The 115,343-nt window shown below is 66.9% G+C and carries 99 protein-coding genes (1 of these 99 running past the window's edge); 49 read left to right on the top strand and 50 right to left on the bottom strand.

What is annotated here, in order from left to right:
• The 4 genes from NU1_RS26330 to NU1_RS26315 all read left to right on the top strand — a co-directional run.
• Nucleotides 1-266, top strand: partial view of a hypothetical protein gene (locus NU1_RS26330; protein WP_067525343.1) — the 3' portion only. The gene continues 142 nt to the left of window position 1, outside the view; the window shows 266 of its 408 coding nt (coding positions 143-408); its start codon lies beyond the left edge, outside the window; its stop codon occupies nucleotides 264-266.
• A gap of 110 nt (nucleotides 267-376) precedes the next feature.
• Nucleotides 377-1,381: an Acg family FMN-binding oxidoreductase gene (locus NU1_RS26325; RefSeq protein WP_067525341.1), complete on the top strand. Its 1,005-nt coding sequence runs from the start codon at nucleotides 377-379 to the stop codon at nucleotides 1,379-1,381.
• A 76-nt stretch (nucleotides 1,382-1,457) separates the two neighbouring features.
• Nucleotides 1,458-2,162 carry an SRPBCC family protein gene (locus tag NU1_RS26320; RefSeq protein WP_174565943.1) on the top strand — a complete coding sequence of 235 codons (705 nt, stop codon included), beginning with the start codon at nucleotides 1,458-1,460 and terminating at the stop codon, nucleotides 2,160-2,162.
• Nucleotides 2,159-3,157, top strand: coding sequence for an Acg family FMN-binding oxidoreductase (locus tag NU1_RS26315; RefSeq protein ID WP_067525337.1), 999 nt, complete (start codon nucleotides 2,159-2,161; stop codon nucleotides 3,155-3,157). The genes NU1_RS26320 and NU1_RS26315 overlap by 4 nt, the downstream gene beginning before the upstream one ends.
• A gap of 231 nt (nucleotides 3,158-3,388) precedes the next feature.
• Here NU1_RS26315 and NU1_RS26310 read toward each other — a convergent pair whose 3' ends face one another.
• The 3 genes from NU1_RS26310 to NU1_RS26300 form a co-directional block, all read right to left on the bottom strand.
• The gene (locus NU1_RS26310) at nucleotides 3,389-5,770 is read right to left on the bottom strand and encodes a phosphoketolase family protein (protein WP_067525335.1); all 2,382 of its coding nucleotides are present in this window, start codon (nucleotides 5,768-5,770) and stop codon (nucleotides 3,389-3,391) included.
• A gap of 12 nt (nucleotides 5,771-5,782) precedes the next feature.
• Nucleotides 5,783-6,709, bottom strand: a complete 927-nt coding sequence (locus NU1_RS26305) for a universal stress protein (protein ID WP_067525333.1) — start codon at nucleotides 6,707-6,709, stop codon at nucleotides 5,783-5,785.
• 139 nt (nucleotides 6,710-6,848) lie between these two features.
• Complete coding sequence (locus NU1_RS26300) at nucleotides 6,849-7,808, bottom strand: acyl-ACP desaturase (RefSeq protein WP_067525463.1); 960 nt, start codon at nucleotides 7,806-7,808, stop codon at nucleotides 6,849-6,851.
• A 224-nt stretch (nucleotides 7,809-8,032) separates the two neighbouring features.
• Between NU1_RS26300 and NU1_RS26295 the strand changes: the two genes are divergently transcribed.
• Nucleotides 8,033-8,680 carry a response regulator gene (locus tag NU1_RS26295; protein WP_067525331.1) on the top strand — a complete coding sequence of 216 codons (648 nt, stop codon included), beginning with the start codon at nucleotides 8,033-8,035 and terminating at the stop codon, nucleotides 8,678-8,680.
• 13 nt (nucleotides 8,681-8,693) lie between these two features.
• On the opposite strand, the gene NU1_RS26290 is transcribed toward NU1_RS26295, so the two are convergent.
• From NU1_RS26290 to NU1_RS26280, 3 genes are all read right to left on the bottom strand, one after another.
• Nucleotides 8,694-9,140 (bottom strand): pyridoxamine 5'-phosphate oxidase family protein, encoded by a 447-nt coding sequence (locus NU1_RS26290; RefSeq protein WP_067525461.1) that lies wholly within the window; start codon nucleotides 9,138-9,140, stop codon nucleotides 8,694-8,696.
• Between the two features lie 126 nt (nucleotides 9,141-9,266).
• Nucleotides 9,267-10,166, bottom strand: coding sequence for a universal stress protein (locus NU1_RS26285; RefSeq protein ID WP_067525328.1), 900 nt, complete (start codon nucleotides 10,164-10,166; stop codon nucleotides 9,267-9,269).
• 202 nt (nucleotides 10,167-10,368) lie between these two features.
• Nucleotides 10,369-11,406 (bottom strand): Lrp/AsnC family transcriptional regulator, encoded by a 1,038-nt coding sequence (locus tag NU1_RS26280; RefSeq protein WP_067525326.1) that lies wholly within the window; start codon nucleotides 11,404-11,406, stop codon nucleotides 10,369-10,371.
• A 125-nt stretch (nucleotides 11,407-11,531) separates the two neighbouring features.
• Between NU1_RS26280 and NU1_RS26275 the strand changes: the two genes are divergently transcribed.
• Complete coding sequence (locus NU1_RS26275; protein ID WP_067525324.1) at nucleotides 11,532-12,860, top strand: MFS transporter; 1,329 nt, start codon at nucleotides 11,532-11,534, stop codon at nucleotides 12,858-12,860.
• The gene (locus NU1_RS26270) at nucleotides 12,847-14,034 is read left to right on the top strand and encodes a M20 metallopeptidase family protein (protein WP_067525322.1); all 1,188 of its coding nucleotides are present in this window, start codon (nucleotides 12,847-12,849) and stop codon (nucleotides 14,032-14,034) included. Before NU1_RS26275 ends, NU1_RS26270 begins: the two co-directional genes overlap by 14 nt.
• 150 nt (nucleotides 14,035-14,184) lie before the next feature.
• Here the strand turns inward: NU1_RS26270 and NU1_RS26265 are convergent, their stop codons facing one another.
• From NU1_RS26265 to NU1_RS26230, 8 genes are all read right to left on the bottom strand, one after another.
• Nucleotides 14,185-15,195, bottom strand: coding sequence for a prenyltransferase/squalene oxidase repeat-containing protein (locus NU1_RS26265; RefSeq protein ID WP_157553050.1), 1,011 nt, complete (start codon nucleotides 15,193-15,195; stop codon nucleotides 14,185-14,187).
• A gap of 285 nt (nucleotides 15,196-15,480) precedes the next feature.
• Entirely contained in the window at nucleotides 15,481-16,311 is an 831-nt protein-coding gene (locus NU1_RS26260) for an ATP-binding cassette domain-containing protein (protein WP_067525318.1), read from the bottom strand.
• Nucleotides 16,308-18,095 (bottom strand): dipeptide/oligopeptide/nickel ABC transporter permease/ATP-binding protein, encoded by a 1,788-nt coding sequence (locus NU1_RS26255; protein WP_067525316.1) that lies wholly within the window; start codon nucleotides 18,093-18,095, stop codon nucleotides 16,308-16,310. Before NU1_RS26255 ends, NU1_RS26260 begins: the two co-directional genes overlap by 4 nt.
• Nucleotides 18,092-19,033 carry an ABC transporter permease gene (locus NU1_RS26250; RefSeq protein ID WP_067525314.1) on the bottom strand — a complete coding sequence of 314 codons (942 nt, stop codon included), beginning with the start codon at nucleotides 19,031-19,033 and terminating at the stop codon, nucleotides 18,092-18,094. The genes NU1_RS26255 and NU1_RS26250 overlap by 4 nt, the downstream gene beginning before the upstream one ends.
• A 4-nt stretch (nucleotides 19,034-19,037) precedes the next feature.
• Complete coding sequence (locus NU1_RS26245) at nucleotides 19,038-20,558, bottom strand: ABC transporter substrate-binding protein (RefSeq protein WP_067525312.1); 1,521 nt, start codon at nucleotides 20,556-20,558, stop codon at nucleotides 19,038-19,040.
• Nucleotides 20,559-21,138: 580 nt separating this feature from the next.
• Complete coding sequence (locus NU1_RS26240) at nucleotides 21,139-21,987, bottom strand: SDR family oxidoreductase (RefSeq protein WP_067525310.1); 849 nt, start codon at nucleotides 21,985-21,987, stop codon at nucleotides 21,139-21,141.
• A gap of 178 nt (nucleotides 21,988-22,165) precedes the next feature.
• A complete protein-coding gene (locus NU1_RS26235) occupies nucleotides 22,166-23,464 on the bottom strand; it encodes a family 1 glycosylhydrolase (protein ID WP_067525308.1) in 1,299 nt (432 codons plus the stop codon).
• Nucleotides 23,465-23,964: 500 nt separating this feature from the next.
• A complete protein-coding gene (locus NU1_RS26230) occupies nucleotides 23,965-24,678 on the bottom strand; it encodes a DUF8020 domain-containing protein (protein ID WP_067525306.1) in 714 nt (237 codons plus the stop codon).
• A 542-nt stretch (nucleotides 24,679-25,220) separates the two neighbouring features.
• Here NU1_RS26230 and NU1_RS26225 point away from each other — a divergent pair.
• The 3 genes from NU1_RS26225 to NU1_RS26215 are packed head-to-tail and all read left to right on the top strand — an operon-like array spanning nucleotide 25,221 to nucleotide 26,637.
• Nucleotides 25,221-25,598 (top strand): YidH family protein, encoded by a 378-nt coding sequence (locus tag NU1_RS26225; protein ID WP_084521816.1) that lies wholly within the window; start codon nucleotides 25,221-25,223, stop codon nucleotides 25,596-25,598.
• The gene (locus tag NU1_RS26220) at nucleotides 25,595-26,071 is read left to right on the top strand and encodes a DUF202 domain-containing protein (protein ID WP_067525304.1); all 477 of its coding nucleotides are present in this window, start codon (nucleotides 25,595-25,597) and stop codon (nucleotides 26,069-26,071) included. Before NU1_RS26225 ends, NU1_RS26220 begins: the two co-directional genes overlap by 4 nt.
• The gene (locus tag NU1_RS26215) at nucleotides 26,020-26,637 is read left to right on the top strand and encodes a TetR family transcriptional regulator (RefSeq protein ID WP_067525302.1); all 618 of its coding nucleotides are present in this window, start codon (nucleotides 26,020-26,022) and stop codon (nucleotides 26,635-26,637) included. The genes NU1_RS26220 and NU1_RS26215 overlap by 52 nt, the downstream gene beginning before the upstream one ends.
• A 4-nt stretch (nucleotides 26,638-26,641) precedes the next feature.
• On the opposite strand, the gene NU1_RS26210 is transcribed toward NU1_RS26215, so the two are convergent.
• The 4 genes from NU1_RS26210 to NU1_RS26195 form a co-directional block, all read right to left on the bottom strand.
• The gene (locus tag NU1_RS26210) at nucleotides 26,642-27,997 is read right to left on the bottom strand and encodes a lipase family protein (RefSeq protein ID WP_067525299.1); all 1,356 of its coding nucleotides are present in this window, start codon (nucleotides 27,995-27,997) and stop codon (nucleotides 26,642-26,644) included.
• A 33-nt stretch (nucleotides 27,998-28,030) separates the two neighbouring features.
• Complete coding sequence (locus NU1_RS26205) at nucleotides 28,031-28,789, bottom strand: DUF8020 domain-containing protein (protein WP_157553047.1); 759 nt, start codon at nucleotides 28,787-28,789, stop codon at nucleotides 28,031-28,033.
• Nucleotides 28,790-28,813: 24 nt separating this feature from the next.
• The gene (locus NU1_RS26200) at nucleotides 28,814-29,533 is read right to left on the bottom strand and encodes a DUF8020 domain-containing protein (protein WP_067525294.1); all 720 of its coding nucleotides are present in this window, start codon (nucleotides 29,531-29,533) and stop codon (nucleotides 28,814-28,816) included.
• Between the two features lie 213 nt (nucleotides 29,534-29,746).
• A complete protein-coding gene (locus NU1_RS26195) occupies nucleotides 29,747-30,577 on the bottom strand; it encodes an esterase/lipase family protein (protein WP_067525292.1) in 831 nt (276 codons plus the stop codon).
• 147 nt (nucleotides 30,578-30,724) lie between these two features.
• On the opposite strand from NU1_RS26195, the gene NU1_RS26190 reads away from it, so the two are divergent.
• From NU1_RS26190 to NU1_RS26175, 4 genes are all read left to right on the top strand, one after another.
• Entirely contained in the window at nucleotides 30,725-32,578 is a 1,854-nt protein-coding gene (locus tag NU1_RS26190) for a sulfatase (RefSeq protein ID WP_084521814.1), read from the top strand.
• Nucleotides 32,579-32,661: 83 nt separating this feature from the next.
• Nucleotides 32,662-33,600, top strand: a complete 939-nt coding sequence (locus NU1_RS26185) for a formylglycine-generating enzyme family protein (RefSeq protein ID WP_067525290.1) — start codon at nucleotides 32,662-32,664, stop codon at nucleotides 33,598-33,600.
• Between the two features lie 64 nt (nucleotides 33,601-33,664).
• Nucleotides 33,665-34,231 (top strand): PadR family transcriptional regulator, encoded by a 567-nt coding sequence (locus NU1_RS26180; protein WP_067525288.1) that lies wholly within the window; start codon nucleotides 33,665-33,667, stop codon nucleotides 34,229-34,231.
• A gap of 123 nt (nucleotides 34,232-34,354) precedes the next feature.
• A complete protein-coding gene (locus NU1_RS26175; RefSeq protein WP_067525286.1) occupies nucleotides 34,355-35,917 on the top strand; it encodes a sulfatase family protein in 1,563 nt (520 codons plus the stop codon).
• A 346-nt stretch (nucleotides 35,918-36,263) separates the two neighbouring features.
• On the opposite strand, the gene NU1_RS43850 is transcribed toward NU1_RS26175, so the two are convergent.
• Nucleotides 36,264-36,386, bottom strand: coding sequence for a hypothetical protein (locus NU1_RS43850; protein ID WP_281221269.1), 123 nt, complete (start codon nucleotides 36,384-36,386; stop codon nucleotides 36,264-36,266).
• A gap of 122 nt (nucleotides 36,387-36,508) precedes the next feature.
• Here NU1_RS43850 and NU1_RS26170 point away from each other — a divergent pair, with 122 nt between their 5' ends.
• The 5 genes from NU1_RS26170 (at nucleotide 36,509) to NU1_RS26150 (ending at nucleotide 43,457) form a co-directional block, all read left to right on the top strand.
• The gene (locus NU1_RS26170) at nucleotides 36,509-37,003 is read left to right on the top strand and encodes an MFS transporter (protein ID WP_067525283.1); all 495 of its coding nucleotides are present in this window, start codon (nucleotides 36,509-36,511) and stop codon (nucleotides 37,001-37,003) included.
• Nucleotides 37,000-38,442, top strand: a complete 1,443-nt coding sequence (locus NU1_RS26165; protein WP_067525281.1) for a sulfatase family protein — start codon at nucleotides 37,000-37,002, stop codon at nucleotides 38,440-38,442. Before NU1_RS26170 ends, NU1_RS26165 begins: the two co-directional genes overlap by 4 nt.
• Nucleotides 38,443-38,486: 44 nt before the next feature.
• Nucleotides 38,487-40,751, top strand: coding sequence for a glycoside hydrolase family 3 N-terminal domain-containing protein (locus tag NU1_RS26160; RefSeq protein ID WP_084521827.1), 2,265 nt, complete (start codon nucleotides 38,487-38,489; stop codon nucleotides 40,749-40,751).
• 323 nt (nucleotides 40,752-41,074) lie between these two features.
• On the top strand, nucleotides 41,075-42,229 hold the full coding sequence (locus NU1_RS26155) for an esterase/lipase family protein (RefSeq protein ID WP_245720317.1): 1,155 nt from the start codon (nucleotides 41,075-41,077) through the stop codon (nucleotides 42,227-42,229).
• Between the two features lie 73 nt (nucleotides 42,230-42,302).
• Nucleotides 42,303-43,457, top strand: a complete 1,155-nt coding sequence (locus NU1_RS26150) for a DUF6777 domain-containing protein (protein ID WP_067525276.1) — start codon at nucleotides 42,303-42,305, stop codon at nucleotides 43,455-43,457.
• A gap of 129 nt (nucleotides 43,458-43,586) precedes the next feature.
• Here the strand turns inward: NU1_RS26150 and NU1_RS26145 are convergent, their stop codons facing one another.
• Both NU1_RS26145 and NU1_RS41765 read right to left on the bottom strand, forming a co-directional pair.
• The gene (locus NU1_RS26145; RefSeq protein WP_067525274.1) at nucleotides 43,587-44,531 is read right to left on the bottom strand and encodes an alpha/beta hydrolase; all 945 of its coding nucleotides are present in this window, start codon (nucleotides 44,529-44,531) and stop codon (nucleotides 43,587-43,589) included.
• 189 nt (nucleotides 44,532-44,720) lie between these two features.
• Nucleotides 44,721-45,302 carry a hypothetical protein gene (locus NU1_RS41765; RefSeq protein ID WP_157553041.1) on the bottom strand — a complete coding sequence of 194 codons (582 nt, stop codon included), beginning with the start codon at nucleotides 45,300-45,302 and terminating at the stop codon, nucleotides 44,721-44,723.
• A 314-nt stretch (nucleotides 45,303-45,616) separates the two neighbouring features.
• Here NU1_RS41765 and NU1_RS26140 point away from each other — a divergent pair, with 314 nt between their 5' ends.
• Both NU1_RS26140 and NU1_RS26135 read left to right on the top strand, forming a co-directional pair.
• Entirely contained in the window at nucleotides 45,617-46,201 is a 585-nt protein-coding gene (locus tag NU1_RS26140; protein ID WP_067525271.1) for a DUF8020 domain-containing protein, read from the top strand.
• Nucleotides 46,198-46,938 carry a cobalt-precorrin-6A reductase gene (locus NU1_RS26135; protein ID WP_084521826.1) on the top strand — a complete coding sequence of 247 codons (741 nt, stop codon included), beginning with the start codon at nucleotides 46,198-46,200 and terminating at the stop codon, nucleotides 46,936-46,938. Before NU1_RS26140 ends, NU1_RS26135 begins: the two co-directional genes overlap by 4 nt.
• Before the next feature lie 164 nt (nucleotides 46,939-47,102).
• Here NU1_RS26135 and NU1_RS26130 read toward each other — a convergent pair whose 3' ends face one another.
• The 7 genes from NU1_RS26130 to NU1_RS26100 form a co-directional block, all read right to left on the bottom strand.
• Nucleotides 47,103-47,645: a PadR family transcriptional regulator gene (locus NU1_RS26130; RefSeq protein ID WP_067525455.1), complete on the bottom strand. Its 543-nt coding sequence runs from the start codon at nucleotides 47,643-47,645 to the stop codon at nucleotides 47,103-47,105.
• A gap of 104 nt (nucleotides 47,646-47,749) precedes the next feature.
• Complete coding sequence (gene cobJ / locus NU1_RS26125; protein ID WP_067525266.1) at nucleotides 47,750-49,492, bottom strand: precorrin-3B C(17)-methyltransferase; 1,743 nt, start codon at nucleotides 49,490-49,492, stop codon at nucleotides 47,750-47,752.
• Nucleotides 49,489-50,124, bottom strand: coding sequence for a precorrin-8X methylmutase (locus NU1_RS26120; protein WP_067525453.1), 636 nt, complete (start codon nucleotides 50,122-50,124; stop codon nucleotides 49,489-49,491). Before NU1_RS26120 ends, cobJ begins: the two co-directional genes overlap by 4 nt.
• A gap of 395 nt (nucleotides 50,125-50,519) precedes the next feature.
• Nucleotides 50,520-50,723, bottom strand: coding sequence for a hypothetical protein (locus NU1_RS26115; protein ID WP_067525264.1), 204 nt, complete (start codon nucleotides 50,721-50,723; stop codon nucleotides 50,520-50,522).
• A gap of 50 nt (nucleotides 50,724-50,773) precedes the next feature.
• Nucleotides 50,774-52,162: a sensor histidine kinase gene (locus tag NU1_RS26110; protein WP_245720316.1), complete on the bottom strand. Its 1,389-nt coding sequence runs from the start codon at nucleotides 52,160-52,162 to the stop codon at nucleotides 50,774-50,776.
• 90 nt (nucleotides 52,163-52,252) lie between these two features.
• Nucleotides 52,253-52,912 carry a response regulator transcription factor gene (locus NU1_RS26105; protein ID WP_067525260.1) on the bottom strand — a complete coding sequence of 220 codons (660 nt, stop codon included), beginning with the start codon at nucleotides 52,910-52,912 and terminating at the stop codon, nucleotides 52,253-52,255.
• Between the two features lie 381 nt (nucleotides 52,913-53,293).
• The gene (locus NU1_RS26100; RefSeq protein ID WP_084521813.1) at nucleotides 53,294-54,235 is read right to left on the bottom strand and encodes a TAXI family TRAP transporter solute-binding subunit; all 942 of its coding nucleotides are present in this window, start codon (nucleotides 54,233-54,235) and stop codon (nucleotides 53,294-53,296) included.
• A gap of 604 nt (nucleotides 54,236-54,839) precedes the next feature.
• Between NU1_RS26100 and NU1_RS26095 the strand changes: the two genes are divergently transcribed.
• From NU1_RS26095 to NU1_RS26080, 4 genes are read left to right on the top strand one after another with little or no spacing between them, the layout of a single operon-like run.
• Nucleotides 54,840-55,073, top strand: coding sequence for a hypothetical protein (locus tag NU1_RS26095; RefSeq protein WP_067525257.1), 234 nt, complete (start codon nucleotides 54,840-54,842; stop codon nucleotides 55,071-55,073).
• A gap of 2 nt (nucleotides 55,074-55,075) precedes the next feature.
• The gene (locus NU1_RS26090) at nucleotides 55,076-55,579 is read left to right on the top strand and encodes a Clp protease N-terminal domain-containing protein (protein ID WP_067525255.1); all 504 of its coding nucleotides are present in this window, start codon (nucleotides 55,076-55,078) and stop codon (nucleotides 55,577-55,579) included.
• Nucleotides 55,569-56,465: an ABC transporter ATP-binding protein gene (locus tag NU1_RS26085; RefSeq protein WP_067525253.1), complete on the top strand. Its 897-nt coding sequence runs from the start codon at nucleotides 55,569-55,571 to the stop codon at nucleotides 56,463-56,465. The genes NU1_RS26090 and NU1_RS26085 overlap by 11 nt, the downstream gene beginning before the upstream one ends.
• Nucleotides 56,462-57,295 (top strand): ABC transporter permease, encoded by an 834-nt coding sequence (locus NU1_RS26080; RefSeq protein ID WP_067525251.1) that lies wholly within the window; start codon nucleotides 56,462-56,464, stop codon nucleotides 57,293-57,295. Before NU1_RS26085 ends, NU1_RS26080 begins: the two co-directional genes overlap by 4 nt.
• Before the next feature lie 197 nt (nucleotides 57,296-57,492).
• Here the strand turns inward: NU1_RS26080 and NU1_RS26075 are convergent, their stop codons facing one another.
• The 3 genes from NU1_RS26075 to NU1_RS26065 form a co-directional block, all read right to left on the bottom strand.
• Nucleotides 57,493-58,671, bottom strand: a complete 1,179-nt coding sequence (locus NU1_RS26075) for a DUF7373 family lipoprotein (protein WP_443093784.1) — start codon at nucleotides 58,669-58,671, stop codon at nucleotides 57,493-57,495.
• A 152-nt stretch (nucleotides 58,672-58,823) separates the two neighbouring features.
• Nucleotides 58,824-60,023 carry a precorrin-3B synthase gene (gene cobG, locus NU1_RS26070; RefSeq protein WP_067525246.1) on the bottom strand — a complete coding sequence of 400 codons (1,200 nt, stop codon included), beginning with the start codon at nucleotides 60,021-60,023 and terminating at the stop codon, nucleotides 58,824-58,826.
• A gap of 73 nt (nucleotides 60,024-60,096) precedes the next feature.
• Nucleotides 60,097-60,327 (bottom strand): hypothetical protein, encoded by a 231-nt coding sequence (locus tag NU1_RS26065; protein WP_067525244.1) that lies wholly within the window; start codon nucleotides 60,325-60,327, stop codon nucleotides 60,097-60,099.
• Nucleotides 60,328-60,623: 296 nt separating this feature from the next.
• Between NU1_RS26065 and cobN the strand changes: the two genes are divergently transcribed.
• From cobN to NU1_RS26050, 3 genes are all read left to right on the top strand, one after another.
• Complete coding sequence (gene cobN / locus NU1_RS26060) at nucleotides 60,624-64,256, top strand: cobaltochelatase subunit CobN (protein ID WP_067525242.1); 3,633 nt, start codon at nucleotides 60,624-60,626, stop codon at nucleotides 64,254-64,256.
• 268 nt (nucleotides 64,257-64,524) lie between these two features.
• Nucleotides 64,525-65,061, top strand: coding sequence for a DUF8020 domain-containing protein (locus tag NU1_RS26055; RefSeq protein WP_067525240.1), 537 nt, complete (start codon nucleotides 64,525-64,527; stop codon nucleotides 65,059-65,061).
• Between the two features lie 166 nt (nucleotides 65,062-65,227).
• Nucleotides 65,228-65,611 carry a PPOX class F420-dependent oxidoreductase gene (locus NU1_RS26050; protein WP_067525238.1) on the top strand — a complete coding sequence of 128 codons (384 nt, stop codon included), beginning with the start codon at nucleotides 65,228-65,230 and terminating at the stop codon, nucleotides 65,609-65,611.
• A 280-nt stretch (nucleotides 65,612-65,891) separates the two neighbouring features.
• Here NU1_RS26050 and NU1_RS26045 read toward each other — a convergent pair whose 3' ends face one another.
• Complete coding sequence (locus NU1_RS26045) at nucleotides 65,892-66,275, bottom strand: PPOX class F420-dependent oxidoreductase (RefSeq protein ID WP_067525236.1); 384 nt, start codon at nucleotides 66,273-66,275, stop codon at nucleotides 65,892-65,894.
• A 9-nt stretch (nucleotides 66,276-66,284) separates the two neighbouring features.
• Nucleotides 66,285-66,869: a PadR family transcriptional regulator gene (locus NU1_RS26040; RefSeq protein WP_067525234.1), complete on the bottom strand. Its 585-nt coding sequence runs from the start codon at nucleotides 66,867-66,869 to the stop codon at nucleotides 66,285-66,287.
• A 132-nt stretch (nucleotides 66,870-67,001) separates the two neighbouring features.
• Between NU1_RS26040 and NU1_RS26035 the strand changes: the two genes are divergently transcribed.
• Nucleotides 67,002-67,721, top strand: coding sequence for a DUF8817 family protein (locus tag NU1_RS26035; RefSeq protein ID WP_067525233.1), 720 nt, complete (start codon nucleotides 67,002-67,004; stop codon nucleotides 67,719-67,721).
• Nucleotides 67,722-67,731: 10 nt separating this feature from the next.
• On the opposite strand, the gene map is transcribed toward NU1_RS26035, so the two are convergent.
• Nucleotides 67,732-68,499, bottom strand: a complete 768-nt coding sequence (gene map, locus NU1_RS26030; RefSeq protein ID WP_067525231.1) for a type I methionyl aminopeptidase — start codon at nucleotides 68,497-68,499, stop codon at nucleotides 67,732-67,734.
• Between the two features lie 77 nt (nucleotides 68,500-68,576).
• On the opposite strand from map, the gene NU1_RS26025 reads away from it, so the two are divergent.
• Nucleotides 68,577-68,849, top strand: a complete 273-nt coding sequence (locus NU1_RS26025) for a helix-turn-helix domain-containing protein (protein ID WP_067525449.1) — start codon at nucleotides 68,577-68,579, stop codon at nucleotides 68,847-68,849.
• Complete coding sequence (locus NU1_RS26020; protein WP_067525230.1) at nucleotides 68,850-69,923, top strand: protein kinase family protein; 1,074 nt, start codon at nucleotides 68,850-68,852, stop codon at nucleotides 69,921-69,923.
• A 155-nt stretch (nucleotides 69,924-70,078) separates the two neighbouring features.
• Here the strand turns inward: NU1_RS26020 and NU1_RS26015 are convergent, their stop codons facing one another.
• From NU1_RS26015 to NU1_RS26005, 3 genes are all read right to left on the bottom strand, one after another.
• On the bottom strand, nucleotides 70,079-71,158 hold the full coding sequence (locus NU1_RS26015) for a serine hydrolase domain-containing protein (RefSeq protein WP_067525228.1): 1,080 nt from the start codon (nucleotides 71,156-71,158) through the stop codon (nucleotides 70,079-70,081).
• Entirely contained in the window at nucleotides 71,155-71,685 is a 531-nt protein-coding gene (locus NU1_RS26010; RefSeq protein WP_067525227.1) for a PadR family transcriptional regulator, read from the bottom strand. Before NU1_RS26010 ends, NU1_RS26015 begins: the two co-directional genes overlap by 4 nt.
• 101 nt (nucleotides 71,686-71,786) lie before the next feature.
• On the bottom strand, nucleotides 71,787-72,671 hold the full coding sequence (locus NU1_RS26005; protein ID WP_067525225.1) for an NAD(P)-dependent oxidoreductase: 885 nt from the start codon (nucleotides 72,669-72,671) through the stop codon (nucleotides 71,787-71,789).
• 49 nt (nucleotides 72,672-72,720) lie between these two features.
• Here NU1_RS26005 and NU1_RS26000 point away from each other — a divergent pair, with 49 nt between their 5' ends.
• Complete coding sequence (locus tag NU1_RS26000) at nucleotides 72,721-73,128, top strand: MerR family transcriptional regulator (protein WP_067525223.1); 408 nt, start codon at nucleotides 72,721-72,723, stop codon at nucleotides 73,126-73,128.
• Nucleotides 73,129-73,195: 67 nt separating this feature from the next.
• Nucleotides 73,196-74,899: a flavin-containing monooxygenase gene (locus NU1_RS25995; RefSeq protein ID WP_307644848.1), complete on the top strand. Its 1,704-nt coding sequence runs from the start codon at nucleotides 73,196-73,198 to the stop codon at nucleotides 74,897-74,899.
• 162 nt (nucleotides 74,900-75,061) lie between these two features.
• Here NU1_RS25995 and NU1_RS25990 read toward each other — a convergent pair whose 3' ends face one another.
• Both NU1_RS25990 and NU1_RS25985 read right to left on the bottom strand, forming a co-directional pair.
• The gene (locus NU1_RS25990) at nucleotides 75,062-76,459 is read right to left on the bottom strand and encodes a TldD/PmbA family protein (protein WP_067525445.1); all 1,398 of its coding nucleotides are present in this window, start codon (nucleotides 76,457-76,459) and stop codon (nucleotides 75,062-75,064) included.
• 136 nt (nucleotides 76,460-76,595) lie between these two features.
• Nucleotides 76,596-78,122 (bottom strand): TldD/PmbA family protein, encoded by a 1,527-nt coding sequence (locus NU1_RS25985; RefSeq protein WP_371859840.1) that lies wholly within the window; start codon nucleotides 78,120-78,122, stop codon nucleotides 76,596-76,598.
• A 188-nt stretch (nucleotides 78,123-78,310) separates the two neighbouring features.
• On the opposite strand from NU1_RS25985, the gene NU1_RS40655 reads away from it, so the two are divergent.
• Nucleotides 78,311-79,135, top strand: coding sequence for a TetR/AcrR family transcriptional regulator (locus NU1_RS40655; protein WP_245720315.1), 825 nt, complete (start codon nucleotides 78,311-78,313; stop codon nucleotides 79,133-79,135).
• A 23-nt stretch (nucleotides 79,136-79,158) separates the two neighbouring features.
• Here NU1_RS40655 and NU1_RS25975 read toward each other — a convergent pair whose 3' ends face one another.
• Nucleotides 79,159-79,926 (bottom strand): TSUP family transporter, encoded by a 768-nt coding sequence (locus NU1_RS25975; protein ID WP_067525443.1) that lies wholly within the window; start codon nucleotides 79,924-79,926, stop codon nucleotides 79,159-79,161.
• A 265-nt stretch (nucleotides 79,927-80,191) separates the two neighbouring features.
• Nucleotides 80,192-80,545, bottom strand: coding sequence for a VOC family protein (locus NU1_RS25970; RefSeq protein WP_067525441.1), 354 nt, complete (start codon nucleotides 80,543-80,545; stop codon nucleotides 80,192-80,194).
• A 167-nt stretch (nucleotides 80,546-80,712) separates the two neighbouring features.
• Between NU1_RS25970 and NU1_RS25965 the strand changes: the two genes are divergently transcribed.
• From NU1_RS25965 to NU1_RS25955, 3 genes are all read left to right on the top strand, one after another.
• A complete protein-coding gene (locus tag NU1_RS25965) occupies nucleotides 80,713-81,960 on the top strand; it encodes a sensor histidine kinase (protein ID WP_067525219.1) in 1,248 nt (415 codons plus the stop codon).
• A gap of 50 nt (nucleotides 81,961-82,010) precedes the next feature.
• Complete coding sequence (locus NU1_RS25960) at nucleotides 82,011-82,673, top strand: response regulator (protein WP_067525217.1); 663 nt, start codon at nucleotides 82,011-82,013, stop codon at nucleotides 82,671-82,673.
• Nucleotides 82,674-82,778: 105 nt separating this feature from the next.
• Complete coding sequence (locus NU1_RS25955; RefSeq protein ID WP_067525216.1) at nucleotides 82,779-83,273, top strand: FxsA family protein; 495 nt, start codon at nucleotides 82,779-82,781, stop codon at nucleotides 83,271-83,273.
• Nucleotides 83,274-83,348: 75 nt separating this feature from the next.
• On the opposite strand, the gene NU1_RS25950 is transcribed toward NU1_RS25955, so the two are convergent.
• Entirely contained in the window at nucleotides 83,349-83,576 is a 228-nt protein-coding gene (locus NU1_RS25950; RefSeq protein WP_067525214.1) for a DUF5302 domain-containing protein, read from the bottom strand.
• Between the two features lie 121 nt (nucleotides 83,577-83,697).
• Between NU1_RS25950 and NU1_RS25945 the strand changes: the two genes are divergently transcribed.
• From NU1_RS25945 to NU1_RS25925, 5 genes are all read left to right on the top strand, one after another.
• Entirely contained in the window at nucleotides 83,698-85,293 is a 1,596-nt protein-coding gene (locus NU1_RS25945) for an amidohydrolase (protein WP_067525211.1), read from the top strand.
• Between the two features lie 649 nt (nucleotides 85,294-85,942).
• Entirely contained in the window at nucleotides 85,943-87,529 is a 1,587-nt protein-coding gene (gene lnt, locus NU1_RS25940; RefSeq protein ID WP_371859839.1) for an apolipoprotein N-acyltransferase, read from the top strand.
• A gap of 448 nt (nucleotides 87,530-87,977) precedes the next feature.
• Nucleotides 87,978-101,624, top strand: a complete 13,647-nt coding sequence (locus NU1_RS25935; RefSeq protein ID WP_084521810.1) for a non-ribosomal peptide synthetase — start codon at nucleotides 87,978-87,980, stop codon at nucleotides 101,622-101,624.
• The gene (locus NU1_RS25930; protein ID WP_067525209.1) at nucleotides 101,621-102,610 is read left to right on the top strand and encodes an ATP-binding cassette domain-containing protein; all 990 of its coding nucleotides are present in this window, start codon (nucleotides 101,621-101,623) and stop codon (nucleotides 102,608-102,610) included. The genes NU1_RS25935 and NU1_RS25930 overlap by 4 nt, the downstream gene beginning before the upstream one ends.
• Nucleotides 102,611-102,761: 151 nt before the next feature.
• Nucleotides 102,762-103,553 (top strand): ABC transporter permease, encoded by a 792-nt coding sequence (locus tag NU1_RS25925; protein WP_067525435.1) that lies wholly within the window; start codon nucleotides 102,762-102,764, stop codon nucleotides 103,551-103,553.
• Between the two features lie 265 nt (nucleotides 103,554-103,818).
• Here the strand turns inward: NU1_RS25925 and NU1_RS25920 are convergent, their stop codons facing one another.
• On the bottom strand, nucleotides 103,819-104,154 hold the full coding sequence (locus NU1_RS25920; RefSeq protein WP_067525206.1) for an RNA polymerase-binding protein RbpA: 336 nt from the start codon (nucleotides 104,152-104,154) through the stop codon (nucleotides 103,819-103,821).
• A 188-nt stretch (nucleotides 104,155-104,342) separates the two neighbouring features.
• Here NU1_RS25920 and NU1_RS25915 point away from each other — a divergent pair, with 188 nt between their 5' ends.
• A complete protein-coding gene (locus tag NU1_RS25915) occupies nucleotides 104,343-104,663 on the top strand; it encodes a hypothetical protein (protein WP_067525204.1) in 321 nt (106 codons plus the stop codon).
• Here the strand turns inward: NU1_RS25915 and NU1_RS25910 are convergent.
• Together NU1_RS25910 and NU1_RS25905 are read right to left on the bottom strand one after the other, a co-directional pair.
• Nucleotides 104,614-105,672: a hypothetical protein gene (locus NU1_RS25910; RefSeq protein ID WP_067525202.1), complete on the bottom strand. Its 1,059-nt coding sequence runs from the start codon at nucleotides 105,670-105,672 to the stop codon at nucleotides 104,614-104,616. The genes NU1_RS25915 and NU1_RS25910 overlap by 50 nt on opposite strands.
• Nucleotides 105,673-105,881: 209 nt before the next feature.
• Nucleotides 105,882-106,502 carry a M23 family metallopeptidase gene (locus NU1_RS25905; RefSeq protein ID WP_245720314.1) on the bottom strand — a complete coding sequence of 207 codons (621 nt, stop codon included), beginning with the start codon at nucleotides 106,500-106,502 and terminating at the stop codon, nucleotides 105,882-105,884.
• Nucleotides 106,503-106,754: 252 nt separating this feature from the next.
• Here NU1_RS25905 and NU1_RS25900 point away from each other — a divergent pair, with 252 nt between their 5' ends.
• Nucleotides 106,755-107,081, top strand: coding sequence for an ArsR/SmtB family transcription factor (locus NU1_RS25900; RefSeq protein WP_067525197.1), 327 nt, complete (start codon nucleotides 106,755-106,757; stop codon nucleotides 107,079-107,081).
• Nucleotides 107,082-107,117: 36 nt separating this feature from the next.
• Here NU1_RS25900 and NU1_RS25895 read toward each other — a convergent pair whose 3' ends face one another.
• Complete coding sequence (locus NU1_RS25895) at nucleotides 107,118-108,104, bottom strand: glycosyltransferase family 9 protein (RefSeq protein WP_067525195.1); 987 nt, start codon at nucleotides 108,102-108,104, stop codon at nucleotides 107,118-107,120.
• A 189-nt stretch (nucleotides 108,105-108,293) separates the two neighbouring features.
• Between NU1_RS25895 and NU1_RS25890 the strand changes: the two genes are divergently transcribed.
• On the top strand, nucleotides 108,294-108,644 hold the full coding sequence (locus NU1_RS25890) for a hypothetical protein (protein ID WP_067525433.1): 351 nt from the start codon (nucleotides 108,294-108,296) through the stop codon (nucleotides 108,642-108,644).
• A 24-nt stretch (nucleotides 108,645-108,668) separates the two neighbouring features.
• Here the strand turns inward: NU1_RS25890 and NU1_RS25885 are convergent, their stop codons facing one another.
• On the bottom strand, nucleotides 108,669-109,562 hold the full coding sequence (locus NU1_RS25885; RefSeq protein ID WP_157553035.1) for an oxygenase MpaB family protein: 894 nt from the start codon (nucleotides 109,560-109,562) through the stop codon (nucleotides 108,669-108,671).
• 103 nt (nucleotides 109,563-109,665) lie between these two features.
• Between NU1_RS25885 and NU1_RS25880 the strand changes: the two genes are divergently transcribed.
• Entirely contained in the window at nucleotides 109,666-110,262 is a 597-nt protein-coding gene (locus tag NU1_RS25880) for a DUF4126 domain-containing protein (protein WP_067525191.1), read from the top strand.
• A 253-nt stretch (nucleotides 110,263-110,515) separates the two neighbouring features.
• Here the strand turns inward: NU1_RS25880 and NU1_RS25875 are convergent, their stop codons facing one another.
• Nucleotides 110,516-111,238: an SGNH/GDSL hydrolase family protein gene (locus NU1_RS25875; RefSeq protein WP_067525189.1), complete on the bottom strand. Its 723-nt coding sequence runs from the start codon at nucleotides 111,236-111,238 to the stop codon at nucleotides 110,516-110,518.
• Nucleotides 111,239-111,420: 182 nt separating this feature from the next.
• Here NU1_RS25875 and NU1_RS25870 point away from each other — a divergent pair, with 182 nt between their 5' ends.
• From NU1_RS25870 to NU1_RS25860, 3 genes are all read left to right on the top strand, one after another.
• Entirely contained in the window at nucleotides 111,421-112,059 is a 639-nt protein-coding gene (locus tag NU1_RS25870; protein WP_067525187.1) for a TetR/AcrR family transcriptional regulator, read from the top strand.
• 55 nt (nucleotides 112,060-112,114) lie between these two features.
• Nucleotides 112,115-112,480: a hypothetical protein gene (locus NU1_RS42835; RefSeq protein ID WP_245720313.1), complete on the top strand. Its 366-nt coding sequence runs from the start codon at nucleotides 112,115-112,117 to the stop codon at nucleotides 112,478-112,480.
• Between the two features lie 244 nt (nucleotides 112,481-112,724).
• Complete coding sequence (locus NU1_RS25860; protein WP_169815142.1) at nucleotides 112,725-113,633, top strand: alpha/beta fold hydrolase; 909 nt, start codon at nucleotides 112,725-112,727, stop codon at nucleotides 113,631-113,633.
• A gap of 76 nt (nucleotides 113,634-113,709) precedes the next feature.
• On the opposite strand, the gene NU1_RS25855 is transcribed toward NU1_RS25860, so the two are convergent.
• Together NU1_RS25855 and NU1_RS25850 are read right to left on the bottom strand one after the other, a co-directional pair.
• Nucleotides 113,710-114,045, bottom strand: a complete 336-nt coding sequence (locus tag NU1_RS25855) for a YnfA family protein (protein ID WP_067525429.1) — start codon at nucleotides 114,043-114,045, stop codon at nucleotides 113,710-113,712.
• A 115-nt stretch (nucleotides 114,046-114,160) separates the two neighbouring features.
• Entirely contained in the window at nucleotides 114,161-115,333 is a 1,173-nt protein-coding gene (locus NU1_RS25850; RefSeq protein ID WP_067525427.1) for a Dyp-type peroxidase, read from the bottom strand.
• Nucleotides 115,334-115,343 lie beyond the last annotated feature (10 nt).

Genomic DNA, 115,343 nt, shown 5'->3' with positions numbered 1-115,343 from the left:
AGCGACTTCCGTATGACAGCCCGGTGCTCGCGGGACTGGCGCTGGCGCTGGTGGTAGCCGTTCCCATGGCCCTCACCTCCGTCCTCGCCGCGCGCGGTGATCGCCGCGCCCCAGCACTGGCGATCGGTTCCGGTGGTCTGCTGATCGTCTGGATCGTCGTGCAGGTCTCCACCATCCGCACCGTCAGCTGGCTGCAACCGCTGTGCGTGGTGCTCGGTCTCGCGGTGCTGGTGCTCGGCGTGATCTGGCGCCCGCGACCGGAATAGTCCGGGTGAATCGACGGGCGTCGGGGCCGATGCGAAAGTGACCTTCGACCCATCGATACGGGCGAAAAGCCGGTACCCGCGCGGGAGCGTCCCGGACCAGACTCTATGCCATGACCCGCAGCGATACTCGGTCCTCGGTTCGCGTGCCGGACCACCCAACCATGCTGGCGGCCATGCGACTCACGGTTCGCGCGCCGTCGGTGCACAACACCCAGCCGTGGCGCTGGGTGTTCGACGGCGTTCGGTTGCACCTCTACGGCGACCCCGAGCGACAACTACCCGCCACCGACCCGCGCGGTCGGCAGGGGACCATCAGCTGCGGTGCGGCCCTGAACCACGCCCGCACCGCCTTCAGCGTCCACGGTTGGCAGACCGACGTCGTACGGCTGCCGGATCCGGAGGTCGCCGAACTGCTGGCCACCATCCGCTTCCATCCTTGGCCGGATTTGTCTCCCACCGTTACCGAACGCGCGCGTGCCATAGACCGCCGCCGTAGTGACCGCCTGCCGCTGCGCGACCCACGGGGCTGGGCCGAACTGTTGCCGAAACTGCACGATCTGGTGACCCCGCACGATCTCGTCCTGGACGTTCTCGGCCCGAACGATCGCGGCCGGCTGGCGGCGCTCTCCGATCGATCCGAGGCCGTGCGCCATTACGACAGGATGTATCAAGCCGAATTGGACTGGTGGGCAGGACATGCGGAGCAGCCGGATGGGATCCCGCCGGTCGCGCTGGTCTCGCGAGCCGAAGCGGCGCGGGTCGGCGTCGACCGCGTCTTTCCCGCACCCCGGAACGGCCTCCGCCGTCCCGGCCTGGTCGATCAGGCCCGCCTGGTGGTGCTCAGCTCCCACGACGACACCTCCCTGTGCTGGCTGCAAACCGGCGAGGCGCTGTCCGCATTGCTCCTCGAATGCACCGCCCACGGGCTCGCGACCTGCGCGCTCACCCACGTGACCGAACTCCCCGTCGACCGACGAGCCATCGCGGCCCTGATTCCGGGACGGGGGATTCCTCAGGTCGTGGTTCGCATCGGCACCGCGCCCGACGACGATGAACCGCCCCCACCGACGCCCCGCCGCCCGTTGGTGGACGTCTTCACCGAACTGCCCGCATGAACGACTCACGCCCGGCGTCGGCCGCAACCGGGACTGGAAAGCGCGATCGGCACGTAATCGAGAGGACATGGGAGACATGAGAACAGCAGCAGTGGTCATCGGTGCCGCGGCGGCGGTCGGCGGATTGGCGGCGGGTTCGCGAATTCCATTCGTGCGCAATCGGTTCCTGTACTGGGGTGCGACGGCGGCGGAGGCGGCGCAGGAGATGCCGGGCGACGACCTGTCACCGCATCCCGATGTGGTGGCGACCCGGGCGATCGCGATCGCGGCGCGGCCGGAGGCCGTGTGGCCGTGGCTGGTCCAGCTGGGACCGGGGCGGGGCGGGGCCTACACCTACGATTGGGTCGAGAATCTACTCGGGCTGGATATCCACAGTGCGGACACGATTCTGCCGGAATTTCAGGAGATTTCGGTGGGGGATGTGTTCGCGCTCAGTACCTCGGGCCCCCGTATGCGAGTGGCGGTGCTCGAGCCGCAACGGGCGCTGGTCTTCGCATCGGAGGACCGGTCCTGGGTGTGGGCGTTCGGGCTGTATCCGACGGCGAACGGGACCAGGCTGGTGAGTCGGAATCGGATCAGCCTGCCCGGAGCCTCGGCGGCGGGGCGGTTCGGCTACCGCCTGCTCATGGAGCCCGGCAGTCTGGTGATGGAGCGGAAGATGCTGTTGGGCATCAAGGAGCGGGCCGAGCGCACCGACTCGCCAGATGTGACCAAGGGCCCTCCGGGCCGTGCGCAAAGCCCGTATTCGGGTGCGGTGCGCGGGAGAACACTCGATGTATGACCGCTTTTGACGCTCCTCCCGTATCGGTACCCGACCATCGGACCATGCTGGCGGCGATGCGGCTGGCTTCCCGCGCGCCGTCGGTCCACAACACCCAGCCGTGGCGGTGGGTATTCGATGGAAAGCAGCTACATCTCTACAGCGATACCGACCGCATCTTGACCTCGGCCGATCCGCAGGGGCGGCAGCTGGTGATCAGTTGTGGCGCCATGCTGCACCATGTGCGGACCATCTTCGGGGCGCGGGGTTGGCATACCGATACGGTGCGCCGCCCGGATCCCGAGCGTCCGGACTACCTCGCAAAGATCAGTTTTCGGCCGTGGCCCGACCCGCCGATGGGGCTGAAGGCCCGGGCGCGGGCTATCGATTCGCGACGCACCGACCGGCTGCCGATGGCGGAACCGCGCGGCTGGGATGTGGTATTGCCGCGGCTGCGAATGCTGGTGTCGCCGCACTACCTGGAACTCGACGAACTCGAGGAGAACGTACGTCCGCGGCTGATGGCCGCCTCCCAGCAGGCGGCGGCCCTGCGGCGCTACGATATGGCGTACGGATCCGAATTGAACTGGTGGGCTGGTCATTCCGAGTCGCCGGAGGGGATTCCACCGTCAGCGCTCGTCTCCCAGGCGGAAGCCGAGCGAGTGAGTGTGGGGCGGGAGTTCCCCTCGGCGCCGCATTCGTTGCGGCGCGCCGATACCGAGGATCGGGCGCGGCTGGTGGTGGTCAGTTCCGAAAGCGATGCGCTGGTCGACTGGCTACGTACGGGAGAGGCGCTGTCGGCGGTGCTCTTGGAGTGCACGGCGGCCGGGTTGGGCACCTGCGCGTTGACGCACATTACCGAATTGCCCGCTGGACGTGCGCTGCTCGCGAGCCTGGTGCCGAGACCGGTTCGGCCCCAGCTCGTCATTCGCATCGGCACCGCCCCCGACGAAGGGCCGCAGGCTCCCACACCCAGGCGGCCGGTGGTCGATTTCTTCACGACCACAACGCACTGATCTCTTCGCTACCACGACTGCCTTCGACACCACGACGCAGATGAGCGTCCTGCCCCGCGTGCGGCCCAGCCGATAGGTTGGGCCGCACGCGTTTTCAAGCCGCAAGCGTTTTCAATGGGACAGATCACCGTGCCTCGAGCTGACAACCCTGATATCGCCGACAACCCCGGTAGCGAGGGCCGTGTGGTCCTCTCGTCACCGGGGTTGTAGCCGCTGTGGTGGTCGCAATCCCTACTCGTGCCGCGGTGCGGTGCTATTCGGCCAAGACCACTCGCTGATCTCAGGTGGATCGTCGCCGACCCGCAGGGCGTAGGACCGTGCCGCGTCGAGTCGGGCGAGGAGTTCCGAGCGGAGCTCGTCGAGCCGATCGACCAGTCGCGGGACCTGCTCCACGGCGGCCACCGCCAGCTGGAACCGGTCGATGCCATTGAGCGCACACATATCGAATGGGGTTGTGGTGGTGCCATTGTCGACGAACCCGTGCACATGCAGCCGGTCGTGGTGGGGGCGACGATAGGCGATGCGATGGATCAGCCACGGATAGCCATGGAAGGCGAAAATAACCGGAGCATCGGTGAATACGCGACTGTAGGCGGCGTCGGAGATACCGTGCGGATGCCGGTCCGGTGGGAACAGGCGCGCCAGGTCCACCACGTTCACCACGCGAACCGCCAGGTTCGGCACCAGTTCCCGGAGTAGCGCGGCCGCCGCCAGAGTTTCCTGGGTGGGGACGTCACCCGCGCACGCGAGCACCACCTCGGTGCCGCCGCGCAGGTCGGTACTCGCCCAATTCCACACGCCCAGACCGTGTTCGCAGTGTGCCCGTGCCGCCTGGTCGTCGAGATACTGCAGCGCCGGCTGTTTCCCCGCCACCACCACATTGACCATTCCGCGACTACGCAGGCAGTGCTCGAAGACATGGACCAGACAGTTCGCGTCGGGCGGCAGATAGACCCGACTCACCTCCGGCCGCTTACTCAACACATGGTCGATGAATCCGGGGTCCTGATGGGAAGCCCCGTTGTGGTCCTGCCGCCACACATGCGACGAGATGAGATAGTTGAGGCTGGGAATCGGTGACCGCCAAGGGAATTGGGTCGCCATGTACAGCCATTTCGCGTGCTGCACGACCATGGAGTCCACCACATGGGCGAAGGCCTCGTAGGTGGTGAAGACACCGTGGCGGCCGGTCAGCAGATAGCCCTCCAACCAGCCCTGGCACAGGTGCTCCGACAGCACTTCGAACACCCGGCCGTCCGGGGAGAGCCGGTCGTCGCTGTCGTATCGCTCGGCGCGCCAGCGGCGGCCGGTCACCTCCAGAATGGCGTCGAGACGGTTGGAGGTGTGCTCGTCGGGGGAGAAGAACAGAAGATTGTGAGGGTTGGCGACCAGCGCATCGCGCAGGAAGCCGCCGAGTACCCGCGTGGACTCCGCCCGCACCGTGCCCGGTTCGGCGAACCCCACGGTGTAGTCGGAGGGTCGTGGCAACCGCAGGCCTACCGTGGTGTGGCCGTGCGCGGCCGGATCGGCACTCATACACGGCCCGTCGGGATTCTGGTCGCTGATCCGATCGACCGGGCGACCCCGATCGTCGAAGAGTTCCTCGGGTCGGTACGAGCGCAACCATTGTTCCAGCAGCGCACGATGTTCGGCGTTCTCACGCACTGCGGCGAGCGGGACCTGATGGGCTCGGAAGGTGCCCTCGATCGGGACGCCGTCGACGGCGGCGGGCCCGGTCCAACCCTTCGGGGTCCGCAGCACGATCAGCGGCAGATAGGGCTTGCTCGGTCCGATGCCGAGGCGGGCGAAGTCACGGATCTCCTGGATCCGTTCCATCGCTTCGTCCAAGACGGTGGCGTAGCGGGCATGGACCTCGTCCGGGTCGCTGCCCTCGACATACATCGGCTCCCAGCCGTGGCCGGTCAACAGTGCGTCCAGATCTGTGCGTGGAATCCGGGACAGCAGTGTCGGATTGGCGATTTTGTAGCCATTGAGATGCAGAATCGGCAGCACGGTGCCGTCGGTGCCGGGATTGAGGAACGACGGCGCGTGCCAGCTGGCTGCCAGCGCGCCGGTCTCGGCCTCACCGTCACCGATCACGCAGGCCACCACCAGATCCGGGTTGTCCAGCGCGGCTCCGGTGGCGTGCGCGAGCGAATAGCCGAGCTCACCACCCTCGTGGATCGAACCCGGCAGATGCGGTGACGCGTGGCTGGGTACGCCACCGGGAAAGGAGAACTGCCGGAACAGTTCTCGCATACCGGCGAGATCGCGGGTCACCTCGGGGTGGACCTCCGAGTACGTGCCCTCCAGCCATGCGGCGGCATTCAGCGCCGCCGCACCGTGACCGGGTCCGAGGACGAACAGCATTCGCTGCCCGGTCCGTCGGATCACCCGGTTGAGGTGCGCGTAGGTCAGGGTTACGCCGGGGACGGTGCCCCAGTGGCCGATGAGTCGTGGCTTGATGTGCTCGGGCCGCAGTGGCTCGGTCAGCAGCGGATTGTCCATCAGGTAGATCTGTCCGACCGACAGGTAGTTCGCGGCACGCCACCAGGCGTCCACATCCCGCAGTTCGGCGGTTCCGTCGCGTTCGTCGGCCACCAGGGTTGTCATCACATGTTCTCGCTATTTCTCGGGGTGGACGACCAGGACGGGGCAGGCGGCGTGCTGTACCAGCGAATGCGAGGTGGAGCCGAGCAGCATGCCGGTGAAACCCCCGCGGCCGCGGCTGCCGACCACGACCAGCTGCGCCACGCGTGACCATTCCCGCAGCTGTGCGGCGGGTTCGGTGGCGTAGACCTTGCGGATCACGTCGACCTCGGGGTACTTCTCGTGCCAGCCGGCCAAACGTTCGGCGAGGATGGCGTGCTCGGCATTGTCGACACCGGAGATATCGAGCCACCCGAGATCCTGACCGGCGAAGGTACCGATATTCCAATCGCCCCACACATGCACGGCGATCAGGCGCTCCCCGCGTTGGGCCGCCTCCGCGAAGGCGGCGCCGATGGCGGCATCGTCGACCGCGCTGCCGTCGATGCCCACCACCACCGGTCCGGAGGTATGGACGCTGTTATCCGATTCCGGATCGGTGCGCACGACGAACACCGAGCCCTGGGCGTGTGCGGTGACCGCGAGCAGGGTGGAGCCCAAATGTCCCAGCGTTCCGCTGGTTCCGGTGGCACCGAGGACCACCGCGTACGCGTCGGCGCTGTGCTCGATGAGCAGTGCCGCGGCGCTGTCCGGGCTTGTCACCACCGTGATCGGCAGACCGGGAGCGACTGTCTCCGCCAGATGCTGTGCGCGCTCGACGACCGTTTTGGCATGTGCGCGAACCGAATCGACCACCGCGGGGACCGAGACATGATAGATACCCAGCACTCGGCTCATTCCGGCCAGGTCCATACCGTGCAGAATGTGCAACGGGCGCTTGCGGTCCGCCGCCAATTCGGCCGCCCACCGCAGGGCGGCATCCGATCCCGCGGACCCGTCCACCCCGACGACGACCGCCGCCGAAACCAAGTGGTGTGGATCGTTGAACCTCTGCGTCGTCATCGCGACCTCCGAATGATGTGAATTGGCTGGTGCCCGGCGCGGCATCCAACTCAACGGTATGAACTGGAAGGGGTGGTGAATGCGGTCCATCGTCACCAGGTCGCGGGTCCAAAGACCACGCCGTACCCGTACACGGGCCTCAGGCCCTGGCGGCGGCGCGCGCGAGCGCGCGGTCACGCTGTTCCTCGAAGCGCGGAATCCGCACCTGCTCGAGGTCCGCCAGAAAGCGCGCCAGCCGTTCGCGCGCCTGTTCACCGCTCGCGGTGAAATCATTGCGGCCGAAGATATTCCACTGCCGGATTACCGGCATGAGGACCTCCTCGAGGTGCTGGCGCAGATCGTAGATGCCGTATTTGGCCATGAGCACGCCATGGCGGCGGAAGTTGGGCATACCGGTGCCGGGCATGCGGAAGTTCTCCACGATCAGGTCGATCGCGGCCATGGCCTGGTCGGGCACCAGATCCAGGGCCGCGCCGCACAGGGTGCGATAGAAGATCATGTGCAGGTTCTCGTCGGCGGCGACACGGCCGAGCATGCGTTCGGCGATCGGATCCGCGCAGGCGGCGGCGGTATTGCGATGGCTGATTCGGGTGGCGAGCTCCTGGAAGCTCACGTAGGCAACCGAATACAGGAATCCGGCGTGTTCCGCGGCGGTCGCGGCGTCGACCGGGGCCGCGAATCCGTGAGTCATATGCGCCATGCGGTCGTTCTCCAGCGCGACCGGATCCACGCCGCGGGTCACCACCAGATAGTCGCGGAGCACCACACTGTGCCGGTTCTCCTCGGCGGTCCAGCGCCCCACCCAGGTGCCCCATGCGCCGTCGCGCGAGAAGTTGTCGGCGATCTCGCGGTGGTAGGAGGGCAGATTGTCCTCGGTGAGCAGGTTGGTGATGAGGGCCGCCTTGGCGACCTCGCTGAGGCGGGACTGCTCGGGTTCCCAGTCCACGCCGCCGAGCATGGCGAAATTCCGGCCCTCGTCCCATGGCACGTAGTCGTGTGGATGCCAGTCCTTGGCCATGGACAGGTGCCGGTTCAGCGCCGTCTCGGCCACCGGCTCCAATTCGGTGAGGATCTGGTGCTGCGTCAGTTCGCGTGTCAACGTCGTCATCCGCCTTTCTCGATGGGAGCGACCCCGGAGATATGTACAAGATCGAGACGTTGCCCATGTCATCACCGCCATTGGCGGGCCGACAGGGCCGAAAGTCCGTCCCGGTACAGGCCGATAGCCCTCGGCCAGCTATCGGATAAGGGACTTTGGACCATGCCGGGCCACCTGATCAGCGCGCTATGTTTGTCCCACCACACAACAGATCGGACTCCGCCATGATCAAGGTGTTTCTCGTCGACGATCACGAGATCGTTCGCCGCGGACTGGTCGACCTGCTCGAGGGTGATCCGGAGCTGACCGTGGTCGGTCAGGCCGGTGATGTCGCGCAGGCCCTGGCCCGGATTCCGGCGCTACGACCGGATGTGGCCGTACTCGATGTACGGCTACCCGACGGCAATGGGATCGAACTGTGCCGGGAACTGCTCTCTCGCATGGACGATCTGCGCTGCCTGATCCTCACCTCGTTCACCGACGAACAGGCCATGATGGACGCCATCCTGGCCGGGGCCAGTGGTTACGTGGTCAAGGACATCAAGGGCATGGAACTGGCCAAAGCCATCAAGGAGGTGGGTGCGGGCCGCTCGCTGCTCGACAATCGGGCCGCCGCCGCGCTGATGGATCGGCTGCGCCGCAGCACCGAGCCGGACGGCCCCATGGCCGGGCTCACCGAACAGGAGCGCATACTGCTCGATCTGCTCGGCGAGGGCCTGACCAACCGGCAGATCGCCGAACGCATGTTCCTGGCCGAGAAGACCGTGAAGAATTATGTATCCCGGTTGCTGGCGAAGCTCGGCATGGAACGCCGCACCCAGGCGGCGGTGCTGGCCTCGCAATTGCGTTCCGGTGCGGCACAGCGGAACTGAGCGTGCTCGCCCGCTATGCGGCGATCAGGCGCAGGCCGGTGACAATGGTGGGTTCGATGGCGATGATGTCGACCACGGCGTCCTCCGCCCAGGGACACAGCGCCTGCCGGTAGTGGGCGAGACGCTCCGGATCGGTAACGGTGTTGGCGAAACCGGTGGCAACCACCGACCAGCCCACCTGCCGCACCGGATCGATCTCGTCCGCTTCGAACGCGACGACCACATTCCTTTTTTCTTTGACGACCGCCCGGCCCGAATCAGAGGGCAGCGTGAGGCGGGCGACAATGATCTCGTCGCGTTCCACCACATGGATGACCGTACGGATGGCGGGCAGCGCGTCGCGGGTGAACACCATTCGCCCGTACGGGACCGAGGCCAATAGCGTCATCGCCTCGATGCGGTCCAGTTCCACCATGTGGCGACCCGGACGGCGGGTACGGCCGACGAGGCGTTCAACCATCGCGGCCACCTCCTTCTCATTCGATCGATGCGTACGACCTCGATCCTGCGCCGGGCACCCGTGCCGCGACAGAATCGAAAGTCACCGTCGCGGCTGACCTTCGGTCCCGTTAGCGTGGACCGTGATTCAGCTCTCGCGGACCACGAGTACCGGGCATTCGGCCAGGTGGAGCAGTGCGGTGCTGGTGGAACCCAGCGTCATACCCGCGAACCCGCCCCGGCCGTGACTGCCGACCACGATCAGCTGTGCGCCTTCGGCATGCTCGAGCAGTGCGCGCACCGGCGTATCGCAGGCCACCACGCGTTCGACGGAAACCTCGGGGAACTGCTCGGCGAAACCGGCCAGACTTTCCGCCAGTAGCGCCTCCTGTGTTTCGTGGAGAGCCTCCCAGCCGATTACCGGCAGATCCCATCCGGTGGTATCGCTCCAGGCGTGCACCGCTATCAATCCCACCTTGCGGCGCGACGCTTGCTCGAAAGCCATTGCGACAGCGGGCATACTGTTGGCCGAGCCATCGACGCCGACCACGATCGGCCGATGCTCGGCGGTCGGATCGGTCTCCGGCATGTCGTGCACGACCACAACGGGGCAGTGCGCGTGGCGAGTGAGCGAGGTGCTCACCGAACCCAGTACGGCGCGGCGGATAGCGCCCCGGCCGCGATTGCCGACCACGACCAGACGTGCGTGCCTGGACCGACCGATGAGCGTGGCGACGATGGGGTCGAAGATCAACTCGGTGGTGACGACGGTGTCGCCGGACGCGGAATGCCGGGCTATCGCACTCGCCTCGGTGAGTACGCGCCGACCATCCGCCCGCACCCACGCCAGCTCCGCCGTACCCAGCGAGGTCACCGGGACACGAGCGGTCGGGATCGCGTACGAGGTAATGATGTGCAGCGGGCAGCGCCGCAGGTCGGCCTCGACCGCCGCCCAGCCGACAGCCTGATACGAGTTGGCCGAGCCGTCGACGGCGACAATGATCGGCGGGTTGTTCGGATCGTGGGTTACAGCAGCCTCGTCGGTCATGATTCCTCCCGGATTCGGTGATACCTAGAGCATTCCGCGCGGGGAGGGGTTCACCGAGGGACGAATGTCATTGGTATGCGGGCCAAGCGGCCCCGATACGCCTGTCGCTCGTCCGGGTCGCGCGACGGGCGCTCGAGGGGTCGGGAGTGCTGCTTCGAGGCGACGGCGGCGTTCGGCTACCGATCGCCTCTTATCCAATGGGTCAGCGCTCTGCTGCCACATTCTCGCGGGCGATGAGCGGTATCAGTCCGGTCGCGCGGCCGTTCTCGTCGAGGAGTCGTCCCATGCGTTTGACGTGCAGCAGGGACAGTGCCACATCGATTATCTGGAGGTCGTGGACCTGAGCGGCGAGGGAGGCCTCCAGGCGGTGGATATCGGCGGCCGAGCGCAGCCAGACCGACAGGAGTAGGTTCGCGCGGCCGCCGGTGACCGTTGAGCACGAACGGGTCTCGGGAAGTCGTGCCAGTTGGGTGGCGACGAGATCGAGGTCGGCGGGGGCGATGCGACACCACAGGGATGCGCTGATGGGCCAGCCGGAAACCGGCTGCGCCACCTCACAGCGGGTCACGATGCGCCGGGCCGCGAGCATGGCGTTGAGTCGTCGGCGTGCGGTGGAAGTACTGACGGCGGCTCGTTCACCGAGTTCTGTGAAACCGGCGCGTCCGTCGAGTTCCAGTGCGGCGTACAGCCTTCGGTCCACGGGATTGAGCGGATCGTTCGAACTCGGCTGGGGGGCCGGGAGGGAGGCGAGGATGCGGTCGCGCTGGGTCGCGTTCAGGGCGCGCAGCCGCCACCTGCTGCCCTCCGTGTACACCGCGGTCAGCACATGGGTTCGGCAGTCACGCACCCCGCGGATGGCACCCAGGCCGGTGAGCACGAATGACGACAGTTCCACCAGGCTCGCGGTGAATACCGTGAGCGACAGATCGCCGTCGCCGGTGATGTGCTCGATGGTCGCGACCCGGTTGTCGGTGCGCAGCGTATCGGCCACCGCGCTCGCCTTACCGGCCGCGCATCGGACATAGACATTGGCGCCCACGACCTCCCAATCCCACGGGGTACCCGGATAGACCGAGATCCAGGCCAGACCGAGGGCGCTGAGCCGTTCCCATCGTCGTGCGGCGGTCACCGGATCGATATCGAGCACGCTGCCGATCAGGTTCCACGGCGCGCGGGCGTTGAGTTGCAGCGCATTGACCAATTGCAGCTCCAGCTCATCGAGCTTGAATAAATCCTGCATTAGTACTCCTGCGAAGACAGATTATTTCAAATTTTCGAGACCATACGAAAGTGCAGGATAGCCTCCCCCCACCGCTGAGGCGGCCAGCTATGTGGCCGGCAGCGGTGGGGAAGGAACCGAGGCATATGACCGAACTACTCATCACCGGCCCACCCGCGGTGGACGCCCACTCCGGGTTGCCCCGTCGTCAACTGGCCGCGGCGACCATCGGCGGCATTGTCGAGTCTTTCGACTGGAGCGTGTACGTGGTTTTCGCGGCCTTTTTCACCGCGGACCTGTTCGGCTCGGATTCGCTCGGCGCGACCATCGTCGCCTACGGCGGTTTCGCGGTCGGCTTCCTCGCCCGTCCGATCGGCAGTCTGCTCTTCGGCCGCGTGAGCGATTCCCGCGGCAGGCGCTTCAACCTGCTGCTGTGCATGTCGATTATCTCGGCGGCGAGTATCGCCATCGCCCTGTTGCCTTCGGCGGCGACGATCGGGGTGTGGTCGGCGGTAGCGCTGGTGGCGCTGCGGATCGTGCAGGGTCTGGCCTACGGCGGTGAGGGTCCGACCATCGCCGCCTATGTCGCGGAAACCGCACCGCCTCGGCACAGGTTCCTGTTCAGTGCGATCTCGTACGGCGGCATCATGTTCGGATCGATGCTGGTGTTCCTCACCGTCGCGGTGCTCAACGCGACGATCGGCGCCGAAGCGCTGCGCGAGGGTGGCTGGCGGTGGGGTTTCGTCGCCGGTGGCCTGCTCGGGGTGCTGGCCCTGTGGATCCGGGCCTATGCGCCGGAGAGTGCCGAGTTCGAGGGTGCGCGGTCGGAAGGCCGGACGGGTCGGCCGTCGTTGGCCGTGGTGTTCCGCGAGCATCGCCAAGCGGCGCTGACGATCTTCCTGCTCACCCTCGGCGGCACCGTCACCTATTACTTCGCACTGGTCTATCTACCGAAGTACGCGGCCTTGGCGGGTGTGGCCGAGACCGCTTCGGCCACCTCGTTCATGACGGTCGTACTCATTGTCGTACTCGTCGCCATGCTGGTGGTGGGAGTGCTCGCCGACCGGTTCGGTGTGCTGACCATTATGCGAATAACGTTCGCGTTCAACGCGATCGGTGTGCTACCTGTCACCTTCGCGATGGTGCACGGTGTGATTGCGTTCGAGATCGCGGCACTCGTGCTCGGGCTGGGGGCGGCCGGATTCGCCGCGCTCGGCAGTGTGCTGTGCGCACTGCTCATGCCCACCGGCGTGCGGGCGGTCGGCGCTGGTCTGGTGTCCACGGTGACGGTGACCGTATTCGGTGGCACCTTCCCGATGGTCGCCGAAGTCCTTCAGGCTGTTGACCTCAGCTGGGTCGTCCCCGTCTATGTCTTCATCGCGATGCTCGCGCTGCTGGCCGGTTCGTTCACCGTGACCAAGGTCGCGCTGTTCACCCAGACCTTCGAAAAGGAGCCCGTCCATGTCCATTCGTGAGGACGCCACCGCCCTCCAGGGCGATCTCGTGCAGCTGCGCCGCGCCCTGCACCGCGAGCCCGAACTCGGGCTGGAACTGCCACGCACCCAGGAAAAGGTCGTCGCCGCGCTCGACGGATGGGGCCTGGAGATCGGAACCGGGCAGTCGCTGTCGTCGGTGACCGCCGTGCTGCGCGGCGCGCGCCCCGGTCCAACGGTACTGCTGCGCGGCGATATGGACGCACTGCCCGTCATCGAAAGGACCGCACTGGATTTCGCGGCCCCCACCGACCGGATGCATGCCTGCGGACACGACCTGCACACCGCCATGCTGGCCGGTGCCGCACAGCTGTTGAGTTCGCGCGCCGATCAGCTCGCCGGGAACGTGGTGTTCATGTTCCAGCCCGGAGAGGAGGGCTACGACGGTGCCGGAAAGATGATTTCCGAAGGGGTACTCGACGTGACCGGAACCCGACCGGTCGCCGCCTACGCATTGCATGTACTCAGTGGACAGTTGCCCGCCGGAGTGTTCGCCGCCCGGCGCGGGCCGTTCTTGGCCGCGTCCGACACCGTCCGGGTGACGATTCGCGGCGTCGGCGGTCACGGTTCGATGCCGCACCTGGCACAGGACCCCCTTCCCGCGGCGTGCGAAATGGTGCTCGCGTTGCAGTCGATGGTGACCCGTCGCATCGATATCCACGATCCGGTGGTCATTACCGTCGGCTCGCTGCACGCGGGCACCCAGCACAATGTCATTCCCGAGGAGGCGTACTTCGAGGCGACGGTCCGCTCCTATTCTCCCGAATCACATGCCCGGGTGAAGGACGGTTTCCTACGCACTGTGCGCGGTGTGGCCGCGGCTCACGGACTGACCGCCGATATCGACTATGCCGAGCTGTATCCGGTGACCGTGAACGACGACCGGGAAACCGAGTTCGCCGCCGACACCGTGGCCGAGGTCTGCGGCGAGCAGCGCTGGGCGTGGCAGGACCGCCCCGGTGCGGGTTCGGAGGATTTCTCCCGCGTTATCGCCGAGATCCCCGGAGCAATGATCGCGCTCGGCGCGACCCCGGTCGGTATCGACGCCGACAAGGCGGCGATGAATCACTCTCCGCTGGCCGTTTTCGACGAATCGGTGCTCGCCGACGGTGCCGCGTTGTACGCCGAACTCGCTGTCCGCCGCCTGATTGCGTGATCGATTGGCGATCGATACGTCCATATCGACGGACCTCGAGGAGGTCGCGACGAGACGCCTGGGAATCCCGGCGGACCCGATCCGCCGCACGAACCAACACTTTTCCTCACCGGTGCCGTCCTGCCAGACGCCCGATGTCACAGTAGCGGCCTACGGCGCTACGAAAGGGCGGCCAAGCGCTGGCGTCTGCGCCAGCACCGCCAACGCAGCGCAGGTGACCCACGGATTGGACCGGCTTCGGCTGGTCGGTCCCCAGCCGACCAGCGATCTGCCCGTCCCGGTCGGCGCCTTCCGGACTTGATAGAAGCGTGCTTCCGCGGGGAACCCGCCATCGGGCAACCGTTTGGCTTCGAGCAGGTCGAGCGCCTCGGTGCAGCGCGGATCGTCGGCCAAGCCGGCCTCGGTGAGGACCGTGAGCGCGAACAGGATGTCGTAATGGTAGTAGCACGGAAAGTGCAGTTGCAGAAACGATTCTGCCATGACGGTGCCGTCACTGATGCGCCGGAACAGGTGACGGCTCTTGAACAGCTCGGCGGCCCGGACCACCGCAGCGCGACTGTCCTCACGTCCGGCGACCCGTGCGTGCAATGCCAGCGCGCGCAATGGAACGAGGCTTTCGTAGAACGAGGAGACACGACCGTTGGCGTGCCGGTCGCAGTTCCAGCCGCCATCGGGCCATTGGGCGGCGAGCAGGCGGGTAAGCAGCTGGTCGGTGCGTTCGTCGGCGAGCCCGAGGCTCAATAGCGCCCACAGCAGATTCGCGTCGATCGACGCGTGCAGGGTCGTCAGCCCCCGGACGCGGCCCACATAGTGCGTGGAATACTCCCGGGACAGCAGCCAGCCCAACGCCTGCTCCCGCAACGGAATCAGCGACTCATCGCCGGCGGGATAGCCGAGTTCAGCGAGCGCGACCAGAACCCAGTGCGCGCCATACCACGTCGCATTATAGGGATGAAACGGCAGCGTCCCATCGGTCCGCCGCTCCGACAGCAGACTGCGCACGCGTGGGCTCGTCACGATCGACTCGCGGATTGTTCGCACCGCCGGGGTGCCCGGAGCCGTCCCGAGCACGCGGGTGTGCATGAGCCACCGGATCGACGGTTCCGGGGAGTCCAGCAGTCGTGTCACGATGTGGTCGGGGTCCGAGCTGACGGCGGTCATGCTGTCGATCATGGTCACTCGACCGCGCCGCCGCTGCGGCCTTCCGCAACTGTTTCCAGGGCCGATGGTCCCACTGCTCCTTCGACCCCGCGCCGTCTGTGCCGCGCCGGTGCCCACCGAGCTCGAAGCCTGATCGATTCGCGAAGAGGCGGGGCACGTCATGGGCGACGTGCCCCGCCTCTCGTGTCCATACGCGCGATGAGCGTTGTTACGCAGGCACTTTCGTGTGGTGTCGAGGCCGGGTGAGGCAGCGCGAGCGCGGGTAGGGGTGGAGGATTCGGCGCGTCACTCGCTCGACGCGCGCTGTAGTGCCTGTCGTCGGGCTCGCCGCTGCCGCTGACGCTCGGGGTCCGCGACGAGCGAGGACAGTAGTAGCTCGTGGGTGAAATGGTGGGTCGGTTCCGATGTCACGCGAGCGCAGGAGCCGAACTCCAGCACCGTGCCCTGCTTCATCACTGCGACGCGGTGGCTGATGTGGCGGACCACCGCGATATCGTGGGAGACGAACAGATAAGCGACACCGGTGCGTTCTTGAATATCGATGAGCAGCGACAGAATTCGATCCCGTGTCGATAGATCCAGCGCCGACACCGCCTCATCGCAGATCACCAGCTCCGGGTCGAGCGCCAGCGCCCGGGCGATGGCGACGCGCTGGCGCTGACCACCGGAGAACTCCCGGGCGTAGCGGTCCGCCGCGTCGCCGGGCAGTCCGACCTGGTCGAGCAGTGTGGTGATGCGACCGCGGGCCTGAGCGCGCGCCATCCCCGCGGCCCGCAGTGGTTCGCTGAGTATGTCGGCCACACTCATGGTCGGGTTGAGCGAGCTGTACGGATCCTGGAACACCACCTGGATGCGGGCCGCGAACGGTCGCCGTTGCGCCCGACCCAGCTGCTGGATCTCGGTCCCGTCGAATCGAATCGCCCCGCCCGCTATCGGTGTCAGGCCCAGTATCGCCCGGCCCACCGTGGTCTTGCCGGAGCCGGATTCGCCGACGAGCCCTACGGTCTCGCCGCGGCGGATGTCCAGGCTCACCCGGTCGACCGCGGTGAAAGCCTTTCCGCGCCAGCCACGTCCCGGGAATCGGACCACCAAATCGTCGAGTTCCAGCAGACTCATCCGTTCACACCGGCCTTCTCGCTCGCGGCGTCGACGTAGTCGGCGCGGACATGGTCCTCATCCGGCACGGCTGCCAGCAGTTCGCGTGAGTAATCGTGGGCTGGATCGCCGAAGAACTCACGCACCGAACGGGTTTCGACGATCTCGCCGGATCGCATCACGGCGACGTCGTCACAGAGGTCGGCGACGACACCGAGATCGTGGGTCACCAGCAGGATCGACATGGACAGTTCGGTGCGTAATTCGCGCAGCAGATCCAGGATCTCGCTCTGCACCGTGACATCGAGCGCCGTCGTGGGTTCGTCGGCGATCAGGATTCGCGGCTCGGTCGAGATGGCCCCCGCGATCAATACCCGCTGCGCCATACCTCCGGATATCTGATGCGGATAGCACCGCATCACCCGATCCGGGTCACCGATTCCGGTCCGAGCCAGTAGCCCGACCGCCCGTTCGCGCGCCGCGCCGCGGCTCAGTCCACGCGCGCGCAGCGGTTCGGTCAATTGATAGCCGATGGTGAACGCGGGGTCCAGATTCGACATAGGTTCCTGTGGTACATAGGCGATGGATTCGCGCACCAGGCGCTCACGTTGGGCGGGGGTCAGCGTTCGAAGATCCACACCGTCCAACCAGATCTGCGCGGACAGCAGTCGCGCCTGTCGCGGCAGCAGGTCGAGCACGGCGAACGCGGTTTGCGTTTTGCCGGAACCCGATTCGCCGACCAAACCCATGATGCGGCCCTTCCGCAACTCGAGCGTTACACCGCGAACCACCTCGACCGGCTCGGAATCGCCTGCGGGATAACCGATTCGCAGGTCGCGGACGCACAGGATCGCATCGGCCGCGGGCGGCTCCGATGCTGCTGCCCGGTCGGTGGGGTGGCCGCGTCGAACAATGCGTCGCGCCGGAGCGGCTCGGGTGTCGCCGGGTTGCAGCGCGTCACGAAGCCCGTTGCCCAGCAGGAACAACGCCATGATCGTCAGCGATAGCGCCAGCCCGGGCCACAGGAACAGCAGCTGATTCTGGAACAGGGCATTGAAGCCCTCGCTCAACATTCCGCCCCAGGTGATGATGTTCGGGTTGCCGAGTCCGATGAAATCCAGTCCGGTCTGGACCGTGATCGCGACCGCGGACAGCACGGTCAGCATCAGCAGCAGCGGTCCGCGCACCATCCCGAACACATGCCGGGCGATAATGCGGGCATCGTGCAGTCCGGCGACCTTGGCGGCGTCGATGTAGAGCTCGGACCGGATGGCGTGCACCTGGGCGCGGATCACCCGGAACACGCCCGGGGTCATCAGGACCCCCAGCGCGCTCATGGTGATCCACATCGAATTGCCCAGGCCCGCAATAATGGCCATCAACACCAACAGTCCGGGCAGCGACAGGAGCAATGTCGACAGCCAGTCCAGTGCGAGGTCGATCCGACCGCCGTAGTACCCCGCGACCAACCCCGACGGGATGCCGAGCAGTACCGCGACGCCGAGCGCCACCGTCGCGCTGAGCAGGGTCGATTTTGTCGCGACCACCAGTCGGACGAATACGTCGCGTCCGCCGTTGTCGGTGCCGAGTAGATGTCCGGGGCTGCCCGGTGGTGCGTTGAGGTTGCGCAGATTCGCTTCCAGGGGACTGTGCGGGTCGACCCAGCCGATAGCGAGGGCGGCGATGAACGCGATCAGCACGACGCCGAGCATGATCAGGCCGATCACGGCGAGCGGGTTGGTGAGGACCGCCCGCAGCCGTGTCGGTCGGCGCGTAAGAGTGACGGGTGGGGGTTGTTCGCTCATTGTGTGCGTGCCTTCGGGGTCAGCCACATCTGGGCCAGATCGGTCAGGAGATTGACGAGGATGACCAGGCCCGAGGTGAGAACCACCAGGCCCATGAGTACCGGCCGGTCACCGGAGATGGTGGAGTTCACCGCGAGCGTGCCGAGTCCCGGGATCGCGAACACCTTCTCCACCATGAAGGAGCCACCGAGCATCGCGACGGCCCCGAGGGACATCGCGGTCAGCCATGGGGGAGCGGCATTGCGCAGCGCGTGCCGCCAGAGCACCGATCGCGAAGAGATCCCGCGTGAGCGCAGGGTGCGCATATAGTCGGCGTCCAACACGTCGAGGAGCGCGCCGCGACCCTGCAGCAACGCGCCGGAGATACCCGAGAGCGAGACCGCCAGCACCGGCAGGACCATGCCCCACAGCCATTGTCCGGGGGAGGTGCTCATGGGTGTGTAGCCGAGCACCGGGAAGATATGCCAGTGCACCGCGAACAGCGTGAGCAGCAGTAGGGCCAGCAGATAGCCGGGTATCGCGTGACCGGCGAGCGAAATCAGTTGGACGGCACGGTCGGCGCGACCGCGGCCGGTGGCCGCCAGGACGGCGAGCGCCAGGCTCGCGGCGGCGACCACCAGCAGACTCAATCCCATCAGGCTCATGCTGACCGGGAGATGGGTCGCCAATTCCCCGCTGACCGGCCGATTGTTCAGATACGACCGGCCGAGATCGCCGTGCAGCACGTCACCTGCCCAGTCGACGTATTGGACGAGTAGCGGTCGGTCGACTCCGAGCGTGCGGTTGGTGGCGTCGACAGCCTCGGGCGTCGCCTGTGGGCCGAGGATGCTGCGGCCGGGATCGGTTCCGCCCAGGTTGGTCAGGAAGAACGCGAGCGTGGTGACGGCGATGAACAGGAAGATGGCCGAGACCGCGCGTTTGAGCAGGAGTAACGACACGGGATCAGCTCTCCGCCAACTGGAATCGGACCAGGTCGGGGTAGCCGCGACTCTGCTTCTCGATACGAATGCCGGGCGCGGAAGCCCACAGGGTTTCCGTGCCGAAGATGGGCGCGAACCACGCGTCGCGTACGAGCCGGCGATTGACCGCCTGGAACGCGGCATCCTGAGTAGGTCCGGGTTCGGCATGCTGCGCTTCGGCGATCAGTGCGTTGAGTTCGGGATCGGCGACGTGGAACGGATTCCAGGCGGCGGCGGGCAGTACGGACAGTTGGAGATCCTCCCACGGCGATCTCATACCGAGGGACATGAAGAACATCGGGTATCGGCCGGATGTCATCGCTGTCAGAATCTGCGCCGGCGGCACCTTGTCCCAGACGATGGTGATTCCAATGGTGCCGAGTTGCTGGTCGAGCGCGGTATTGAGCGCGGGGCTGCCGGTGTAGGAGGACATGTCCGGCATGGTGACCGTGAAACCCTCCGGGTAGCCGGCGCGCGTCATGAGTTCCTTGGCCTTTGTCACGTCATGCTGATAAACGGTATTCAGCGCCTCGTCGTACGCGCCCGATCCGGGAGCGAAGATCTGGCTGGTCGCTGGCGGATTCCCCGGTGCGAGCGTGCGGAACAGGTCGCGGTCGACGACCATATTGATCGCTTGGCGAACCTCCGGCTTGCCCAGCGCGGGCTGCATTGTGCCGTCGCGGTCGGCCAGGACCAGGCCGTTCCATGTACCGGCGAGCCGCGTGGTGGTCAAACCGGCGGCCTCCAGTTGGGAGCTGTCGGTCGAGACGAACGACCCCACATCCAGCCGCCCGGTGGTGAGTCCGTTGCGGACCGTATTCGGATCGTTGAGCATGACGATCTCGAGGTGGTCGAACGGGTATTGCGAACTGTCGAGGTACCCGGTGTTGCGGCTGAACTTGACGGTGCCCGGTTGCGATGCGGCGGGGTCGTACAGATAGGGGCCGGAACCGACCGGATTCTGGTCGAATTCGCCCTTGGCCAGCACGTCGGGCGAGACCATGACCCCGAGCGCCGAGGCGAGGTTCGTCAGCAACGCGGGGTCGGGAGCCGACAGGCGCAGGACCAGCTGATCCGGTGTGGTCACCTCGATACTCGTGATGGCTGCACCCATCACGCTGTGCGGTCCCGGGGTCGAGGTGAATCGAACGAGATTGGCCTTCGCGGCATCGGCGTCGAAGGTCGTGCCGTCGCTGAACCGAATACCTTCGCGGAGATCGAGGGTCAAGGTCGTGAGCGCCGCGTCGTAGCTGAACTCCGCCATCGCGGGGATCGGGTTCCCGTCCGCATCCCTGTGCAGCAGGGTGTCGTACACGGCCTGCCAGTAGTGCGTGCCGGGTCCGATATTGAGGTTGACCGGATCGAAGCTGCCGACCGGCGAGGAGGTCGCCAGGGTCAGTGTGTCGTCTGTGACGCCACCGTCCGTGGACTGGCCGCAGGCGGCCAGCGGCGACACGGTCAGTGCCAGCGCGGTCGCGATGGCGAAGATTCGGGATTTACGCAAAGGACACTCCTCGGGTTCGGGCACCCGGCTCGTTCGGTACGTGCTGAGCAGTCGGTCGGAGTGCCCGCGCAGCGCCGCATCGTTCGGGCCGGCAGATGGATTATGTACCTACACATCTTGGTCTGTGCAAGAAATCAGCGAAGATATGAAGATTAATAGGTTCTTGAGAACCTATGTGGCTGATGGTCGGGCGTACTGGCGGGTATTGCCCGGCCTCGGGATCCGTACCCGCGATCTCATTGGCGAATATCCGGTTCGCGAACAGGCGCTGTCGCCCGGAGTCGACTGCTGGTCGCGGGTCTTCTCACTCGTCGCGCCTCCTCGGCAAATGGAATGAAGAATCCAGCCGATCGACTACGGCTGGTGCAGGGTCGCGGCTCGCGGCCGCAGGTGTTGGTTCAACGGAACAATATGTTCGCGCGTATCTATGAACACCATGATTGCCAAGCGCTGATGTGTCAAGGTTCGCTGGTGGGATGCATCATAAAGTGCTGTGTCAAACGGGGTTTCTCGATCCTTTGAGATGCTTCGCCACCTCACCCGTCAGCGGTGCCTATATTCATGGGTATGCTGTGGTGTCCTAATCGCCTGCGCCGACGCGGGTTTCGGTTCGGTCGCCGAGGGCGTCGTCGGCGAGTCGCCACATCTGTTCGATCTGGGAGCGGAAGCCCGCGCGGGTCTCGTCCGGTAGTGCGAAAACCAGCGGGGACTCCCGCCGGATGCCCTCGGCGGCGGCATAGGCGACCGCCTCCGGTTCGATCGCCAGGGGGATCGGGCCGGTGCCGAACGGTTCGCGGGCGCGGCGGCCGAAGGTCTGCGGACGGTTGCGCTGCGAGTCGAGGATTCGGGTGGCCGCCTGCCCGGGGCACAGCAGTGTGACGCCGATACCGTCGGCGGCCAGTTCGCCGCGGAGTCCGAGGGTGATGGCGAGAACGGCGTGTTTGGTGGCGCTGTAGAGCGCGCTGTTGGCGGTGTCCGGGAGGAAGGCGTGGGTGGACGAGGTGTTCATGACGTACCGCCACCCGCTGGCCTGACGCATGCGGGGGAGGAAGGCGTGCAGGCAGTTGAGTGTGCCTTCGACATTCACCGACGACAGCCACCGCCAGTCGCCGAGCGAGGATTCGGCGACACTGCCGAACAGCAGCACTCCCGCGTTGTTGCACAGCAGTTCCACCGATCCGAACTTCGCGTAGGCCGCCTCGGCGAGGGCCGCGACCGAATCCGGATCGCTCACATCGACGCCGACGCCGAGCGCGGGTACCCCGTTCGCCTGCAACTGCGCGGCTCGGCGACGCACGCCGACTTCGTCGATATCGGCCAGTACGAGCGACATTCCCCGCGCGGCGAGTTCGGTCGCCAGTGCCGCGCCGATACCGGCGGCCGCGCCGGTGATCACGGCGGTGCGGCCGGCGAAGGGGGTTTCGGTCATGCTGGTGTCTCATTTCTCGGGGTCGCTCCCCGGCGCGGGAGCGAACATACTGACTGTTCAGTCAGTAAGCTTAGTGGGCAACCTCCATCCCGTCGAGGGTGCGGCGATGCAGTGCCGCACCCTCGAATCCGGCGATCATGAAGCTGATTTCCGGTCGGAGCACGAGGGTCGGGTCGGATCAGCCGACCGGGCGGGCGCAACTGGCCAGTGCGTCGACGAGAGAGCACAGGGTCGACGGGTGCACGGGCGTGTACCGCGCGGGCACGCCGCCCTGGGCGATGACGGTGCGATAGGCGTCGACAGCCCGGGTGGGGACGCGCGTGAGATTCGGGTCGTTCTTCACATCCACGCTGTAGAGACCGAAACGTGGTGTGTAGCTTCCCCATTCGTAGTTGTCGGTCAGGCTCCAGTAGTTGTAGCCGATGACGTTCATGCCGTCCTGGATCGCACGTTGCACCCAGTAGACGCTGTCGGCGAGATGATCGGCGCGGTCGTAGCCGTCAGGGCGTCCGGGTCCGTTCTCGGTCGGGATTCCGTTCTCGACCACGTAGAGCGGTCGCCCGGGATACTTCTCGGCGTAGTGCCGCAGTGCGTAGTAGAGGCCGTCCGGTGCCACCGTGGCATTCCACGGCTCGGAGAACACGTTCGCGTAGCTGAGATCCGTGGGCGACATCGAGTAGTAGTAGTCCAGCCCGATGAAGTCGAGTTTGTCGACCACTCGATCGAGGAAGGTGGTGTCCACCAAGGACTCTGCCACCGGGAAGTAGGCGACATTGGACGAGACCTGCGCGGTCGGCTGGGCGGCATGGATGTAGTCGTAGATCTCGCGGTGCACCCGCACCCACCGATCCATGGCGGCCGACAGGTCGGCCGGGCCGAGCCCGCCGACCTGCATTTCCTGGAAGGCATAGGCGGACGGCTCGTTGATGGTGATCCACAGCGGGTCGACGCCGGCGTAGCGGTCGACCACGCGGCGGGCGTTGGCCAGCCACTCGGCACTCATCTCGTCGCGCCGCCAGCCGCCGCGGTCGAAGGCCCAGCCGGGATACACCCAGTGGTCCAGCGTGATCATCGGCCGCATACCCGCCGCGAGGATCGCGGCGACCACATTGTCGTAGAAGGCCCACGCCGCCGGATCCTGGTGCCCCGGTGTGGGTTCCACGCGCGCCCACTCGACGCTCATACGGAAGACCTGAGTGCCGAGCTCTCGGGCGCGTTCGATGTCCTCGCGATAGCGGTGCAGGAAATCGACCGAGGTTCCGACGGTATCCTTCGTCTTGCCCGCATCGGCGTAGCGGGACCAATTGCTGTCCGGTGCGTACCCCTCGGATTGGAAGCCCGAACCCGATACGCCCCACAGGAATTCGCTCGGCAGCGGTTCGGCGTGCATGCCGCCGACCGGCTCCGCCGTCGCGGGCATAACCGATAGGGCGGTCAATCCCAGTGCGACAGCCGTAATTCCGAACCTGCGACGCATTGTGCTCTCCTCGTACTCGACCGTTCACCGGTGTGGTGTCATCAGGCGGCGATGGTAGCTGACCGAACAGTCGGTCGGTTAGCGATTCGAGGTATCGGGATGAGCGGCCGGGTGGGTCGGAAGCCTCGAGGGGGAACATTCGGCCACACGCTCGGTGCCGGACGACGCGCAACCGATCCCTGATGGGGGCGAGATGCGATGTTCGGACCGACTGGAATGAATCGCAGGACTGAGACCGGTGCGGGCGAGCGGACCTGTTCGGTTGCGGCGGTGCGAGGTTGGTGCGCGGTCGAACCGGAGTCCGAACCAGGTGGACCGGGTGCGCGATGGTGATCCCGTGCCGTCGATGGTGGATGAATCTCTCGTGGCGTCCAGCGCGATGACGACGAGCCGTGCCCGGTCGCGGGTGCCAGGGCGTGGTTCCGGACGGCGCACGAGACACGTTTGTGTGGTGCGCGCCGCGGCGCGCACCACACAAACGATCCCTGATGGGTGGGGTGCTACTTGGCGGGCTTCGGCTTCGGTTGTGGTGCGGGCTGGTTGATGGTGGTGAAGTACTGCGCCGCCGCGAGAATCGCGACCGGGGCGGTGACCAGCAGGGTGCCCGCGAGGGAACCGAGGCTGCCCACGGCCATCACACCACCGATACACCCGATGGCGGCCGCGGGCAGAAACGGCCCGAACAACCCGACGATCGTGGCCGCCGCGACGGTGGCCCCGGCGATACCACCGAGCACGCAACCGACCGCCGCGCCACCGATCCCACCGACCATCGTGCCGATACCCGCACCCAATTGAACGGTCGACGCCATGCGCGCCCACGCGGCCTGTTCACGCTGGAACTCCGACTGGAAGGTGGACTCGTCCTCGAACGGCAGCGCCACCGGCCGGTAGACCGCGTGCTCGGCATCCAACCGCGGCGTGAGCGTGGCGGTACGGTCCTCGATCTCGGCCGTGATCGGGAAGACGAAATCGTCGACACGGAACGACAATTCCGCCCCGGCGATCGCGGTACCGTCCGCGGCCTTGATCATGAACACGCCATCTTCGACCACCAACGACCCGCTATCGGTCGTGATGGTGGTGGAGGTCTCGGTCGCCGTAGCGGTATATCCGACGGTGTCGGGACCCGGATCGGGTGCGGCGCTGGCGGTTCCAGCGCTGACGGTGATCGCTGCGGCCATCAGGGCCGTAGCGGTAGCGAGATTTCTCATGCATCGGTCTTTCGCTGTCGGGCGCGCCCGTCGAGGCGCTACCCTGAAAACCAGGCGTCTGGCAGGACGTCACTGGTAAGGAAAAGTGTTGGTTCGTCCAGCGGATCGGGTCCGCTGGGATTCACAGGCGTGTCGTCGCGTCCTCCTCGTGGTTGTGCGGTGTGGACGTGGCGGCCGACGCCTTCGGGCGTGTGCTGCGGCCGCGGGGGGTAGGGGGCGGCGAATTCTTGCCGACCAGGTGTGTCCGAGTTGTGAAGTCACCCGGCGATCACCGAGCCAGGGCGTGGTGACGGCTCGAACAGGGATGGTGCCCATGTCGACGCCGCGATTCATGGACGGCTCGCTCGGGATCACCCAGTCGGGCCGTACGGGATTGATAAGTTCCAAGGAACCTATAGTGGTTAGCGTCACATCAATTCGCGAGGGTGTCAACAGGTGTGAGTGTGCTTGTGTGAGTCCGGTAGCGATACTTGGTGGATGCCATCTCGCATGTCTCGAATTCGATAGTGTTATGTTCGTCAGAACATATAGTCGATCGTTCGATGAGAGTGTTCGTGAGTTCCGATACCCCTGCCGCGTCCGACGAAGAGTTCGCCGCCCCCGTGGACTACCGCTTCACGCTGGCCAACGAACGGACCTTCCTGGCCTGGATTCGCACGTCGCTCGGGCTACTGGCCGGCGCGGTCGCGGTGCACGCGCTGGTCGCGCCGGTCGAGTCCGGGGGAGCGCTGCGGGTCGCCGTGCTGGTGTGCCTGGTACTCGCGCTGGTGCTGGCACTCGGCGCCTATAGACGCTGGCGGATGATCGAGCGGGCCATGCGGGTCGGCGGGCCCCTACCCACGCCGGGATCGGTGCCATTCCTCGCCGCCGGTATCGCGGTGGTGTCGCTGCTGGCCGTGACGTCGGTGCTGCTGGCGTGACCGACGGCGCCGCCGATACCGGACTGGCCGCCGAGCGCACGGCGCTCGCCTGGCGGCGCACCGCGGCCAGCGCCTGCGTGGTGGCGGCGCTCCTCGGTCACCACGTCCTGATGTCGGGATACGAAACACGCGCGCACGACGAATCGCCGTGGGCTCTGCTCACTTCCGCGCTGATCCCACTGGCCGCGGCAGTCATGCTGCTGGGAATCTCGGTCCTGAGCTGGCGGCGCAATCGCGTCCTGCGCGGCGGTGACCGCCGCGCCGCCGCCGCGCCCGTGGTGATGGCGGCGGTCGCCGTGGCGGCGGTCGCGGTCATCATGCTGTTGGCTACCGGCGTCGCGGTGATAGGGCCGGACGACTGGACAGTAGGCTTGCCGGGACAATCGGAGCGCACTGCGCTCGACGGGCGGGAGGCGCAGATATGGCGAGGACACGCGACGCCGAACAGGCGGGGGAGGCCCGACGGTCTCTGATCCTCGCGGTGGCCATGAAGTTGTTCGCGGAGAACGGGTATCGCGGCACCTCGTTGGCGGCCGTCGCGGAGGCCGCGGGCATTACTCGTTCGGGGGTGCTCCATCACTTCTCCAGCAAGGAAGCGTTGCTGTCGGCGGTACTGGCCGCGCGTGACGAGCAGGCGTTCGACGCGGTCGAAGTCGATCGGGAGTACGAGGGCGCCGCGGCGCTGCGTGCCCTCGAGATCGTCGACCGGCTGGTGGCGCGCAGTGCGAGCAATCGGGAGTTCACCCGCCTGAGCCACCTCGCGCTGTTCGGTTCCGCCGACGCGCCGGAATTGGCTCAGGACTGGTCGAATGAGCGCCTGCGCACCTACCGGGACAACCTCGCGCGCGTCATCGAGGAAAGCGCCGCGGCCGGGGAGATCCGCGCCGATATCGACGCCGGGGCGATCGCGTTGCTGTTGGTCGGCGCGATCACCGGCCTGACGGAACTGTGGTTGCGCGACGAATCGCTCGACATGGTGGCCGCGGTCCGGACGCTCACCGACGTACTGCGCCGCGATATTGCGCCGGACCGCGGCTGAATACTCAGCGCGACAGGGGAACCGGGCGATCGATGTCCATATCGGTCACCGGTGTGTCGAGGGTGAAGCGGTCGCGCAGGAACTGTTGCGCCGCCGCTTCGCTGCGGCCGCCCTCCAGTATGTGCTCACCGACTGGGTTGCGGGCGGTGACGACCGCGGTGCCGCCGCGCCGCCAGCTCGCCGCCAGCTCGTCGGCCTGGGCGACCGGCACCACTTCGTCGGTGTCGGCGTGGTAGTTGTAGATCGGTATGGTCGGTGCCACCTCGCCGAGTGAATTGCGTTGCAGCACTTCGATCAGTGGTGAGCCCTCGCGGTAGTGGTCGCCGACGCTGGCGTCCGACAGCCGCCAGAACGGATAGCGGGTCAGCAGTTCGAGTACGCACAGATCGGCGGCCGCCGCGGTATCGGCACGGCCGCGTTCGTTGAGCATTGTGTCGAGGCGGATCTCCGGGAATTCCCGGGGAGCGGCAACCAGCGCGCCGACCAGGAAGCCGGAAAACAGGCCTCCGTCAACGTTTTTCAATACGACAGGCAGGTTCGCGGGCACCCCGCCGATGGCGGCTCCCACGAAACGGAGTTCGGGTGCGTAGGTCGCCTGGAGTTCGGCCGCCCAGCCGGTGGCCGCGGCACCACCGGAGTAGCCGTGCAATCCCCACGGGGTGTCCGGTCCGAGCCCGGCCGGAGCGAACTGCCCGACAGCGCGCACGCCGTCCAGTACCGCGTGACCGGAGAGCGGCCCGGCGAGGAATGCCGATTGTGGACCTTCGAAGTCGGGTATCGCCACCGCCCAACCATTGCCGAGCATCTTCGTGATCTGATTGCCGGCCTGTGAGGTGCCCGTGGCGAAGCCGTAGGAGGGCGCGCACCGGGTCCCGGTCGAGTCCTCGGGGATTTGTTCGGAGACGGCCGGACGGGGGCCGGGGCCGGTCCACGGTGTTGTCGGCACCATGACGGTGGTGACGGCGAGTATCGGGTTCCCGTGGGAATCGTTGGTGCGGTAGGACAATTGCCAGGCGCGGACCGGAACTGACATTCGGGGATCGAACTCTCGGGCGGCCACCAGCCGGCCGTCCGGGTAGGTGCCGATGTCGGCGGGTGCCGCGTAGAACGGATCCTGGTCCGGCACAACGGAACCGGCAGGCAGTGCCGGCCCCTCGGCAGACGTTTCCGGTGCGACGGTGACGGATGCGACAGCGAGCAGCGCGGCCGTGACCACGACACGTGCGATCGACGATCGCACGGTGTCGCGGTCACGGCCGGGACCACGTCGCGGGAGTCGGATTCGGCGGTCGGCACCGGCCCCCGTGCCTGCCGCGGCGTGGATGGTGACCGCGATCGGCCGGGGATCAGTGGAGAGCATGAATATCCTTCCCGTCAGGGATCTTCTGAGGTGTCAGTTGCCGCCGGAACCGCTGCCGCTACTACTGCCGCTGCTGCTTCCGGAGCCGAGGCCGTTGGGCAGACGCAGATTCGCGTCCGGGACGCCGGTGCCGTTCGGATCGAGCAGACCGCCCTGTCCGGCGTAGACGCTCTCACCGGGTTCCGCCTGCACGGTCGTCACGTACTTCCACAGACCGTCCGCGAGTGCCGCGCCACCGGCGATGAGCGTGCCCAGCACGCCACCCGCACCCGCGAAAGCCCCGATGGCGGCGGGTGCGGTGGCCAGGCACGCGGGTCCGACCACCAGGCATGAACCCAGCCCGATCACCGCGCCGACGAGAGCGCCCAGGACCACGCCCGCGATGGTGCCCAGCGGCACCTTCGACATATTGTCGGCCCAGGCATCGAGCGCCAGTTGGTTCTCCACGGCGGAGGCGATCGGCCGTAGACCGGTATCCGGGCTGAGAGCCACCGCTCGCCCACCATCCATGACCTGATAGCGGATCGGGTGTCGCAGTCCGTCGAGCAGGAACTCCGACGGCAGGCTCAGCACCGATTGCCCGGCGAGCGTCCGAATATCGACCGCCCGCCCGTCCGACGTGGTGGTGAACAGCGCCTGATCGAGTACGGCGATGACGGAGTCGCCGACCACCGCCGCGGTGACAGTGGGGTCCGCGGCGGTGGAGCCGGTGTCAGCGGTACCGGTACCGGTCGCCGCGGTGACGGCACATACCGCCAGCGTGGCCACGGAAAGCGTTGCGCAGAGCTTCATCTCGAATGTCCTCGCGCTTCCCGTTCAGTTCCCGGTGGCGGGCGTCGGAGCCGGAACCCCGGCCCTGCCCTGCAGGTCCGGGGCGTAAATGCTCTCTCCCGGAGCCGCATTCAGCGTCGTGACGTACCGGTAGATCGCGAACGCGGCGTTCGGCGCGCCCGCGATGACCAGTCCGGCCAGGCCGCCGGCCCCGGCGACCAGGGTGACGATGGGTAGTACCGCCACCACGCATCCCAGGCTCAGCACCAGGCACGACGCACCCGCCAGCGCGAATCCGACACCGATACCCAGCGTCGCGCCGATGGCGGTACCGATCAGGCTGCCGACCGAGGTTCCGATGCTGACCGAGTTGATCAGATCGTTCATGGCGAGCTGGTTCTCCAGTGGTGAGGCCACCGGGCGCAGGGCGGTGCGGTCGACCGCGGTCAGATCGGGTGTGAGCCGCAGGGTTCGGCCGTCGTCGGAGATCTGTTCGCGGATCGACAGCTGCTGCTCGTCGATCACGTAGCTCAGGGGAAGCGTGTCCAGTACCGTTCCGGCCGCATCGCGGATTCGTATCGTCTCCTCGGCCCGGGTGAAGGTGCCGTGTTCGAGACCGACGACGACTGCCCCGTCGGACAGTGTCGCCTGATAACTCACCTGCGGCGAAACAGGTTGTTCGGGATCGGCATTCGCGGTGGCGGCGGCAATGGTGATACTGGCCGCGGCAACGGCCGCGACCATACCCGCGCGACGAATCTTCATGGAGAACCTCATAATCCTTCGTTGTGCGCCACCTGGATGCCCGGTGGCAGGCCCGAGTGTTCGGGCGAATCACGGCCGCGACGACCGGCGATGGGGACGGTTTCCCGTTGTCGGCGGGCGAGTGGACCGTGATTGCGCAGAGCGTACCGACTGATTAGTCGGTCTGCTTGATTTTTCGAAATGTGCCACTCGGGCGGGGTGGTGCGGCCTCGACTAGCGTTCGTCGTCGTTGGGGAGGCAGCGCACGACGGGGTGCCGTTCGGGGTCGAGCGCATGGAGTACCAGGTCGACGGTGCGCGGATCGGTCGACTCGGCCAGATGTCCCGCGCGGTCGACGGGGCAACCGTCCTGGATCAGGATATTGGTGACGTTCGGCCCATCCACGAAGGCGATGGGGTAGGGCGCGGCGATCCGATCGTATTTCGAGGCGATCATCGTGTAGCGCACGTCCGGCGCGGTCATGGGGCCGCTATTGAGTTCGGTCAGATACGGCGATCCGACCAACATGTCACGTACCGCGGCGCGGTCGAGCAGGTTCAGGGCTGGCGTTTGTGCGCCGAGCGGTGTGATATCCACTCCGGCAACGATTTTCGCAATCCCATGCTGTGGTCCGCTGATCGCGACAACGTGTCGCAGCGGATGGGGATCGGTGAATTCCAGACTGACCGCCCGGGCGATCAGTGCCCCCTGTGACTTGCCCACCACATCGATGGCGGTGCCGTGATTGACTTCGCGGATCCGCTCGACGGCGGCCGTGAAGAAGTCGACGGACTGCGACACCGGCTGCATGGAATCGTATTCGAGACCGTAGACGCAGCGGCCGTCCTCGAGCAGGGCCCGGCGCACAGGGCCCAGGCTCTTCTCCACCGTCGCGTTGGTGCCGTGGATCAGCAGCACCGGCACCGCACCGGTGCTCGATGACGCGCACGCGGCGATCGAGCTCGGCGGTGCGGTCATCGGCGGGGGTGGCGCGGCGGCCGCGACCCCCGCGCATGCCCCGCCGCTCACGGCCAAGGCGACACCGATGTTGAAGAGTGCTCGCACAGTCGTCCTCCTGAAGAATCTAGATTCGCAGACATATTGGCAGCAACTATCTATCCGCGATAGTGCTAGATCAATGCCTCGATGTATGTATTCTCAGGAACATATCGTAGTGACGACCGCCGCAGTGATCGACCGAAGGGATAGTCCATGCGAGCAATCATGGTGATGTTCGACAGCTTGAACAGGCACCTGCTGCCGCCCTACGGCGGTGACTGGACGCATGCGCCGAACTTCGCGCGGCTCGCGGAGCGCACCACCACCTTCGACAACTGCTGGGCGGGGTCGATGCCCTGTATGCCCGCCCGCCGCGAAATCCATACCGGCAGGCACAATTTCCTGCACCGCAGCTGGGGTCCGCTGGAACCGTTCGACGACTCCATGCCGGAGATGCTGAAGCGGGCGGGCGTCTACACCCATCTGGCCAGCGATCACCCGCACTACTGGGAGGACGGCGGCGCGACCTACCACGGCCGCTACAACAGCTGGGAGTTCTTCCGCGGCCAGGAGGGCGACCCGTGGAAGGGGCAGGTGGCCGATCCCGAGATCCCCGAGGACCTCAAGCGCATGCGGCGCGAGGCCTACCGGCAGGACTGGGTCAACCGCCAGCACCTGGGTACCGAGGCCAGGCATCCACAGACACTGACCTTCGACGCGGGAATGGAGTTCCTGCGCACGAATTCCGGTGCGGATCGCTGGTTCGTGCAGATCGAGACCTTCGACCCGCACGAACCCTTCTTCAGTCACCAGCGGTACAAGGATCTCTACCCGCACGACTACGACGGCCCGCACTTCGACTGGCCGGACTACAAGCGGGTGACCGAGACGCCGGATCAGGTGCGGCACGGGCGTTTCGAATACGCGGCGCTGCTGTCGATGTGCGACCACTCGCTGGGGCGGGTCCTCGACATCATGGACGAACGCGATATGTGGCAGGACACGATGCTGATCGTGTGCACCGACCACGGACTGTTGCTCGGCGAGAAGGACTGGTGGGGCAAGTCGGTCATGCCCTGGTACAACGAACTGGTCCACCTGCCGCTGTTCGCCTGGGACCCCCGGGCGGCCGCTGCGGCCGGGCGGCGCAGTGAATCCCTGGTGCAGACCATTGATCTGGCGCCGACGCTATTGGAGTTCTTCGGTGTCGATCGCACCGACGATATGCGCGGCATCCCGCTGCCGGTCGCCACCGACACCGGGTCCAGGGAAGCCGGTCTGTTCGGAATCCACGGCGGGCACGTCAATCTCACGGACGGCCGCTATGTCTACATGCGTGCGCCGGTCGACGCGTCGAATCAGCCGCTCGAGGAATTCACGCTCATGCCGACCCATATGCGGGCCCGGTTCGGTACCGACGAACTCGCCGATCTGACCCTGGCGGAGCCGTTCACCTTCACCAAAGGGGTGCGGACACTGCGTATCTCCGGCCGCAGCCTGATGAATGCCTATCAGTTCGGCACCCTGCTGTTCGATCTGGTCACCGATCCCGAACAGCGCAATCCGATCCAGGACGACGCGGTCGAACTGCGCCTGGCCGGGCTGATGGTCGACCTCATGCGCGAGAACGACGCGCCCGCCAGTCAATTCGAGCGACTCGGCCTGCCGGTCACGGGCCCGGTCACGGAAACGCACCTGCTGGTGGGTGCCCAGCGGGCATTGGCTGTCGACAACGCCGAGCCGCTACCGAAGCCTGAGGATTTCGCGGGTGGCGGCGCGGCGCTGCTGATTCCGGTGCGCGAAATGCTCGCCGATCCGGTGGCGGGTGCGATCCTGCACCGGCATCTGCCGATTCTGGGCGATACCGAGGTGCTGCAGATGATCGGCGACGCCGCCCTGCTCGATATCGTGGCAGTCGCACGCGGGGCCGTCCCGCTGGACAAACTCCATGCGATCGCCGCGGATATGGCAGCCCTGACGACCGAGGTGGGGAGTTCGGCATCGGCGCGCGGTGATTACTCGCCGTCGCACGGTCCGCGGCAGGGCCGATCCCGGACCCAGGCGTAGTACCTATGTACATTCGAATGCATCATTGGTGATCGACGCCAACGGAGGAGCCTGTGGACCCCGCCGAATCGCGGAGCTGTTGTATGCCCTCGCGCGCGGGCGCCGATACGCCCGGGGGTGTCGTCCTCCCGGTGGCCTCGCCCAGTGCGCACCGCGCGGATACCGCGGGCATGGTCGCGTTGCCCGGTGGCGAATTCCTGATGGGTAACGCGCACGGCGACGGATATCCCGCCGATGGTGAAGGTCCGGTGCGTCGCGTCCGGCTGGACCCGTTCCACCTGGACGCCCGGGCGGTCGACAATGACCGGTTCGCCGCCTTCGTCGCGGCGACCGGGTACCGCACCGAGGCCGAACGGCTGGGCTGGTCGTACGTATTCGCGGGTTTCCTGCCCGCCGCGCTCCGGCGGCGATCGCAGCGGGTCGAACGCACGCCCTGGTGGTGCGCGGTCGAGGGCGCGGTCTGGGATCACCCGGAAGGACCGGACAGCGGACTGGCCGACCGCGGCGATCATCCGGTGGTCCATGTGTCCTGGAACGACGCCTCGGCCTACTGCGAGTGGGCGGGCAAACGGCTGCCGACGGAGGCGGAATGGGAGTACGCCGCGCGCGGCGGCCTGATCGGGGCGCGCTATCCGTGGGGCGATGACCTCGACCCCGACGGTGAGTACCGGTGCAATATCTGGCGCGGCAGCTTCCCCGCCAAGAACACCGCCGCCGACGGCTACCGCGGCACCGCGCCCGTCGATGCCTTCGCGCCCAACGGTTTCGGTCTCTACAACATGACCGGCAACGTCTGGGAGTGGTGTGCGGATTGGTGGGCACGGGGGCACGACGCCGACCCGGTGGCCGATCCGCGCGGACCGGCCACCGGGGATGCCAAACTGATCCGCGGTGGCTCGTACATGTGCCATGACTCGTACTGTTTCCGCTATCGGGTCTCGGCCCGCTCGGCCAATACTCCGGACAGTTCGAGTGCCCACACCGGCTTCCGGTGTGCGGTGTCGACGTTCGCCGCCTCCTGACCCTTGACACATCGAACTACCGATGCGATTCTCAAAGCTAAGTTCCTAGGAACATAGGAGACCAATGCAGCTCGACTACGTGATCCTCGGCGCTCTCGCGCTGGGCCGGTACTCCGGATATGACCTGCGCCGCTGGATGGAGGGCGCTGGTCGCTACATCGGCTACGGCGTGCAACTGCCGCAGATCTACCGCCGCCTGGGCGTGCTCGTCGAACGCGGACTGGTCGAGTTCGAAATCGATCCCCGTGAGGGTCGACCGGACGCGAAGGTCTATACGCTCACCGACGCCGGACGGGAGACGCTGCTGGAGTGGGCACGGTCGCCCTTCGAGCCCTCACCGCGGCCCATGGATCCCGATTTCAAGCTGCGGTTCTTCTTCGCCGGACAACTGGACCGCGAGATCGCGATCGAGATCGTCCGTACAGAACTCGAGTACCGGCTGAAGCACGACAATCTCTCGGCCGCCGCACCGCTGCCGGGCGACTACCATCCGCAGCTGCCGAATCTCGATCCCGAGTGGGCTCGTCAGGTGCACGTCATGGCCCATGAGCACGGGTACGCCTCGACCGCCGCCTATATCGCCTGGCTGCAGCTCACCCTGGCACGCCTGGAATCCGGCCGCTCGCACTGAGTTCGGCACCTCACGCACCGCGCTCGACCGTTCCCGCGCGGTGATCCGCACCGCCCGCACCAGAATCGACCCTGGCCCCTGGGCGCTCCATTGCCACACCACACCGCACCCGGGAGATTTGCCATGCGCATCATCTATGTCGACGTCGACACCCTCCGCGCCGATCACACCACCCCGTACGGCTATCACCGGCCGACCACCCCCAATCTGCAACGGCTGGCGGACAAGTCGGTGGTCTTCGACCGGTACTACTGCTCCGATTCACCGTGTATGCCCTCGCGTACGGCGTTGACCAGCGGGCAGTTCGGTATCACCAATGGTGTCATCGGCCATTTCGGCCAGGCCGCTCAGTTCCGGCTGGACGCGGGCCACGCCCCGGAGCCCGATCGACCGATGCTGGGGCAGGCCCTGCAATTCGGCGGCTACTACACCGCGGCCGTATCGGTCTTCGCCGAACGCCACCGCGCCTACTACTTCCACGCCAACTTCCGCGAATCCATTCGCGCGACCAGCAATTGGGGCGACGAGGATGCCGTCGACGTCAATCGGGCCGCGATCGACTGGATCCAACGCCACGCCGACGAGGACAACTGGTATCTGCACCTGACCTACTGGGAACCGCACACCGATTACACCCAGCCGGTGGACTGGACCACGACGATGGCCGAATCCGGGCCGGTGCAGGACTGGCCCGACGCCGAAACCATTGCGGCGCACGCTGATATCTACGGACCGCGCAGCGCGCTGGATCTCAACTACTCCCTCGCCGGGGACGGTAGCTCCCCGGTTCCGCACAATATGCCGGACGCGATCGGCTCACGAGCGGACTTCGAACATCTGATCAATGGATTCGACGGCTCTATCGCGTACTGGGATCACCATTTCGGCAAGCTCATGGCAGCGCTGGACGAACTCGGCATCGCCGAGGATACGGCGGTGATCGTCAGCGCCGACCATGGAGAATCCTTCGGCGAGAACGGTTCTTATGCCGAGCACGGTCTGGCGAACGAACCGACGCACCGGCTGCCGCTGGTCGTCTACTGGCCCGGTCTCACCGAGGATCTGAGCGTCGAACAGCGACGCAATGACGCGCTGCTCTACAATATCGATCTCGCACCCACCCTGTGCGATCTGCTCGGGCTTCGGATTCCGGCGGGCTGGCAGGGCGAGTCCTTCGCGGAAGCGTTGCGCGGCAATGCGATCGACTCACGTGACTATCTGGTATTCGGCCACGGCGCGCATACCTATCAGCGTGCGGTGCGCACTCGCGACCACCTCTATATTCGCACCTATCACCCGGGCTGCTTCCGTGCGGAGTGGGAGCAACTGTTCGATGTCACCGCCGATCCGTACCTGACGCGTGACCTGCTCGACGATGAACCCGAACTCGCCATCGCGATGCGCGCCCGCCTGGCCGAATGGTGGAACACCTACGCCGGACACCCCGGGGCACTGCCCGATCCGATGCAGACGACCCTGCAAACCGGACCCACCTACTACAACGACCCGGTGCGCTACGCGCGGCATCTCCGCGATACCGAACGCGCGCACCTGGCGGACGACCTCGAACAGCGGCTGGGATCATTGACGATCCCCGTGTCCTGGCACGCCCCTGACCGGCCGCGCGTCGAGGCATTGCGCGACCGCTGGATGCAGGTGCTGTCGGAGGCCGCGCCCGGTACCTGACAGCCGCTACCGCACCGAACACCCGGCCCGCGCTCGATCGCGCCGGGCGGTTCCCGCGTACCCCTAGTCCAGCCGACAAGGAAGTCGACATCGTGTCCCACTCCATGCCGCCGGAGCCGGTTGTCGGCTCCGCCGCGATCGGTCCCGCGGCGGTCGCGGCTGTCCCCGCCTCCGGCGGGCCGCCGCCGGTCGCCAACCGATGGCGGCAACTCGCGCTGCTGAGTGGGCTGATCAGTATGGACAACAGCGAAGGCGCGGTGGTGTCGACGCTGTTCCCCGCATTGCGTGCCGCGCTGGGACTGCCACTGTCGGCACTCGGGGTCATGGTGGCGGTACACAAGATCATTCAGGTGATCTTCGGTCCGATCTGGGTGCTGGTGGCCGCCCGGGTCGGGCGCAAGAACGTGCTGGTGCTGTACGGGATCGCCGCGCTGGGTTTCGCCGCGGGCGGACCACTGATCAACGGCATTCTCGCCGATCTCTTCGACGACAACAGCCGCGGCCGCGCCGCCGGACTGCTGTACGGCGGGTTCGCCCTACTGTCCGCGATCATCGGCCCGCTACTGGGGCAGCTGTCGCGAATCCCCGCTGATGTCCTATGTCGGGGGCACCGTGATCGGCGGGATTGTCGTGGACCGGATCCAGCGCCGATTCCCCGATATCGGACGACTGGCGGTGTGGCAAATCTCTACGCTCGGTTGGGCATTGACCGCCGCCATGTGCACCCAGGTCGCTTGGTCGTCCATCTGGGTGTACGCGATCTGGTTCTCGATCGTCGGCGTTCTCCAAGGGTTCATTCCCGGGTGCAACCGGCCGGTGCTGATGTCGGTGACCACTCCGGAGCTGCGCAGCGCCGCCTTCGCGCTGATAATCGGTGCCGAATCCGCGGGCTGGGCCGCGATCACGCTGGGGATCGGCTATCTGGGCGACCGGATCGGCCTGGAAGCGGCCCTGCTCTATCTCGTCGTCGTGCTCACCATTGTCAACGGCCTGTTCATGTCTGCCATGTACCGGCCCTATATCCGTGAATCCGCCAGTGTGCGAGCTACTTTGGTGGCCCGCGCCACAGGGAAGGTTGCCGAATGACCACTCGTCCCAACTTCGTCATATTCATTCCCGATCAGCTGCGCGCGGACGCGCTCGGTGCGTTCGGCAACCCGCACGTGCACACACCGCATATCGACGCACTCGCCGCGCGCGGCACCACCTTCACCAATGCCTATGTGCAGCATCCGGTCTGCTCGCCGAGTCGGGCGTCCTTCCTGACCGGGTGGTATCCGCATACCGCCGGACATCGTTCACTCACCCGTCTGCTACAGCCGCACGAGCCGAATCTGCTTCGCACGCTGAAGGAGTCGGGGTACCACGTGACCTGGGCCGGGATGCGCGGAGATACCTTCGCGCCCGGGGTCACGGAGGACAGTTGCCACGAGTACGGGTTCTCGGTCATGCCGACGGCCGCCCACGGTGGCGACTACCCGGAGGGCTGGGCGCGGCTGTTCTATCGGGGGCTGGTACCCGAGGACAGCGGCATCGATGCGGACGAGGCCACGATCCGCACCGCGGAGGCGTGGCTGTCGAACCCGCCCGCGCAGCCGTGGGTGCTGTTCGTGCCGATGATCGCACCGCACTGCCCGTTCCAGGTGGAGGAGCCGTACTTCTCCCGGGTGAATCGCGACGACCTGCCGGATCCGATCCCCGCGGGTGATCCGGCGACCGAACCGCGGTACCTGGCCGCGATCCGGGAGCGGTACGGCCTCGGGGAGGTGACCGCCGCGCAGTGGCGCGAGGTCGCCGCCACCTATTACGGGATGATCGAACGGCTCGACGCGCAACTGGGGCGGGTGCTGGCCGGGGTCGACAAGGCCGGCGTCGCCGACGATACCGTCACGCTGTTCTTCGCCGATCACGGCGAATACCTCGGTGACTACGGGATTATCGAGAAGTGGCCGTCGGCGATGCACGAGTGCATCACTCGCGATCCACTCATTATCAGCGGTCACGGTATACCGGCCGGGCAGCGGTGTGACGCGATGGTCGAGTTGATCGATGTCCTGCCCACCGTGCTCGATATGGCGGGAGCGACGGCGGCACATCGGCATTTCGGACGTAGTCTCGTTCCGCTCTTGCGGGAACCCGGGCGGGAGCACCGCGAATACGCCTTCACCGAGGGCGGTTTCACCGTCGACGAAGAGCCGCAGTTCGAACGGCCCGGCTTCCCCTACGACCTCAAAGGGGAGCTACAGCACGAGGATCCGCCGCTGGTGGGCCGCGCCGTGGCGGTCCGCGATCGTGACTGGACCTATGTCTGGCGACTGTACGAGCAGCCGGAACTGTACCGGCGCGCCGAGGATCCGCACGAGACGAACAATGTGGCCGGGCGCCCGGAGTTCGCGAGCATCGTCGAGCGCATGCACGAGGCGATGCTGCGCTGGCTGGTGGAAACCGGCGATGTCATGCCGCTCGAGCCCGACCCCCGCTTCCCACATGTCGAACTTCCCGCGCCCGGAGCGTCGGCGCGTTGAGTTCGAAGCCACCCTCCGCTGCACTGAATACCGAAGGAACGGTCATGCCTGTACATCCGCTCATCGCCGAACTGACCGATGCCGAGAAGGCATCGCTGTGCACCGGGGCGACCTTCTGGGATCTCGCCGGAGTGCCACGACTGGGAATCGAGGGCATCAGCGTCGCCGACGGCCCGCACGGGCTGCGGAAACAGGATGCGGATGCCGACAATCTCGGGACCACCGATTCGCGCCCCGCGACCTGTTTTCCGACCGCGTCCGGCCTGGCGAGCAGCTTCGATCCGGAATTGCTGGCGCGGATCGGGGCGGCGCTGGCGGTCGAGGCACGGGCCGCCGGAGTCAGTGTGCTGCTCGGGCCGGGCGTCAATATGAAGCGGTCCCCGCTGTGTGGGCGCAACTTCGAGTACTTCTCCGAAGACCCTTATCTCGCAGGCGAACTCGGTGCGGCCATGGTGTCCGGCCTGCAGGACAACGGGATCGGCGCATCGGTGAAGCATTTCGCGGCCAATAATCAGGAGGACCATCGGATGACGGTCTCCGCCGAGGTCGACGAACGGGCACTGCGCGAGATCTACCTGCCCGCGTTCGAAACCATTGTGCGCAAGGCACGGCCGTGGACGGTGATGTGCTCCTACAACCGGCTCAACGGCATCTACACCTCCGAGCATCGGTGGCTGCTCACCCAGGTGTTGCGCGAGGAGTGGGGTTTCGAGGGCGTGGTGGTATCGGACTGGTTGGCCGTCAACGATCGCGCGGCGGGTATCGCCGCGGGACTCGATCTCGAAATGCCCATGAGCCCGGACGGTCCCACGCGAGTGCTCGCCGCGCTGGCCTCGGGCGAACTGGACCGCACCGACCTGGACCGCGCCGCCTCGCGGGTCCTGACACTGATCGACCGGGCGCACGCGTCGGAGGGTCCGGCGGTCGTCGACGTCGATGCCCACCACGCTCTCGCCCGCGACGCGGCCCGTCGGTCCGCGGTATTGCTCCGCAATGTCGGTGCGTTACCGCTGGCAGGTACCGGCGCCCCGATCGTGGTCGTCGGTCCGTTCGCCGCCACGCCTCGCTATCAGGGCGCGGGCAGTTCGCGGGTGGTGCCGACCCGTCTGGACAATGCGCTCGACGCGCTGCGCGTGGCGCTGCCCGACCGCCGCATCGACTATTTCCCCGACTACGACCGCACCGCCGCTGCCGCTGCCGCCGCTGCCGCCGAGGTCATCGTCTTCGCCGGACTGCCCGAGAACGCCGAATCGGAGGGCTTCGACCGTACGGTCATCGACCTGCCGGTCGAGCAATCGGACTTCTTGCACGCCCTGCGGCAGCGCCTCGGCAGGCTGACCGTCGTCGTCCAGGCCGGTTCCGCGGTCACGCTGCCGTTCGCCGATCACGCCGACGCGATCCTGCTCGCCTGGCTCGGTGGCCAAGCCGGTGGTGGCGCTATCGCCGATCTGCTCTCGGGCATGCACTCACCGTCCGGCAAGCTGGCCGAGACGCTGCCCACCGATCTCCGGCACACCCCCGCCCACACGGCCTTTCCTGGCGACGGCCGCACCGTCGACTATCACGAGAGCATCTTCATCGGCTACCGGTGGTATGAAACCCGTGGACTCCCGGTGGCTTTCCCGTTCGGGCACGGCCTGACCTATACCGACTTCACCTATTCCGATCTCGACGTGACCGTCGAAGACCACACCGCCGCAGTACGATTCACCCTCACCAATACGGGCGAGTTTCCGGCGGCGGAGATCGCACAGGTGTACATCGCCGATCCCGCAGCCGAACTACCCCGGCCGGTCCACGAACTGAAGGGATTCGCCCGAACCCACCTCGCCCCCGGCGAATCCCGCCGCGTGCGTATCGAACTCGATCGCCGTGCCTTCGCGTACTGGCATCCGGGCAAAGGTGACTGGCATGTGGAAGCGGGCGAATTCATCGTCGAGGTGGGCGCGTCCAGCGCCGATATCCGGTTGGCACAGACGATCCGGCTCGACGGAGACCCCCTGCGCCGACAGCTGGAACCCACGTCACCGACCGGATTCTGGCTGGCCGACCCGGACTACGGACCCGCTGTCCGCGACATCATTTCGAGAGCCGGCGGCGGCCTGGTCGGGATGCTCCTGGACAACCCGGAACTAGATTTCGGCCGCCACCACATGCTGCTCAGCATGCCCCTGAACCGCCTGGGCCGCATCGACGCGGTCGATTTCGATATTCCCGCGATCGACGAGATCATCGCATCCGCGCACCCGCCGCTGCCTGCGGACACGAATGGCGAACAGCCTGCTGAGCTGGACCGCCGTCGGAGTTGACGGGTCGCTGATCGCGCCACCGCTGCAGAAACGCGCTGCGCGTGCGGCAGGGATGCCGCCGAGCGGTGGAAGCCTGTGGCGCCCGGTGTCCGCGCAACAACCCATGGTTGGGTCCGCCCCGCCGCCCGTGTACCGGGCCGCCATGTACCGCCCGGCTGCTCCGGAGGCCGCGAACGGTCCACGGCAACGATCCCAGGGTCCGCCGATCAGGGGGTAGTTCAGCGGACGTGCTTGGTTGCGCGTTCTCAGGGTGTGGTGGTGGCCCAGCTCGTAGGATGGCTGAAGCTCGATCCGGTCTCGGTTCGGAAATCTGAGGTGACGCTGTGTCCGCGCAGGTGGCTCTTGTTGTAGTGCACGGCATCCTGTCCGACAGCGGTGCGTGGGATCCGCTCCTCGACCTGCTCGACCGGGACCCTGATCTCGCGGGTCGTGTACGCGTCGTGCGAGTCGACTACCCGAGCAAACTTGCGGAGCTGGTGCCGAAGAAACAACTGCCGGAACTGGATACAGTGGCGGGGTTCCTGGGTACCCAGCTCGCCGAGCAACTCGTCCCCGATCAGCAGGTGGTTTTCGCCGCGCACAGCCAGGGCGGGCTCATCGTGCAGCGCTATCTAGCGCAGCAGCTGTCCGAAGGGCGAGGGCTCGAACTTCGACGGATACGCCGAATCCTGATGTTCGCGACCCCGAACTCGGGCTCGGAATACCTTCTGGCGCTGCGTAAACGGTGGCAACGCAATCCGCAGGAGCGCGAGTTGCGGCCACTCAACGAGAAGATCATCCGGACACAGCGGATGATCCTCGACCGCGTCGTGCACGCTACCGAGACGACGGCGACCAGCGTGCCGATCCCAATCGAGGCGTACGCGGGCCTCTCCGACCGGGTCGTGTTACCGCAGTCGGCGACCTCGGTATTTCCCACCGGTGGTGTGCTGCCAGGAGACCATTCGTCGATCATTCGGCCGACCTCGGCAGATGATCTGGTGTACCGGATCGTGAAAACCCGTCTGCTACAAGAAGTGCAGCGCAGCGCGCATACTCCCGCCGCACCTGTGGACTCCGAGCGCGTGGATCAGCTGAACCGGTCGATCGCGAGTGAGCTTCGAACACAAGTGATCACAGAGCCTACCGAGCAGAGGTTGACCAAAGAGGCCGTCAGGCAGATTGCGGCGGCGCTGGAGAAAATCTCGGATCTGATCGATCCCGCTGTCCGCTCACAGTTTGTCATGAGCATGCCGCTCTATGTGCGACAGCGCATGCCACCGGGTGGGGGTAACCCGCGGTTGGAACTGGCCGCGCTGGTGGAGATCTGCGCCATCTTCGGTGAAACCGGGCGCGAAGCGCTGGTCGTCTCCATGGAGTGGGCATTCGCGCGGGAGGATCCGGCGGTTGGCCGAGCGCTGGATGTAATCGAGCAGCGGTGGCCACCGGGGGCGTCGGCGGCACCGCTATGGGAGGACACGCCCTCACACACCGCTTAGGCGCGACGACAGCCCGGCCCGGCCCGTCGCGCCGATGTTCATAGGCCTCGGAGTTGTCGCGGTAGTCCTGGTTGTGGTCATTGCGCTTGTCGCGTTGATCGCACGCAGCAATGCCCGCTCTGATCAGGCGGGCTCGACGCCCCCGGTTCTCGGGCTGACGGAAGTCTATCGGCACGGTGGCGACGCCCTCGGTGACGATCCGTTCAGAGGCAACCCGGCACCGAACTCAGCCGCGGTCGCGGTATCGTCGAATCCGTTCGGCGAGGGGGGATCCCAAACCGACAGAAGCTTCTCCGGTAACGAGCCGTCCTTCTATGGTGGGGTACCGAACGAGCCCGTCGGTGGGCGCGACGATACGATCGCTCACTTCGGCGCTGACCGCGTCGCAACCGAGGCTGCGGTGGATGCGTTGAGATCCGATGAGCAACTGCGGTGGCGAGGCGGAGACACCTTGACGGTGGATAACTTCGGGACGTACCTGGCTGAGCTGACACCTGTGGTCCTACGCGTGGATGTGCGGTTGACCTACCACCTGTTGCGCGAGGGGCGCGCGATTCCACAGCAGGCGGTCTTGGAGTCCGGAACTGTTGTGCTCGTGGATGTTTTCGGTATCCCGCGGATACGTGCCATCAGTGCGACACCGTTGACGTTGCCGCAGGTGGTGTCTGGTCCGCAGGTGAGTTTCACCGGCGACCCTTGGGACGATTTCGATCCGAGCTGGGTATTCGCTATCAGGCCCTCGGACGAGGCGCTGGCAGTGTTGGCCCTGTTCGATCTCACTACTGCCGGAGAATTTCAACGGCCGTGCGGCACAACCGGTGACCGGGATATCGTCGACCGAGTACCTACCGTGCCGGCAACGACGTCGACGTCGACGCCCGACACACCTGCTCCCACTACGAACCCTGGTGGCGGCGAAGTGGATGTTTCCGGGATCTGGATCCTGGCGTCGGAGTTTTCCGGCGTGGAAGGCACTCTGCTCCGAGAAGGCACAGGATTCCGGTATCGCACGCCGCAAACGAACGACCACATCGGATGGGACTGCTTTCTCAGCGGCCAACCGGGCCAGACCGCCACCATGGAGTGCCTGTCGACTGGTAACGGGTATTCCAGCACCTGGAGTGCAACCGGGCCGATCACCGCGATCTCGCCGAACGGCCGCCCGAAGCTGCGGTTCGACGGAACCAGTGCCGGCCCCGCCACCACAATGACGTTGACACCACAGTGATCCGTTGCGCCGGGGCGCTCAGGTGCTCGACGGTGTCCGTTCGATCGCGGTGCGGGCGATTTCGATGCCTCGTCGGTGGTCGCTCGGACGGTGCCGGTAGCCATCTGGGCGAGGTAGCCGTCATTCCGCTCAGTCGGCATCGGAAATCGGATCGGTGAGTCGGTTGGTGCCGTCGTTCAATGCACTGTCCAAAGCGTCGACCTGGGACCGCCGGAATGTCTGTGACACTGCGGCTTTCGGCTCGATCATATCGAATGCGTGGTAGCCGCCAGGCGTCACATGCAGCGTGCAGTCGACACCGGCTTGCTCGAGGCGCTGGACATAGGCGAGGTTCTCGTCGTGGAACAGGTCGTTGGTGCCGACGCCGAGCCAGGTGGTCGGGAGGCCGGTGAGGTCGTCGTAGCGTGCCGGTGCGGCAAGGGGGGATATCTCGTTGCCGTACGCCGGTCCGAGGTATGAGCGCCAACCGAATCGATTGCTGTCGGCGTTCCACAGGCGGACGCGATGGCGGTCGAGCTCCGCGCGCGTGGTGGTTCGGTCGTCGAGCATGGGATAGGACAGCATCTGCAAAACCGGTTGGATCGTCCCGCGTTCCTTGGTGAGGAGGGTCAGCGCCGCCGCCAAACCCGCACCCGCGCTGGCGCCGCCGATCGCGAGGCGCTGGGCATCGACATCCGGTTGTTCCGACAGCCAGCGCCATGCGCTGTAGCAGTCGTGCAGTGGGGTCGGGAAGGGATGTTCGGGTGCGACGCGGTAGTCCACCGAGGCGACGGTGATGTCGAGTTGGTCGGCGATACGGCGGCAGAACCGGTCGTCCTGCGCGGCGGTGCCCAGCACGTATCCGCCGCCGTGGATCCACAGCAATGCCGGGGTCCGCGGTCGGGGTCGGGGTCGGGAAGGGCGAAAGACTCGTACGGATACCTCGGCGTCGATCCGGATGATGTCCACGTCCGATCGCGGGCGATCGAGGATCGCGGTCAAGCGGCGGATCAACCAGAGGTTGCGGGGACCGACAATGGTGCGTGGCAGCAATCGTGCGATCCGCAGATCGGGGTGAAACGGCTGATGCGACATGTACTTCTCTTCTGGGGCCGGTGAAGCGTCGATCATCGCAGGTATTCGAGAGTCGGGAGACAGGGTAGTCAACCCAATGGTCCGTGCGAGAAGAACTGGGACCCGCTGAATGCGAACATCATTGTGCCCAGACTCAATCCGAGCAGGACCGGTCCTTGTGGAATCTGGGAGTCGGCTCCGCGATCGAGCCTATTGCTGCCGCCAACGGAGTCTTCCGTCGCTGGCGGTCTCGCACACCATGGGCTTGCCGGTCTTGCTGATACCGGTTGCTCCCGCGGTACTACAGAACGCCCCCGCTGTGACGGGCTTCGGGGGCGCTGCCACCGTGGGAGCGGCAGGGGGAGTCGGCGCTGGCGCTGTGGGCGTCACCGGAGCCACAGGTTCGATGACGGGTGTTTCGACAGTCTGAGTGAGCGGCGCCGGGAGCTCTGTCGAGGGCTGCGCGGCCACGGTGGGTGCTGTCGATGTAGGCGTGGGAGTGGCAGGTGTCGACGTAGTCGTGGTGGCCGGGATAACCGGCGGCGGTTGGGTGCTGGTGGTGGAAGCCGGGCTGGGCGACGGTGCGATGGCGAGCGGAGCCTGTGTCGAATCTTGTTTCGGCGCAACCAATCCGATCGAGATGAAGACCAGAAACGATGCGGCCAGTACCCATCCCGCCGAGCGTCGGCTACCGATGCGTGCCCATCGCACACGTCCGCGTATGAGACCTATGACGGCGACGACGACCATGACCATCCAGATGAGGACGAGAACCGAGGCCAGTACCTGCATGATGCGAATCCCTGCTGATGAGGCGACAGCGAGTCGCGCTGCCGACCGACTCCGCCCCTGCACACGTATAGGGCGTGGGCCCGATGGTGTTACTGCCACTCAGTCGTGGGGGCATCGCAGTGCGATTACTTGATTGAGGGCTACTTCGAATGAGAGCAACCGCAAGTCGACGGATCAGCCGAGCAGATGATCGCTGTGTCACAGGAAAGGGCCTCAGTACGGCAGTCGTAATGAAACGTTGCTAGTTCAACGGTAGGGTGACGTGCCGTAACCCGATTGTTATCGGGACTACGTATCAGATGTATGGGAGCTTCATGAAGTACAGGAAATTCGCGAGCGTTGCCATGATGGCGATCGCCGCCACCGGGATTGCCTCGGGCACCAGCTACGGTGCTCCGGCCGAACCGGCTCCGGCCGTGGTGCAGGTGGCTCCGGCCAGCGAGGCGCAGGGGCAGGACCAGGGTGTCGACTACTCGGTGCGGCTGGCCGAGAGCGGAAATACCGTCGTCACCCAGGTGACCGGCGGTGCTTTCAGCCTGGATGCCGACGCCAAGGCTGTCACGCTGAAGAACCAGGAGGGGCTGGTTGTCGCCCAGGTGCCGCTGATCGGGAAGGTCGGGCAGCAGGAGATCGCCCTGACCGCCGCGATCGACAATGACGGACGGCAGCTGTCGCTGACCGCCCCGAAGGCCGACGATGTATCGGTGAAGTTCATCGGTTCGCAGGAGTGGTTCTTCTCCGAGCTGCAGCGTGCCTCGCTGGGTGCGCTGATCGGCGCGATCATCGGTGCGTTCTTCTTCGGCATCGGCCTGCCGTTCGGTGCGCTGATCGGTCTGCTGATCGCTGGTGGTCAGCCGCTGATCGATTCCGGTATTGCCTACTTCAGTGGGCAGCCCTGAAAATTCTGATTCTCGGCGGTACCCGTGAAGCGCGGGAACTCGCCGATATCGCTTCCGGCGAGCGAGGACTCGATATCGTGTCCTCGCTCGCCGGACGTGTGCGTGAACCTGTACTGCCGGTCGGCGCGGTCCGCGTCGGCGGGTTCGGTGGGGTGGACGGGCTGCGGAAGTGGCTGTCGGACAATGCTATCGAAGCTGTGGTCGACGCCACGCATCCGTTCGCGGGCGGCATCACCGCCAATGCGGCCGCGGCGGCCGCGAGCCTGGGTGTGCCGGTGCTGCATGTGCGCCGACCGGCCTGGATCGAACAGTCGGGGGACCGCTGGATACGCGTGCCCGATCTGACGGCCGCGGCGGAAACCGTTGCCGGACTGGGGGAGCGGGTCTTCCTCACCATCGGCCGTCAGGGTGTGGCGGCGTTCGCGGAGCTGCGGGACCAGTGGTTTCTCATTCGCGCCATCGACCCGCCCGAGGGCGCGCTGCCACCGTGCCACGAATTACTGCTCGCGCGTGGACCTTTCACCATTGCCGACGAGACCGAACTGCTGACCGGCCGTCGCATCGACGTCCTGGTCACCAAGGACAGCGGTGGCGCGCAGACCGAAGCGAAACTCGCCGCCGCTCGCGCGCTCGGGCTGCCCGTGGTGGTTGTGGACCGCCCGCCGGTGCCGCAGGGTGCCGCCATCGCGGAAACCGTTGCCGCGGCGTTCGATTGGCTGCGGCAACGCACCGGCTGAACTCCCATCCGTCGAGTGTGACGTGAGCTCGTACTGCAACGGCGCTCCCGTCATTCCGGCTCGCTCTTGGCCGGAATCCACACGATCCAGTGCGCTACGTGAAGGTATGGTCCCGGCCAAAGCGTGCCGGAATGACGAAGGGCGAGCCGAGAGTCGTTGCGGTATCAGCTGAGGCGACTGGTTCGGCTGAGGAGTTCCGGCAGTCGGTCGAACCAGTCCAGAACCGCGCGCTCATAGCGAATACCGAAGTCCAGGGTGGCGCGTTCGAAGGGCGAGATTCGCTGTTCGTCATGGCCCCCCAGATAGCCGGACAGGCGGTGTTCGTGAATCTCGCGATTGGCGGCGATTATGCGTTGCAGGCGTTCGGGTTCCACGAACTCACCGAACGACAGGGTGAGTAGCAGCGGAACGCGGATGGTTTCCGGCCCCGGATCGCGGGCGATCCATTCGGTGAAGGCCTCTCGGCCGCTCTCGGTAATGCGGTAGGGCGTGCGGTCGCGCGCGCCCGCTTCGCCCTTGTCGACCAGGCCGTGCTGGTGCATGGTCGCCAGTTCGCGGTACACCTGGCTCTGGGTGATGGTCCAGAAGTCGCCGATGCGGTCCTGGGCGAGAGCGACCAGATCCCAGCCGGACATCGGGCCCTGGTGCAGGAATCCGAGTAGCGACGCGGCCGTCGAATTGAGCGGGCGTCGTTTATCGTCTGCCACGGTCACTCCCTTTCCACGCCGAACACTGTGCGGAGGGCCTTCATCGTGCGGGCCGGGCCCTCTACTGCGCTGTTTCGATACCCGCGATGTTCCACATTGGAATATTAGTCGATATAGCGACGAGAAGTGAAAACGCGCGGCCCGCCCGCCGTGTCGAAGACCGTGGTGGTGGAAGCGCCCACAATGAGCAGGGTACGCATATCCACCTCGGCCGGATCGAGTTCACCCAGCGTCACCACCCGCACCGACTCCGTCGGACCGCCCACATCGCGGCCGAGTACCACCGGGGTTCCCGGTTTGCGGTGCTCGAGCACGAGGTCCCGCATGGCCGCCACCTGCCAGGTGCGCTGCGAGGAGGCCGGGTTGTAGACGGCGAAGGCCATATCGGCGGCGGCCACCGCAGAGATCCGGCGCGCCACCACCTCCCACGGCTTGAGACGATCCGAGAGCGAGAGCATGGCGAAGTCGTGGCCGAGCGGTGCGCCGACGCGACTCGCGACCGCACTGGCCGCGGTCATCCCCGGCAGCACCCGCACCGGGACATCGCGCCACTGCGGATCGGCCGATTCCTCGACCACCGCCGCCGCCATGGCGAAAACGCCGGGATCACCGGAGGAGACGACCACGACCTTCGCGCCGTTCTTGGCCATATCGAGAGCCATTGCGGCACGCTCGGATTCGACGCGATTGTCACTGGCGTGCCGGCGCTGGCCGGGGCGTTGCGGCACCCGGTTGATGTAGGTGCTGTAGCCGACGATATCGGTGGCCTCGGCGAGCGCCCGGGTCACCTCGGGAGTGGTCCAGGCGCTCGCGCCCGGGCCGAGGCCGATCACGACCACTTCGCCGGAATCCGCGCCGGGCGATCCGGCCGCAACCGGTTCCACTGAGCTGGCGGATTCCGGTCCAGTGGTTCCTGTATCGCCGACCGCTGTCGCGACCCCGGAGTTTGCGGCAACCGCGGCGGGCACGTCGCTGGCAGGCGTGCTGGAGCTGCGGGAATCCAGGATCTGCGAAAGCTTCGCGAACTCATTCGGCGTCGCTGGATGGTGCGGTGCGGCACCGCTTGGCGATACGGCGGCCGTGACGTGCTGTGCGGTGCTCGCGGCGTCGGTGAAACGAATCGGCGTGGCCGGTTCCGGGCCGGGAACCAGGGTGATGGCGAAATACGGGACGCTGGCCTCGTCGACATCGGCGGCGCGCAGCACGCGCTGGCGGGTGCTGCTGGCACGTTCGACGTAGTACGCGCCTTCGAGGCGACCGGAATCCGAAAGTGCCTGGCGCACACCGGGGTAGGTGCGGCCGAGTTTCATGATGGCGGCGGCGTCGGCGCCGCGCAGGCGGTCGGTGAGCTCCTCGACCGGCATGGTGCCCGGGAGGATGGTCAGCACCTGTTCGCCTTCGACGAGCGGGGTGCCGAGGGCGGCCGAGGCCGCGCTCACCGAGGTGACGCCGGGAATGATCTCGGTGTCGAACCGGTCGGCCAGGCGGCGGTGCATATGCATGAAGGAGCTGTAGAACAGCGGGTCACCGGCGGCGAGCAGCGCCACCGAGCGTCCGGCCGCCAGATGGTCGGCGAGGCGGGCGGCGGCGCTCTCGTAGAACTCATCGATCGCGCCCTGGTATCCGCCCGGATGGTCGGTGGTCTCGGTGGTCACCGGGTAGACGAGGTGTTCTTCCACCTGGTCGGGCCGCATATACGGTTCGGCGATGGCACGGGAGATGCTGCGCCCGTGCCGGGCGCTGTGGAACGCCACCACATCGGCCGCGCCGATAATCCGTGCCGCCTTGACCGTCACCAGTTCCGGATCGCCCGGCCCCAGTCCGATACCCCAGAGCTTGCCGCTCATTCCTGTTCGCTCGCAATCGCATTGAGGGCGGCAGCGGTCATCGCACTGCCACCGCGGCGACCCCGCACCGTCAGGAATTCGATATCGCCGTATTCGGCCAGGGCCTGCTTGGATTCGGCCGCGCCGATGAATCCGACGGGGATACCGAGCACCGCCGCCGGACGTGGCGCACCCGCGTCGAGCATGTCGAGCAGGTGGAACAGCGCGGTCGGCGCATTGCCGATGGCCACCACCGCACCATCGAGGCGGTCGTGCCACAGTTCGAGGGCCGCCGCTGATCGCGTATTGCCCAGGGCCGCCGCCAATTCCGGCACCCGCGGATCATCGAGCAGGCACAGCACCTCGTTATCGGCGGGCAGCCGTTTACGGGTCACCCCCGACGCCACCATCTTCGCGTCGCACAGAATCGGCGCCCCGCCCCGTAGCGCCGCCCGCGCCTTCGCCACCGCATCGGTGCTGTATTCGACGTCCCCGGCCAAATCGACCTGCCCGCAGGCGTGAATCATCCGCACCACCACCTGCGACACCTCCGCCGGAAACCGGTCGAGTTCCGCCTCGGCGCGAATGGTGGCGAACGACCGCCGATAGATCTCGGCCCCGTCGGTGAGGTAGCTGGTGCGCACGTCGGACATGGCGTCCACCCTAAGGCGGGCGTCCGGGCGCCCCGCGCCCCGGGTCCGTGGTCAGCACGGCGATTTCACTCGACCCGGTCGGGGACCGGGAATTGGTCGACGGCTGAAACCTGTCTGACAGCGGCATCGCTCGACCTGGCTGCCCAGCGAGCAGATCGTAATAGGTCCCCGCCATACCAACCGTGCTGTCCGACCCTCGAGCGAATATAAAATCCGAGCGCCGCGCCACCACCACACCGAACGGCAATGATGAACTGGCGACATGACCGACCCGAGCCACCAGAATTCGTACAGCCGGGGGGAACTGTAGTAGACACGCGTGATGTGGCCTTCTGCCACGGGGACGATGATATGTGCGGGGCCGTATTCCAGTCCGAGTTGTGAAGTGCTCACTGTCACCTCGTGGTCGCCTGGGGGGTCGAGAGATGGCTGGCACCCCAGGTCAGGTTCGGAATCGGCCAGTCACCGACCTTGACCAGAGGCTGGATACCGAACTGTATGGGCAGCTTCGAAGTATCCAGCACGAATCCGGTCGGGCCTGGCTCGATCGTGAAGGCGGCCGGGATCTCCAGCGGTAGCTGCGAGTGGCGGTTATTCATCGCTCGATCCACTGTCGGCCTGTATAAGGTCGGATGTCACTGCGGCAGAGTCATGCTGTGCCCCTGCTCATCGGTCTTTCCGGTTTCACCGGCGGCAACCGCAACGCTACGTGTAGCCCGTGTGGGGTTACCGGCGCTATCAGTAGTTCACCCCGATATCGCTGAACCAGCGCGGAGGCGATGGGCAACCCGAGCCCGGTGCCGCCCGGTACAGCGGATGCGCCTCGGAAGAACCGTGTGGTGAGCTTGGTGATCTCGTCCTCGGAGACGCCGATCCCATTGTCCACCACCGATATAGTCGCGCGCTCGGACTCACCGCGGACGCGTACCTCGGTTGCCGCCCCCGATCCCGCGTATCGGCAGGAGTTGCTCAATGCGATATCGAGAATCTGCGCCAGCGCGTCGGCAGGGATCGCGGCTTCGATCACACTGAGCGAATATTCCGCCGTCAGCGTCATATTCGCCACTTCGAAGGCGACCTGCCACTCCTCGACCCGGTCCTCGACCACACGCATCACATCGCAGCGATCGGGCCAGTGCGCGTCGGATTGGGCCGGGTCGTAGCCCACCGGAGTCTCGGCAACGGCCAGTTTGAGCAGACCGTCGAGGATCGCGGTGAGCCTGTCGACCTGGGAACTGGCTCGCAAAAACGATGTACGTGCCTGCTCGGGAATCACCTTTTCCATGGCTTGTAAGCGAATGGCAAGCGCTGCCAGCGGATTCCGAATCGCATGGGCGGTGTCGGCGACCAGCTGGCGTTGTGAATGCACGGAGTCGGAGACGGCCGTCGACATCGAATCGAACGACCGTGCCAACTCCTGTATCTCGGGCGGGCCGAAGTATCCGCCATAGGAATCCGAGACCGTCTTCGACGGGCTGTGGTTCTTGTCGGGCGGTCTGGGCAGTGTCTCGGTCAGTGCGGCAACCGAGTCGGACAGTTTGAACAATGGACGCAACAACCAGCGGCTCAGGCCCAGCGCGACGCCGGTGAACAGCGTGAGTGCGGTGGACGCCCCGAGTGAGATGAGCGCCCATAGGCCGGTGATCTCGGACTTCGCCCGCACCGTCGACGCTTCGATAACCACTGCCCCCCTGATGTGGAGCCCACTCCCGATCGGAGACGCGACCAGCATCGTGTCCGGATCCCAGGTACGCAGGCGGTGCGGGGGACCGGTCGCATGGCGATTGCTGCGGACGGCGACGACGGCATTCTCGACACCGCGCGCCGAGGTATCCACGCCGGTATTGGCGAATTCGACACCACTCGCATCGACCACGAGAATCCTCTCCGAATACAATTCGCGATAGCGCTCCATCTCGTCGACTAGTGGTTTCCGATCGCCACTGTCCATGGATTTCCCGGCGAGATCGGCGAACCATCCGGCATAGACGAATCGGTTCAACCACAGCTCTTGGGTTCGTGAAGTGGAGACTGTCATGCACAGCGGAACCATGAATCCATACACCGCCAATGAGGCAAAGAGCAGTAATACAACCAGCAATCGTCGTCGCAAGAGCGGACCCCATCGTCACTTTCCCCAGCGGTAGCCGTAGCCCCGGATCGTGGCAATCAGCCCGGGCCGACCCAGTTTCTGGCGCAGGGTCGAGATATGGACATCCAGCGATCGGGAGACGGCGAGGAAAGCGTCGCCCCAGACCCGGTCCATGAGCAGTTCGCGACTCACGGCTGAACCGGGTCGTTCCACCAGAATCCGTACCAGCTCGAACTCCTTTTGCGTGAGGAATACCAGCTCGCCGCCGACTTCGACCTCGCGAGCTATGAGATCGACACGGACATCACCCGTGACCACCTCGGTAGCCACCGGCCCCAACTGTGTGACAGCGCGCCGGGTCACCGCCTCCAACCTTGCCACCAGTTCATCCAGGCGCGGTGGTTTGACGATGAAATCATCAGCGCCATTACGTAATCCGCGGACCACGGTGCGTTCGTCATCTCGGGCCGTCAAGATCACCACCGGTACCTTACTGACCTCGCGGAGTTGGCGCAGCACGTCGAGCCCGTCACCATCGGGTAGTCCGAGGTCGAGAATTACCGCGTCGTAGCGGCGGTGCCACAGCAGGAGATCCGCGCCCCGAGTTTGGCGTTCAGGGATGAACCCGTTGTCGGTGAGGACCTCCACGAGCGCATCGCCGACTTCGTCATCATCTTCTACTACTGCTAGTCGCACTGTCCGATCTTCTCTCATGGGGGGATCGTTATCGGAAGTGTTCGTAGGATCTGTTGTCTCGACGGCGCTCGGTGGGTCCGCGGACGCGGTGAATTCCCTCGGTTCCGTACCGGCATCATCGTGTTCAGGGGCATCGGGCGGGTCGAGTCGCGCATCACGATCCACCGGGTTCTCGGACAGTCGCTGACTGTGCTGTGCGGGTGGAACGCTGGCGGCGGCCGCGCGCCTATTACCGGAAGGCCATGTGGACATTGTTCATACGTATTTGCTGCCTGGCCAGGAGGCAACAGCGGTGAAAACACTTTACTGTTCTTTGACATACGTCCAGCACGTTCCGCGAGCTGGCTTGTGACAGAATGCTGTTGGCCATACCTCACCTCCCTATCCGTGCCAATCGCGAAGTGTTTCGATCGCCGCGGGATGCATCGGAAACTCGCCGGTGCCGACGAGCCAGCGTCTGTCCAGGAAGTGAATGCCCAGGGCCTGTTGCGGTACGATCCGATTCCCGTGGCGCAGAAGCAATTCCGTCATCGCCGAAACGGCCTCGTGATCGAGCCCGGGTGCGGCGATAAGGAGGTTCGCGACACCGATGGTGCTCACGGCCGGGGTGTTCGGATAGGCGTTCCCGGGGATCACCAGGTGGTCGTACGCGAATCCGAACCGCTCCTTCATGGCGGGGGCCCAGCTGCCGATATCCAGCAGACGCATGCGGGCGGGAATGTCGACACCGGGTGTCGGCACGCCACCACCCCAAAGGATTGCGTCGACTTCACCGGCGTACAGGGCGGGTGCCGAATCCGACACCTGTCGATGGCTGACGATCAGATCGGCGGCGGGGTCGATCCCCGCCGTGACAAGTAGTCGCTCAGCGGTCATAGCCGCGCCTGACCCCGCGACGCCGAGATCCACTCGCATACCCCGGAGATCCTCGATCCGCATGATCGGGCCGTCCGGCTGAACGGCGATGTGCAGATAGGCCTGATACAGACGCCCGAGCGCGAGTCCGTCGGTACTGGCCGCATGCGCCGCGTCGGCGAGGGAGAGTGCCGCATCGAGTTCCCCACGGTCGAGCATCTCGAGGTTCATCTGAGATCCGGCGGTGGTGACCGGATGGATACGGACCGTGTCGCCCTCAGCGGCGACGCCCGCCAGCAGGTGGGCGATTTCGTGAAACAACCCGCCCTCGCGGCCAGAACCGAGCCGGACCCGGACCGGATCACCGCTACATCCCGGGAGTGCCGATACCGCGGCGAGCGCGAGGAACCCTCGACGGCTGATCCTCGGGCGGCCGGCGACTCGACGATCGCGAGCGCCGTCATCCATCAAGCGCGCTCCTGTCTACCTCGGTGCCCCGGAGTCGGCGTGGGCAACAGTTGGCGCAAAGTCGCTCCATCAGTGGAAGACATTCCAACTGGTTCGACATGCCGTGTCAACAGCTTTGACCCCGGGTTCGCTGCGGTTGCTGATCGTCGGCGCGGCGGGAGTCCGGGGTGGAAGGTGAGGGCCGGTCCCGCGTTAGCGAACTGAGGCCACCGCGGATTCCGAGGCCTTCGTCGGAGTGGACATCGCCTCGTAGTGCGCGATCTTGGCGTCCAGAATCCGCAGGCAATCGGCAGACGGGTTTCGGGCACGCCGTCTGCGGGTCTCACCCGCTGCCGGGCCCGACACCGGGCAACGGTGTCGGGGCCACCGCTGCGTCCCAGGTCGGAAGGGTGCGACGCCTGGCGGCCGGGGCTCCGGCGATGGGCGGCTCGCGATCCCCGGTGTTCGGGAGCCGCGGCTCCGGCGGTGGGCCGCAGCTTGCGCAGCACATGGGGGTCTATCGCTTACCGGAGTTCGGCTGCTCGCGTCGCGGCGTGATCGCTAGCCCGATCGATATAGCAACTTCGGTTGACTAAGTGGTGCTTAGTCAACTACAGTTGCTTGCATGTCGGAGCATGAGATTCCCATACCGAAGTCATCCGCGGACGCACTGGCGGCAGTCGTAGCGCTGCGCCGATTGGCCGATCGCCTCGAGGACGCCGCGGTCGAACAGGCCATGCGGGAGAACTGGGGGTGGCCGCAGGTCGCCGAGGCCTTGGGGGTCACCCGGCAAGCAGTGCACAAGAAACATGCGAAACGGCTCATCGCCGGTGAGGTCGCATTGAGGAGAAGGCGTTGATTATGCGGACATTCGGGAAAACGGCCGGATTCGGGAAGTTCGTCGAGGCGACGGTCGAGGGCGGGCGTGCGGAAGCACGCGAGAGTGGATCGGCGACCGTCGAGGCGGAACACCTGCTCCTCGCCATCGCGGCGGGGCAGGACAAGACAAGTCGCGATGTGCTCGGTGCCGTTGGACTCGACCATGATTCGCTGGTTTCGGCGCTGGAAGCGGAGTTCGTGCACAGCCTGCGGGCGGTCGGCATCGGCGATCTGGCTCAGGAGTTGCCGCCGCCGACCCGGTCGGTGGAGCCGCCGGCGAATTTGAGCGCCTCCGCCAAACTGGCCATCGAGCGCGCCACCTCGGTGTCGGCGAATCGATTACAGCCCGCGCATCTACTGCTGGGCATCGTGCGGGCACAGGTCGGAACCGTCCCGCGCGCACTGGAATTGGCCGGAATAGACCGCGGTGCGCTGGAATCGCGCCTGCTCGACGCACTCACGGAGGAGCCCGGTCATGATCGGTAGCGAACTGACCATCGAGGTCGACGGGTTGCGCATGCGCTACGGCGACAAGGACGTTCTCACCGGGGTCACCTTCGCCGCCCGGCGCGGTGAGGTGCTGGCGCTGCTGGGACCCAACGGGGCGGGCAAGACCAGCACCATCGAGATCCTGGAGGGCTTCCGGCTGCGGTCGGCCGGGCAGGTCGCCGTCCTCGGCGTCGATCCGGCGCACGGCGACGATCGATGGCGGGCGCGGATCGGCGTGGTCCTGCAATCCTGGCGTGACCACGGCAAGTGGCGGGTGCGCGAACTGCTCGCGCACCTGGGCTCCTATTACGGCGACCACTCGACGGCGGAGATCGCCCGGCCCTGGGACACCGACGACCTGGTGGCCGCGGTCGGCCTCACCGAGCAGGCCGATACCCGTGTCGAACGGCTGTCCGGCGGACAACGCCGCCGCCTGGATGTGGCGGTCGGCCTGGTCGGGCGACCGGAGGTGCTGTTCCTGGACGAACCCACGGTCGGCTTCGACCCCGAGGCCCGCCGCGACTTCCACGAGGTGATTCTGGGCCTGGCCCGCACCGGGCAGACCACCATCCTGCTCACCACCCACGACCTGCACGAGGCCGCGAAGCTGGCCGACCGCATCGCCGTCCTCGATGGCGGCCGCATTATCGCCGACGGCACTCCGGATACGCTCGCCGTCGATATCGTCGGCAATGACGAGGTCCGATGGCGGTGTGACGGAAGGTCATTCGTGGAATCCACGCCGCACTCCACCGAATTCGTCTACGACCTGTTCACCCGGCACGGCCGCGATATCACCGATCTCGAAATCCGCCGGGCCACATTGGAAGACGCCTACCTCAGCCTGGTTCGGCGTGGTGACGTTCTGGAGGTGGCATCATGACCGCGACCGTTGTGCACTCCGGTATCCAGCGGGGACTGGTCGAATGGCGGCAAGCCTTCGGTGGTGCGGCGCTCATCGGCCAGATGTTCTGGCCGGTAGCGACATTGGTAGCGATGTTCCTGCTGCGCGACCGGACCATCGCGGGCGGAACCCAATTGGGGACCTTCATGCTGCCGAGTGTGCTGGGTATGTTTGTCGCCTTCGGAATGATGCTGGTCATCCAATACCTCGCCGCCGATCGCGAAGACGGAACCCTGCTGCGCGCCAAGATAATCCCCGGCGGTATCCAGGGATACTTCATCGGCAAGCTCGTCACCGTATCCGGATCGGTACTGGCGTACCTGGCCGTCCTGCTGATTCCCGGAGCATTCCTGGTCGGCGGGTTGACCCTCGACTCCACCTCTGTGCTGATCCTGGCATGGGTGGTGCCGCTCGGTTTCGTCGCCACCCAATCGATCGGTGCCATGCTGGGCTCGCTCATTTCCGGGCCACGCGGGGCGGGCTACATCTCACTACCCGTCATGGGATTGATCGCCATCTCCGGCATTTTCTACCCCATCACCGCCATGCCGGATTGGCTGCAGCCGATCGCCCAGATCTTCCCGGTCTACTGGCTCGGATTGGGAATGCGCTCGGCCATGCTCCCGGCCGACGCCGTAGCCGCCGAAATCGGTGAGTCGTGGCGGCATTGGGAAACCGCCGCCGTGCTCGGCGGCTGGGCGATCGTCGGCCTGGTGGTCGCGCCGATCGTGCTGCGCCGCATGGCCCGGCGCGAATCCGGCTCGCGGGTAGCCGCCCGCCGCGAACAACTGTTGGCGCGGACCGCGTAGGGCGTTCACCCGCACCCCGCGTGCGGGATCGCCGATTCGGCGGTCCCGCACGGTGGTTTCCGGCGCAGAAACCGTGATTACCTCGCCGGGCGAGCGGCTGCGAATTCGGGTGGCCGCTGTTGTGGTCCGGCCTGGCACGCTTCGAAGTCGACCGGATCGGCAACCGCAGCGTGTGTTGCCATCCGGTTCGCGGGGGTCTACCGGGCCGTCAACAGGGCCCTGGCCTGTTGTATGGCGAGATCGTGGGCTTCGGTCTTCGACCCCTCCCAGATTTCTCCGACGTAGCGGCCTTCGGTGACCAGGCAGTACCAGGATCTGATCCCGGCGAGAGTGGACCAGCACTGTGTGTTCGGTGAATCCGGTGGTGTGGCAGCTGGGGCGAGTAGTTGAGCGTCGTAGTTGTGGTGGCGCACGACGAATTCGGATAAAACCATGGCCAGCTGCTGTGCTGCGGCATTGTCACGGGTGCGGTAGACGGTTGTGCCCGCGACCCCTGCGGCTGTCATACCCACGTCGCCGAACAGCGCCAGCATCCGCGGTTGGTCGTACATCATCAGCGACGCCGCTCGCGGCCCGTATGTTCCCTCTCGGGCTCGCCGGTAACCGGTCCCGAGTGCCAAGCCGTACACGCCTTCTGGATCGATCGGCAGTTCAGCGTATTTCGCGGGTTCGGTCGCGACGAAGGAATCCAGCAGTGGGCGCTGCAGCTCAATAGCTCGTTTCGTGGTGCGCTCGGCATCGACCTCGGTGACGGCGTCGACTCCGGTGTAGATCACGTACTCGTGATAAGGAGCGAAAGCCCTGACGCCGACCGATTTTTCGCGCTTGGTGATGCTGTACCGGACCTCAGGTTCGTCGGCCAGCGGTGCCGCTTGATATACGTCGTCGTCCGAGATCCCGGTTGTCGTCGTTGCGACCTCGGCCAGCTCATCTGCGGCCCGTACCGCTGTCTCGGCGTCGAGGAACCGCATCACCACGATGCGCAGGCTCAGCCGGGCCACCCCCTGTGGTGCGCCTCCGTATGTCTTGAATCCGGCCAGCATGTTGTGCTGTGTCGCGACTCCGGGAAACGCTGCGTCGAAGTCGGGGCCTCCCGGCGCGTGCTTCGGCAACGGGCCGATGGCAGTGGTGTCCCAGGGAAGGTGGGTCAGGGTCGGGTCGACGTCTCCGGGAAGGACAACGAATTCGCCGAGCCGAATTCCCTCGAGTAGCGCGCCGTCGGCATCGACCGTCGCTACGGCAGGGACTGTCGATCGGGTAGGAGTTGTCGATTGGGTAGCCGGAACATGCTGTGGCTCTGGACTGCCCGAACAAGAGACAACCAGAAACACAGCGGCCGGAACTACCAGGCGGGAAAGCGATCGCACAGGGGTCATAGTTCCACCAGCGTCTACCGATCGCACCAGATAGCGTGATCATCTCGGCGTGCGGTGCTCAGCGGTTGTGTCGCTGGGCAGGAGCCGTTTGCGCAGCAGGCGCGGCCGAAGCATAGGCGTCTCCGGTATCCGCGCCAGAACCCGCGCGGTTTTCACGACCGTGGTGGCGTGAGCCGGTAGCCGCCCGGGGCGGCGACGATATCGGTGACCGCGCCGCGCGGACGGCCGCAGCGGCGTTCGCAGCCCGACCAATGCTGACGGCCCGCGGCGACGACCTCCGCGGCGGTCAGGTCGGTCAGTGCGGGTTGCGGCGTACCCGATGGGAGCACGCGGCCCTCCTCGACGGCGGCCGCCGCGTCCGCGCGGATATCGGTCAGCGATTTGGCGCAGCCGGGTTGGCCCGCGCAGGCCGTCACCTGGAGCCACCGGGACGCGGAATCGAAGATCAGGCCCATGGGGGCGAGTACCCGAACCACCTGTTCGGCCGTCCACTCGTCCATATCGGTCATGAAAATGCTGCGCCACGGGGTGAGGAAGACCGGGCGCTCGACGGCGGCGATGAATTCGGCGGTCCGGGCGGGCAGGATCCCCAGCGGGACACCCGCGCCCAATGCCACCAGATCATCGGCCTGATTCAGCCAGCCGATCGGAATATTGTGCCGCGCGGCGAGTTCCATGACCTCGGCGGTGGCGAGGTCGGGATGGTCGACCAGCAGGCGGTCGGCGAGGGCGGTGGGGCCGTTCGGGATCTCGTGCAGACGCCACTGCCCGTCGCGCAGATCGAGGAAGCCGTGTGCCGCGCTGAGCACGAGCTCGATGGCCCGGTCGGCGGGCACCCGGAGTCCGGAGTCGGACCCGCCCAGGAGCAGGGCATAGTCGCTGTCGTCGATCGCGTGCAGGCCGATATCGGCCCCGAGCCCGCTGACATCACCGCGACCGTCATCGACGGTGAACAGCACCCGGCCGGGCAGTTCGGCCAAGCGCGGATCGGCCCGCAAACCCGCGTCCAGAGCCGGGACCAGTCCGTGCGCGTCGGTCCAGCCGCCGACGCGTCCGGACAGCGGAGAGGCGATGATATTGCGCACCCGCTCATGGGTGGCGCTGGGCAACAGCCCGGCCGCCTCGAGCCGGCTCTCCAACTCGACCGCGTCCCGCACCTGCCGCAGTTGCGCATTCGCGCGCGAGGTGAGCTCGATCGTGCCGTCGCCCAGATCGCGCGCCGCCTCGGCGAGCGTGAGCAACTGTGACGGTCGCAGGTGTCCACCGGGCACACGGATACGGGCGAGCGGACCATCGGCCGCCTCGTGCAACCGCAGCACACCGGGGCAGGAATCGGAATCGGTTCGAGTCATGACCAGTCCAGACTACGGAAATGCGACAGCGCCCCCACTGCGAGGCGGGGACGCTGTCATTCCTTCGACGGGGTCAGCCCATCCGGTGCGACTCGTCGGCCTGGGGCGCGCCGCGTTCGCGCGCCCAACTCGGGGTGACCGACCAGGTGTCATTGAGCAGACTCGGCACATTGTGGTTCTCGAGGTGATCGCGGTGGACCGTGGTACTCAACAGCATCAGTGCGAAGAGGAGGGTGGCCGCGCAGATTCCGCCCGCGAGCACGGCCATATCGGAATGTCCGGTGCCGGCGGCGGTCAAAGCCATGGCCAGCGTTGCGAAGGCAACCAGTATGCAAAAGTACCCTGACCAGGCAGCAAAGCGATTCCGCCTGACCCAACCCGGAGTGTTCGGCATCCTCGCAGCGTACGCCCGCGGCTCGGCTCGGCACCAGGGAACCGGAACAGATTTGCAGCACCGTGATCGGTGCGCGATAGAGTCCGGGTGCTCGTCGGATGAGAAGAAACCGGTGCAATTCCGGTGCGGTCGCGCCACTGTGACAGTCAGACCTTCCCGATGGGCTCGAACCGTGCTGGGCGCGTCACCCTAGGAAGGCCGAACCTGTGATTCTGCTGCTGTCCACCTCCGACACCGATCTGCTGAGCGCGCGCGCCAGCGGAGCCGACTATCGGCTCGCCAATCCCGCGCGCCTGCTGCCGGAGGATCTGTCCGCCCTCCTCGACGGCGCCGATCTGGTGATCGTGCGCATCCTCGGCGGCGTCCGGGCCTGGGAGGAGGGCCTGGACGCGGTGCGCGCCACCGGTATTCCCCTGGTCGCGCTCGGCGGTGAACTCGCACCCGACGCCGAACTCATGGAATGCTCCACCGTGCCCATCGGTGTCGCCACCGACGCGCACAACTATCTCGCCGCGGGCGGACCGGGCAACCTGTTGCAGCTGCACAACTTCCTGTCCGACACGGTGCTGCTCACCGGCCACGGCTTCGAACCGCCGGTCGATATGCCCACATGGGGGGAGCTGGAGCGCACCGCGCGCCCGGTGGCCGACAATGCGCCGACCGTCGCTGTCGTCTACTACCGCGCGCAGCAGCTGGCCGGAAACACCAGCTATATCGATGCACTGTGCGAGGCCATCGAGAATGCCGGAGCGCGGGCGCTGCCGCTGTACTGCGCGTCGCTGCGCACCGCCGATCAGGAACTCCTCGCCCGCCTGCGCGAAGCCGACGCGCTCGTGGTGACCGTCCTCGCCGCCGGTGGCACCAAACCCGCCACCGCCTCCGCCGGCGGGGAGGACGAAGCCTGGGATGTGGGTGAGCTCGCCGACCTGGATGTGCCCATCCTGCAGGGACTCTGCCTCACCAGCAGCCGCGAACAGTGGGAAGCCAATGACGACGGCCTCTCGCCCCTCGATGTCGCCACCCAGGTGGCGGTGCCGGAATTCGACGGCCGCATCATCACGGTGCCGTTCTCGTTCAAGGAATTCGACGCCGACGGCCTGTCCACCTACGTGCCCGACCCGGAACGCGCGGCCCGCGTCGCCGGGATCGCGGTGCGGTACGCCAAGCTGCGCCACATCCCCAATGCCGACAAGCGCGTGGTGCTGATGCTGTCGGCCTACCCGACCAAACATGCCCGGATCGGCAATGCCGTCGGCCTCGACACCCCGGCCAGCACCATCGCCTTGCTCCAGGAAATGCGTTCCGCCGGTTACGATATCGGCGCTCCCGGCGAGATTCCCGGACTCGAGCAGGGGGATGGCGACGCACTCATCCACGCCCTCATCGCCGCCGGTGGGCAGGACCCGGACTGGTTGACCGCCGAACAGCTGGAAGGCAATCCGATCCGCATCGGCGCGGACGTCTATACCGCCTGGTTCGACACCCTCCCGGATGATCTGCGCGAGAACGTGATCGAGGCGTGGGGTCCGCCGCCCGGAGAGCTCTACGTCGACCGCTCCGCCGACCCCGAGGGCGAAATCGTCATCGCCGCCATGCGATTCGGCAATATCGTCCTCATTGTCCAGCCGCCGCGCGGTTTCGGCGCGAACCCGGTCGCCATCTACCACGACCCGGATCTGCCGCCCAGCCACCACTACCTGGCCGCCTACCGCTGGCTCGCCGCACCCGAGGGATTCCGGGCCGACGCCATGGTGCACCTGGGCAAGCACGGCAACCTGGAATGGCTGCCCGGTAAGACGCTCGGCATGTCGGCCTCCTGCGGCACCGATGCCGCGCTCGGCGATCTGCCGCTCATCTACCCGTTCCTGGTCAACGATCCCGGCGAGGGCACCCAGGCCAAGCGCCGCGCCCACGCCACCCTGGTCGACCACCTGATCCCGCCCATGGCGCGCGCCGAAACCTACGGCGATATCTCGCGTTTGGAACAGCTCCTCGACGAACACGCCAATATCTCCGCACTCGACCCGGCCAAGCTGCCCGCCATCCGCCAGCAGATCTGGACGCTCATGCGCGCCGCCAAGATGGACCACGATCTCGGGCTGGCCGAACGCCCGGACGAGGACGTCTTCGACGATATGCTGCTGCACGTCGACGGCTGGCTGTGCGAAATCAAGGACGTACAGATCCGCGACGGACTGCATATTCTCGGCCAGGCACCCAGCGGGGAGACCGAAATCGATCTCGTGCTGGCCATGCTGCGCGCACGGCAGCTGTGGGGCGGCGAAATGTCGGTCCCCGGTCTGCGAGAAGCGTTGGGGCTCAGCGAAGCCGGGGACGAATCGCGTGGACGCGTCGATACCTTCGAGTCGCGTGCCCGCGAACTCGTCGCCGCCATGGGGGAGGCCGATTGGGCGGTCGAGGCCATCGGACCGGTGACCGAGGCGCTGGTGGGCCGGGCCGAAACCGCCGGGGAGATCACCGATCCCGCCGCCCGACTGGCGGCCGTGCGGTCCGTCATGGAATTCGCCGCCACCGAGGTGGTGCCGCGCCTGCGCCAGACCGGAATCGAAATCCAGCGCATCCTGCACGCGTTGAATGGCGGATTCATTCCTGCCGGACCCAGCGGCTCCCCGCTGCGCGGCCTGATCAATGTGCTGCCCACCGGCCGCAACTTCTACTCCGTCGACCCCAAGGCCGTCCCGTCGCGGCTGGCGTGGGAAACCGGTCAGGCCATGGCGGATTCGCTCCTGGAACGCTACCTCGCTGATCACGGCGAATACCCGAAGTCGGTGGGTCTGTCGGTCTGGGGCACCTCCGCCATGCGCACCTCCGGCGACGATATCGCCGAAGTATTCGCACTCCTGGGTGTGCGGCCGGTGTGGGATGAGGCCAGCCGCCGCGTCACCACACTGGAGGCCATCTCCCTCGAGGAGCTGGGGCGTCCGCGTATCGACGTCACCGTGCGCATCTCCGGCTTCTTCCGCGACGCCTTCCCGCACGTGCTCGCCCTGCTCGACGACGCGGTGCGCCTGGTCGCCGACCTCGACGAACCCGCCGAATCCAATTACGTTCGCGCGCACGCGCAAACGGATCTGGCCGCGCACGGCGACGCCCGCCGCGCCACCACCCGCATCTTCGGCTCCAAGCCCGGCACCTACGGCGCGGGGCTGCTCCAGCTCATCGACTCCAAGAGCTGGCGCACCGACGACGACCTCGCGCAGGTGTACACCACCTGGGGCGGCTACGCCTACGGCCGTGACCTCGACGGCGCACCCGCCGCCGACGATATGCGCTCGGCCTATCGCCGAATCGCGGTGGCGGCCAAGAACACCGACACCCGCGAACACGATATCGTCGACTCCGACGACTACTTCCAGTACCACGGCGGCATGGTGGCCGCGGTGCGCGCGCTCACCGGTAAGAATCCGGAAGCCTATATCGGTGACAGCACCCGCCCGGATGCAGTTCGGACGCGCACACTTTCGGAGGAAACCACCCGGGTGTTCCGGGCCCGCGTGGTGAACCCGCGCTGGCTCGACGCCATGCGGCGACACGGGTACAAGGGTGCGTTCGAAATGGCCGCCACCGTCGACTATCTCTTCGGCTACGACGCCACCACGAATGTGGTGGCCGACTGGATGTACGAAAAGCTCGCCGAGAGCTACGTATTCGACGAGACCAATCGCAAATTCATGGAACAGTCCAATCCCTGGGCGCTGCACGGTATTGCGGAACGGTTGCTGGAGGCGGCCGAGCGGAAGCTCTGGGAGCAGCCCGAAGCCGAGACCCTGGACCGACTGCGCCAGGTGTACCTGGAAACCGAAGGCGAATTGGAGTAGAGCGGCAGCGGCGGCACGGCAGAGGACATCGGCGGACAACCCCTGTGCAGGGGTCTTCCGCCTGCGGGATTCTGAGAGGAACATAAGAATAGTTCCGACGTTGCGCCGGGGATGGCGTCGGAACTATTCAATCCCGTTCGAGGGAACAACAATTGGAATTCGATTCCCCGATTCGCCGCATCTATCGAGTCGTCCCCATTCGACGATATCGATCGAATTCGCATACTCGTACCCTGAGGTGAATCGGCTTCTCGATTAGGTAGTCATTATGAGTATCGCCAAATTCACCGCTACCGCATTACTTTCCATTGCCGCGCTGGGCGTTGCCGCCACGACCGCACACGGCGAAATCGGAGTCGCCGGACCGGGAATCAGTGGTGTCGACCGAGGGGTCGAGTACACCACCACCCTCGCTCCCGATCGCGGCGCCGTCACCACCACCCTGGCCTCGGGCCGCTTCGAAGTGGGTCATGATTCGGTGATCGTCCTCGCGCCCGACGGTGCGGCCGTCGGTGCGATTCCGACGACCTACCAGCTGGCTGATCGAGCGGTTCAGGTGGTGCCGCACCTGGACGCCACCGGCACCACCCTTACCGTGACACCGGCCAATGCCGCCGATGTGGCCGCGCCGAACCTCGAAACGGTCGCGCTACAGAATGTGGCCGACGCCGGCTCGATTGTCGCCGGAGCGCTCATCGGATGCGTTGTCGGCATTGTGATCGGTATCTGGTTCTTCTTCGTCGGCGCGATTATCGGTTGCGGCGTCGGAGGTCTGCTCGGGGCCATTATCGCGGGACAGCGGTAGTCAGCTGAACCGTGCGATCGGCCGTCCGCTCCACCGCCGGACAGTGGGTGATCCGGCGGTGGAGTTGTGCATCGGGGTGTCCACCGCGCCGATCCGCCGGCGGTCGTAGGCGGCGCTGCGCTTCGGGACGGATGTGTGCGCCCCGCGGCGCACCTACCGTGGTGGCATGACATGGACAGATGTGGCCGACGCCAGACACGCGCTGCTCACCACCTACAAGAAAGACGGCACGCCCGTCGGCACCCCCGTTTGGGTCGCGCCCGACGGGGACCGAATCGTGGTGTGGACCAACTCGAAAGCCTGGAAGGTCAAGCGGATCCGCCGCAACCCGCAGGTCACCCTGCGGATCTGCGATAACCGCGGTAAGCCGCGCGGCCAGGAGGTGCTAGCGGGAACCGCGCAGATTCTCGACGCCGCCGGTACGGAAGGTGTGCGCGGCGCGCTCGCCCGGAAGTACGGACTCCTCGGCACCATTGCCATCAAGGGGCACAAGCTGTTTCGTGGAGCGGACGGATCCGTGGGGCTCGCGATCACCCCACAGGGCACCTGAGCGTGGTGCCGAAAGTACCGCACGTCTCATGGCGCACCGCCCCGGTTACCCGGCGCGCTTCTCGGCGGAATCCGCACTGTGTGGCAGGCGCTTCGGGTGTGGATTCCGGCCACAAGCACGCCGGAATGACGAGGGGTGTTGCGCGTAGAGCCTCTGAGCAGGCACTCAGTTCGTCACTTTGGAGGGCCCCTAGTTCGTCACCCCGCAAGGCAACCTAGTTCTTCATCCTGGAGGGCGCCGCACTCGTCGCCCCCGGGGGCATCTCGGGGTGTTTCGCCGCTCAGTCGTCTGCGGTGATCTCCAGCGCGATGGTGCCGTTCTTGCCGCGCCGCAGCTGGCTGCCCTGGACGGTGATCCAGCCCATCAGCCCGTACTTGCGCTTGATCAACCCGCGCGCGCGGTCGCTGCCCTCGGCGTCCAGGACGATGCCCTTGCCTTTGACCACGTCACCGTGCGGTTTCCCCCGGACATCGCAGGGCTGCAGGGTGACCTGGGGATTGCGCCGCAACCGCTTCACCTTCCAGCTGTCGGTGACGGTCCAGATATAGAGGCGACCGGAGTCGAGGGCCGCCCATACGGCGGTGCCGACCGGGGTGCCGTCCTTGCGGAAGGTGGTCAGCAGCACGTAATTCGCGGTGCCCACGGGGCCGAACGGGTTATCCACGCCCGCAGCTTATCCCGCATCCGCCGCCTCGGGCGTGACCGGATCGTCCGCCATGCGGTATTCGCCCGCTTCCAGGCGGGTGAGGAGGCCGCCGGTCCAGCTGGTGAGGTTGGCGAATACGCCGGTCCACAGCTCCAGGAGATCCGGTGAATACGGGGCTTCGTAGCGGCTCGGGAATTCCGGAATCATGGCGGTGAGCCCGTCCCGGATCTCGCTGCTGTTGTGTTGCTGCTGCCGGAGCAGTTCGATGACCCGCGTGCGGGGGAGGGCATCCATGAAGGCGATACCCGCGCCGAGTTCTTCCATATCGATACTCGTCAGTGCGGTTTCGAGGAGTCTCAGGAATTCCTGCTCGCCCGTGTCGGTGAGATCGAACAGGGTGCGGCCCGGGCCCACGGTGCTGCCCTCGGTGCCGAGAATGCGCAGACTGCCCTCGTTCGCGAGTTGTTTGAGCGCGTGGTGGATCGAGCCGGGTTTGACGTTGGTCCAGGTTTCGGCGCGCCAGGACAGCAGTTCCTGGCGTACCGCGTAGCCGTAGGTCGGCTGCCGATGGCGGCGAACCACGCCGAGTACGAGCAGGCGTACAGCCGACATCGCGAATCTCCTACCGCAGAGGTGAGCGTGCGTAGTCATGGTACTCAAACTTGACTTCTGGATCGGACCGGTTCTAGCCTGGGGTAATCAAACTTGACTAGCTGGAATTGATCCAAAAGAGGTGATTCGGGAATGGCTGGGATGTCGATACCGGTGATGTGGGGCGGGAACCTGCCCGAGACCTTGGACTTCTACCGCACCCTCGGCTACCGGGTGACCAGTGAGCAGACGCGACCGTATACCTACGGGGTGGTCGAGCGCGACGGCTACGAGTTGCACTTCGGCCCCACGCCGAAGGATGGTGTCGACGCCGAATCGGCATACGTGGGTTGTCTGGCGCTGGTGGACGAGGTCGAGGAATTGCACGCGGATTTCACGGCCGCCCTGCGCGCGCGCTACGGCCGGGTGCCCGCTCGTGGCATTCCGCGCATCACCCGGTTCCGCCCGGGCCAAACTCGTTTCACGGTGGTGGATCCGGTGGGCAACTCGGTCATCTATATCCGCCGTGACGAACCCGATGTCGAATACGGCGGCTCGACCGACCTCGAGGGTCTGGCGCGCGTCCTCGACAATGCCCGCATCCTCCGTGAGTCCAAGCTCGACGACAAGGCCGCCGCCCGCGCCATCGAAGCCGGGCTGAAGCGCTTCGGTGCGACGGCTCCGGCGGTGGAGCGGGGGCGGGCGCTCGCCCAACTCGCCGAAATCGCCGTCGCCGCAGGCGATTCCGACAGGGTGGAGCAATTGCGCGGCAAAATCGGCGAATTGGAACTCTCGGATGCCGATCGAGCCGTCATTGCCGAGGAATTGAGCATTGTCGGCGATCTGGCGGACTGGCTGTCCAAGGAGGGCTGACGGCGCGGGCTCAGGCGGCCAGGGTCAGGATTTCCGGTCCGTCGGCGGTAATGGCAATGGTGTGTTCGGAGTGCGCCGTGCGGGAGCCGTCGGCGGAACGGATGGTCCAGCCGTCCGGGTCGGTGACCACCTCGGCGGTGGTGCGGGCGAACCAGGGTTCGATGGCGACGGTGAGGCCAGGCCGGAGGCGGTAGCCGCGGCCGGGGCGGCCGTGATTGGCGATGTGCGGGTCCTCGTGCATGGTGCGGCCGAGGCCGTGGCCGCCGAATTCGGTATTCACCGCGTAGCCGTATCCGTGGGCCACGGCGGCGATGGCGGCGGAGATATCGCCGATGCGATTGCCCGGCTGGGCGACCGCGATGGCCGCGGCGAGCGCCTCCTCGGTGGCGCGCACCAGACGGGTGTCCTCGGCGTCCGGGGTGCCGACAATGACCGTGGTGGCCGAATCCGCGACCCAGCCGTCGATGCTGACAGCGAGGTCCGTGGTGAGCACATCGCCGTCACGCAGCGCATAGTCGAACGGAAGGCCGTGCAGCACAGCGTCGTTCACCGACAGGCAGACGGTATTGCGGAACGGTCCGCGTCCGAACGAGGGTGCGTAGTCCCAGTAGCACGACACCGCGCCGCGCTGCTCGATCCGCTTGCGCACGTGGCGTTCCAGCTCGAGCAGATTCACCCCGACCCGCGCCCGCTCGCGCAGCTCACCCAGCACCTCGGCGACGAATCGCCCGGTCACCCGCATGCGCTCGATCTCGGCCGGGGACTTCAACTCCACCATCACAACCTCCAACTCGGTATTTAAATACCACTCTAACCACTTGCGGTATTTAAATACCAAACCGTAGAGTGGCGGCCATGGTTCGACTCCCGCTCACCCCGGCCCAGATCGAAGCAGGTCGCCGCTTGGGCACCGCGCTGCGCGCCGCCCGCGCCGCCCGCGACCTCACCGAGGTGGCTGGGGCCGCCCGAATCTCCCCGGAGACGCTGCGCAAAATCGAATCCGGCCGCCTGCCCACCCCCGCCTTCGGCACCATCGTCGCCCTGAGCCGTGCCCTCGACCTCCCCCTGGACACCCTCGCCGATATCTGGCAGCCCAGCCCCGCGCACGCCCAACGCTCCGCCTCCTGAGTGCGCGCGTCATCGCGCCGGACCGGGAATTCGCACAAAGCCCGGCTGAATGCCCACCGCACTGTCTCCACAGCCCTTGCCCTGCACAGTGATCGCGCGCTGCGCGAACTCGTGGACGCGGCCGTGCCGATCGGCTCCGGAATCGGCGGAAAGTCGGCCCTCCTGAAAGTCTCGGGTGTCCCGGTTTTCGTGAAGCGGGTGCCGCTCACCGATTTGGAGCGGCAACCGGAGAATGTCCGGTCGACGGCGAATATGTTCGAGCTGCCCGTCCGCTGCCAATACGGCATCGGCGGCCCGGGTTTCGGGGCCTGGCGTGAGCTCGCGGTGCACACCATGACGACGGACTGGGTGTTGGTGGGGGAGTACGTGGGTTTCCCGCTCATGTACCACTGGCGGGTGCTGCCGGACTCGACGCCGCTGCCCGAGGAGCTCGCCGATGTGGACCGGGTTGTCGCCTACTGGGGTGGCGGATCGCAAGTGCGCCAACGGATCGAGGCACTCGAGGGAGCCTCCGCGAGCATCGCCCTGTTCCTGGAGTACATCCCGCAGAACCTGCACCAGTGGCTGGGTGAGCAGATATCCGCCGGGGACGAGGCCGCCGACCGGGCCTGCGCGCTCGTCGACCGCGACCTGGCAGCGGGCATCGCGTTCATGAACGATCGCGGCCTGCTGCACTTCGACGCCCACTTCAAAAACATCCTGACCGACGGCCAGCGCCTCTATTTCGCCGACTACGGCCTCGCGATCTCCGCCGCATTCGCGCTGTCGCGGGAGGAGATCGCCTTCTTCGAACGGCACCGGACCTACGACCGGTGCTATTCGATCTACTACCTGGTGACCTGGCTGGTCACCGAACTGCACGGGTATTGGGGAGAAGAGCGGAGAGACCAGATTCGCGCATATGCCCGAGGTGAGCCGCCCGCTGGGATCCCAGCGCGGGCCGCGGCGATACTCGCCCACCATGCGCCCGTGGCCGCCGTGATGACGGACTTCTTCCGCGAGCTCCAGCAGGAGAGCCGGGAGACACGGTATCCGCTGGAGGAGATTCGCCGCGTGGTCGGGACGCGCGGCTAGCGCGATATCCACCATGATTCACGGCGTACTCACCCCGTCATTCCGGCGCGCTTTTGGCCGGAATCCACACTGTGCGGTGCCATTCGGGTGTGGATTCCGGCCAAAGGCATGCCGGAATGACGAGGGCGGGGCGTTCGGGACTTCTATCCAGCCGCTCAGGCGCTGGTCCGCACTGTTTGTCGACGGAATCGGTACGCGAGTCGCAGTAGGAGGATGTGGGGGAGGCTGACGGCGCGCATCTGGTTGACGGTGGCGGCGAGATAGAGGTCGCGGTCGGGGACATAGTAGAGGACGGTGCCGAAGGCTCCGGAGTGGCCGATCATGGCCGGGGCCGGGGCGAAGGGGGTTTGCCAGCGGGGCTGGCGGTAGCGCATCAGACCTACGCCGTAGTGGATGGGAACCAGGGGTGAGAACACCGAATTCCACTGTGCGGTCATCTCGGTGAGGTACTGGGCGGGGAACAGTTCGCCGGTGATGAAGGCGCGCAGGAAACGTAGTTGGTCGGTGGCCGTCGACACCACCGCGCCGTCCGGGGGGAATGAAGCGATGGTTTTCGGGATACGCAGTGGGATGCGGCCGTGTCGCAGTGGTGCGACCTCGTCATAGCGGTCCAGGGTTTGCGGAGTGAACAGCCAGGTATGTTGCAGGCCAAGCGGTTCGAGCACGCGGCGACGCAGCGCGTCCGCGAAGCTCCCGGCGGTGGCGACCTCGATGACTCGCCCGAGTAGCTGGTAGTTGGTGTCGCAGTACTGCGCCCGGCCCGGCTCGGAGGGGGTGAATCGGCTCGGCAGACTCCTGGCCATGTCGAGAAAGTCGTCGAAACTCCAGGCGGCGTCGGCCCGGATCATATCGTCGGCGAAAGTGGTGCCGTCCGGCCGCTTCTGATCGTAATAGTCAGGTATGCCGGAGGTTTGACTCAGCAGCTCGCGTACCGTGACCGCCGGACCATAGTCGTGACCGTCGTGCACGTTCAGCCCGCGCATCGTGTCCACACCGAGAATCTCCGCCGCGCGGGTGTCGAGGGTGAGGGCCCGCTCATCGCGCAGCTGCATTATCATCGCGACGGTATAGAGCTTGGTGATACTCGCGATGAAGTACGGCCGCTTGGATTCGCCGTACTCCCAGGTGAATCCGGTCGACGGCTGTTCGATCGCGGCGCCGAACGCCGATACCTTCGGCTTGGCGGCGCAGCGCGCCGCGATGCGATCGAGTTCGGTCGAGCTGGGCGTTCTCATGGCGTAATCCGTTCCAGCCGCCGTTGCGTGCTATCGAGCCAGGCGATTTCGGCCCTGCCCACGCTGATGCCGTAGTCGAGCGTGGCCAACCGCAGCTCCTGCCCGAGATCGGCGGCCTCGGCGGGGACGGCGAGCGTCTCCAATGCCGCCAACTCCTCGCTCAGCTCCCGTCGCCGGGCATCGAGGAGTTCGCGGATCCGCTCGGGCGGTAACCGGTCCGCGAAGAACAGGCGCGCCAGGAATGGATCGCGCGTCGGCGGCATCCGCAGCGGTGCGGTGAGCCAGGAGTCCAGCTCGGCCAGGCCGCGGTCGGTCACGCTGTGTACGTGCATATTCGGGCGCTCCTCCTGCACGATCGTGCGCCGCGAAGCCAGCCCGCCGTCCACCAGATCCGCGAGTGTGCGATACACCTGCGACTGATCCGTCGACCAGAAATGCCCGACGCTCTCGTCGATCACCTTCTTCAACTCGTAGCCGCTCATCGGCTTGATGGACAGGAGCCCGAGGATCGCGTGCCGCAGGGACATGGATATAGGTTAGCGCACATATATGTGGAGTCCCATAGTCGGCGACCTTCTCGCGAATCGAGCTGTCGAGAGAGGAGGCCGCCGCCGTCGGTCGGGCTCGGTCAGGCGTCGCCGGGCTTGCTGAACTCCTCGATCAGCACCGGATACTGCTCACCGCCGTGTCCGGCGGCGATCGAGCGGTCGGCCATCGCCTTGATCAGCCTCGGCAGTTCGGCGTTGACACCCACCGCCTCGCTTTCCTCGATCAGATGCGTCATGGCCCGCGCGTCGGTCTCCAGCGCCGACACTTCGGCCGGGAAGGAGCCGCTGTCGATCTGTTCGGCGTAGCCGGGCAGCCATTCGGCCACACCGGTGGCGATCTGCTGCGCGAAGGGAGCGAACGTCGCGGCGTCGATACCGGCCGTCCGGAGCATGGCGGTGCCCTGTAGCCAGGCGTTCAAGACGCTCCACATCATGGCGAGACCTGCCATGTCGTACAGCGACGCCAGCCCGTGATCCGCGCCGAGGTAGGTAATGGTGCCGAGCGCGTCCAGGGTCGACTTGTGCGCGTCGAAGTCCGACTCCGGCCCGCTGTGCAGAATCACCGCCTCGGCGGTCCCGATCGCGGGTGGGACGGCCATGATCGCGCCATCCAGGTACCGGGCACCGCGCTTTTCGGCCCAGTCGGCGGCTTCCCGAGCCTGCGCCGAGTCACCCGAGGTCAGGTTGATCAACATGGTGCCGTCCAGCTCGATATCGCTCGCACCGAGCAGTTCGTACATGGCCGGGTAGTCGGTGACGCAGATGACCGTGAGCGAACCCGCCGTAAGCGCTTCGGCGACGGTCGGTGCCAGCCGTGCACCCTCGCGGATCAGATCGTCGGCCTTGGCCCCCGTCCGGTTCCATACAGTGGTGGGATGCCCTGCTTTCAGAAAGGCGTGGGCGAGTGCCTGGCCCATCAGCCCGAGTCCGATAACTGTCACGGGTGTTTCGGTGGTGTCGGTCATGACAGCATCATCAACGTTGATACCGGTGTGAAGGTCAAGTGAGGATTCGATGCGGATCGGTGAATTGAGTCGGCGGGCGGGCGTCAATGCCCATCAGCTGCGCTACTACGAGGCACAGGGTCTCCTGGAGGCGGACCGCGGCACGAATGGCTACCGGGAGTACGACGAGGGCGCCATACTGCGGGTGAAGCAGATCCGGCACCTGCTCGACGCGGGGCTGTCGTCCGAGGACATCGCGTATCTGCTGCCCTGCGCGGTCGGCGAGGCCCCGGAGCTGCCCGGATGCCCGGAGTTGTTGACCGCGATGCGGTCTCGGCTGCGGCGAATCGACGATCAGATCGACAAGCTCGCTCGCTCCCGCCACGCTCTGGCCGATTACATCGACGCGGCCGCGCGAACCGGTGGCGAGAACTATCCGCCTTTCGACGGTGCTGAGCGGGAGTCCGTCACCGCCTGAGCGGCGGTGAGTTCGACGGGGACGGCTCAGCCCAGTTTGGCAACCCGGCGTCCCGCACGCCGGGACAGTGCGCCGAACCACCCTGTCGGTGCGCGATCGCCGCCTACGGTGGAACACGTTCTACCTTCTCCTCGAGCAGAATTGCGAGTTGATCATGGCGGTCGAGGAATTCGATGTTCTCATCGTGGGTGCCGGATTCTCCGGGCTGTACACACTGCACCGATTCCGGCAGCAGGGATATTCGGTACGGGTGTTGGAGGCAGCCGACGGGATCGGCGGCACCTGGTACTGGAATACCTATCCGGGTGCGCGCTGCGATGCGGAGAGCATCGACTATTCGTACTCCTTCTCCCCGGAGCTCGAACAGGAATGGACCTGGACGGAAAGGTATGCGGCGCAACCGGAGATCCTGCGCTATGTCGACCATGTCGTGGAGCGGTTCGATCTGCGCCGCGATATCCGGACCGGCGCCCGGGTGGTCACCGCCGACTACGACGAGAACTCGGTGCGGTGGGATGTCGCCATCGAATCGGGGGAGCGGTTCCGGTCCCGCTACCTGATTTTCGCCACCGGTGGGCTGTCGGCACCCCTCGAGCCGCCGTTCCCGGGCGTCGAGCGGTTCACCGGGGAGTCCTATCGGACCCAGATGTGGCCGCATGAACCGGTCGATCTGCGCGGTAAACGAGTCGCCGTCGTCGGCACGGGATCATCCGGGGTGCAATTGATCCCGGTGGTCGCCGAACAGGCGGCACGGCTCACGGTATTCCAGCGCACCGCCAATTTCAGTGTGCCCGGCCGCAATCGGCCCTTGACCGCCGAGGAAATCGAACGGGTCAAACGCGACTACCCGACCGTTCCGGCGGCGCAACGGAATTCACACGCCGGACTGAATCTGCACTCCACCGACCTGGCCTCCACTGATATGACCGAATCCGAGCAGCGCGCCCGCCTCGAAGAGCAGTGGGCGCTGGGTGGTTCGTTCGAGATGGCGGTGGCGTTCTCCGACGTGGCACTGAAAATGGACGCCAATGGGCTGGTCGCCGACTTCATTCGGGCGAAGATTCGCGAGCAGATCGGCGATCGGCACCGCGCCGACCTCCTGACTCCGCGTGACCACCCCTATGTCGGTAAACGGCCGTGCGTCGATCACGGATACTACGAGACGTTCAACCGCGACAATGTCGATCTGGTCGATATCCGCAGCGATCCGATCGCCGAGATCACGCCCACCGGAATCACACTCACCAGCGGTATCGAATACGAGACCGACGTGATCGTCTACGCCAATGGCTACGACGCCATCACCGGCGCGATCAACCGCATCGATATTCGCGGCCGCGGCGGAAAGTCCTTGCGGGAGCTGTGGTCCGACGGCCCCCGCACCTACCTCGGCTACGGCGTCGCCGGATTCCCGAACCTGCTGATGGTCGGCGGTCCCGGCAGCCCCTCGATCGTGGTGATGGCCATCGCGCTCGCCGAACAACAGGTGGAGTGGCTGCTGAACTGCCTCGACCACCTGCGGGCAGCCGGTATCGAGGAATTCGAGCCGACTGAGCGGGCACAGGACAGTTGGACCGAGCTCGTGGCACAGCTGGCCGCCGCCATCCCCGCCTACGCGAATACCGAATCGTCGTACTACAACGGCGCGAATGTGCCGGGCAAACCGCGCGGATACCCGATGTTCATGGGCGGCTGGGTGTTCTACCGGCAGATCTGCGGCGATGTGGCCGCGCAGGGATACGTCGAATTCAAGCCACCCGCCCGGGGGTGATTCGCGCCGCCCTGCTCGTGTCCGGGGGTGATCCTCGCCGCCACGCTCGTGCCCGGGAGTGATCCTCGCCCCCGCGCATGCCTGCGGGTGATCCTGCCCGCCACCCTCGTGCGAGCGGGCGATCGTGGCCGCCCGCCCCGCCCGAGGCCCCTGGCACCGGTATCAGGTCGCCTGGCTCACCGACGACATGTGGAAGTCCGGAATGCGTACGGCGGGCATGGCGGTTCGGGTGAACCAGTCCTTCCACTCGCGCGGCAGCGTGATCTCGGTGCGGCCCGCCTCGGTGACGCGCCGCAGCAGATCGAGGGGGCTCTCATTGAAGCGGAAGTTATTGACCGCCGCGGTCACCTCACCGTTCTCCACGAGATACACCCCGTCGCGGGTGAGCCCCGTCAGCAGCAGCGAGGCCGGATCCACCTCGCGGATATACCAGAGACAGGTGAGCAGCAGTCCGCGCTCGGTACCGGCGATCATCTCGGCGAGCGAGGCGTCGGAACCACCGGTCATGAGCAGGTTCCCGCCCGGAACCGTGACGGGGGCACCGAATTCGGCGGCGGTGGCGCGCGGATAGACGAGGGATTCGATCACACCCTCGCGAATCCAGTCGGCACGCTGCGCGGTGAGGCCGTTATCGAAGACCGACAACGACTCCGACGAGGACGTGGTGGCGACGAACGGCCGGTACTCCAGCCCCGCCGCGCCCGGATCGGAATACAGGGTGAGCGGAATATCGGTGAGCCGCTCACCGATTCGGGTGCCACCCGGGCGCGAGAACGCCGTATGGCCCTCGTGCGCGCCGCGGCCCTCCATGGACCACGCCATATAGATCATCAGGTCGGCGACCGCCGAAGGCGGCAGCAGGATTTCGTAGCGTCCGGCGGGCAGCTCCACGCGCCGCTTCGACCAATCGAGCCGCCGCGACAGCTCCGCCAGGAGCGCGGGCGTGTCGATATCGGCGAAATCCGTGGTGCCCGCGCCGACCCACGCGCTGGCGAGATCGGTGCCCGCGCCGCGCTTGCCATTGATCTCCACCGAACCGGTCGGCTGCACCCAGCGCCGACGCACCCCGGCCGAGGTGCCCAGCCAGCTGGAATGCACCTGGTGATGGGCGAAACCGTACAGCCGATCCGCGCCGTCGAAACCCCTCGCGAGATCGCGGGCCAGGCCCTCGAAGACGGTGATATCGGTGGTGGCGGGAGAGCCGTCCCAGGACAGCATCCAGTCCAGGCTGTCGGCACCGAGGGACTCCGGATCCAGCAGCGCCATGGCGTCTTTGGCCGGTGCGGCGGTGCGGGCGGCCTCCTCGCTCGCGCGCACCACGGCCTCGATCTCGTCGGCATCGACACTGGTGGAGCCGACATTGCCGACCCGCGCCACGGTCGGACCATCCCGGAAGATCGAGACCACCGCCCACTCCCGGGAGACCGAGGAACCATTGGTGGTCATGGAATTTCCGGCCCACCGCAGGGACGCGTCATGGGCGTCGGTGACAATAACCATGGCCTCGTCCGCGCGCGAGAGCCGCAGGGCGAGCTCCACGACCTCGGGTGCGGGGAGCATGCTCGCGACTGCGGCCGACCCCACGGTGCTGTCCTGTCCGCTCGGCGTGTTCACCGCGCCCCCTTCATATTCGCGGCCCGATGCGCGGCGCTCACCGCACCGGTCCGATGGCTGCGTTCGATACTCACCGAGTCGCTCACTGCCCCGCCTCGGCTCGCGTATTGAGAACGTTGATACCGCGCACCAGAACCGACGGGCAGCCGTGGCTGACCGCCGCGACCTGCCCGGGTTGGGCCTTGCCACAGTTGAACGCGCCGCCGAGCACCCAGGTCGAGGGGCCACCGACCGCCTCCATCGACCCCCAGAAGTCGGTGGTGGTGGCCTGGTAGGCGACATCGCGCACCTGTCCGGCCAACTCGCCGTCGCGGATTCGGAAGAACCGCTGACCGGTGAACTGGAAGTTGTAGCGCTGCATATCGATCGACCAGGACTTGTCGCCGACAATGTAGAGACCGTCCTCGACCCGCGAGATCAGTTCGGCGGTGGTGGTGTCGGCGACCGGATCCGGCTGTAGCGAAACATTTGCCATGCGCTGAATCGGCACATGGTGCGCGGAGTCGGCATACGAGCAGCCGTTCGAACGGTCGAGTCCGAGACGCGGCGCGAAGACCCGATCGAGCTGATAGCCGACCAGGATGCCGTCGCGCACCAGATCCCATTGCTGCCCGGCCACGCCCTCATCGTCGTAGCCGACCGACGCCAGACCGTGGGGTTCGGTGCGGTCGCCGGTCACCCGCATGATCGGGGTGCCGTACCGCAGGGTGCCGAGCTGGTCGGGGGTGGCGAAGGAGGTGCCCGCGTAGGCGGATTCGTAGCCGATGGCGCGGTCGTATTCGGTGGCGTGACCGATGGATTCGTGAATGGTCAGCCACAGGTTGGAGGGGTCGAGAACCAGGTCGGTCGACCCAGGGATGACGGTCGGGGCCATCACCTTCTCCGCCAGCCACTCCGGCATCTGTGCGAATTCGCCCGCCCAGTCCCAGATTCCGTCCGCACCGGTGACGTACTCCCAGCCACGCCCGGCCGGGGCGGCGAGGGTGCGCATGGTCTCGAACACGCCCGCCGCCGGATCGACGGTAATGGCCTCGAACTGCGGTTGCAGCCGCACCCGCTGCTGGGTGATGCGCGAGCCGAAGGTGTCGGCGTAGAAGGTTTGCTCCTTGACCTGCAGCAGCGATCCCGTCACGTGGTCGACACCGTCGGCGGCCTGCAGACGCGCCGAATAGTCCAGCAGCAGCGCCGTTTTCTCCGGCGTGGGCACCTCGAACGGATCGATATCGTAGGCCGACACCCACTCCGCACTGTCGTACACCGGCTCCGCGGCCAGCTCCACGCGCTCGCGATTCAAGGCCCGCAATGTGGTGGCGACCGTGACGGCGCGCCGCGCCACCTCCACCGCCGAGTCCGGGCTCAAGACCGCATGGGAGGCGAAACCCCAGGTGCCGTCCACGATTACCCGTACCGCGAAGCCGAGATCGGTGCTGTCGCTGATCGCTTCCACTCGGCCGTCGCGCAGCCGGATGGACTGGGTGAGGAGACGATGGACCCGCAGATCGGCGTAACTCGCCCCGGCCGCGCGCGCCGCCGAGAGGGCGGCGTCGGCGAGCGCGGTCAGCGGCAGTGCGCGGAATTGCTCGTCCACGACCTTGGTTGCGATGCTCACCTCGTCCAAACTAGGCGCGACACGCCCACGGTGACAACAGCACTCGCCCGCGACCCGAAATACACGCCGTGCAATCGTGCACACGCTGCAAGAATGCATGGACTGCGAAGTCGCACACCATGAAACGCACACGTCGAAGACACCGGCATCCGGCATTTTGCTGTTGGGATGCCGTAGCGTCTGCCCGCGTGCCGCCATCCGCACTCCGTGACCGCAAACGTGAACGCACCCGCCGCGCCCTCCACGAGGCCGCCGTCGAACTATTCGAGTCCAGAGGTTATGAGGCGACCACAGTCGCCGAGATCGCCGCCGCCGCCGAGGTCGGCACCAGAACGTTCTTCAATTACTTCGCGAGCAAAGAGGAACTACTGTTCCCCGAGCCCGACGAACGGGTGCAGTCGGCGGTGCAGGCCATCGCCACCCGACGGCCGGGGGAACGCCCGGTGGAGGTGCTGCTGCGCGCCCTGCGCGCGGCGGGCGACAACCCGGGCGATCACCTCGGCGACAACCTCGGCGCGCGAATCGCCGTACTGCGCGCCCAGATTTCGCGCACGGTGCCCGCGGTGAGTGGCCGCGCGGCCTACGCCCAGTTGGCCTCACAGCAGGAGATCGCCCGACAGTTGCGCGACGCCTTCCCCGACGAACTCGACGATGTCGGCGCGGCCGCCCTGGTAGGCGCGGTGGTCGGGGCCGTCTCCGGCGCGCTCACCGTGCTGTTCCAGAAACCCGGAATCGAGGACGGTGATCAGTTGCACCGCATGATCCGGGAGACCACGTCGAAAGTGCTGGCCCCGTGGCTATCCGATAAACCCGCCGTCGACGCGCCGCGAACGCCGATCCAGCGCACCACCTTCGACACCAGGCGATCGCTACCGAACGAGCGCCTCACCGTCGAGCGCGGGCACCGCGTGGAGGAGGACGCGCCACGCCGGGAAGCGACCTGGTACGCACCCGATGCGGCGCGCCGCGCCGCCGGCGACGACCTACCGTTGCCCGAGGACGCACTCGTCTAGTGCGTCCTCGGGCGGGTTCGGTATCAGGCGAATTGCTGCCAGCCCAGGCGTAGCACCATGCCGATCACCACCACCAGCAAGACCACCCGCACGAATTCCGCGCCCCGCGCGAGCGCCATGCGCGAGCCGATGACCGCACCCACCACATTGCCGACCGCCATGGCGAGGCCGAGCGCCCACAGCACATGTCCGGTCGCGCCGAGGAAGATGAGCGACCCCAGATTGGAGCCGCAATTGATCACCTTGGCCATGGCCGCCGCCTGCACGAATTCGGTGCCGAGCAGGGTGGCGAAACTGATGATCAGGAACGTGCCGGTGCCCGGGCCGAGCAGACCGTCGTAGAGGCCGATCAGCCCGGCGGAGATGCCGAGCACCAGCAGCGCTTTCCGTCGGGTCGGGGGATGAGTCGCGAGGGTGACGCCGATCGAGGGACGCAGCGTCACGAATATCGCGACGGCCACCAGCACCACCATCACGATCGGAATGAACAGATCCCGGTCGATCAGCCCCACCGCCGCCGACCCGGCGGCCGCCGCCACCCCCGCCAGCGCCGCCGCGGGCACGAGTGACTTCCACTGCATCGGCACCTTGCGAGCGAACGTGATCACCGCCGCGGTGGTCCCGGAGAACGCCGCGATCTTATTGGTGCCCAACGCCGTCTGCGGTGCCACACCGGGCATGACCACGAACAGCGTCGGCAGAATGATCAACCCACCGCCACCGACCACCGCATCGACCCACCCGGCCGCAGTCGCCGCGGTCAGCAATACCGCCCAGTCAGCAACATCCACCCGCCGACCCAACCAGAACCGCATACACCCGGCAAATCACCACGCGCTCCGCCGCCTCCCCGAATCTTCAGCGCCCGGCTGAGAGCCGTGGACCGTCGTGCACGCGTGCCGCCGGTTGGGAGTCGAGCCGATTTTGGGCGTACCCGACGAGTTACCCCGATTCTTGCGAGATCAGTTGTCGCCTTCCCGCTGTGCTCGTCGGTGACACGTTGCGTGTGGGGGAGCGAGGCGGGGGAGCCAGCTCAGGGTGGTGCCGTGCGTCGGTTCAGTAGTACTGGACCAGGCAGAATTCATGATCTTCGGGATCAGCCATGACTACGACGACGCCCTCGTCGTAGTCGTGCCGTTCGCCGGTGAACCGACCGCCGAGGGCGACGACCTGGGCGATGCCCTCGGCGATGTCGTCAACGGCGACGTCGAGATGCAGCCGCACCTTGCCGCGCTTGGGCGCGGTCACAGGTTGGAAGACGAGGCGGGGCTGTGCGTCGTCGGCATGTCCGAGGTAGACCCATCCAGGTTGGGACGGCCCCCGCGGGCGGCCGAGTAACCCGCTCCAAAAGCGCGCCAACTGTTCCACATCGACACAGTCGATGGTCACTCCGACCCAGCGGTTCGTCATGTCTGGGTACTCCTCGCTGTCGGCAGCCTCGCCCGAGGCGGGGTGGAGATCTCGTGCCGACACCCTCCGGATAGTTTCGCCGAAACGGGCTGCGAAGGGGTGCAGGCCAGCGACTCTCGGTCGGGCGCTGATGTCTCGGGGAGGCAGGGGAGCCTTAGGGTGGTGCCATGCGTCGGTTCAGTCTCTGGTTGCGGGGGAAGCCGCTGGTCGCTGATTCGATACTGGCGATCGCGCTCATGCTCGTCGATGCGCTCGGTGTTTCGGAGAGTCGGCACAAGGCGGTCTATCTCGCGATCAGTGTGCTGCTGCCGCTGCCGGTCATCTTCCGGCGCACGCATCCGGTGGGCAGCGCGCTGGTGGTGCTGGGGATGTCGTTGTTCACCACGCTGGTGCACTGGGGAATCGACGATGGGGACGCGCTGCATCCGGCGCTGCTGGCGCTGGGCATCATGCTGTACACGCTGGTGGCGTATGTCGGCCGCCGCCAAGGACTCTGGTACCTCGGCGCCCTGATTCTCGACAGCGGGTTCTCCTCCCTCATGATCGGTACGCCGAAAGGCACCGATATCGCCTTCACCGTCGTGTACTACGCGTTCTGCTGGACACTCGCCGAATTCATCGGTGCGCGCCACGCCTACGACACCGAGGTCGCCGCCCGCCTCGCCGTCGCCGATTACGACCGCGAACGCCGCGCGCACGACGCTGTTTCGGCCGAACGCACCCGCATTGCCCGCGAACTCCACGATGTGGTCGCCCATGCGGTGAGCGTCATCATTGTGCAGGCCGACGGCGCGCGCTATGCCCTGCGCCGGGACCCCGATACGGCCGAGGGGGCACTCACCACCATCGCCTCCACCGGCCGGGAGGCGCTGCGCGAACTGCGCCGGACCGTCGAATTGCTGCGCATCGAGCATTCCCCCGAACAGTTGCCGCAGCACGGCACCGCCGGTATCGCCAAGCTCGTGGAGATGATGCGCAGTGCGGGGTTGGCGGTGGAACTGGAACTGACCGGCGAACTCGACAATGTCAGCCCCGAGGTGAGCCTGGGAGTGCACCGGATCGTGCAGGAATCGCTGACCAACAGCCTGCGCTACGCCGGGCCGGACGCCCTCGCCCAGGTGCGGGTCCGCCGCCGCGACACCGACATTCTGGTGGAGGTCACCGACTCCGGCGCCACGTCCGTCGCGATTCGCCAGGCCACGGATACGGCCGCGGTCAAGTCCGGGAGCGGCACCATGAAAGCGGCCGCCGCCCAGCGTGACTCACCCACCCGCATTACCGGCAGCGGGTTCGGTCTGGTCGGTATGCGCGAACGCATGGCGGTCCTGGGCGGCACCCTCACCGCCGGACGCCGCCTCGAGGGCGGCTGGCGCGTCCGCGCCACCATCCCCCTCGACCGCACCCCCGGCGAGTAACCGGCCGGGCGCGGCCGGGACCGGGACGCCGGGCCGATAGATTGGTCCGTGTGCCGATCACCGTTCTCGTAGTCGACGACCAGGAACTCATGCGCGCGGGATTGAAGATGGTGCTCGGCGCGCATCCCGATATCGAGGTGATCGGTGAGGCCGACAATGGCAGCACCGCCATTGCCCGCACCGCCGAACTGCGCCCCGACGTGGTGCTCATGGATGTCCGCATGCCCGTCACCGACGGTGTCACCGCTACCGCGCGCATCATCGAATCCGAGTGCGGCAGCAGGGTTCTGGTCATGACCACCTTCGACCTCGACGAACACGCCCTCGGCGCGCTCCGCGCCGGAGCCAGCGGCTTCCTGCTCAAGGACACCCCGCCCGAAGACCTCATCTCCGCCATTCGCAGTGTCGCCGCCGGCGACGCGGTGGTCTCCCCGAAGGTCACCAAACGACTACTCGACCGCCTCATTGCCGACGATCCGGGCGCGGGCCGCGATCCGGGCATCCTCGAGGTCCTCACCGCCCGCGAACGCGAAGTCCTCGAACATATCGCCGCGGGCCGCTCCAATGGCGAAATCGCCGCTGCCCTCTTCCTCTCCGAGGCCACGGTCAAAACCCACGTCGGCCGCGTACTCACCAAACTCGGCCTGCGCGACCGGGTCCAAGCGGTGGTCCTCGCCTACGAAACCGGTCTGGTCCGCCCCGGTAGCGCCTGATCCGCCGACTGGCGGCGGTGCGCTGTGACACAGTGGTCGCGGCCTCGGGAGAAAATTCCGGCTCCCGGACGTTGTCTCGAGTAGATCGTCCGAAAGGATCGCACCATGGCTGCCCTGTTGTTCATCGCCTATCTCGTCGCGGAAGTCGCCACGCTCGTGGCGGTCGGCCACGTCATCGGCGTATTTCCGACCATCCTGCTGCTCATCGCGGGATCGGCGGCCGGGTTGATCCTGGTGAAATCGCAGGGGCGGCGGGTATTCGAACAGTTCCGCAAGGCCGGGCGCGGGGAGATCGCGGCGAGTTCGGCGGTCGCCGACGGCGCGCTGGTCACCGCGGGTGCGGTCTTGATGTTCGTACCCGGCCTGCTCACCACACTGGTGGGTCTGCTGGCACTGATCCCGGCCACCCGCTTCGTGCTCCGCCCGGCCGTGGCCGCCTTCGCCGCCCGCCGCATGGATCGCGTGGCCATGGCCGTCGGACCCCATGGCTACGGCAACGTGGTCATCGATCCCGATGGTGAGGTCATCGACGCCACCGTGGAGAACCAGTGGTACGACGACGGACAGGGCTCCGCGCACCGCATTATCGAACCTCGCTGACACCGGCCGCAATGCCGAACCGGTGGTGACTCCGTAGTCGGGCTCACCACCGGTTCGCTCTGTGCTGGTCGGAGCTCAGCCGCCGCTCTTACGGCGGAACATCTGCTTGTTATTGGCCGGTCCGTGCGTGCCGTGGACCTTGGAATTGCCACCGCCGCCGGTGCCCACACCATCGGAGTGCCGACCCTGTTTGCGCTCGAGGGCCTCGCGGAAGCGACGCTTGATGTCATCCGCGGGCTTACCGGTTTCGGCGGGCTCGGAGGCTGCGGTGGCCTCCGTATCGTCCTGATCTCCAGATTTCACACCCCTAGCGTGACAGGCGGGCGGGCGCTGGACCAGTTACCGGCCCGTGCGTCGCGTCGCCGGCTGTCGCGGGTGAGGCTGCCGGGACCGCGCGGCGGGGCGTGCGGCAGACTGGAGACTCGTGAGTACCCAGTTGCTTGTCGGTGGCCGTATCTACAGCTCCAGTAATCCGGACGCGACCGCCATGGCGGTCAGTGACGGCACCGTCGTATGGGTGGGGCAGGACAAACCAGCGCTGGCACTGCATCCGGACGCGGAGATCATCGACCTGGCGGGCGCGTTCGTCGCACCCGCGTTCGTGGATCCGCACGTACACATCACCGCACTGGGATTGAAACTCACCGGACTGGATCTGTCGCGCACCGATTCGCTGGCCGAATGCCTGGATCTGGTGCGGGAATTCGCGCGGGCCAACCCGGACGGGACCATTATCGGGGACGGCTGGGACGAAACGCGCTGGGACGAGGGACGACCGCCGACCGTCGCGGACCTGGAGAGCGCCGCACCCGGCCGCGCGGTGTATCTGACTCGGGTGGACGCGCATTCGGCCGCGGTGTCGTCCACACTGCTCGACTCCGTGCCCGAAGTGACCGCCACACCGGGCTTCACCCGTGGTGAACCGCTGCGCGCCGACGCCCACCACCTGGTGCGCACCGCCACCCTGGCCGGACTCGACCGTGGACAGCGCGACCGCGCCCGGCAGGCGGCCCTCGACCACGCCGCCGCCCAGGGCATTGCCGCCGTCCACGAATGCGCCGGGCCCGACATCAGCGGACGCACGGATGTGGCGGAGCTGCTGGAGTTCTCACACGGCGTCGACGTGCGCGTGTACTGGGGCGAGGCAGTGCGCACCGCCGATGAGGCCCGCACCCTGCTCGAGGAACTCGGCGTGCACGCACTCGGCGGCGACCTGTTCGTCGACGGCTCCCTCGGCTCCCATACCGCCTGGCTGCGCCACCCCTACACCGATAGCGACAGCACCGGTATCGGCTTCCTCGACGCTGGCACCATCGCCGCACACGTGCGCGCCTGCACCGAGGCCGGAATCCAGGCCGGATTCCACGTCATCGGCGACGCCGCCATGGACGCCGTGGTCACGGGCTTCGGCCGGGCCGTCGCGGAACTCGGCGGTCCGGCCGTCGCCGCGCGCGGCCACCGTCTCGAGCACGCCGAAATGCTCGACGCCGACCAGATCGCCCAGCTCGGCGAGTGGGGCGTAATCGCCAGCGTGCAACCGGGATTCGACGCCGCCTGGGGCGGCCCGGACGGTATGTACGCCACCCGCCTCGGCGCCGACCGCGCCGCCACCCTCAACCCCTTCGCCGCCATGGCCGCCGCCGGAATCTCCCTCGCCATCGGCTCCGACGCCCCCGTCACCCCGCTCGACCCATGGGCGGCCGTACGCGCCGCCGCCCACCACCGCACCCCCGGCCACCGGATTTCCCCCCGCGCCGCCTTCACCGCCGCCACCCGCGGCGCCTGGCGCGCGGGCGGCGTCCGCGACGGCGTCTCCGGCACCCTCGTCCCCGGAGCCCCCGCCACCTACGCCATCTGGGAAGCCGGCGAACTCGTCGTCGCCGCGGCCACCGACAAGGTCCAACGCTGGTCCACCGACCCCCGCTCCCGAGTCCCCGGCCTCCCACCCCTCACCCCGGAAGCCCCCCTCCCGCGCTGCCTGCGCACCGTGAACCGCGGCGTCACCATCCACGGTGCGTGAGGTGGACCCGCGCGTGCCCGAACAATCCAGCGCCCCAGGCGAACCGGCCTCGAGCGATATGCATTCGGAGATTGACGGCCGACAATCCGATGGACGGTCCGATAACGGGAACCTCGGCGACCGGGCCGACCCCGCCGCCTCCCGGATGCCCGGCGCAGACGGCAGGGAAATCGAACAGCTCAGCCGCGCAGGTGAACCTGCCCCGGATAGGGACAAGTCGACGGCAGACGGAGAACGGTCCGATAGCGCAGACGCCGGCAACCCGGCCGATGCTGCCGCGGTTCCGGCCCCCGCCGCACAGGGCAGGGTGACCGATCGGCCAGGTTCCACAGGCGAAATCGCTTCGGCCGGTATGACAGCGACGATCGGGGGTGAACGGCCGGATCGCGCCGGTGTCGGCAAGTCGGCCGATACGGTAGGAGTCCTGACGCCCACGGCGAGCGTCAGCGGAGCCGACCGGTCCAGTGGCACAGTCGACCCCGGCGACGCGCGTCACAGCGAATGGTCGGGACGCCCACACGACCATGTCGGTGAGTCCCCCGGCTCCGGGCAGCTTGCAGACACCGCTGGTGACCGGCCCCGAGGGCCAGTCGATCGGGCCGTGGCGTCGGCATGGCGGTATCCGGTTGTGGCACGGTCGATTACGGCAGTGATCGCGGGACTGTTGCTGTTCGTGAGCTTCCCGCCGCGGACGCTGTGGTTCATCGCCCCTGTCGGCATCGCGATACTCACCCTCACCGTGCGTGGAAACGGCCGCCTGCGTGGGGGATTCGGGTACGGGATGCTCGCCGGGCTCGGGTTCTTCCTGCCGCTGCTGCCGTGGACCGGGATCTATGTGGGGCCGGTGCCGTGGTTGGCGCTGTCGGTGGTGTGCGCGGTGTATGTCGGGCTCTTCGGCATGGTCGCCCGACTGGTCGGGCGGTTGCCGGGCTGGCCGCTGTGGGTGGCTGCGGGATGGTCGCTGACCGAGTGGTTGCGGGCCAGTTTTCCGTTCGGTGGATTTCCCTGGGGGAGGCTGGCTTTCGGGCAGGGCGACGGCTGGTTTCTGTCGTTTGCCATGGTCGGTGGCGCGCCGCTGCTCAGTTTCCTGGTGGCGCTGACCGGAACCGGGGTGGCGTGGATCGTGCTGCGGCTGTGGCGCTCGCGCGGCGCGGATGCCGAAGCCGCTAACTCTCCGCGTCTTTCCAGCTGGGGGACTTTGCGTCTCATATCGTGGAACCGAATTATTGTCGCGGCAATTGTTGTGGCTATCATTCCTGTCACCGGAGTGATCCTCCGGCCCGCGCTGCCCGGCCCGGAGGACGGCAACCGGCCGATCACGGTCGCCGCGATCCAGGGCAGCGTGCCGCGCCTGGGACTCGATTTCAATGCCCAGCGCCGCGCGGTGCTCGACAATCACGTCAGGCGCACCGAGGAGCTGGCCCGCGAGGTGGCCGCCGGACGCGCCCCGCAGCCGGATGTGGTGATCTGGCCGGAGAATTCGTCGGATATCGACCCGCTGCGCAACCCGGATGCCGCCGCCCTCATCACCCGGGCCTCCGCGGAGATCAAAGCTCCCATCCTGGTCGGCGCGGTGCTGGTGAATTCCGATCGCACCACCACCAATTCGGTCATGGTGTGGGACGGCGCGAACGGGCCGATCGACCGGCACGACAAGAAAATCATCCAGCCCTTCGGCGAATACCTGCCCTATCGCGAGTTCTTCCGGCACTTCTCCGAATATGCCGACCGCGCCGGGTATTTCGTCCCCGGCCACGGTGACGGCGTCGTCGCGGTCCCGACCGCCCGCGCCGGAATCGTCGACATCGGCGTCGCCACCTGCTACGAGGTGGCCTTCGACCGCGCCTTCTCCGATGCCGTCCGCGCGGGCGCGCAGCTGCTCACGGTGCCCACCAATAACGCCACCTTCGGCAAGAGTGAGATGACCTATCAGCAATTGGCCATGTCGCGGGTGCGCGCGGTCGAGCACGGCCGCGCCCTCATCGTCTCCGCTACCACCGGCGTGAGCGCGATAATCGGCGCCGACGGGCGAATTCAACAGCAGACTGGCCAGTTCGTTCCGGCCGCCCTGGTCGCCACGGTGCCGCTGCGCGAGGACTCGACACTTGCCACGCGGATCGGACCCGCACCGGAAGTGCTGTTGTGTATTCTGGCCGCGGCCGCCATAGCGGTGGCAGCGATCCGTCGGCGAACCCCCACCCCCGCGACGCCGACCGACCAGGACGCAGTCGGGTAACCACCCGGCTCCAATAATCGGGGCGACCCCGTACCTGCCGTGGGTACCGGGCCGTCCGAGCGGTGAACCACCCGTGACGTTCGTGGTGGCGGAGCGAATGAGGGTCGCCCGCCCGGCTCGCCAAGTTTGATTCGCCAGCTCTTAGCTAGTGCGATCATAACCTGTCCGAATTGCCGGAGGAAAATTCCGAATTGCCGGAACTCTACCCCTATTTCCCGTGCTAGATCCCGAAATCGCGAGGTTTGCGGTGAATTAGCCATTGAATAACTAACTCCGCCAACGACGTTCGTTGCCGGACAACTCGAGATCACTACCGATCCAGTCGGCGTGATGCTCCGAATCATAGGTCGTGGATCACGTCCTACGGCTCGCGCGTGCGCGCGTCAGCCGCAGTGTCGGGCCGCGGTGCTCGGGGAGTTGCGTCAACAGCGGCAGATTGGAGTGATTGATGAGTTCATTGGCCACGGATCGCGTCGACCAATGTTCATCCGGTGAATTCTCAGCACAACCATTCGCGCTCTCACCCGCGCAATCGGCCCTCTGGTATGCCCAGCGAATTCGGCCCGACGTCCCCCTCACCATCGCGCAGTACGTCGAGATCCACGGCGACCTCGATGCGGGTCGACTGTTGTACGCCATCGAACGCTTCGGCAGCGAAACCCAGGTGGGCCATGTGCGTTTGGTGGAGATCGATGGGGTGCCGCATCAGGTGGTCGATCCCACCTGGCGGCCGGGCTGGGCACGAATCGACCTGCGAGATGAACCGGATCCGCGCGCGGCGGCCCTGGCATGGATGAACGAGCACGCCAGCTCACCCATTGATATCGAACACGATCCGCTCACCATCAATGTGGTGCTGCGCACCGGGGATTCGGAATACCTCTGGTACACCCGCGGCCACCACATCGTGATCGACGGGTACGGCGCGATGAACGCCACCACCCGCACGGCGGAGATCTACAGCGCGCTGGAGAATCAGACCGAACCGGTGGTGTCCCGCGCGACGCCCCTGTCCTCTATATACGCGGACGAATCCCGCTACCGCGAAACCAGCCGATTCCGCAAGGACGGCGACTACTGGCGCGAACAACTCGACGGCGTGGGCGATCCGATCACCCTGTCCGCCACCGGCACCGTCGCACCGGTCGCCGACGCGGGCCGCCGCACCGCCGCCGCGGTCCTCACCCCCGGGCTCGAAGAAGCGGTCCAGGCGCGGGCAACGGCCTTGGACAGCAATAGCTCCACGCTGTTCGTCGCCGCGCTGGCCTGCTATGTCCGCGGCGTCACCGGCAATCAGGATGTGGTGCTGAGCCTGCCCGTCTCCGCTCGCACCACCGTGGCGCTGCGGCGTTCGGCCGGTGTCGTCTCCAATGTGGTCCCGCTGCGCGTGAAGTTCGGCGACCACAGCACCGTGGCCGATACCGTGCGCGCGGTCGAATTGCAGATCACCGGTGCCCTGCGGCATCAGCGCTACCGCAGTGACGATATTCGCCGAGACTGCGGCTACTCGCGGGACTCCCGCGGCTTCTTCGGGCCGATGGTCAATATCATGCTGTTCCACAGCGAATTGAACTTCGGCAGCCTGGTGGGCTCGCTCAATGTGCTCTCCACCGGACCGGTCGAAGATCTGTCGATCAACCTCTACAACGGTGCGGGCGGCCGCACCCACATCGACTTCGAGGCCAATCCGCGGCTCTACAACCCGGCCGAATTGACCACCCACCACAGTCGATTCCTCGATTTCCTGGACCGCTTCCTGGCCGCCGATCCGGGCACCGCCGTCACCACGCTGCCGGTACTCACCGATGACGAACGCGATCGCGTACTGCGCGAATGGAATTCGACCCAGGTGGCGCGCCAGGAGGGCACCCTCGCCGGACTGTTCGCCGACCGGGCCGCTATGTGCCCGAACCGGGTAGCCCTCGAATACGAGGACGAGACCCTCACCTACTCCGCCCTCGACGAGCGCGCGAACCGCCTCGCCCGCGAACTCATCGAGCGCGGCGCCGGGCCCGATACCGTGGTGGGCCTGGCCATTCGGCGCAGTACGGACCTGCTCATCGGTATGTACGCCGTCATCAAGGCCGGTGCCGCGTACCTGCCCATCGATCCGGATCACCCGGCCGACCGCATCGGGCAGATGCTGGAGCAGGCGCAGCCGCTGTGCGTGCTCACCACCACGCGAGACGGCCTCGAATTGCCGACCACCGCGCGCTTCGATATCGACACCGCGGACCTGTCCGCGCACAGCCCGCGCCCGGTGGCCGATGCCGACCGTCGTGCCGCACTGCGCTCGGACCACCTGGCCTATGTCATCTTCACCTCCGGCTCCACCGGACGGCCCAAGGGTGTCGGCGTCAGCCATGCCGCCATCGTGAACCGGCTGCGCTGGATGCAACACGCCTACCCGCTCGACAGTGGCGATGTGGTGTTGCAGAAGACACCCGCCACCTTCGACGTCTCGGTGTGGGAGTTCTTCTGGCCCTTGCAGATCGGGGCGCGCCTGGTCATCGCCGCACCGGACGGGCATCGCGATCCGGCCTATCTGGCGCGGGTCATCGCCGAGAAGGGCGTCACCACCGCCCATTTCGTACCGTCCATGCTGTCGGTCTTCCTCACCGATACCGATGTGCGCGGGTGCACCGGACTGAAGCAGGTCTTCTGCAGTGGTGAGGCTCTGCCCACCGCCACCGTCACCGAATTCCATACCGCCCTGGGGACCGGCACCGACGCACCGCGATTGCACAATCTCTACGGCCCCACCGAGGCCGCCGTGGACGTCACCGCCTGGCATTGCGTACCCGGCGAGGCCGTGGTGCCCATCGGCTCACCCATCTGGAATACCCGCACCTACGTGCTGGATTCGAGGATGCAGCCGGTCGCACCCGGCGTCATCGGCGAGCTGTACCTGGCGGGTGTGCAGCTGGCCCGCGGCTATCTGGGCCGTCCGGCGCTGACCGGGGACCGATTCGTCGCCAATCCGTTCCTCCCCGGTGCGCGCATGTACCGCACCGGCGATCTGGTGCGCTGGCGCGTCGGACGCATCGGCGTACTGGAATACCTGGGTCGCAGCGATTTTCAGGTCAAGATCCGCGGCCTGCGCATCGAACTCGGGGATATCGAGAATGCCCTGCTCGCGGACCCGCGGGTCGCGCGCACGATCTGTGTGGCGCGGCATGGCCGCGGTGGTGACGAACTGGTCGGCTATGTGGTGGCCGCGCCGTGCGTGACCGAACTCGATACCGCCGAACTCGGCGCCGGTCTCAAGGTCCTGCTGCCCAGTTATATGGTGCCGTCGGTGCTCATGGTGCTCGATGAATTACCGCTCAGCGCCAATGGCAAGGTCGATCGCCGGGCCCTGCCGGAACCGGACGCGGCCGCACGGCGATCCGCCCCGGCTGCGGTCGCGCCGCGCACCGAGGTGGAACGACGACTCACCGGCATTTTCGCCGAGATGCTCGGCACCGACGAGATCGGCGTGGGAGACAGCTTCTTCGACCACGGCGGTAACTCGCTGAGTGCCGCCCGGGTCGTCGCCCGCATCAATGCCGCGCTCGGTGGCGCGCTCACCATTCGCGACCTGTTCGAACATTCGACGGTCGCGGCCCTGGCGGCCCGCTTCGACGGGCACAGCCCGGACAACTCCTCACCGAAACTGCTGGCAAGCCCGCGGCCGGAGCGGATTCCGCTGTCGCAGGCACAGCAGCGACTGTGGATCCTCAACCGCTTCGCCGAACACGCCGCCGCCTACAATATGCCCCTGGCGGTGGAACTGACCGGGGCCCTCGATATCTCGGCGCTGCGCGCCGGGCTGCTCGATGTGCTGGAACGGCACGAAAGCCTGCGCACCACCTTCCCGGATTCCCCGGACGGACCGTGCCAGCTGGTGCATCCGGCCTCGGAGATCCCACTGGCCCTCGACCCCATCGACGCCACCGACGACGATGTCGTCGAATTGGCGCGCGAATACGCCGGATACGGATTCGATCTGCGCAGCCAGGCCCCGATTCGGGTGGCGCTGTACACGACCGGACCCGACCGGCACGTCTTCCTCATGGTGCTGCATCACATCAGCGGCGACGGCTGGTCCATCGCGCCGCTGGCCCGCGACATCATGTCCGCGGTCGCCGCCCGCACCACCGGAACCGCGCCGCAGTGGCAGCCGCTGCCGGTGCAGTACGCGGATTTCGCGCTCTGGCAGCGCGAATTGCTCGGCGACGAATCCGATCCGGCGTCGGCGCTGTCGCGTCAGCTCGCCCATTGGCGGGCGGAGCTGGCGGACCTGCCCGACCAGTTGGATCTGCCACTGGACCGCCCGCGGCCGCGGCAGCGGTCCGCCGAGGGTGGCCGCGTCGAATTCACGATCGCCGCCGAAACCCGGCGCGCCATCGCGACATTGGCGCACGAGCGCGGTGTCAGCACGTTCATGGTGCTGCACGCCGCGCTGGCCTCGGTGCTGTCGCGACTGTGCAACACCACCGATATCGCCATCGGCACCCCCATCGCGGGCCGCTCCGATCCGGCCCTCGACGACCTCGTCGGCATGTTCGTCAACACCCTGGTGCTGCGCACCCGGGTGGATCCGGCCGCCGGATTCGACCAGATGCTCACCGAGGTCCGCGATACCGACCTCGACGCCTTCGCCAATGCCGACGTACCGTTCGAACGCCTCGTCGAGGTGGTCAATCCGGAACGCTCCGCCGCCCGGCATCCGCTGTTCCAGGTCATGCTGTCCTACGACAGCACCCCGGAGCTGCGCATCGACCTGCCCGGACTGTCGGCGTGCGTGGTACCCATGCCGATGGAACTGGCCAAATTCGATCTGCAGCTCACCGTGCACGAACCCGGTGGTAGAGCTGGAGCGGGCAGTACATCCGATATCGACGACGGGCCGCTCGTCGCGGAATTCGGTTATGCCGCCGATGTTTTCGACCGCACCACGGTGCAGGCCATTGCCCGCCGCTTCACCGCCGTGCTGACGGCCGCGGTCGCCGACCCGACCGTGCCCGTCGGAGATCTGCCGATTCTGGACGCCCGCGAAACCACGAAACTGGTGCCCATCATGGGTTCCCCGGCCGAACCGGCCGTGACCCTCGCCCGCCTGCTCGCCGATACCGCCGAGCGCGCCCCCGAAACGGTGGCGGTGCGCTACCTCGGCACCGACACCACCTACCGCGAACTAGACGAACGCTCCAACCGGCTGGCGCGCGTCCTCATCGAACACGGTGCCGGCCCGGAGGTGGTGGTGGCCATCGCGCTGCCCCGCACCCTCGACTGCATTCTCGCGGTGTGGTCGGTCGCCAAAACCGGTGCCGCCTATGTGCCCATCGACCCGGACTATCCGGCCGATCGCATCGGGCATATGCTCGCCGATTCCGGAGCCATGCTCGGGATCACCGATCCGGAATACCACAGCACCATGCCGGATTGGCCGAGTAACCGTGGCCGCCACCGCAAGTCGTACGTGGACTGGCTGCTGCTCGGCTCGGACACCCTCGCCGCCGAGTGCGCGCGATTCCCGGTCACCCCGCTCACCGACACCGACCGATACCATCCGCTGCGCACCGCGCACCCGGCGTACCTCATCTACACCTCCGGGTCCACCGGTAAGCCCAAGGCCGTCGTGGTCACCCATGCCGGACTCGCCTCGCTGGCCCACGAGCAGATGAATCTGTTCCGGGTCACCGATACCGCACGCACCCTGCACTTCTCCTCACCCAGCTTCGACGCGTCCGTCCTCGAACTGCTGCTCGGCTTCGCGGCCGGGGCCACCATTGTGGTCGCCCCCGCGGGCATGTTCGGCGGCGCGGAACTGGCGCGACTGCTGCGCACCGAACGGGTGACGCACGCCTTCATCACCCCCGCCGCGCTCGCCACCGTGCCGCCGGACGACCTCGACGATCTCGAGGCCGTCATTGTCGGCGGCGAAGCCTGCCCGGAGGATCTGGTCCGCGTCTGGACCGATCCGCGGGCACGCGGTGGCGCGGGCCGGCACATGCACAATATGTACGGCCCCTCGGAGGCCACCGTCGCCGCCACCGCCACCGGACCCATGGTGGCCGGAGCGCCGGTGCCGATCGGTCTGCCGGTGCGCGGTATGCGGCTGTTCGTCCTCGACGGTCGCCTGCATCCGGTACCGCCGGGGGTCGCGGGTGAGCTGTACCTGTCCGGCCCCGGTCTGGCGCGCGGCTACCTCGGGCGACTCGCCCTGACCGCCCAGCGGTTCCCGGCCAACCCGCACGGTCGGCGCGGTGAACGCATGTACCGCACCGGCGATCTCGTGGTCGCCGACGGCACCGGGCAGCTGCGCTTCCTCGGCCGCGCCGACGATCAGATCAAGATCCGCGGCTTCCGCATCGAACTGCGTGAAATCGACCATGTACTGCGCTCGCACCCCGGAGTCGCCTTCGCGCTCACCGTGGTACACAACGGCGACCGCGGAAATCCGCGCCTGGTCAGCTATCTCACCGCCGAGGACGAACTCGATACCGCCGCCGTCCTCGACACCGCGCGCGGTCGACTGCCCGGCTATATGGTGCCCGCCGCGGTCGTCGTCCTCGAGACCGTGCCGGTCACCCCGTCCGGCAAACTCGACCGGAAAGCGCTGCCCGCACCCGATTTCACCGCCGTCGCACCCTCGCGGGCGCCGGAAAGCGAGATGGAACAGCAGGTCGCGCAGGTCTTCGGCATGGTGCTCGGCACCCCGGTGCAGGGCGCGGACGACAATTTCTTCGATGTGGGCGGCAACTCGCTGCTCGCCACCCGGCTCACCGCCGCACTGCACACCGAATTCGGGGTGGAATTGCCGGTGCGGGCCATTTTCGAGGCCCCGACCGTGGCCGGGGTGGCCGCACGCCTGGCGGAAGCGCCCCGGACGCAGCGGGCGGCGCTGGCGGTGCATACCCCGCGTCCGGAACGCATCCCCCTGTCGCTGCCGCAGCAGCGACTGTGGTTCCTCAATAGGTATTCTCCCCAATCCAGCGCCTACAACATCGCGTTCGCGCTGCGGATCAGCGGCGATCTGGATATCGCCGCCCTACACGCGGCACTGGCCGACCTGGTCGACCGGCACGAGGTGCTGCGCACCGTCTTCGCCGACGACGGCGCGGGCGCACACCAGGTGGTCCTCGATACCGAACGCTGCCTGCCCGTACTCGCGGCCGAGGAGACCGCCGAGCCGGACGTCGAGGTGGCACTGCACGATCTCGCACAGCGCGGCTTCGACCTGTCCCATGAGATTCCGCTGCGCATCAGCCTGCTGCGCACCGGACCGCAACGCCATGTGCTCGGTATCGTGCTGCACCACATTGCCGCCGACGGCTGGTCGCTCGGACCGCTGACCCGCGATCTGGCCAATGCCTACACGGCACGACGCGGGGGAGCGGCTCCGGTCTGGCCGCCACTGCCCGTGCAGTACGCGGACTTCAGCCTGTGGCAGCGCGAATGCCTCGGCGCGGACACCGATCCCGACAGCACCGCCGCCATCCAGCTCGGCTACTGGCGCCACGCGCTGGCGGATCTGCCGGAGGAACTGCCACTGCCCTACGATCGGCCGCGTCCCAGCGAGCCGTCCCAGCGGGCCGCGGCGGTACGGTTCGAGGTGCCCGAGGCGCTGCAGGCGCGACTGTCGGAAATCGCGCGCGCCCACGGTGTTTCGACCTTCATGATGGTGCGCTCCGCGCTCGCGGTACTGCTGCGCATAGTCACCGGGGGCCGCGACATCGTGATCGGTACCCCGGTCGCCGGCCGCACCGATACCCGGCTCGACGATCTCGTCGGCATGTTCGTCAACACCCTGGTACTGCGTTCCGATGTGGATCCGGACCGGCATTTCAGCGAATTGCTGCAGGCCGACCGCGATACCGAACTCGCCGCCATGGCCAATGCCGAGGTGCCGTTCGAACGGGTGGTGGAAGAGGTCGGCGGCAGTGTGGGCGGAACCCGTCCGCTGCTGCAGGTGGCGCTCACCGTGCAGGACACCCCGCCGCCACCGCTGCAATTGCCCGGACTCGGGCTCGCGGCCGAAGAACTCGATATCGCGCTCGCCAAATTCGATCTGGAGCTGCGCGTCCTGCCCGGCGCGGATGCCGAGCAGCGGGCCTTCGAATTCGTCTACGCCACCGAACTTTTCGACCGGCAGTCGGTGGAAACCCTGGCCGAGCGTCTGGTTCGGGTCTTCGAGGCCATCGGTATCGACCCGCGGGTGCGGATTCGCGATATCGACGCCCGCACCGATACCGAATGCGAAATGCTCACCCCCGCCTGGGGTCCCGCACCGGAACCGCAGTGCAGTCTGGCCGCCTACTTCGCGGCCACCGCGCACCTCAATCCCGATCGGGTCTTCCTGCGCGCCGCCGACGCCGAACTCACCTACGAGGAGGCCGACGCCTACTCCGATCGTCTGGCGCGCGTCCTCATCGGCCGGGGGTTCGGCCCCGGTGACCGGGTGGCACTGGGGCTCACCCGTTCCATCGAATCGGTACTCACCGTGCTGGCCGTGGCCAAGGCCGGAGCGGCCTTCGTCCCGGTGGACCCCAACTATCCGGCCGACCGGGCACGGCATATGCTCGCCGACTCCGGCTGCCGGGTCGGTGTCAGCATGTCCGACCACGCCACCCGGCTCGAGACCGCGGCCGCCGGCCTCGCCATCGAATGGCTGCAGCTCGACGATCCCGGACTGACCGCCGAACTCGAGGTCGCCGAGGGCGGACCCATCACCGATATGGACCGGGTCGCCACGCTGTGGACCGGGGATCTGGCCTACGTCATCTACACCTCCGGTTCCACCGGAAAACCCAAGGGTGTCGCGGTCACGCACGGCGGTCTGTCCAATTTCGCCGATGAGATCCGTGAGCGCATGCGAGTCGACCGCGATTCGCGCACCATGCATTTCTCGTCACCGAGCTTCGACGCCGCCATCTTCGATCTGCTCCTGGCGATCGGATCGGGGGCCAGCATGGTGATCTGCCCACCCGATATCTACGGTGGCGACGAACTCGCCGCGCTGATCGACCGGGAACAGGTCAGCCACACCTTCCTGACCCCGGCCGCGCTGTCCACCATCGACCGCGACCGTTGGGAGCTGCCGCGGCTGCGTTCGATCATGGTCGGCGGGGAAGCCTGCGGGCCGGAACTGGTGGCGCGCTGGGCACCGGGCCGCGCCCTGTTCAACGGCTACGGCCCGACCGAAACCACCGTCGTCATCAGCATTGCCGGACCCATGGTCCCCGGCGAACCGGTCACCATCGGCTCCCTGGTGCGCGGTGCCCGGGCCCTGGTACTCGACGAACGGCTGCGGCCCGTCCCCGTGGGCGTACCCGGTGAGCTGTACCTCGGCGGTATGGGGGTGGCCCGTGGCTACTTCGACCGATTCGAGCTCAGCGCGGCGCGTTTCGTGGCCGACCCGTACGGGCCGGAAGGCGCCCGCATGTACCGCACCGGCGATGTGGTGCGCTGGACCGCCGCCGGTGAGCTCAGCTACCTGGGGCGCAGCGACCATCAGGTGAAGGTGCGCGGATTCCGGATCGAACTCGGCGAGATCGATGCCGTCCTCACCTCGCACCTCGGAGTCCGGTTCGCGCACACCGAGGTTCGGCAGATCGCGGGCACCTCGCGCATTGTGTCCTTCCTGCTGCCCGCCGACGGCGCGGGTCTGGATCTGGAGACGCTGCGCGCCCACGCCGCCGCCCACCTGCCCTCCCATATGGTGCCGAGCAGCCTGACCCTGCTCGACCACATTCCGCTCACCCCGGTCGGCAAACTCGACCGCGACGCCCTGCCCGAACCCCAGGCCATCGCCGCCACCGCATCCCGCGCACCGGCGACCGATACCGAACGCCTGGTCGCGGAGGTGATGGCGGACCTGGTCGGGGTCGAGAACATCGGTGCCGACGACTCGTTCTTCGACATCGGTGGCAACTCCCTGCTCGCCACCCAGTTGGTGGCGCGCCTGGCCGCCGCCACCGGGGTGCGGCTGGAAGTGCGTGGCGTCTTCGCGGCACCGACCGTGGCCGGACTCGCCGCGCAGCTCGACGCGGGCACCGGATCCGGCGAGCTGCGGCCCGAACCGCGCAAACGCACCCGGCCGGAACGTATTCCATTGTCCGCGGCGCAGCGGCGACTGTGGTTCCTGGAGCGCTTCAATGCCTCCGGGGACGCGGAAACCCTTGGCGCGTACAACATTCCGGTCGCCCTGCGCATGCGGGGCGAATTGGATGTGATCGCCCTGCGCGCGGCGGTCCACGCCGTGCAGCGGCGCCACGAAACGCTGCGCACCGTATTCCCCGATGTCGAAGGCGAACCCACCCAGTTCGTCCTGGAAGCGGAGCACGCCGCTATCGCGCTGCCGATCCGCACCGTCACCGAGGACGGGGTCACCGCTGAAATCCAGCGGATCGCCGCCGCCGGATTCGACCTCGGCACCGAGGCTCCCCTGCGGGCCGAGGTACTGCGGCTGGCCACCGACGATCATGTGCTGGTCCTGGTGGTGCACCACATCGCCATGGACGGCTGGTCACTGCAACCCCTGGCCGCCGATGTGGCCGCGGCCTACCGCGCACACGCCACCGGACAGGTCCCGGACTGGCCGGAACTGCCGGTGCAGTACGCCGATTACACGCTGTGGCAGCAGGACGTCCTCGGTCGGGAGGAGGATCCGGAATCGGTGATCGGCCGGCAGCTCGACTACTGGCGCGGCGCGCTCGACGGTATTCCGGAACTGCTGCAGGTACCCGCCGACCGCCCGCGCCCACCGGTGCCGAGCTACCGCGGCGGCACCGTGGAATGCACCCTGGACGCCTTCACCCATCGGGAACTGCAGACCGTGGCCGCCGAACACGGCGTCACCATGTTCATGGTGCTGCACGCCGCGCTGGTGACCCTGCTGCACCGCCTCACCGCCGGTGACGACATCACCGTCGGTACACCCATCGCCGGGCGCGGTCACCCCGCGCTCGACCGGATGGTCGGCATGTTCGTCGGAACCCTGGTGCTGCGTAGCAAGGTCGGGGGCGGCGACACCTTCGCCGACCTGCTGCGCGCGGTGCGCGATACCGACCTGGAAGCCTTCGCGCACGCCGACGTGCCCTTCGAACGGCTCGTCGAGGTGCTCAATCCGGTGCGCTCGCAGGCGCACCACCCCATGTTCCAGGTCATGCTGTCGGTGCAGAACCAGCCGCTGCGGGTCCTGGAACTGCCCGGACTGCGTATCGAGGCCGACGACGCCGACCCCGGTATCGCCAAATTCGATCTGCAGTTCACCCTCACCGAGGCGTGGACCGCGCAGCGCGAACCCGACGGCATCACCGTCAATGTGAACTACGCGGAGGACCTGTTCGACGCCGACACCGCGACCCGGCTCGCACAACGATTCGTTCGGCTGCTGACCGCCGCCGCCGCGAATCCGGCCACCGCCGTGGGCGATCTGGAACTCCTGGAATCCGACGAATGGTCGGCGCTCGCGCCGGTACGCGGCATCGAACCGGGACGCCCCATAACCTTCCCGCAGGTGTTCGAGGCGGCTGCCGCCATCGATCGACAGGCCGTCGCGGTACGGGCGGCGGGCACCCAGATCTCCTACGACGCCCTCGACCGCTGGACCAACCGTCTGGCGCGGGTGCTCATCACACAGGGAGTGGGACCGGAAACCCTGGTCGCCATGGGCATTCCACGCTCCGCCGAATCGGTGGCCGTCATGCTGGCCATCGCCAAGGCGGGCGCCGCCTTCGTACCCGTCGATCCCAACTATCCCGAACACCGCATCGTCCATATGCTCACCGATTCCGGTGCGGCCATGGGCATCACCCTGGCGGCACACCGCCAGCACATGCCCGACGGCGCCAGCTGGACCGTGCTGGACGCACCGTCGTTCCGGCGGAAGGTCCTGGGAACCTCGGACGCGCCGATCACCGACGCGGACCGGATCCTGCCGCTGCGCATGGACAATCCGGCGTACGTGATCTACACCTCCGGCTCCACCGGCACCCCCAAGGGCGTCGTCGTCACCCACGGCGGTATCTCCAACTTCGCCGCCGAAACCGCGCAGCGCTTCGACGTGCATCCGGGATCGCGCGTATTGCATTTCGCCACACCGAGTTTCGACGCTGCCATGCTCGATATCCTGTTCGCGCTCGGCGGTGCCGCCACCCTGGTCCTCACACCGCCCGGCGTGGTGGGTGGCGAAGAGTTGGGGGAGGTGTTCCGGCAGGAGCGCATTACCCACGCGTTCATCACCACCTCCGCACTCGGCACCGTCGACCCGACCGATATCACCGATATGCGGCACATTCTGGTCGGTGGTGAGGCATTGCCGCCGGATCTGGTGCACCGCTGGTCCTCCGGCCCGGCCGGACGGCACCTGTACAACGTGTACGGGCCGACCGAAACCACCATCGTCACCGTGATCTCGGAGCCGATGGGAGACGGCGTGCCGATCACCATCGGCGGGCCCATCCGCGGCGTGAGCGCGGCCGTGCTCGACGGGCGACTGCATCCCACACCCGTCGGCGTCACCGGCGAACTGCAATTGGCCGGAACGGCTCTGGCACGTGGCTACCTGCACCGCCCCGGCCTCACCGCACAGCGATTCGTGGCCAACCCGTTCGGCAAGCCCGGCGAGCGCATGTACCGCACCGGTGACCTGGTGCGGTGGTGTGAGAACAACGGCCGGGTGCGCGACCTCGAATATGTGGGCCGCACCGACCATCAGGTGAAGATTCGCGGTTTCCGTATCGAACTCGGTGAGATCGACGCGGCGCTGTCGAAGCATCACGCGGTCGAATTCACGCACACCATCGGGCATCGCACCCCGGCGGGCGTCACGGCGCTGGTGTCGTATGTGAAACCGCGCAGCGGCACCGCGCCGACCGTGGTGGAACTGACCACCTTCCTGGCCGATCTGGTCCCGAATTACATGGTGCCGCAATCGATCATGCTGCTGGACCGGGTGCCGCTGTCACCGGTCGGCAAACTCGATCGCAAGGCACTGCCGGAACCGGTGTTCGCCGCTCGTGAGGGCTACCGCGCACCGTCCACACCCACCGAAGCGGCGCTGTGCGCGGCCTTCGCGGATGTGCTCGGCCTCGACCAGGTCGGCGTGGACGCCGGATTCTTCGAACTGGGCGGCAACTCGCTGCTGGCCACCAAGGTGGTCTCGCATCTGCGAACCGACGGTATCGCGCTGCCGGTACAGGCCATGTTCGGCGAATCCAGCCCGGCCGCCATCGCCCGCAAACTCCAAGAGGCACACGGGGATCTGGATGCCGTCCTCGCGGCGGCGCTGGAACCGGTCCTGCCGATTCGGACCGCCGCCACCTCGGAGCGGCCGCCGCTGTGGTGCGTGCATCCGGCCATCGGCCTGGCCTGGTGCTTCGCCGGACTGCTCGCGCATCTGCCGGGCGATCAGCCGCTGTACGGCCTGCAGGCACCGCACGTCAACGGCGCGGACAATCACAGCTCCGTGGCAGAGGCGGCGAGAAGCTATGTGGCGCAACTGAAGACCGTGCAGCCGGAGGGCCCCTACCACCTGGTGGGCTGGTCGCTCGGCGGGCTCATCGCCCACGAGATGGCGGTGCAGTTGCAGGACGCCGGGGACGAGGTCGCACTGCTGGGGCTGATGGACAGCTTCCAGCTGTCCGACGAACTCCTCGAACGCGGTATCCCGTCCATCGCGGACATCATCGGCGAATTCGGTAGCGACCTGCTCGGGGGCGATACCGATATCGACCCGCGGATGAATCTGCAGGAGGCGGCGGAGCTGCTGCGCAACCGGCCCGGACCGTTCGCGGCCCTCACCGTCGAACACCTGGAACGGCTCTACGTCGGCTGCACCAATGGCGTCACCCTCGCGCACGGCTTCCGGCCCCGCGTCTTCGCCGGCGACATGATCTTCTTCACCGCCGCCGACGACGAGATCAACCGGGCCCACCCGGACCGCAATGCCGACGCGTGGGAGCCGTATGTCACCGGCACCGTGCACGCCGAACTGGTCCGATGCCGGCACTCCGGGATGACCACGCCCGAATCGCTGTCCGTAATCGGACCGGTGCTGCGAGATCACCTCAGCGGCAAGGTCGCCGAGCGAGAGGATGCCCGATGAGTCTCGCGGTAGAGGTCACCGGACTTGTCAAGTGCTACGGCAAGATACGGGTGCTGGACGGGATCGACCTGGAAATCCCGGCCGGCACCGTCATGGGACTGCTCGGCCCCAATGGGGCGGGCAAAACCACCGCGGTGCGGATCGTCACCACCCTGCTCCGCCCGAGCGCCGGAACCGTCCGGGTCATGGGCGTGGACGCGTTGAAGGAGCCCGCGCGCGTCCGCACCCGGCTCGGTCTGTCCGGTCAGTACGCGGCGGTCGACGCCAACCTGTCCGGCTTCGAGAATCTGCGCATGGTGGCGCGGCTCTACGGTATGACCCATAAACAGGCCGCCACCCGCGCCGGCGAACTACTCGGTGCGCTCGGCCTCGAATACGCGGCCGGGCGGCGCGCCGGAACCTACTCCGGCGGTATGGCCCGGCGACTCGACCTGGCGGGCGCGCTCGTCTCCCGCCCGCCGGTCGTGGTACTCGACGAACCCACCACCGGCCTCGATCCGCGTGCCCGCCTCGATATGTGGCGTGTCATCGGCGAACTCGTCGATGACGGCACCACCGTCCTGCTCACCACGCAGTACCTGGAGGAAGCCGATCTGCTCGCCGACCGCATCACCGTGATCGACCGCGGCCGGGTCATCGCCCGCGGCTCCGCCGATGAACTCAAAACCTCCATCGGCGGCGACAAACTCACCGTCAGCCTCGCGGCCGGACAGGATCCGGAGCCGGCCATGAAGGTGCTGGCCGAAGTGGGTATCGGCGAACCGAAATACGAAGCCGGAGAGGACCAGATCGTGGTCGTCGTCGGCGACGGCACCCGCACCATGGTCGAGGCGCTGCGCCGACTCGACGACGCGAGCGTCCACGTGGTCGATGCCGCCGTGCACCGCCCCAGCCTCGATGACGTATTCCTCTCGCTCACCGGCAAATCCGCGTCCCGGAAATCGCTACCGCGGAGTACCGAGGTGCAGGAGGAGGTCCTGTCGTGACGTCGCGGGATAGCTGGGAATTCGAAATCGTTGTCGCCGAGGAGAGTTGGATATGAGTGTCGATGTAGCAGCCGAGCCCGCACCGAGCGGTGACGCTCCGGCTCCGGCGAAGGACGGACGCAAAGCGCCGGAACCGGTGGATATCGGCTGGATGCCGCGCGTCCTGCGCGACAGCGCCATCGTCGCCTACCGAAATCTGCTCACCATCCTGCGGGTGCCGACCCTGCTGGTGACAGCGACCATCCAGCCGCTCATGTTCGTATTCCTGTTCGCCTATATTTTCGGCGCTTCCCTGGGCGGCAGCCAGTATCGCGAATTCCTGCTCGCCGGAATCTTCACCCAGACGGTGGCATTCAATGCCGCCTTCACCACGGTCGGCCTCGCCAATGACCTGCAGAAGGGGATTATCGACCGGATGCGCACGCTGCCCATGTCGCGGCTCGCGGTACTCATGGGACGCACGCTGTCGGATCTGGTGGTCAATATTCTCGCCCTGAGCGTGATGGTCGGCTGCGGTTACGCCGTCGGCTGGCGCATCAATGGTCCCGTCGCCGACGCGGTCCTGGCCTTCGCCATCATCCTGCTCTTCGCCTTCGCCATGTCCTGGGTCGGCGCACTGACCGGCCTGATGTCGCCCAGCGTGGAAGTGGCGCAGAGTGCGGGTCTGATCTGGCTCTTCCCGCTCACCTTCATCTCCTCGGCCTTCATCTCGGGCGAAACCCTCCCCGGCCCGCTACGCACCATCGCCGAATGGAACCCGATTACCGCTGTTTCGGCGGCGGGCCGCAAACTCTTCGACAACGGCGCACCCCCGACCTTCATCCCCGCCGACGGTTGGCCCGCCGAGCACTGCATCGAGTACGCCGTCCTGTGCTCGCTCGCCATCCTCGCCGTCGCCGTACCCATGGCCCTGCTGCAGTACCGCAAGGTCGCCAGCCACTGATCCGACGGATACCAGAGGGCCCAGCCGCCACCGCGGGGTGACGGCCGGGCCCTTGTGGTCTGTCCGTCTCGACGCGACACACAAGATTCCCGTACGGACGAGCAGGGCTCCCGCCCGGACCAGCGAGGCTCCTGCGTGGACGTACGCGGCCCCCCGGGTCCGGGCGTACACGGCTCCTGTACGACGGAACGAGGCCCGTACGACGAACGAGGCCCCCGCACGTGTGTGCGGGGGCCTCGTTGTCGAAAACGGGTGCTACATCCGTTTATCCGCGACGGCGGGCCTTGATGATGTCCATCCGCTCCTGGAGCAGCTCTTCGAGCTCTTCCTTGCTGCGACGCTCCAACAGCATGTCCCAGTGCGTGCGCGGCGGCTTGACCTTCTTGGGCTCCTGGGTGGTGCCCTCCATCAGAGCGCCTTCCTGGCCGTTACGGCACAGCCAGGTGGGCGGAATCTCCGCGTCATCGGCGAAGGGCACATCGAACTCTTCGCCATTATCGGTCTTGTACCGCGCCACTCGCCGCGGCGCCAGGTCGTGGTCGCGGTCGGTTTCGTAGCTCACCGCTCCGAGACGACTGCCTCGGAGTACGCGATCTGCCATGGGTGCGGTCCCTTCTCGCCTGTCGGCAACGTTACTTCGGTGTCGACGCCTTTACATAGCGTCAACGCATCGGTGCACGATTCGGTTCCCGTGGGGAGAACCCAGCCATTCTACGCCGTCGGCGACACCCGCTTCGACCGGCGTGCCCCGCGCCCGCTTCGCGCAGGCAGCGGCTACTCTCTCGACTCATGCGCCGCCTGGGGTCGTGTTCGTGGTGTGGAAGAGAAATCGGCGAATCCGAGATCGGGCGACGTCGTCGATACTGTCGCCAATCCTGTCGCCAACGCGCCTATGAACATCGAAACAGCGTGAAGGGCACCGGGATTCCCGAGGACTCGGTGGTGCTGTCGGCCCAGGAGGTGGCCGACCTGTCGGATCGGTGGTTCGCCGCGCGGTGTGCCGCCGAGGATGTGGCGACCGCGGTCGCCGAGGGCGCCGATCAGACGGAACTGAAGGAACTCACCGAGACGCTGGTCGCGATGGCCCGGGACGCGGAACGCCTGCGCTGAGAGCGGTGCCGCGCAAGGCATCCGGGCCGGGCGAAGGATCGCGACCGGCCCGGTAGCGCACCAGCGCGAACGCCCCGGCCGTCACCGCGGCCAATGCGCCGAGCGCCGCGAGGGTGACGCCATCGGGCCGGGTGACCGCCTGGCCGCGCAGCGCCTGCCACAGCAGTACCGCCATGAGCGCGGTGTAGCCGAGCGCCAGCACCGCGATGGCATCGGCGCGCGCCCGTTCCCCGCGCAGCCACGGTATCCGGGGCGCGAATCGGGCGAGCAGTACCGCCGCGAGAAGGAGCACCTGGATACCGTGCATGCCCAGGAAGTGCGGGATACGCAGGTCGCCGCCCGCGGTACTCCACTGGGTGACGGGCATCGCGCCCACACCGTCGCGGACCGGCGGCTGATCGGTCATGACGGTATGCCCGGCGGCGAGCTCCACCGGTCTGCCGTACGCGTCGGTCACCTGTTGCCGACCGGTGCCGCCCACCAGATAGGCCATCGCCATACCCAGGGCGGCGATCCCCAGGCCCGCGCGAATGGCGCGGCTGGTGGGTGGATCGGTGATCCGCTGCCACGAAAGCAGCACGGCGAGTACGAGATTCGCCAGGAACAGCCCTATCACACCGGACATGAAAACCTGCTGCCCGATGCTGTTGACCGCATCGGTCTGGGTATTGAAATGGCTGAAGGTGCCGCGCGCGGCCTGCACCACGATGAACCCGACATCGACGATGCCGGTGACCGCGAATGTCGTACCCAGCCACCAGGTGACCCGCCGGCCGCGATGCGGGAACGACAGCAGCCAGGCGAGGGTGGCGGTGTAGAGCGCGAACGAGAGCCCGAATTTGAACGGCTTCAACCAGATCGACTCGTTCAACAGCATGCGGTCATCGACGATCATGGCCAATACCGCGAATACGGCCAGCCCGGACATGGCGGCCGTGGCGGCCAGCAGCGGGCGATGCGGCCGCCGGGTGGTGGACCGCGGGGGAGCGCTGGGCGCGGCGATGATCATGGCGGTGACGCTAGGTTCGCAACCCCGCACGCCGGGTCCCCCACGAGAGCCGTTCCCGCCCAATACCTTGGTACTAGGGGATATTCACGACGAGGACCCCCGGGCAAACCCGGGGGTCCTCGTTGAATCGCTGTCCGCGTCGTCTTACGAAGTCGGCATCCCCTCACCGGCTGTCGACCATCGCGCCGCGGCGGCGTCGGCGCGGGAAATCAGTCCCGCGAGTAGCCGAGATCCACGCCGCGACCCACGAGCCACGGGTGCGGATCGATGGGGCCACCGGGGGTGTGCACCTCGTAGTGCAGGTGCGGGCCGGTGGAGTAGCCGCGGCTGCCGACGGTGGCGATGACGTCACCGGCGCGCACCTGCTGGCCGACCTGCACCAGAATGTCCTGCATATGGCCGTACACGCCGATGGTGCCGTCATCCTGCTGGACACGGACCCACAGGCCGAAGCCGGACGCCGGGCCCGCCTCGATGACGGTACCGTCGGTGACGGCGGCAATGGGCGCGCCGAAGCCGTCGGCGAAGTCCAGACCGGCGTGCATGGCACCCCAGCGCATGCCGTAGCCGGAGCTTACCGGGCCGGCGACGGGACGCACGGTGCGCGGGCGGTGATCGGTGGCCATGCCATTGAGGAGGTCGTGGACCTGCGGCGGCACCAGCTCCGGCGGAACGAAGTCAGGGATCTGCACGGCGCCGGCCACCGGGGCGGCGACGGGGGTGGCCTGATGCGGGGCGGCGGAAAGCTGTCCCACGGGGTTGCTGTCGGTCTGCTGATCGGCTGCGGCGAGTACGGAGAGCGAAGCTCCGGCGATCGCGGTAACGGCCACGGCACGAGTTGCTGCGGCCCGGTACCGGCGAAGGACGCGACCGGTTGATAACGGAACGGTTACGGGCATGGCTCGAACGTACGGGACCTAAACCCCTGGTCCGAAACCGTGTCGTTACCGTCACATTTGCGCAAAAGCCCAGTTGATGTATCACAAGTCGATAACGACACGCCGGTAGTTTTGAGACGACCTGCGGAAATGCGCGCGGTAGCGATCTTGACCAACACGCCGACCCCTCGACACACTATTTAAGTGGTCGCTAACGGAGTTCGAGTGTTCATCGCACTGGCCGACCCCACCCGTCGCATTCTCTTCGAGGCGCTGCCGCAGGGGCCGAGGTCGGTGGGTGAGCTCGCGGAGGTCGCGGGAGTCAGCAATTCGGCGGCATCGCAGCACCTCAAGGTGTTGCGGGAGGCCCGCCTGGTCATGGCGCAGCCGGTCGGTAATCGGCGGCTGTACTCCCTGGATCCGCGTGGTCTGGCCGATGCCCGTGACTACCTCGAACAGTTCTGGCCCAGTGCGATCGCCGCCTATTCGGCGGCTATCTCGTCCGCGCGCGCCGATATGGGGGAGATCTAGGGGCGCTTCGGGTCGGTATCAGCGGACTCGTCGGTGTCAGCCGACCCGGCGAAACTGCTGACCGCGCCGATCCATGCCGGTACCCGGCCACGGGCGCTTGTGCAGTTGCTTGTCCACGGCGTTCACCACCTCGGGGACGCCGATCTTCAACAGCCCCGGATCGGGTGAGGCGGCATCGGGGTCGCCGAGCTGCCCGGCCCACAGCACCACATGCCGTCCCAGTAGATGCGGGGGCGGCCCATTGCGCGAGGGGGGATTGGGGCCGAAGAGCAGTACGGTCCGCGTGCCGAACGCGGTGGCGAGGTGCGCGACGCCGGTGTCCCCGGAGACGACCAAAGCCGCCTCTGCGACGGTGGCGGCCAATTCGATGAGATTCTGTTCTCCCGCTAGTACCCGGGAGACCGGTAGCCCGGCGCGGGCCGCGATGCCGAGGGCGAGGTCGCGTTCGAATTCGTCGCCGGTGATCACGACCTCGCGGCCCTGGACGAGCAGATGCCGGATGGCCGCGGCGAACCGGTCGGGCGGCCAGCGGCGGGCGGGTGCGCCCGCGCCGATGTGGACGACCACGCAGTCCTTGTGGCTGGTGGTGGCGACCGGGGGTACCAGGCCCAGATTGCGACGGTCGGCGGTAATGCCGTCGGTCTCGAGGAGGTGGCACCAGCGGTCCACATCGTGCATATCCGGTTCCCATTCCGGTCCGGGCAGATCCGGAAAGGCGTGATTGCGGTAGGTGAGGATGCGGTCGGGGCGGGTGCGGGTCAATTCGACCAGGCCCTCGGGGCCGGAGCCGTGCAGATTGACCGCGAGCGCGGGTGTCGGCCCATCCCACCGCATACCGGCCGGTCCGGCGGTGGAGATCATCTCGTCGACGGAGGCGATGAGATCGACAATGGGTTTGAGACGCGGTGGAGCGGCTAATGCGATGTGGTCACCGGTCCTGGCGCGGCGAAGCGCGCGCAAGGCGGGAACGGCGGTGAGCAGATCGCCCAGCCCGCGTGCACGTAGCACGAGTACAACCGCCACCCTCTTCTCCTAGCCATGCGTTGCCCAGCGCGGTTCGGCCCACCCCCGCTGCACACGGACCGACGTGAGCCACTGGGAGTGGACTACCCGGCGCGCCCCCGCGCGAAACGCGAGCTCGGTCGCGGGATCAGCAAATTTTGTTACTACGGTCTGTCGTTGACGGGTGCTGATCAACTACCGTGTGGATTCATGGATTTCGTCTACAACCTCATGGTTGTCGCCCACCTGCTCGGTATGGCCGCGGTGGTCGGCGGATACGCGGCATCACAGCCCCGGGTGTCCGAGTTGATGGTGTGGGGCGCCCGCGCACAGCTGATCACCGGTGTGATCCTGGTGGGTATGGCCGAGTCGATCGATTCGCTCGGCAAGGACCCGAATATGACCAAGATCGGCATAAAGCTGGTCATCTCGGTCGCGGTGGCGGCCTTCGCCGAGATCGGGCGCGCGGACGCCAAGCGTGGCAAGGCGGTGCCGTGGATGACCCATGCCGCGGGCGGGCTGGCCATTGTGAATGTGTTCGTCGCGGCGCTGTGGACCTGATGACGCGCTGAACCCGCTCTCCGGTTACCCGGCCGCGCGCAACTGCCGCGGCCGGGTCGATGCGCGTTCCAGGGCGACGCGCAGCCCGGTGCGGCCCTCGCGTCGATAGGCCGCGCGGGCGCGCGGCATGACCCGCACCGATTCCGGCAGTAGAGGCCAGGTGCGTGCGACGGCCTGGCGGAAGGTGTCGAAGGCCAACTGGTTGGCGCGGGTCCAGCGGTAGCCGTACAGGTCCCGCAGCTGCGGCGGCAGGGTGCCGACGAGCAACTGTCGCCACGCCTCGCTCACGGAGGGGGCGAGAATGCGCCACAGCGCCTGGGGAATCCACGGCTGCGGCATATCGCCGGCACTGTCGAAGTAGTCGATGAGCCCGCGCGCCGACGGTGTCGGCTCCAGGACATTGTCGATGGTGTGGTTCCAGTACTCGACGAAGTCGTCGTAGGTGGGCGGCACGACGCGCATGGACATGCCGTACATCTGCCACCACGCGATGCCCTCCTCGTAGACGGCGGCCTTCTCATCGTGGGTGTAGGGCCGCTGCGCGAACAGGTCGCGGGCGCGCCAGGCGGTATCGATGAAGGTGGCGTGCGCCCAGAAGTAGGTGTGCGGATCGAGGGCGTGATAGCGCTCGCCGTCGTCCATCGTGCCCTTGATGTCTTTGTGGAAGTCGCGGACCTGCGCGGCGGTGTGCGGTGCGTCCGGCCCGTCGTAGATCATGCCCTGGATCTGCGGTACCGATCGGAACAGTCGTTCCCACGGTTCATTGAAGAAGTCCGAATGCTGCTGCACGCCCTTACCGAGCGAGGGGTACATCAGCTGCAGCAGGCCCTCGAGCGGTGCGAGCAGATATCCGCGCCGGTCACCGTAGGTTTCGTACAGCAGCGATCCGGGGCCGAAGCGCGGCACGTCCGTGCTCATGGCGACCTCCACATTGAGGATGAGAGAATTTCTGTCACTATCTCTCACGGGGTGGGTGGCGTCAAGCGTGCCCGACCGGTCCCGGCCGCCCTACGATGGCGCAATGTCAGTGTTGCCGTTGATCTTTACCGCGGGTTGGGCGAGTGGGATCAACGCCTATGCCGTGGTGTTGCTGCTCGGACTGTTCGGACGGACGGGCCTGTCCGATGAGGTACCGGAAGCGTTGCAGCGCACCGATGTACTGATCGCCGCCGCGGTGCTGTTCGCCATCGAGGCCGTGGCCGACAAGATCCCGTTCCTGGATTCCTTCTGGGATTCGGTGCATACCGTGGTGCGCCCGGCGGCGGGGGCCGTGGTCGCGGGTCTGCTGGCCGATCAGGACGGTTCGATCTCGCAGCTCGCGGCGGGCGCGGTCGGCGGTACCACCGCGCTGGTCAGTCATCTGGTGAAGGCCGGAACGCGAATGGCGATCAATACCTCGCCGGAGCCCGCCAGCAATATCGTGATGAGCACCGCGGAGGATGTGACGGTCGCGGGCGTCATCACCCTCGCCATCTTCTATCCCGTGGCCGCCGCCATCTGCGCGGCCGTCCTGCTCGTGATCGGCGTCGTGCTGGTGGTCTTCCTGGCCACCCGGATTCGTCGCTATCTGCGGCGGCGGCGGGCGCGTCGCGAGGGGCGGGAGCAACCCGCGGTCTAGGCGGGTAGTGCTCGGGTGACGCGGCCGGTCAGGGTGCGCGGGTTCGCGAGGGCGTCGGGTGGACCCGGCACGGTGTCGTCGTGGGTAGCGGAACGGTTGCGCGAGCGAGGTATTTCGCGGCTGCGAATCGGACCGACCGGGTTGTGGATGGTTTCACGTGGAGCCGACACTCTGCGGGGGCGCGCCAAATGCGCTGGTGCACAGGGTGCATCGTTGCGCGGCCTGCCGCCTCGGGTCGGCTCCCGGGGTGTCGTCAGTCCTCGTGTCCCGGTCGGCGCCGGTTTCCGACCGTGCCGGTGGGTGTCGAGTCCCCGTGTCGGCCGAGGGATTTCAGCAATTCCGCGGCCACCACCGCCTGTCCCGCCATGGTCAGGTGGATGCGGTCGGCGCTGAGCCAGTCCTCGCGCAGGCGTGCGGGGTGCTCCCAGAACTCGGTGAGAATGGCATCGTGGCGGCCCGCGACGCGGCGGACGATATCGGCGAAGGCGACGAAACGTGGTCGCAGCGACCGCAATCGGTCGAAGAACGCGTCGGCGAGGGTGAACATCGACAGCCGCGCACCGTCGGCGGCGAGCGCCGCGCACAGCTCATCGAGATCGCTCTCCACCCGCGCCAGGTCCGCATCCGGGAGGAACAGGTCATTGCCACCGCAACTGATATGCACCAGATCGGGTGCGAATTCCAGTACCTGCCGCAGTTGCGTGTCCCGGACCTGGGCGATGGTCGCGCCCATGACGCCGGTATTGAGGTACTCGAGGTCCGGGTGCGCCGAGCGCAGCGCGCGGGCGAGGCGGTCGGGCCAGGACCGGGTTTCGTAACCGGGAGCCGGATCGCCGGTACCGGCCGCGGTGGAATCGCCGATCACCGCGAACCGTCGCCACGGCACCTCGGCGAGCAGGGCGCGGGCGGCGTCGGGGGACAGCAGCATCGGATCGTTGGCTTCGGTGCGCGTTTCGGCGCTGAGGGGCTGGTTCATCGGAGAGTCTCCTGGGATGGCATCGGATGGTGGTTCGGGTGAGATCGGTTTCGCGGCACGTGACCGGTCGGTCGTGGGCGGCGTGCGTGCGCGGGAGCGGAAATGGACGTACGATCGGTCGTATTGTTGAAAAGTACGACCGGTCGTGCGTTTTGGCAAGGGGGAAGTGGAAGGATGTACCCGTGCCCGAACCGACGCAGACCTCCGACCAGCGCCTCGTCAAAGGTGCCCGAGCTCGCGCGACCATTGCCCGCCACGCCGCCGACGTCGCCTCCGTCGAGGGTCTGACGGGTTTGAGCCTGGGGCGGCTCGCCAGTGACCTCGGGGTCAGCAAGAGCGGCGTCGCCACCCTGTTCGGCACCAAGGAGAAGCTGCAACTGGCCGCCGTCGCATCCGCCCGCGACGTCTTCATCGACCACGTCATCCGCCCGGCCCTCCCCGAACCCGGGGGTTGGCCGCGCCTGCGCGCCCTCGTCGACAATTGGCTGGCCTACATCGAGGAGCCGGTCCATCCCGGCGGCTGTTTCCGGGTCGCGAGTATCGCCGAATTCGATTCCCGCCCAGGCCCGGTCCGCGACGCCCTCAAGGCCGACCGCGACGACTGGTTCACCCTCCTGGAAAAGGAAATTTCCCGGGCCCGAGCTCAGGGCCGCGCCCCCGACCGCGACCCGCACGCGCTCGCCTTCCAGCTCGACGCTCTCGTCGGCGCGGCCAATGTCGGCGCCCGCCTCGGCGACGACACGGCCATCCACACCGCCCGAACCATTATCGACGCCCTCCTCGCGCCCGGACCGGGCACCACGCCACCGACCGACACGTGAGCGCCCCGCTTGGTCCTCCGCCCGTCGAGCGCCGATTACTGAAATGGTGTGCGCTATGACCGATGCCAATCTGTCCGAGATGCGAACGCGTGCCGAGCACGGTGACACCGACGCCCTCGACGAACTCATCGAACTCGCTGGCGAACAGGGCGATACCGAGGAACTCCGACACTGGGCCGCCCGCGGTAACCAGGACGCTGTCGATCAGCTGGTGGAACTGGCCACCGAGCGCAATGATCTGCCCGAACTGCGCCGTCTCGCCGACGCGGGCAGTGCCGATGCCGTGGACCAACTCGTCGAATCGGCCTCGGAGCGCAATGATCTGCCCGAACTGCGCCGCCTGGCCGCCACCGGCCATGCCGATGCCGCCGACCTGCTGGCTGAACTCGCGGACGAGGACTCCACGCAGTCGCCCGGGTAATCACCGAGCTGGGCGGAGGTTCGCCGGGTCGATCTCGCGCCGGACGCTGAACGGAGTGCGGGGGCGCACACGATGATCGCGACGCCGGTGCGGCGGATCGCACTCGGGCAATATTCCAGCGGCCGGACCGGTAGCAGTCGCGGACAATGTCCCGGTAGAACCGGCGTAGCCTGGGGTGATGCGATACGCGGACTGGGGTGAGCGCGCCTCTCGGTGGTCCGGAATTCGCAGCGAGACAGTCGATGTGCGCGGCACGAAGGTGCACTACCTGGTAACCGATCAGACGCGGATGCCGGACGCGCCGGTTCACCTGTTGGTTCCCAACCCGACCGCCAGCGCCTCGAACTGGCTCGACGTACTCGCGGAACTGCGACCACACGCCCACGCGATCGCGGTAGACCTGCCCGGCACGTTCGCCGGCCACACCGCGCTGCCGAACCGGCGCGCGGCGAGCATTGAACCCAACGCGCTGTTCCTGCGCGATTTCACCGACGCACTCGAGCTGGATCGGGTCACGGTGCACGGCTGGTCGGCGGGCGGGATGATTGCGTTGCTGTTCGCCGACCAGGCACCCGAACGGGTTGACGGGCTCGTGTTGGTGGTGCCGGCACTTCCTCCCCCGCTGAGCGACCGCGAGGCACGCATCTGGCAAACCCTCGGCAGGGCGGGGCTGGCCCTCGTCGCGCCGATCGCCCGTGTGCTGCTCCGCGTTTCGGGGCGGCGCGTCCTCGCTTGGAACCTGCGGCAACTGGCCGATCCCGCGTCGATTGCGGGCAGCAAATGGAATGCGGGCGGTGACCTGACGAAAATGTCGCCGGAAATTGTCGGTCTCATGCGGGAGGAGATGTCGACGGTCGAGCCGACACGTTTGGGAAGTGCGGTCACGGTGTATGCCTCGCTGACGTCGCTGATGCTCGTCCGGCGGCGACCCGTGCTCGACGCGATGCGCCGGGTGACGTCGCCGACTCTCCTTGTCTGCGGCGAGGATGACCGCATGACTCCCCGCGTGTCGATCGATGACTGGACGGCGCAGCGGCCCGACTGGAACTTGGTGGTCCTCCACCGTGTGGGTCACGCGCCGCCGTTGGAAGTCCCCGCTGATTACGCGCGCACGGTCCTCGACTGGTGTGGTCCACCGACAGTCGACCGGTAGAGCTACACGACGCCTTGACGCAGCTGTCGTGCCGAACCGGGAAGACTCCACGTCATAGGGGATTTTCGGCCGCGGGTTATGCGGGCCGCGGGGCGTACATGATGATCGCGACGCCGAGGAGGCAGATCGCCGCGCCCGCGATATCCCAGCGGTCGGGGCGGTAGCCGTCGAAGATCATGCCCCAGGCGAGGGACCCGGCGACGAAGACGCCGCCGTAGGCGGCGAGGATACGGCCGAAATTGGCGTCGGGTTGCAGGGTGGCGACGAAGCCGTAGAGGCCGAGCGCGATGACGCCCGCGCCCATCCACACCAAGCCGCGATCTTCGCGCACACCCTGCCAGATCAGCCATGCCCCACCGATTTCGGCGACGGCGGCCAATCCGAACAGCAGAATCGAACGCAACACGGTCATGATCACGCACCCTACGGGCCGATTCCGGCGACACCCCCGCAACCGGTCGTATGTGGCTCGAAGATGGTGTTCGCTGCACGAAATGCGCTGTGGCACTTCGCGCAGCGAACCTCGGTTACCCCTCGAACAGCGGTTGGCCCAGGTAGCCACCGGGTTTCGGGACACCCGGCGGGATGGCGAAGACCGCCGACCCGATGGGCGTCGTCCACTGGTTGAGGGCGTCGAAGTCGGCCAGGCGCTGCTGGACGGGCAGGTACTGGGCGTCGATATCGCGCTGGAAGCACGCGAACAGCAGACCCGAATTCGACACGGTGCCCGGGGCGGGCGCGTCGTCGTAGTTGTAGCCGCGGCGCAGGAACCGTTCACCGTCGGTGCTGTGGTGGGCACGGGCGATATGTGACGACGGCGGGATCACGGGGATGCCGGTGTCGTCGACGGCCTCGAAATCGGGGTCGTCGAATTCACCGGTGCCCGTGAGCGGTGCGCCGTTGGCGACGCGGCGGCCGACGCTGAGTTCGCGGCCGTCGTCATCGAGCTCGTCCCAGGTGTCGAGATCCATGGCGATACGCCGCAACACCATCGACGTGCCACCCGCCAGCCACGGCAGCCCCGTCCCGTCATCCCACACCAGACGATCGAAATCGACGCCCGAGGCGATATTGACGGTGCCATCCACCGAACCCATCAGATTGCGCATGCTCTGCCCCTCGGACGCATTGCGGAATCCGCGCTGCACCCACCGCACCCGCACCAGCGAGGTGACGTTCTTGCACAGCACCCGCACCGCGTGCGACACCGTGGTGGCCTCGTCGGCACAGATCTGCAGCAGCAGATCCGCACCGGTGTAGGCCTCCTCGAGGCGGTCGATGGTGAACGGCGGCAGGGCTTTCAACCAGTGCGGGCGCGCGTGCTCGAGCGCGGCGGCGGTGAACAGTCCGGGTCCGAAACCGACGGTGATGGTGAGCCGAGCCGGCCGCGCCGCCAGTTCGGCCTCGGTGTCGGCGAGTGCGGGCCGCCCCTGGGTGAGGCGGGCCGCGTCATCGGTCCAGATCCGCAACAGGCCGATAATGTCCGCGCGGTCGGTGCCGGGCACCAGATCGAAACCCACGAAGGCGCACTGGTCCTGCGGTTCGGTGTCGATACCCGACTGATGGGCGCCGAAGAACGGCACGGTCCGCGCCGCCGGATCGGTGTGGTGCTCGCGATGGGTGAGCGTGGCCGCACCCCATCCGATTCCGGCGACCCCGGCCGCCGCGACGCCACCACCGAGCAGCACGCGCCGCGACAGCCGGGGCCGG

This window comes from Nocardia uniformis NBRC 13702, from assembly GCF_001613345.1.
GTDB classification, from domain to species: Bacteria; Actinomycetota; Actinomycetes; order Mycobacteriales; family Mycobacteriaceae; genus Nocardia; species Nocardia uniformis.
Note: the sequence above shows the minus strand (reverse complement) of the source record. Positions and strands in the feature narration are given on the sequence as shown.

Excerpts from the sequence above, each read along its gene's own strand:
- NU1_RS26325 (WP_067525341.1), top strand. The coding sequence starts at position 377 with ATGACCCGCAGCGATACTCGGTCCTCGGTTCGCGTGCCGGACCACCCA.
- NU1_RS26320 (WP_174565943.1), top strand. The coding sequence starts at position 1,458 with ATGAGAACAGCAGCAGTGGTCATCGGTGCCGCGGCGGCGGTCGGCGGA.
- NU1_RS26315 (WP_067525337.1), top strand. The coding sequence starts at position 2,159 with ATGACCGCTTTTGACGCTCCTCCCGTATCGGTACCCGACCATCGGACC.
- NU1_RS26310 (WP_067525335.1), bottom strand. The coding sequence starts at position 5,770 with ATGACAACCCTGGTGGCCGACGAACGCGACGGAACCGCCGAACTGCGG.
- NU1_RS26305 (WP_067525333.1), bottom strand. The coding sequence starts at position 6,709 with ATGACGACGCAGAGGTTCAACGATCCACACCACTTGGTTTCGGCGGCG.
- NU1_RS26295 (WP_067525331.1), top strand. The coding sequence starts at position 8,033 with ATGATCAAGGTGTTTCTCGTCGACGATCACGAGATCGTTCGCCGCGGA.
- NU1_RS26290 (WP_067525461.1), bottom strand. The coding sequence starts at position 9,140 with ATGGTTGAACGCCTCGTCGGCCGTACCCGCCGTCCGGGTCGCCACATG.
- NU1_RS26285 (WP_067525328.1), bottom strand. The coding sequence starts at position 10,166 with ATGACCGACGAGGCTGCTGTAACCCACGATCCGAACAACCCGCCGATC.
- NU1_RS26280 (WP_067525326.1), bottom strand. The coding sequence starts at position 11,406 with ATGCAGGATTTATTCAAGCTCGATGAGCTGGAGCTGCAATTGGTCAAT.
- NU1_RS26275 (WP_067525324.1), top strand. The coding sequence starts at position 11,532 with ATGACCGAACTACTCATCACCGGCCCACCCGCGGTGGACGCCCACTCC.
- NU1_RS26270 (WP_067525322.1), top strand. The coding sequence starts at position 12,847 with ATGTCCATTCGTGAGGACGCCACCGCCCTCCAGGGCGATCTCGTGCAG.
- NU1_RS26265 (WP_157553050.1), bottom strand. The coding sequence starts at position 15,195 with ATGACCGCCGTCAGCTCGGACCCCGACCACATCGTGACACGACTGCTG.
- NU1_RS26260 (WP_067525318.1), bottom strand. The coding sequence starts at position 16,311 with ATGAGTCTGCTGGAACTCGACGATTTGGTGGTCCGATTCCCGGGACGT.
- NU1_RS26255 (WP_067525316.1), bottom strand. The coding sequence starts at position 18,095 with ATGAGCGAACAACCCCCACCCGTCACTCTTACGCGCCGACCGACACGG.
- NU1_RS26240 (WP_067525310.1), bottom strand. The coding sequence starts at position 21,987 with ATGACCGAAACCCCCTTCGCCGGCCGCACCGCCGTGATCACCGGCGCG.
- NU1_RS26235 (WP_067525308.1), bottom strand. The coding sequence starts at position 23,464 with ATGCGTCGCAGGTTCGGAATTACGGCTGTCGCACTGGGATTGACCGCC.
- NU1_RS26230 (WP_067525306.1), bottom strand. The coding sequence starts at position 24,678 with ATGAGAAATCTCGCTACCGCTACGGCCCTGATGGCCGCAGCGATCACC.
- NU1_RS26225 (WP_084521816.1), top strand. The coding sequence starts at position 25,221 with ATGAGAGTGTTCGTGAGTTCCGATACCCCTGCCGCGTCCGACGAAGAG.
- NU1_RS26215 (WP_067525302.1), top strand. The coding sequence starts at position 26,020 with ATGGCGAGGACACGCGACGCCGAACAGGCGGGGGAGGCCCGACGGTCT.
- NU1_RS26210 (WP_067525299.1), bottom strand. The coding sequence starts at position 27,997 with ATGCTCTCCACTGATCCCCGGCCGATCGCGGTCACCATCCACGCCGCG.
- NU1_RS26205 (WP_157553047.1), bottom strand. The coding sequence starts at position 28,789 with ATGAAGCTCTGCGCAACGCTTTCCGTGGCCACGCTGGCGGTATGTGCC.
- NU1_RS26200 (WP_067525294.1), bottom strand. The coding sequence starts at position 29,533 with ATGAAGATTCGTCGCGCGGGTATGGTCGCGGCCGTTGCCGCGGCCAGT.
- NU1_RS26190 (WP_084521814.1), top strand. The coding sequence starts at position 30,725 with ATGCGAGCAATCATGGTGATGTTCGACAGCTTGAACAGGCACCTGCTG.
- NU1_RS26185 (WP_067525290.1), top strand. The coding sequence starts at position 32,662 with ATGCCCTCGCGCGCGGGCGCCGATACGCCCGGGGGTGTCGTCCTCCCG.
- NU1_RS26180 (WP_067525288.1), top strand. The coding sequence starts at position 33,665 with ATGCAGCTCGACTACGTGATCCTCGGCGCTCTCGCGCTGGGCCGGTAC.
- NU1_RS26175 (WP_067525286.1), top strand. The coding sequence starts at position 34,355 with ATGCGCATCATCTATGTCGACGTCGACACCCTCCGCGCCGATCACACC.
- NU1_RS43850 (WP_281221269.1), bottom strand. The coding sequence starts at position 36,386 with ATGCCGTTGATCAGTGGTCCGCCCGCGGCGAAACCCAGCGCGGCGATC.
- NU1_RS26170 (WP_067525283.1), top strand. The coding sequence starts at position 36,509 with ATGTCCTATGTCGGGGGCACCGTGATCGGCGGGATTGTCGTGGACCGG.
- NU1_RS26165 (WP_067525281.1), top strand. The coding sequence starts at position 37,000 with ATGACCACTCGTCCCAACTTCGTCATATTCATTCCCGATCAGCTGCGC.
- NU1_RS26160 (WP_084521827.1), top strand. The coding sequence starts at position 38,487 with ATGCCTGTACATCCGCTCATCGCCGAACTGACCGATGCCGAGAAGGCA.
- NU1_RS26145 (WP_067525274.1), bottom strand. The coding sequence starts at position 44,531 with ATGTCGCATCAGCCGTTTCACCCCGATCTGCGGATCGCACGATTGCTG.
- NU1_RS41765 (WP_157553041.1), bottom strand. The coding sequence starts at position 45,302 with ATGCAGGTACTGGCCTCGGTTCTCGTCCTCATCTGGATGGTCATGGTC.
- NU1_RS26140 (WP_067525271.1), top strand. The coding sequence starts at position 45,617 with ATGAAGTACAGGAAATTCGCGAGCGTTGCCATGATGGCGATCGCCGCC.
- cobJ (WP_067525266.1), bottom strand. The coding sequence starts at position 49,492 with ATGAGCGGCAAGCTCTGGGGTATCGGACTGGGGCCGGGCGATCCGGAA.
- NU1_RS26120 (WP_067525453.1), bottom strand. The coding sequence starts at position 50,124 with ATGTCCGACGTGCGCACCAGCTACCTCACCGACGGGGCCGAGATCTAT.
- NU1_RS26115 (WP_067525264.1), bottom strand. The coding sequence starts at position 50,723 with ATGAATAACCGCCACTCGCAGCTACCGCTGGAGATCCCGGCCGCCTTC.
- NU1_RS26110 (WP_245720316.1), bottom strand. The coding sequence starts at position 52,162 with ATGACAGTCTCCACTTCACGAACCCAAGAGCTGTGGTTGAACCGATTC.
- NU1_RS26100 (WP_084521813.1), bottom strand. The coding sequence starts at position 54,235 with ATGGATGACGGCGCTCGCGATCGTCGAGTCGCCGGCCGCCCGAGGATC.
- NU1_RS26095 (WP_067525257.1), top strand. The coding sequence starts at position 54,840 with ATGTCGGAGCATGAGATTCCCATACCGAAGTCATCCGCGGACGCACTG.
- NU1_RS26090 (WP_067525255.1), top strand. The coding sequence starts at position 55,076 with ATGCGGACATTCGGGAAAACGGCCGGATTCGGGAAGTTCGTCGAGGCG.
- NU1_RS26085 (WP_067525253.1), top strand. The coding sequence starts at position 55,569 with ATGATCGGTAGCGAACTGACCATCGAGGTCGACGGGTTGCGCATGCGC.
- NU1_RS26080 (WP_067525251.1), top strand. The coding sequence starts at position 56,462 with ATGACCGCGACCGTTGTGCACTCCGGTATCCAGCGGGGACTGGTCGAA.
- NU1_RS26075 (WP_443093784.1), bottom strand. The coding sequence starts at position 58,671 with ATGACCCCTGTGCGATCGCTTTCCCGCCTGGTAGTTCCGGCCGCTGTG.
- cobG (WP_067525246.1), bottom strand. The coding sequence starts at position 60,023 with ATGACTCGAACCGATTCCGATTCCTGCCCCGGTGTGCTGCGGTTGCAC.
- NU1_RS26065 (WP_067525244.1), bottom strand. The coding sequence starts at position 60,327 with ATGGCTTTGACCGCCGCCGGCACCGGACATTCCGATATGGCCGTGCTC.
- NU1_RS26055 (WP_067525240.1), top strand. The coding sequence starts at position 64,525 with ATGAGTATCGCCAAATTCACCGCTACCGCATTACTTTCCATTGCCGCG.
- NU1_RS26050 (WP_067525238.1), top strand. The coding sequence starts at position 65,228 with ATGACATGGACAGATGTGGCCGACGCCAGACACGCGCTGCTCACCACC.
- NU1_RS26040 (WP_067525234.1), bottom strand. The coding sequence starts at position 66,869 with ATGTCGGCTGTACGCCTGCTCGTACTCGGCGTGGTTCGCCGCCATCGG.
- NU1_RS26035 (WP_067525233.1), top strand. The coding sequence starts at position 67,002 with ATGGCTGGGATGTCGATACCGGTGATGTGGGGCGGGAACCTGCCCGAG.
- map (WP_067525231.1), bottom strand. The coding sequence starts at position 68,499 with ATGGTGGAGTTGAAGTCCCCGGCCGAGATCGAGCGCATGCGGGTGACC.
- NU1_RS26025 (WP_067525449.1), top strand. The coding sequence starts at position 68,577 with ATGGTTCGACTCCCGCTCACCCCGGCCCAGATCGAAGCAGGTCGCCGC.
- NU1_RS26015 (WP_067525228.1), bottom strand. The coding sequence starts at position 71,158 with ATGAGAACGCCCAGCTCGACCGAACTCGATCGCATCGCGGCGCGCTGC.
- NU1_RS26010 (WP_067525227.1), bottom strand. The coding sequence starts at position 71,685 with ATGTCCCTGCGGCACGCGATCCTCGGGCTCCTGTCCATCAAGCCGATG.
- NU1_RS26005 (WP_067525225.1), bottom strand. The coding sequence starts at position 72,671 with ATGACCGACACCACCGAAACACCCGTGACAGTTATCGGACTCGGGCTG.
- NU1_RS26000 (WP_067525223.1), top strand. The coding sequence starts at position 72,721 with ATGCGGATCGGTGAATTGAGTCGGCGGGCGGGCGTCAATGCCCATCAG.
- NU1_RS25990 (WP_067525445.1), bottom strand. The coding sequence starts at position 76,459 with ATGCTCCCCGCACCCGAGGTCGTGGAGCTCGCCCTGCGGCTCTCGCGC.
- NU1_RS25970 (WP_067525441.1), bottom strand. The coding sequence starts at position 80,545 with ATGACGAACCGCTGGGTCGGAGTGACCATCGACTGTGTCGATGTGGAA.
- NU1_RS25965 (WP_067525219.1), top strand. The coding sequence starts at position 80,713 with ATGCGTCGGTTCAGTCTCTGGTTGCGGGGGAAGCCGCTGGTCGCTGAT.
- NU1_RS25955 (WP_067525216.1), top strand. The coding sequence starts at position 82,779 with ATGGCTGCCCTGTTGTTCATCGCCTATCTCGTCGCGGAAGTCGCCACG.
- NU1_RS25935 (WP_084521810.1), top strand. The coding sequence starts at position 87,978 with ATGAGTTCATTGGCCACGGATCGCGTCGACCAATGTTCATCCGGTGAA.
- NU1_RS25930 (WP_067525209.1), top strand. The coding sequence starts at position 101,621 with ATGAGTCTCGCGGTAGAGGTCACCGGACTTGTCAAGTGCTACGGCAAG.
- NU1_RS25925 (WP_067525435.1), top strand. The coding sequence starts at position 102,762 with ATGCCGCGCGTCCTGCGCGACAGCGCCATCGTCGCCTACCGAAATCTG.
- NU1_RS25920 (WP_067525206.1), bottom strand. The coding sequence starts at position 104,154 with ATGGCAGATCGCGTACTCCGAGGCAGTCGTCTCGGAGCGGTGAGCTAC.
- NU1_RS25915 (WP_067525204.1), top strand. The coding sequence starts at position 104,343 with ATGCGCCGCCTGGGGTCGTGTTCGTGGTGTGGAAGAGAAATCGGCGAA.
- NU1_RS25910 (WP_067525202.1), bottom strand. The coding sequence starts at position 105,672 with ATGATCATCGCCGCGCCCAGCGCTCCCCCGCGGTCCACCACCCGGCGG.
- NU1_RS25890 (WP_067525433.1), top strand. The coding sequence starts at position 108,294 with ATGGATTTCGTCTACAACCTCATGGTTGTCGCCCACCTGCTCGGTATG.
- NU1_RS25885 (WP_157553035.1), bottom strand. The coding sequence starts at position 109,562 with ATGAGCACGGACGTGCCGCGCTTCGGCCCCGGATCGCTGCTGTACGAA.
- NU1_RS25880 (WP_067525191.1), top strand. The coding sequence starts at position 109,666 with ATGTCAGTGTTGCCGTTGATCTTTACCGCGGGTTGGGCGAGTGGGATC.
- NU1_RS25875 (WP_067525189.1), bottom strand. The coding sequence starts at position 111,238 with ATGAACCAGCCCCTCAGCGCCGAAACGCGCACCGAAGCCAACGATCCG.
- NU1_RS42835 (WP_245720313.1), top strand. The coding sequence starts at position 112,115 with ATGACCGATGCCAATCTGTCCGAGATGCGAACGCGTGCCGAGCACGGT.
- NU1_RS25855 (WP_067525429.1), bottom strand. The coding sequence starts at position 114,045 with ATGACCGTGTTGCGTTCGATTCTGCTGTTCGGATTGGCCGCCGTCGCC.